Genomic DNA, 80,952 nt, shown 5'->3' on the forward strand with positions numbered 1-80,952 from the left:
CGACATCCTTGTTCCACCGCGGGTAGACGTCGGGGAAGTACGTGGTGGTGTCCTCGTGCACCCGGGTTGGCGCGTCCGGCAGCTTCGCCAGTATCGCCAGACCTTCCCGGGCCCGTGGGGCTACCTCGGACAGCAGTCCGGAATGGACCCGGCTGACGCACACCCGCGGTTCGTCCTCGGCGCACACCAGTTCCTGCGCCACCGGGTCGATCGCGTCGAAGACGAACCTGTTCTGGTGGGGCATGACCGTGATCGCCAGTGCGGCGCCGGCCACCACCGGCAGCAGCGCCGCCACGCGGATTCGCCAACCGCTGGACGCGAACAGCAGCACGGCGCAGACGGCGAGAGCGGTCAGCCAGATGGCCTGGGCGACGCTGACCCGGCCGGGCACGGTCGAGTAGGCACCCGGCTTGTTCATCTCGTAGATCGGCGAGAACACCAGGGCCAGCCATCCCTTGGGACGGGTCGCGGCGGGAATGAGCAGCAGCAGCGCCATGCCTGCCACGCCGAGCGCCGGAGCGGTCGCCGGCGACGGCAGCAGGCGGCCGACCGCCAGGCCGAGCCAGGCTGCCGCGATCAGCGCCAGGCCGCCGACGGCCATGACGACGAAGACCGACACCGGCAGGTACTCGGCGGTGCCGATGATCCACAGGCCCCCGGCCAGACCCATCGCCAGGTATCCGCAGACCACCGCGACAGCCATTGCACCGAGTGTCGGTGCCGTCCGTTGCGCCACCGGGCGAGGGGTGCTGGCGAACAGTTCCGCCACGTTCGACCGGTGCTCGCGGCGTGCCTGCCAGGCGCCGGCAGCCAGCGCCAGTGGCCACAGCACCGCCAGATAGAGCCGCTGCGTCATGGCGAGCTGCATCCATCCGGTCGCGAAGCCGATCCCTTCGGCGAAGAAGAGCAGCACGACGCCGACCACCAGCAGAGTCAGGGCGGTTCCGAGCGCGGCGGAGCGGCGCAGTTCGATACCGAGAATGTGGCTCATCGGCCGGCCTCCGCCCGGTGCCGGCGCAGCAGCGCGGAATAGCCCCGCTCGGCCGCGCTGTCGCCGGCGTCGCCCTGTCCGCCCTGCGCGATGAGGTCGTTCGGGGTGCCCTGGTAGACGAGCCGACCCCCGTTGATCATGACGACGTCGGTGCACGCGGCCACCACGTCCTCGACCAGGTGGGTGGAGACCAAGACGCAGCTGTCGACGCCGACGTCGCGCAGCAGCTCCCGGAAGTCGAGGCGCTGCTCCGGGTCGAGACCGACGGTGGGCTCGTCGAGCAGCAGCACCGCCGGATCGTTGACGATCGCCTGCGCGATGCCCGCCCGGCGCAGCATGCCGCCGGACAGCGTCTTCATCCGGGCACCCGCCTTGGCCGCGAGGCCGACCCGATCGATCGCCCGCTGCACCGCGCCCGGCACCGCGGTCTTCGGCATCTCCTTGAGCCACGCCATGTACTCGACGAACTCCCGCACCGTGAAGCGCGGGTAGAACCCGAACTGCTGCGGCAGGTAGCCCAGCCCGCGACGTACCCGCCGCAGGTCGGCACGGCCGTCGACCGACTCCCCGAGCAGCGTCAGCCGCCCGCCGGCCGGTTTCACCACCGTGGCCAGCGCGCGCATCAGGGTGGTCTTGCCGGCCCCGTTCGGCCCCAGCAGGCCGTGGACGCCGGTGCCCAGGGCCAGGTCGAGCCCGTCGACGGCCAGGTGCCGCCCGGCCCGCACGCGCAGTCCCTCGGCATGGACCACCCAGGGATGGATGGTGGTGGCTGTCTCGGCCGCGCTCACCGTACGCATCATCAGTCCTTTCGAAGACGGGCGGTGCCCGACAGGTCAGTTGTGGCTGGTCAGCCGGCGGAAGTTGTCGGCCCGAGTCGCGGCCAAACCGGCCAGCGCCAGGGCGAGCAGCGCCCACACGCCGGAACTGCCCGGTTGCAGCGCCGCCGGCAACTGGGCGGTGACCACGGCCGGCACCACCACGGCAATCGCCCAGGCAGTGCCGAGCCCGGCAGCGGCCCGGCGTACACCGACAAAGGCGCCCAGCGCGATGGTCGCCACGGTGAAGGCCACGCACGGCAGCAGCGTCAAGGCCAGGGAGACTCCGGTACGGGTACTCGCCAACGCGAGCGCCGGCACGACCACGGCGAGCACCCCAGCCGTACGTCGCAGCAGCATCGCCAATCCGGCCGCCGGCGTGCCGGCGACCAGTTCCCAGGCCGGATCGTGGCGCCGGCTCCACGCGATCGCCACCCCCGGAAGCGGCGCCACCGGAGCCAGCAGCGACACCACCGACGGAATGCTGGACTGCAGTGCGTCGAGCAGGACCGCACAGCCCAGAACCGCCACCGTCATGATGAGCCACGGCGCCGAATGCCAGACCAGCCAGCGGTTCCGGGCCGCCGACCAGCTCGGGCGGCCGGCCGGAGCCGGTCCGGCGGCGATGTCGTGGTCCACGCCGGCGGCGACCCGGGCGAGCAGGTCCCGCGAGTTGTCCGTCGTGCTGCCGGCCACCTGGGCACGGCAGTCCGCGCAGCCCTCCAGATGCACCTCGACCGACCACACCGTGACTTCGTCGAGGCTCGCCTCCCGGTCGGCGTAGCGGGCGATCACCGCGGGACTCGGATGCGTGGTCATGACAGCGCCTCCCGAAGAGCGATCCGGGCCCGCCGGGCCCGCGACTTCACCGTGTTCTCCGGGACACCCAGCAGCAGGGAGGTCTCCCGTACCGAGAGCCCGTCGAGAACCATCGCCCGCAGGACCTGCCGCGCCTCGGGCGGCAGCATAAGCAGGGCCTGTTCCAGCTCCTGGCCGACCCGCCCCGCCATGACTTCCTCCTCGGCGGTGGGGGCGACCGTCTCGGCGAGAGGTACCGCCGGTACCTGGTTCTGCCGGGCCCTCCGGCGGAACGCGTCGACGAGGCGATGGGCGGCGATGGTCCACAGCCAGCCGACCGCGCTGCCCGACGTCGCCGACCCGGCGAAGCTACCCGCAGCCCGCCAGACAGCCAGGTAGGTCTCCTGCATCACGTCGGCGACCACGTCGTCGTCGGCACACCGGCGGCGCAACCGGGCAAGCAGCCACGGCGACGTACGCCGGTACAGCTCGTCGAATGCGCGCCGATCGCCGTCGGCGGTGCGGCGCACGAGTTCGTCCTCGTCGGCCGCGTCCAGGCTTCGTCTCACCACCAGCAAGACGACACCTCCTCGCCCACGGTTTCCTCCGCCACCGTGACGTGGGTCACGTACTCCGAAGCGGCGCCCTGTCGAGGGTCCACCGATACGCGGTGCGCCTGCTCGTCCATGATCGGCTTTTCATCCCATAGATTGGGTCTGGTCAGCCTTCGTCATGTTATCGACCGCCTGACCTCAAGCCCGCACCGATGCCGGCGTCGGCGGTCGCGCCACCACCCACGACCTGCGCGAGATCCTCGGCAGGGGAGCGCGGGGTCGCCACCGGCCACGCGTCGGTGGTCGACGTGGCATGGAACGGGCGGCGGGGCCGGCCGCCGGACCCACTCCCGGTCGAAAGCGTCGCGGAGGACCGTGGGCAATTGTCGCTGATCAATGGCTCATCGGCCGTTGGCCGCGACTCCGCGCGATTTCCTATCAGCATGGACCGCTTCCCGCTGCCACTGTTCCGCCCCGCCGTCCCGTGCGCCGATCATGCCGTTCGGCGCGGTCGGTCCGGTCCGGCCGATCCGGTCGTACGCCGTCCAGGAACGCGGCCGGCCGGCGGAAGCGCCGACTTCGGATCCGTCGCGTGCGATCGAGCCTGAACGACCACTCAACTGTCTCTTGTATTGATCTAGCGAGCACGGTTAGCATTCCCCCTGTCGCTCACCGAGTGGGCCGAGGGTGGTGCACCCTCGCAGTTCGCCGCCGCCGAGGCGAGGGTCTTTGAAGCGAGGCCCGAGCTCTGAATTCTCGGGAGTGAAGCCGCACCTCCGATCAACCCTACGCGTCTTCCTATATCGACGACTATCTTAGGGTGGGAATTCCGTGAAACTCCTGATGGTCGCCATGCCGTGGCAGGGACTCGACACCCCGTCCAGTGCCCTGGGAATACTGGGGCCGTGCGTCCGAAGGCACGCCGCCGACTGGGCGATCGACGAGTTGTACGCCAACCTCCGGTGGGCCGAACACCTGATCCGTGAGAGCAATGGCGCGATCACATCGACGGACTATGGGAATGTCGCGGATCAGGTCTTCCACGGTGTCGGCGACTGGGTCTTCACCCCGGCGCTGTACGACGTCGACAGCTACCAGGCCGACGAGTTCGCCGAGTTCCTCCGGCAGCGCGGCGTGGACCCCCTGGTCCCCGTCGAGATGCAGAGGTACGCCCGGGGATTCGTCCGGGGCCTCGCGGCTGAGATCGCCGCCGACCCGCCCGACGTGGTGGGGTTCACGAGCACCTTCATGCAGAACGTGCCGTCCCTCGCGCTGGCCAGGGAGCTGAAGAGGCTCGTGCCGGGCATCCGGACGGTGATCGGCGGCAGCAACTGCGACGGGCTGCAGGGCCCGGCCCTGCACCGGAACTTCGAGCAGTTCGACTTCGTGCTGAGCGGCGAGGGCGAGCGCTCCCTGCCCGCGCTGCTGAACCGCATCGCCGCGGGCGCGGGCGTCGCCGACGTCCCGGGGCTCAGCTGGCGGAACGAGGGGCGGACGGTGGTGAATCCGCCGGCCAAATCGGCACTGCCGTTCGCCATGGTGCCCGCGCCCGATTACGACAGCTACTTCCGGGCGCTGGAAAACTCACTCTTCCAGCATTACGTCCGCCCGATGGTGGTGCTGGAGACCTCGCGCGGCTGCTGGTGGGGGGAAGTCCACCAATGCACCTTCTGCGGCCTGAACGGATCGAACATCGATTTCCGGAGCAAGGCCCCCGAACGCATCGCCGACGAGGTGGTGGGCCTGGCCGAGCGGTACCGGGTTCTCGACCTCATCATGGTGGACAACATCCTCGACATGAAGTACCTCAGCACGGCCATGCCGACGATGGCCGCGCTCGACTGCGACCTGCGAATCCATTACGAGATCAAGTCCAACATGACGCGGGAGCAGCTCAGTAGCCTGAAAAAGGCGAACGTGCTCTACGTCCAGCCCGGCATCGAGAGCCTGAGCAGTCACGTGCTGCGCCTCATGGACAAGGGCGTCAGCGCCGCGCACAACGTGCGGATGCTGCGGGACGGGCAGGATCTCGGCCTCAACGTGACGTGGAACATCCTCTACGGTTTTCCCGGCGAGACCGAGGAGGACTACCGTGGGCTGCTCAAGAAATTCGCCGCGCTCGAACACCTCCAGCCGCCGACGGGGGCCTGGCGAATAGCGTTGGAGCGGTTCAGTCCCTACTTCGAGGATCCCACCCAGGGATTCATGTTCCGCCGCCCGGCCGAGATATACGACTTCATCTACCAGGTCCCGCGCGACGAGCTGTACGACCTCGTCTACCTCTTCGACAGCCGCAGCCAGGGGATCGTGGGGCCCCTGGAGGACGAGCTGAAGCAGGGGGTCGAGGAGTGGGCCAGGGCGTACCCGGGGAGCAACCTCTCCTACTGGGCCGACGAACGCGGCCGGGTGACCATCGAGGACCGCCGGGCCAGCTGGCCCGAGGAAGTGATCGAGCTGGACGACGTCCAGAGCAACGTGTACCTCGGCATGTTCCAGGTCGCCGGCCGCGAGGGCATCCGCCGGCGTCTGGCCGAGAGCGGGCACGCCGTCGGGGAGGGCGAGATCGACCGGATGCTCCGGTACTTCGTCGATCGCGGCCTGGCCTTCGAGGACGAGGAGCGCTACGTGAGCGTCGCCCTCGACGTCGACCCGTACCGCCGGAAGCTGGTCGACGGCAGGGAGGTCGCGGCGTCACGATGAGCGTATTGATGGACATTGGTGAACTCAGGGCGCGAGCCTCGGACGGGGGGCGCGTACCGGCCGGGGCCCGGCCCGCCAGTTCGACGCTGACCCTCGGGTCCGACTGGGCCGAACTACCCGCCGCCACCGAGCTGGCGGCGCTCCTGCCCCGGGTGCCCGTCGCCGGGGTACGGCTGGCGGAGCCCGTCGACCTCTGCGCACTACCCGGGCACGCGATCGTGCGAATCATCGCGTTGCTCCGCGAGTGTTCCTCGATCGGCGCCCGGGTGACATGGTCGCTGATCCTGGGCGCGGAACAACTCGACCTGATCCCGCGGCTCGATCATCTGCCGGCCCCCGACCGGATGACCGTGCGGGGACGGGAGGCTTCGGCGGTCGGCCCGTGGCGGTCCACCGGCAACTTCGGCCTCCTCTACTTCCGCCGGGGCCCGGGATTCCTGTCCGTCGTCGATCAGCGGCCCGAATCCGGCCGCCGGGTCGTCCTGGACGACCCCGCCATGGTCGACGTCTTCGTCCGGGGCCTGGAGGGATGCGCGTGGGCCGAGGTGACCCGGAACCCGGGACACGCCGCCGCCGCGCGGGACCTGGTGGGCGACGGGCTGGTCCTGCGCCTCGGGGACCACTGCGTGACGCTTCCGGTGCACATGCGCTCGTGGCCCCTGGGCGCGGCCCTCCTGGGGGGCACCTTGGCCTCGGCCGGAAAGAAGCCGGACAACAAGACGTGAACCGCACAGCCATGACGGTGATCGGAGGTGGCAGCGCCAGTGGAAGCCAGGGAGAGCGCTCGGCCCGTGACCGCTGCCACGGGTACCGATTCGGCCGGCGGCGCGGACGGCGCCCGCCTGTTCGGCGACCTGCCGGAGGCCGCCCGGTTCGAACTCGAACCCGCCAGGCGCTTCGTCGAGAACGCCGTGCAGGAGTACCAACAGTGTCTGGAGAGCCGTGACGCCGACGGCGTACCCCACCACCCGCCGCGCGCGTCGGCGCTGCTGTTCGGGCGGTCGGACGGCGCCGAGATAACGATCATCGACATCGAGTTCGTGCCGAACGTTCGCGGGAGCGACGAGAGCGTCATGGCGGAATTCGAGGGGAAGATCGCCCCGCGGTTCGGCGACGTCTACCGGAACGCGGGGCGGGGGTTCTGGTGCGACGACAAGGGCGTGCTGCGGGCCATCAAGCAGCAGTCCGCCAACGGCCTGGAACTCATGGGGTCGGTGCACTCGCACCCGAACTGGCACGAGATCGGTCCGCCGCACGAGCGGTACCAACAGCTCAGCGAGAACCCGACGCGGATGGACGAGTTCCTCTTCCGCCAGTCGTGCTGGCCGGTGAACGTGATCTGGTACATCCGCGCGAGCGGTGACGTGCTGATCCACCGGGTGGCGGGGTGGCGGCCAGGGCCGCAACAGTGCGAGCCGCTAAGGATACGGATCCCGTCGGCGATCTACGACGAGATCAACGTGGAATTGCCGCCTTAGCGACGGTGCCGTGCCGAGCAGCCGGAATCAAAGGTCTCGCTAAGGAGAAAATGAGATATGCCCGACTTTCCCCCCGATGCCGGCAGGGACCTGCCGGCGCCTGTCGTGACCGTCAAGCTACCTGCGGCCTTCCATGCGTTGACCGGCGGGCGGAGGCAGTTGTCCGTCGAGGGCGACACCATTCGCAAGGTGCTCACCGGCCTCGATCGGGCCGTTCCCGGCGTCCTTGAGCGACTCGTGGACCAGAACGGAGCCATGAAGCGCTACGTCAATGTCTACCTGAATGACAACGACATCAGGAGCCTCGACGACCTGGAGACGAAGGTCGAGGAAGACGACCTCATCTGGATAATCCCGGCGGTAGCGGGTGGCAGCGCAACGGTGCGATCCTAGGAGTCACGATGTCGGACGTGTTGCCCACGGAATACTTCACCAACCCCGGGCCGGCCCCGCATGCGGCAACAGCGGAACTCAGGTCCAACTGCCCCGTCCACCGGATCGACGTTCCGCCCGGCGCCGAGGCATACGCGGTCCTCGCGAACCGGGTCGTCGAGGAGGCGTTCGGCGACTCGCGCCTGTCCAAACAGGTCGAGAACCTGCCCGCCGCGTATCGGGACAAGGCCGTGACCAACAGCCTCCTGGTGGTCGGCAACCTGGGGTTCGCCGACCCGCCCAAGCACACCCGGCTGAAGAAGCCCATCAGCCGTGCGTTCCTGCCGGGCACGGTCGCCCAACTCCGCCCGCGCATCCAGGACGTCGTCGACGACCTCATCGACGCCTTTCCGGAAGGCGGCGAGATCGACCTGGTGACCGCCTTCGCGCTGCCGCTGCCGCTCATCGTCATCTGCGAGTACCTCGGGATACCGGTCGAGGACCGGCCGCTGTTCCAGCGGTGGAGCTACGTCCTCAGCCAGGATCCGTTGCAGCACGCGGAGACGGAACTGAAGGCGGCGAGCGAGGAGTTCGGGGACTACTTCACCAAGCTGGTGGCCGAGCGACGCGCCCAGCTGGGCAGTGACCTGCTGAGCGAGCTCATCAGGGCCCGGGACGCGGACGCGCTCAGCGAGCGGGAGCTGCTGTCGACGATCCTCCTTCTGATCATCGCCGGGCACAAGACGGTCGCCAACATGGTGGGGAACGGGACGCTGCTGCTGCTCCGCCATCCCGACCAGCTCGCGATGCTCCGCGCCGACCCCGCCCTGATTCCCTCGGCGATCGAGGAGATCCTGCGCTACGAGGGGTCGGCCGCCTGGGCCTCGCTGCGGGTCGCGGCGGAGGACATGCGGCTCGGCGGGGTGGACATACCCAAGGGGAGCTTCGTGCACCTGTCGCTGTCCGGCGCGGGTCACGACCCCGAGGTGTACGACGACCCGGAACGGTTCGACATCACCCGGTCACCGAACCGGCATCTGTCCTTCGGCCATGGCGCGCACTTCTGCATCGGCGCCCCGTTGGCCCGGCTCCAGGGCGAGATCGCCTTCTCCACGCTGCTGCGCCGCCTGCCGCGGCTCGAACTCGCGGTGCCGGTGGAGGAGGTCGCCTGGCTCGCCGACAGCTCGCTCAGTCGGGGCCTGGAGGCCCTCCCCCTCCGGGTGCGGGAGCGGTTGCCCCGATGACGGGCCGGTGGGGCGGCGCCGCGCGGGGCAGGTGGGCTGAGCCCGAGCCGCGCCGGATCGAGGAAGCATGACGAGGGAACCGGCCGCCCGGAGCATCGCCGTGGTCGGGGCCGGCAGCGTGGGCGGCTATCTCGGTGGCCGCCTCGCCGCCGCCGGGCATGACGTGCGGTTCCTCGCCCGCGGCGAGACTCTCACCGCGCTGCGGCGAAAGGGGCTGCGCGTCACCGGCGACTCGGGTGACTGCTCCGTACCCGAGGTGCGGGCGTCGGACGACCCGCGGGACCTCGGCGAGGTCGGCTACGTGCTGCTCTGCGTCAAGACCCCGCACCTGCCGGCGGCCGTCGACGCACTGTCCCCGATGATCGGCGCGGACACCGCCGTGGTCACCGTGCAGAACGGGGTCGAGGCGCCCGAGCAGGTCGCGGCCCGGATCGGCCGCTCCCGGGTGCTGCCCGGCACGGTCAGGGTCGTCGCCGCGACGGTCGGCCCGGGCGAGGTGCGGCACGCGGGTCCCCCCGGGGCACTGGGCTTCGCGGAGTGGGACAACAGCGCGTCCGACCGGGTGACCCGGCTGCGCGAGATGCTGCGCGAGGCCCAGGTGACAGTGCTGGAGCCGAGCGACGTCTGGGCCGCCCTCTGGGCGAAGTTCCTGTTGATCGTGCCCGTCGGCAGCCTCGGCGCCGCCGCCGGCGGGGCGACCATCGGCGAACTCCGGACGCGCCCCGGCACCCGCCGGATGCTGATCGCCGGAATGCGGGAGATGTACGAGACCGGAATCGCGCTCGGAATCGCACTGCCGAAAGATGCCGTGGACACGGCGACAGGGCTCATGGATCGGCAACCGCCCGACATCACCTCCTCACTGCAACGGGACATCCTGGCGGAGCGGCCGTCCGAGCTCGATGCCTGGACCGGTGCCGCCGTCCGGCTCGCCGGCCGGGCGGGCCGGCCCGCCCCGGTGCACGAGATGCTCTACGAGTTGCTCGCCACGCGCGTTTCGCGGACGACGAAGGGGGCGTGACGGCGGTGAATCGGCGGGCGCGTCGGGGTGGCGCCGTGGCCGCTGCACGCGGGCGGCGGCGCCGTTTCGGATCGGCGGCCCTTTGGTGTCCCCTGTAGCGGGGCTCGTGTCATCATGACGGCGAGACCGACCCATCAGGAGACCTTGTGAATACCGCCGCCCCCCAGACCGAAGACCCCGGCGCCGCTGCCTCAGGTCCCTCCGCCGACGCGCTCGGGATGTCTGCCGCACAGGCCCGCAATGCGGTGCTGGAAGAGCTGATCCGCAAGGACCCCGGGCAATTCCGGGTGCTGACCGGCGACCGCCCCACGGGCCGCCTGCACCTGGGTCACTACTTCGGCACGCTGCACAACCGGGTACGTCTTCAGGGCCTCGGGGTGGAGCTGTTCGTGGTCATCGCGGATTACCAGGTCCTGACCGACCGCGACGTGGCAGACAACCTGATCGGGCACGTCGAGGAACTGGTCCTGGACTACCTGGCCATCGGGGTGGATCCGGCCCGCAGCACGATCTTCACGCACGGCGCCGTCCCCGCACTCAACCAGCTGATGCTGCCCTTCCTCAGCCTCGTCTCCGTATCCGAACTCAACCGCAATCCCACGGTCAAGGACGAGATCTCCCACTCGCGCCAGTCCAGCGTCAGCGGCCTGATGTTCACCTATCCCGTGCACCAGGCCGCCGACATTCTTTTCTGCAAGGCAAACCTGGTCCCGGTCGGCCAGGACCAGCTCCCGCATCTCGAACTCACCCGCACCATCGCCCGTCGCTTCAACGACCGCTACGGCAACGGCAAAGCCGTATTTCCCCAGCCCGATGCCCTCCTGTCGAGCGCGCCACTCCTGCTCGGCACGGACGGCACCAAGATGAGCAAGAGCCGGAACAACGCCATCACCCTGGCCGCCGACACCGACGAGACCGCCCGCCTGATCAAGGGGGCCAAGACCGACTCCGAGCGCCACATCAGCTACGACCCGGTCACCCGCCCCGAGGTGTCCTCGCTCCTGCTGCTGGCGGCCCTCTGCCAGAACCGGACCCCGCAGCAGGTGGCCGCCGACATCGGCTCCGCGGGAGCCGCCGCCCTGAAGAAGACCGTGACCGAGTCGGTCAACGAGTACCTGGCCCCGATCAGGGCCCGCCGGGCGGGGTACGCGCAGGATCGCGCCTATCTCCGCCAGACGCTGCGTGAGGGCAACGAGCGAGCCAGGGCGGTGGCCGATGCCACCCTCGCCGAGGTGCGTACCGCCATGAACACCTGTTACTGACGGCCGCCGGCTCGGTGAGACACCGGTGAGCGTGTATCGCATCCGGCGCCGCGCTTCCAGCGTCTCCCCGGACAGCGTGGGCTCCGGTGTCGCGGCACCGACGGCGAGGATCGCGCCTTGGGGTGGGTTGATGATCGCGGTGAAGTGCTCGACTCCGCACATGCCGAGGTTGCTGATGGTGAAGGTCCCGTCGGCCATGTCGGCCGTGTTCAGCGTCCGGTTCGCAGCCTTGTCGGTTAGCGCCCGGGTCTGCGCGGAGATCGCCGTGACCGACGTCCGGTCGGCATCGCGGATCACCGGCACCATGAGCCCGGCCGGGGAGGCGACGGCGATGCCGATGTTGACCCCGCCCGTGCAGCAGGGTTTGGCCACGGCCCTCGGGGGAGTGGGACGCGTTGACGCCGGGGCACTCGCGTAGGGCGAGCGCGACCGCCCGCACCATGAGGTCGTTGACTGTCACCTTGCGTCCGGCATCGCGCAGCGCGCCGTTCAGCTGCACCCGGAGCGCGAGGAGGTCCGCCAGATCGGCGGATGCAGTCACGGTGAGGTCGGGATGGTTGTCGCACTCTCGGTGAGCCTCGTCGAGATCGCCTGTCGCACCGGATCGAACGGCACCACTGTCGGTTTCGCGCCCGTCCTGCCTGGACGGTGTTGCGACAACCGCCGCAGCAGGGGCAGGTGATCCGGTCTCGGCCGGTTCGTTGGCGACCGGTGCAGGCGTCGGCTCCGATTCGAGGGTGGAACCGTGCGGGCCGCCAGTGTCAGCGGTTGCGTGGGGCTACCAGGCCGGATTCGTAGGCGAGGACCACGAGTTGGGCGCGGTCGCGGGCGTGGAGCTTGGCCATGGCCCGGTTGATGTGGGTTTTTGCGGTCAGTGGGCTGATCACCATGCGTTCGGCGATCTGGTCGTTGGACAGGCCCTGCGCGAGGAGGGCGACTGTCTCGCGTTCGCGGTTGGTCAGCCCTTCCAGTCTCGTGTCGGCGCCCGCGTGGAGCGGATCGGTGACGTACCGGTTGATCAGCTTGCGGGTGATCGAGGGTGCGAGCAGGGCGTCGCCGCGCGCGGCGACGCGGATGGCGTGCAGAAAGTCAGCTGGCACGATGTCCTTGACGAGGAATCCGGCGGCGCCGGCGCGCAGCGCGTGGAAGACGTGTTCGTCGAGGCCGTAGTTGGTCAGGATGACGACGTGCACCTGGGCCAGGGCCGGGTCTGCGGCGATGCGCCGGGTCGCCTCGATGCCGTCCATGACCGGCATCTGGATGTCGATGAGCGCGACGTCCGGCAGGTGTTTTTTGGCGAGCGCCAGGCCCTCCTTCCCGTCGGCGGCTTCGGCCACCACCTCGATGTCGTCTTCCACATCGAGGAGTGCGCGGAAGCCGCTGCGAAGGAGCGGCTGGTCGTCGACCAACAGGACACGGATCATGACGTTGGGCCCACCGGGAGTTCAGCTTGGACGGTGAAGCCGCCCTCGCCGCGCGGTTCCGCACGCAGGCGACCGCCGAGGGCGGTGACTCGTTCACGCATCCCGAGCAGCCCGACGCCGGGCATCGGGGCGGTGGCCGGCGTGGCCCTGCCGTCGTCATCGACTCGGATCGCGAGGGCGTCCGGACGGTAGTCGATCCGGACCGAGGCCGTAGCGGCGGCGGCGTGACGGGCGATGTTGGTGAGGGACTCCTGAACGATCCGGTAGGCGGTCCGGTCCACTGCCGCCGGCACGTCGTGTCGTTGTCCCTCGATCGTCAACGTCGCGTCCAGGCCGGTCATACGGGCCCGTTCCACCAGTTCCGGGAGATGGCGGAGCCCGGGCGGCGGGGACTTGCCGTCGTCGCGCAGCGCCTCCAGGGTCGCTCTCAGCTCTCGGGTCGCCTCACGGCCGGCCTCCCGGATCGCCAGCAGGGCCTCCGGTACCTGTTCACCACGCTTGTGGGCCAGGTGGACGGCTACTTCGGCCTGCACCTTGATGATCGAGATCTGGTGGGTGAGCGAATCGTGCAGCTCCCGCGCGATGTGCAGCCGCTCCTCGTCGGCCCGGCGCCGCGCGGTCTCCTCCCGGGTGCGCTCGGCCTCGTCCGCCCGTCGCTCAGCCTGCCGCAGCGCTTCACCCGCGGCACCGGCGGCGACCAGCCACGCCAGCTCGAGGACGCCCCGGGCCCGTGCGAGCGCCTCGCCCACGGGCATGTCTTGTGGCAGGGCGAGGGCCGCGAGCGGGAGAGCAGCCAGCATCATCACAGCCACCACGACCGTGATGTTGCGGTGACCCGCCCGCACGGCGGCGTACACCGCGAACAGGAACGCGACGGCAGGCACGTCAAAACCGACCGCCTGGTAACCCACCACGCACAGCCCGGTGACGGCCAGGACGGGAACCGGAGCCCGGCGGCGCGCAGCCAGTGCCAGGCCGCCTGCCGCCAACAGCACGTAGCCGAGTAGGTCAAGATCCGTGGCGGAGTGGTTCCGGGACACTCCGGTGACCAGCAGCGTCGCCGCTACGCAGACGGCGATGGCCCAGTCTCTGAAACCGGCCTGAACACTCGCCCGTCCCGTGTTCATGCCCGCACCTTAGCCGGAATGTTGCTGCGGGCGACTCCTGCTTGTGGATGACCGGCTGCCTACTTCGCGCGCAGTACTTTCGCGGCGCCTACGGCGTCTGCGGCAGGCGGGTGCGCCATCGGTGGCAGCGCGAATGGCGTCCGTCTGCTGGATGACCGGCGGTGCGCCCGGCGACATGATCAGGCGACATCCAACCTCAGAAACGAGACGCACGAAAGAGGAGAGGGACATGAGCTCGTCAGGAACCCTGAGATCAGTTCGACTTGTGCTTGCCGTGGCCGGAGCCACCCTGATCGAGGGGCTCGGTCTTGCCGGACCGGCGGCCGCGCACGTCTCGGCCCAGCCGGCCGCCGCCAGTGTTTACACCATGAGCGCCGGGCGACTCGGGGCAGCCGTGGCCGCCGTGCTGGGGCTGACCGGCGTGGTCATCGGCGGGCTGGCTCTGGCCCGCCCCACCAGTCGTGTCGGCACCGGCAACGGGCGCCTCGGGGCCACCATGGCCCTGGCGGCCGGGCTGATCGGCATGGCCCTCGGCGGGGTGGTCGTGGCCACGTCCGACAGCGGCATCGGCACCGGCAACGGGCGAGGCGGGGCCTACGTGGCCCTGGTGGTCGGGCTGATCGCCATGGTCCTCGGCGCGCTGGCTCTGGCCCGCTCCCGCCGTACCGGCTGACCGGCTGAGCTGCGGTCGGTGCGCGCCCCCTGCTCGGCTGTCCACGACCACGCCTCTCGACGTCGCCAGCACCTCACATCGGCCGCTCAAGGCTGTACCGGGCCGGTGGAGAAGGGCCTGGAGGACGGGTCCACCCGGTCGATCCGCTGGGACCTGATCACCCAACAGTACGACTCACCTCGGCTCCCGGCGTACCCCACCCGGGCGTAGCCGCCCCGAGGGACCTACGGGTGGTTCCGATGCGGCCCCGGTGGGTCCAGGGTCGGGAATGCGACCGAATCAGGCATTGTGACATTCGCGAACTTCGATCACTCTGGGTTCGGCGAGCCCGAGTTTGCGAACGTCGGGAGGGGGATCCAGATGCCTGGGATCAGAGTCCGGGACGTGGTGCGCGACGTCGTGGCCGAGGTCGCAGAGCAGGAGTTGCCCCTCGTGATAGGGCTGTCGCGGTTCAGTGAGGCCGTCGTCGTGCGCAGGCTGGCCCGGACCAAGGGCAGGCGCGAGACACTCGGGTTCGGCGTCGGCGAGGTCGTGCCGCTGGTGACCGCCGCCGTGTGGCTGGTGCTGGACCAGACCGCGCAGCAGGCGGCGGGCTTGGTCGTCACCGGCTCCCTCGGCAGGCTCCGCACATGGTGGCGACGGTTGCGGCGGCGGCCGTCCGTCGCGGTGGTCCCGCCGCTCACCCAGGAGCAGCTCCGCGAGGTACACCAGCGCGTCATCGACGTCGGGGGCCGACGGGGGTTGTCCCGCAGGCAGAGCGAGGTCGTCGCCGACGCGGTGGTGGCCCGGCTCGCGCTCGGCGCGCCCACGGGCGGCGAGGTCCGCGCGCTGGGCCCCGACGACGGTGCGGCGGGCGGCCGGGCGTGACCGCGATCGCGATCCGCCCGAGGATCGACGAGCGGACGGTCACCGCCGGCACGACGCCGAGATTCGCGCTCCTCATCGTCCTGATCGTCGTCAGCAGCGTCGACCTGATGCGTACGCTGAATTCCACCGCCGACCAGTCGTTGGCGTGGTGGGGCTGCAGGCTGGCGGCCGGGGTCGATCCCGCGCAGAAGGACCGGACCGTCATGCTCGGCGAGGTCAGTCAGGCCGACGCGTACCACGACTGCATGATCCGGTACGCCCTGCCGCCGTGGTGGCAGCCTCTCGGCTGGCCGGTGCTGCTGGCGGTCGTTGCGCTGCTGGTGTTCTGGGTACTGCCGCGCTGGAAGACCCGGCGGACTGTGCCCCTGGCGGCGGTGGACCACGACGGGGAGATCTCGTGGGCGGTGGCGGAACTCGCGGCGACGATCGGGCTGCGCCGGTTCCCGCGCGTCGTCGTCGACCCGGCCGCCGCCTCCACCGGTGCGGTGGTGTTCGGCCGCGACGGCCGTTCGGTGCTGTGTCTGCACGGCGGGCTCGTGGCCTCCCGGGTGCACGATCCCGGCCGGTTCCGCGCGGTGGTGCTGCACGAGCTCGCGCACATCGACAACCGGGACATCACCATCAGCTACGCGACGATCGCGCTGTGGCGGGCGTTCCTGTTCGCCATGGTCCTGCCGTCCACCGGCATGCTGCTTGTCACCCTGCCGAACAGCCTGCGGTCGCCGTACTGGAGCACCTACGCCCCAGCCGCGACCCGCAATCTGCTCTTCGTCGTCGTGCTGTGCGCGCTGGTCTACCTGGCCCGGTCGGAGGTGCTGCGCACCCGGGAGATCTACGCCGACCTGTCCGCGGCCCGGTGGGGCGCGGATCCGGACGGCTGGCAAGCCCCCGCCGCCCCGGTCCGGGGCCGGGCACGACGCGCGCTGGACCGGTTCCGTGACCTCTGGCGGACCCACCCCTGCTGGGAGGTGCGCCGCTGGGCCCTCGCCGACCCGGAGATCCTGTTCCGGGTCGCCGCGATGCCGATGTTCCTGACCGGGGTGGCCGCGGCACTCATCAACAACCGGATCTGGATGTACGCCAAGCAGTACCGGCTGGCCGGCGGCTGGAACGACCAACTGGTCGCGTTGACGGCGGCCAGCCTGGTCGCGGGGGTGGCCGGCGTGGCGCTGTGGCGGGCGGTCGCGCACGCGCTGCTCACCGGTCGCCCGGCACCTTCCGGGGTGCGCGGCGGCGCGTGGCTGGGCGTCGGCATGGCGTTCGGGCACCTTCTCGCCGGCCAGGAGGTGATCAGCGACTGGCTACCCGAATCGCCGTACTACCTGGTGCTTGTCGTGCTGGCCGGCATGGCGTTCGCCTGGTGGACCAGCCAGTGCGCCCAGGTGTGGATCACCGCTCGGCACGGGCGGCCGGTAAGCCGCCTGCTGCTGGTCGGGCTGCCGAGTGCGGCGCTGGTGATGTCGGGGTGGTTCACCTGGTGGCACGGCGGTGGTGCGCTGCTAGCCGCCGGTTGGCCGTTCGAGCCGGACCAGATCCGGGCACTGCTGGAGCGGACCGTGACCGGGCCGGCACCGGGCCACCGGAACGTCCTGACCGGCGTCGCGGCGATGATCCCCGTCGTCGCTTCCATGACCAAGGTCCCGCTCATCCTGGTCCAGGTGGCGGTGCTGTGGCTCGTGCCGCTGGCGGCCTGGGCGGCCAGGTCCTCCTCCGGCGGCGTCGCCCCGTCCGCGCCCGGCCTGCCGCCGCTACGCCTGGCGGTGCTGCCTGGCGTGCTGGGCGGGATCCTGTGCTGGGACGCGGTCGTGTGGACCCAGGCGTATTTGCATCCCCTCCGGCCCGACACCGAGCAGGGTTGGGCGCTGTACCAGATCCTGTACACCGCCTGGCTGTTCGTCGCCCTGGTCGGGCCGGCCGCGCCGGCCGTGCTGCTCGCCAGCGCGCTGAACCCGAGGCACAGACTAGTCTCCACGCTGATCGCGGCCGAGGTGGCGGTGCTGGCGGGCTTCGCCGGCATGGTCGTCCTCGTGTCGACCGACGGGTGCGTGCGGCCGCTGGCGGTGCTCGGCTCGTCCTGCGGCTCGCGGCTCCCCGCGGCCTGGTCGACGGTCGAGCTGTTGCTGACGCCGGCGCTCGTCATCGCGGCGGTGTGCGGCGGCGTCGCGGCGGTGCTCGTCGGGCTGCTGTCGCGGGTGCCGCGCCCTCGCCGGGGTCGTGCGGCGGCACCCGCGTGGTCCGCCGGCGGCACGGCGCTCCGCCGGATCGTCGTCGGCGCGCTGGTCTCCGTCGCGATGCTGGTGACGATCTCCGAAGTCGCCCTGCGCCTCCACGAGCGGGCCGCGCCGGAGAGCCAGGCCGTCTCGCGGATGCTCCCGCCCGCGCCGGCCGTCGCCGTGTCGGCGGAGACAAAGCGGGTGCAGATCGCCTCTTGGGAGCGGTACGGCGGTCGCGGGCTTCTCGGCCGGTTCTCCACCGAGATGGACAAGCTCATCGCCGCCATGCAGGTGTCCATCGACACCGCGTCGAACGGCCGGGTCGACATCTCGCCGGCCCGCGCGGCGTGCGTCGCGATCGGCGGATTCGGCCGGGACGCCGAGCGGTACTTCCGGGTCCCCGACGCGGAGGGCGACGAGTCCTGGCAGAGGTACATCGCCCTGATCCGGCAGGGCAGCAGGAACTGCGTCGAGGCCGTCGACCGCGACGACCACACCCTGTTCTACGCCTCCGTCGACCAGCTCGAGGACGCGCTGCGGACCGGCATCGTCCTCATCAGGCGGTTGAACACGCTGCACCCGGGCGGGCTGTAGTCACTCGTTCGGGTAGATCTCGGCCGCGCAGACCCGCATGTAGGTCTGCAAGTTGGTCCCGTACTTCTTGGTCTCCTCCAGCTGGGCGAGAGCGTTGTCGACCCTGGGCTCGCTGGCCGTGCTGAACGCGGCGATCCGGCGGTTGTTGTCCGCGATAGCTTGGATGGCGGCGGCCACCTCCCTGTCCGTCGCCTTCTTCGCCGCTGCCTCGAGGTCGGTCGCCAGCCGGCTCCACTTCGCGGGGTCGGCAGGGTCGGCGGCGTTGCTCCGGGCGAGGGCCTGCTCGGCCTCCGCGCAGCCCACCGGTGGACCGGAATCGCCGACGGAGGCCCGGAAGATGAGGAGACCGCCGACCAGAACGGCGACGGCGACCATCGCCGCCAGCGCGATGCCGAGGACCCGTCGGGCCGGCGCGTTCGGCGACTCTGCTCGTACCGGCTCCATACGACATCCTTCCATCAAAGGACGTGGATTGATAGATGCCGGGCCAGCCTACGTCCGGGGGTGCACGAGACGGCGCATGACGGTCGCGATGCCGACAACTCGGACGAGTTCGGACCGACGACGCTGACCATCTTGCCGGCCACCTCGGCCAGCGCAGCCGCCCGCACCTCCGCAGATGGCCGACGAGCGATTCCGGCGGCTCGAACAGCACGTGACGGACATGACCGGCAAGCTCGATCTGATCCTGGCTGCGGTGGGCGATCGGCGGTGGCCGCGGTCGAGCCGGGGCCGCATTCTCACTGATCAGCAGGCCGGGGCCTGGCCGGTGGGTGATGTCGGGGTAGTGCCATCGGCAGGCCCACCGCTTGTGTAGTTGCCCCCAGCGGTACACCTACTTATGGGTAGGTCCGAGGTGGAAGGGTTCTTCTACCCGCAGTTCCATCGGGTGAGTCCGAGTAGATTCCTGGCTACGATCCTGACGTTCTCGCCCACCTGGCCAGATTCGACCACACGTTCGATCATGGGCTCGAACTGTTGCCACCGGCAGTAGAAGGCGGCGCAGACACCGGCCAACCTGGTGGAGCCACTACGGCGTAGACGACCTCATCACCCAATGAGCGAACCCAGCTGACACTCCCCACGAAGCCACCGGCCAACCCGACACCGGTCCCGCAGCCATACCGACATCGCCCGGAGGACCGCCGCCATGAACGATGTGATCCCCACCGGCAACCCCGACACGATCCTGATCTGCATCCGGGGGAACTCTGGTGCAGGCAAGAGCAGCATCGCCCGACAGTTGCGCCTTCGGCACGGCCGCGGCTGCGCCCTCGTCGAGCAGGACTACCTACGACGTGTCCTCCTGCGGGAACGGGACAAGCCCGGAGGGCTGGCACCGGCCCTCATCGAACAGACGGTTCGCATGGCCCTCGACCACGGCTACCACGTGATCCTCGAAGGGATCATGCACACCGCACGGTACCGGCGGATGCTCACGTCACTGCGCGACGCCCACCCCGGCCGGACGCTGTTCGTCTATCTCGACGTGTCCCTGCCCGAGACCCTGCGGCGGCACGAGATGCGCCCGCAGGCCACGGAGTTCACGGCGGACAACATGCGCGACTGGTACGCCCCTCATGACGTCCTCGGTTACGACGACGAGGTCGTCCTGCCTGAGACCACCTCGATGGAGGAAGCCATCCTCCGCATCGCCACCACCGCCGGCCTGCCCCTGACCGGTCGCGATGACGACCTCCTTCCGGCCGTGCCCTGGCCTTCCGAAGCCCTCGCCGTCGCGGCCCGGATCACGCACCGGACCGCACGGTGACCCGAAGACGACGATGCGATGCAGTGCAGGCGGGTGGGCCTAGGGTGGGACCGTGCGGGAGGACGAGCTACGGGAACTGGTTCAGCGCAGCCCGTGGCTGATCCGGGCGCTGGGCGTTGTCCGGGACTCCGGCCTGCCGGACGCCTGGATCGGCGCCGGCGCCGTCCGCGACCTCGCCTGGGGCGTGCGGTACGGCGACGGCTTCGACCCGTCGTCGGTGCGTGACGTCGACGTCGTCTTTCTCGACCCGACGGACCTGAGCCGGGACTACGACGACCGGGCCACCCGGCGGCTAATGGTGGCCTGGCCGGATCCGCCGTGGGAGGCGAAGAACCAGGCCGCGGTGCACACCTGGTATCCGGCGAAGTTCGGCGGCGGCCCGGTGGCCCCGTTGCGCACCATCGCAGACGCGGTCGCCACCTGGCCCGAGTACGCCACCGCCGTGGCCGTACGCCTCGACGCGCACGACCAGATCGCCGTCTGCGCGCCGCACGGCCTCGACGACCTGCTCGACGGGGTGTGGCGGTGCAACCCGACCAGGGTCAGCCCGGAGATCTCCCGGCAGCGACTCGTCCGCCACCGCCCCGCCGAACGCTGGCCCGGCGTCCGCGTCGTGACCTGAGCCGGCGCTCGAAGCCCGCGGAGGGTTGCCGGCGAGGTCCGCGACCTTGGGTCTGGAGCCGTTCCTATCGCACGGCACCATTGAACTTCAGCCGCGGAAATCCTCAACGTGACTCAATTCGGCATGATCGGACGGCACCGCAGCACGCGGCAGATAGCGCCGGGCACTCGTGGCAGGCGACTCGTGCGCCTTACATCCGGGATTTCAACACATCGACTTCGCAACCTGGCGCGGCCGGGTCGAAGCCGTGTTCTACCAGCCAGCGGATCGCCAGCAGGCTTCGCAATGACCACCACGCGCGGATGACGTCGAGGTCGACGTCGGTGCCGTAGCCGGCGAGGACGTCGCCGAGGTGCTCCTCGTGCCCGAGCGTCAAGATGGCGAGGTCGTACAGGGCGTCGCCCTGGCCCGCCTCGGACCAGTCGAGAACGCCGGTGATCTCGTCGTGGTCGACGAACACATGGGCGATCTGCAGGTCGCCGTGCATGAACACCGGAGTCCACGGCCGAAGCGCGGCTTCGGCAACCCGGCGGTTACGCGTGACCAGGTCGGCCGGAAGGACCCCGTTCGTGACGAGCCACTCGCATTCACCGTCGAGGCGCGACGCCAAATCGCCGAGGCGGCGACCGGGCCACGGCGGCAACGGCGCATCGTGCAGCCTCCGTGCGGCGGCGCCGGCCGCAGCCCACGCCGCCGAAGACACGGTCGACGGCTCGCCGAGGCGGCCGAGTGCCCTCCCGGGGAGGGCGGTGAGCGCGAGCACGGGCGGCTTGCGCCACAGGATCTCCGGCGTGGGTATCGGGGCCATCGTCATCGCCTCGACCTCGACGTCGGTGCGGGTCTGATCGGCGTCGATTTTCAGGAACACGTCGCCGACGCGCAGGGTCGCGCGCTCGTGATGGGCGACGACGACCTTGACCTCTTCCACGTCGGCCAGTGTCGCGGAGATGACCACCGACGTCACCGGCTTATCGCGTGTGACTGCGCGGTCGACCGCAGCCCGCTGCGCGGTCGCGTGGCCGACTCGCTCACATCGGCGATGAACGGACGCTTGGTGGGGACGTCACAGTCGGACTCACGGTGGGTCCAAGTGACCCCCGGGTGAGCGCTCCGAGGTTCGCCGGTGGCGGCGCGTACGGTAGGTAGTCGGGCGGACGTCGGTGATCTTCGATGATGTGCGCGGTGTGTGCTCTCCAGCGGATGCCAACCCGGGTCAACCAATGCCAACGCGGGCCACTGCGGCCGACCGGCGGTCGCAAACCGGGGTTCGTGTGCTCGGGGTGTGGCCCTGGGCTGGGAGAACGGCGGTCCGGGTGACGTGGGTGAACGTGGACCACTCCCTGCCACCCCAGGTGAACCCCAGGTCGCTAAAGAACGTCTCGTAACTCGGTGGCTGGTCCATGGTGGATCATGTCGGGGTGCAGGTGATCTCGGCGGCCCGCCAGGAGTGGATCTTCCCGTTCACCAGGCTGTAGCCCGCCCAGTTCCGCAGGCTGGTCCGGCTGGTCGCCGAGCGTGGTGGAGACACGATCGCTGACGGGCGGCCGGGCCGGCAGTGGTCTCTCGACCTCGCCGACCGGGTACTGCTGGTCGCCGCGTACTGACGCACGAACCTGACGATGCGGCAGATCGGCCCGCTGTTCGGGGTGTCGCACTCCGCCGCCCACCGCCGCCAACTACGCCTGATCGACCTCGACGAGTATCGTCCCGGGCCGTTCACCCTCGACACCGACCGCCTCCCCGGATCCCGCCGTTACATGGCCCCCGAAGAATTCGTCCGCGGCGCCGTCATCGACCAGCGCACCACCGTCTACGCCCTGGGCCGCACCATCCACCACCTCCTCGACTCCCCACACGGCTGGCGCGACTCCCGCAATCAACAACAGGTAGCCGTACACGCCACCACCACGACACCCGCCGACCGATACCCCGACGTCGCAGCACTCGCCGCAGCCTGGCGCACCACCCTGCCGAACCCGTAACGCGCCAGAACCCGTCGCACACCCCGTGAGCTGACAGGGCCCCGACCCAGGGTGGCATCGCACGGGAGGACGAGCTGCGGGAGTGGGTCCAGCGCAGCCCGTGGCTGATCCGGGCGCTGAGCGTCGTGCGGGACTCATGCCGAACGCTGGCCCTGCATCCGCGTCTTGACCTGAGCCAGCCCTCGAAGCCCGGGAGGGATGCCCTCGAGCGCGCTCCTGCCGGCCGGTGGCTCCCGGGCCGGGGGAGCGGGCGGCACACAATGATCTTGCGTGATGTGCGCGGTGTTTGCGCCCCAGCGGATGCCGACCCGGGTCAACCCGTGCCAACGCGGGCCACCGCAGCCGACCGCTGGCCGCAATCCGGGGTTCGTGTGCTCCAGGTGTGGTCCCGGGCTGGGAGAACAGGGGTCCGGGTGGGGTGGGCGGACGTAGGCCACTCCCTGCCACCCCAGGTGAACGCCCAGGTCGCGAGACTAGGCCCGCGCGCAGGCCAACGACCTGCCGCTGGTGGCGTTTCACGTCTCCTGTCCTGGTTGCATCGGCATGTTGCTGTGATCGTCTGCTGAGAATCAGCAGCCCAGGTAGCTCGTAGTTCCATGAGCCGTCACCTGCGAACAGGGATCAGTCCGCTGTCGGCGGGGGAACCTGCCACAGGGCGCTGACTGGCATGGCGCGGAGCCTGTCGCCGTACGGCAGCGTGGAGGTTCCGGTGTAGAGGACGATGCCGGCGATGAAGTCGTCGCCGAGGCGGTCGGCGAGTCGGCGTAGCCCGCGAAAGTCGTCGGGTCCGACGGTGGTGGCTGCTTTGACCTCGAACCCGACGACCTGGCCGGATCTGTTCTCGAGCACCGCGTCGACTTCGTACCTGCCCTGGTCGCGGTAGTGGGACAGGTCGACGAACTGCTCGGACCAGGTGAGCTGGCGGGACAACTCGGACAAGACGAATGATTCGAGCAACGGGCCGAACGGGGCGCCCGGCCGGAGCAGGGCCCGTGGGTCGGTCGCGATCTCGTTGGCGGCGATTCCGGAGTCGATGAAGATCAGTTTTGGCGCGGCGGTGGCGCGTGTGCCCAGGTTGCGCGACCAGCCGGGGATCCGCTTGACCAGGAAGCTCTCTTCCAGGGCCTGGAGGTAGCGGGCGATCGTCGGCCGGCTCAGGCCGAGTGCGGATTCGAGGGAGTTGGCGGCGATGATGGTCGCGGATCTGGCTGCGAGGAGGCGTACCAGCTTGCGTAGCTCGCCCTTGTGCTGGATGTCTGACAGCTGCCGGACGTCGCGATCGATGAGCGCCTGGACGTACGCGTCAAGGAAACCGTTGGCGGCGGGGGTCGGTGCGGGTCGTGGCCTCGGGCAGGCCGCCGCGCACGATTCTGGCGGCGTAGTCGGCGCGGGTCACCTTCGACTCGTGTCGAAGGTCCGGACCGAGGGCGAAGACGGCGTCGACGAATCCGTCCGGCGCTCCGTCGAGTTCGCCTTGGGATAACGGCCAGAGCTCGACGGTTTCCATCCGCCCGGGCAGCGCGTCCGGGGCAGCCACCAGGCCGAACAGCCGCGATGATCCGGTGAGCAGATACCGGCCGGGACGGGGATCCTCGTCGACGGCGGCCTTGATGGCCAGCAGCAGCTCGGGAACGCGCTGAATCTTGTTGATCACCAGGAGCTCGGAGGAGTCCACGAAACCGACCGGATCGGCGATCGCCGCCGCCCGATCCTGTGCCCGGTCGAGATCACGGCGCTCGGCGAGACGATCACCGGCGACGATGCGAACCAGGGTGCTCCTGCCCGCTTGGCGTGCTCCGCTGATCAGAACGACACGGGTGTCAGCCAGGGCGGCGTCGACCTGCGCGGCGGCGCGGCGTGGAATCAGGTGCGGAGTGGGCACACGTCAGATAGCCAGTGCAGGTTTCGATCTGCGAGAGGTCGCGCATTCGATCTGCGGCAGACCTGTGTTCGGTATGCGGGGTGCCGGTGTTCGGCTTGCGGCCGTCGACCGTGGAGATCGAACTCGCCTCTCACGCGACTTGGAACCGACGCCGTAACGTAGTCGTCATCCGGATCATCACCTGGCTGCGGCCGTACGGAGGTCGGCGATGAGCCGGTCGAGCAGGCGTTCCTCCATCACCGCCCGACCCACCCGCCGCATCGACTCGCCCAGCGACTCGTCCCACCGGGTCCGGGTAGGCGTACCGAGCAGGGCCGTGCCGGTGCCGGCCGCCGGCAGGTAGTCAGATGCGGTCATCCGCCACGGGACCGCGCCTGGATACCGCTGAAGAGCCGCCGCCGTCAGCCGTACACCGGTCCAGTCGAAGTCGTTGCGCCACCGGATCACCGCCCTCTGGGCGGCGCGCAGCAGCGTGTGGACGGCGACCGACGGCACCCCCTCGGTGCAGATCAGCGGCGGGGCCTGCGCCCCGAGCGCGGTGGTGGCCGCGCGGAGCACGGCGGGGTTCTCGCAGACGTGGATCTCGTCGCAGGCCACGGTCAACGGTGCCAGGCGCAGTTGGTGCAGGGTGACCCGGATCGGCACGCCCGCCTGGCTGGCCTCGGTCAGCCACCGCCCGACCAGACCGCCGGTGGCCGGCACGTTGAGCACCAGCACCTGGCTGGCGAGGTCGTCCGGGACCAGCCCGACCGACTCCCACAACGCCCGCTCCCGCTCGCCGTCGACCGGTAGCGTCGTCTGCTGCCAGGCGGCGACGGCACGGAGAACGAGCCCACGAAGCGGTCCTTCGGCGAGGGCCTTCGTGTCGTCCAGCACCCGGTCGGCGAAGACCGGCATCGGTTCGTCGGCTGTGGGCAGCGCGTCCAGGATTCGGACCACGTCCCCGAACGGCAGTCCGGTTCGGACGACGCGGGTGAGGGTGCCGTCGCGGCGCAGGCCGTCGAGCCATTCGGCGTACCAGGCGGTGCCGGCGTGCCGGCCGTCGTGGGCCACGGCCAGGACGGTGTCGCGGGCCACCGCCTCGCCTTTCAGCTCGGCCGGCCGGTCACGCAACGGGGCCATGGCGGTGAGCACGTCGGCCAGGCCGACTCCGTGTGCCGCCCGTAGGTGCTCGTCCACGTCGGTGAGCCGGACGCTGAGGCGGGCCGCCGCAGTGGAGCGGTGGGTGCCGGTGATGCCGATGATCACGAGACGTTCGTCGTCGGTGGGGGCGGCCAGCGTCACGGCGCCGTCGAGCCGGCCGCCGGTGCGTTCCAGGCTGCGCCGTGCGGCCCTCAGCAACCGCCGCCAGCCGGGATGCTCGACCAGGTTCGTCGACCTGCCGGTATCGCCAGGTCGGTCCGGCTGCGCGGACAACGTCTCTCGATCGGGCCGGTCCGGCTGCTGCCCGCCGGTCATTCGTCCACGAGGTCGAGTAGGACGCCGGCCCGGTCGGGTTCACCGCGACCGCCCGGGGCGCGGCGGGTCTCCGGGGAGCCGAGCGCGCGGGCCAGCGTTCCGTCGAAGTCGGCGACGTTGGTCGAGCCGTCCCAGACCAGCAGCACGGTGGACACCGTGTGGTCCACGGCGGAGTGGGACAGGTCGTAGTGGGCGGCGCCGCTGACCGCCGGGTGGGTGGCCCAGAGGTCGTAGCCGGTCATGAAGAGGTCCAGGTCGAACTGCTTCGCCAGCGCCATCAACTCACCTCGGCCGGTGTCGTCCACGCCGGCGAACGCCTCGTCGAGGCCGAGCAGCCGGGGCGCGTCCGGCCGTGCCGAGCCGAACAGCGCGTTGGCGGCGGCGAAGAGCGGCAGGTGCAGGGAGACCGACTGCTCACCGCCGGAGAGCTGGCTGTGCCGGGCCCGGGTCAGCGCCTCGGTGCCGCCACCGGGTCGGTGTAGGGTGAACGCGAACGTTCGCCACTGCCGGTAGTCGAGCACGTCGCCGAGCAGTTCCCGGTACGGCCGCTCGAGCGCTGCCGCCCGCGCCGTCTTGATCCGGGCGGCGAAGTGTCGTCGCATGGCGGTGAGCTGGGCCGGACCGAGCCGGGCAGGATCGCGTTCAAGTAGCTTGCAGACGTCGCGTTGGTCGGCGTCGAGGTCGTCGGCGAGCCGCCAGCCGACGCCGACGGTGAGCCCGGAGGACATTCGTCGGGCCCGCATCTGGCTGTCCATCGCCGCCACCAGGTCGCGGGCCTCGATGGTGCGGTGGTGGATCTGCCGGGCGAGTTGCCCGAGCAGAGCGTCTTCCAGCACCCGCTGTTCGGAGTCGGTGAGCAGTTGCTCCTGGTCGCGGCGCTCGCGGGCGATCCGGTCCGCGAAGTGCGCGACCGGGGTCAGGCCCTGTTCGTCGGCGACCCGGACCACGATCACCCCGTCGTCGGTGTCCCACTCGGGTCGGTGGTCGAGGCCGGCTGCCGGCAGTTGCGCCTGCAACTCGGTCAGCGCGGTGGTTAGCCGGGTGGCGCTCTGTTTGAGTGACGTCTCGGTGGGGCTCAACTCGCGGGTGGCGGCGAGGATCGCCTCGTGCAGGGCTGCCACCTGCGGATCCAGCTCGTCGTCCGGGGCCTGCGCCGGCCAGCGCAGGTCGGTGGGGCAGCGCAGCAGGCCCAGCAGGTCCGGCTGGGCGTACGGGCGTAGACGCTGGGCGTCGTGCTGCGCGACGGCGACGGCGGCGGTGACGGCCTGCTCGCCCAGCTCCACCCGGGTCAGCGCGGCGACCCGCCGCTCCCGGGCGGCACCGAGCTGGGCACGGGCCTGCTCGACGGCCTGCTCCGCCTCGGTGATCCCGTCGGCGGTCCGGGCCACGTCGGCCAACACCCGCTCCGCGTCGGCGCCGACGCTGTCGCGCAGCGTCCGGTACGCCTCCGCCTTCTCCCGGTGCCGGGAACGGCCGGCGCGGGCGGCGCCCTGTGCGGCGGTGAACCGGTCGACCGCCTCGTCGTGTCGCTGCCCCGCCTGGTCCTCCTGCTCCGCAGCGCGCGCGGCGGTCGGACGCGCGCTCTCCAGGCGTACGCCGCGCTTCTCGAAGCGGTCCACCGCCTCGGCGGTGTCGTCGACGCGGTCGACCGGCAGCGACCGTTCCGCCGCCGTCCGGCGCAGGGCGGTCGCCGCGGCGGCCCGCTCGGCGAGGGTCTGGTCGAGCCGGGCGGCGGCGGACGCGCTGGCCTCCTGCCGAGCGCGCAGCGTCGCGGCCGCCTGGTCCAGCGCGCGCAGCGCCGCGTGGACCGGCGCGGGCGCCGGCAGTTGCCTGGCGGCCGTGTCCACCGCCGCCAGCAGCGCCTCGACCGACTCACGTTCGCGGTCCAGTGTGCCGAGGTCGGCGTCGATGCTCGCCAGCTGCCGGTCGCACTCGGCGACCCGGGTGGCGCGTCGGGCCGCCCGCGCGGTAGCGCCGATGTACTCGCAGGAGGCCTTGGCGAACCGGCCGACGCCGACGCCCTGGGCGTACCGGCCGTTGACCCCGACGGTCACCAGCTCGGCGTTCAACTCGGCGGCCACATCCGCCACCGCCACCGAGGCGAGCACCTCGATGATCCGCCCGGCGGGCACTTCGTCCTGTTCCTCGGCGATCAGCACGTCGGCGAGGGTGGCACCGGTCGGCCGTCGACGCGGCGGGAGCGGCAGCAGGTAGCCGTCCAGGTCGTCGCCGGCCAGCGCGGTCGCCGCGGTCTCGGGGTCCGGGTGCAGCCAGGCGTCCAGCAGCCCGGCGGCGTGCAGAGCCGCCTCGATCGCCGCCGCGTCCGCGCCGGTCACCCCGTCGGTGAAGCGGACCAGCCGCCACAGCGGCGCGCCGGGTCGGCCGGTGCGCGCCGCCGGTCGGGTCACTGGCGCGGACGGGGCGTCGTCGTGTTCGGCGGCGATCCGGTCCCGCTCGGCGGCCACCTCGGCCCGTCGGCCGGCCAGCGTGGTGCGGTGCGCCGCGAGCACCGCGAGCCGGTCCCGTCGCTGGGTCACGGCGGCGGCGGTGGCCTCCGCGTACACCTCCCGGGGAGTCTGCGCGCCCGGCTCGCCGATCGAGTCGACCGCGGCGGCCAGCGGGGTCGCCAGGTCGGAACGCCCGATGTCGGCCAGCAGACCGGCGTTGGCCTGCGCCCACTGCCCGATCTGCTCCCGCAGCCGCGTGCGGGCCTGCGCCACGGCGTCCTCGGCATGCCGCTCGGCCTGCTCGGCGTCCGCGGCGGCGGCGGTGGCGCCGGCCGCGTCGGCGGCAGCCCGGGAGTGGTCCCGTTCGGCCTGGTCGTGCCGCGCCACCTGCACGCGGATGGCGCGCACGTCGTCGCGGCGCGCGGCGGCGCGGGCGGCGATCCGGGCCGCCAGGTCGCCCGGCGCGGCGTCGTCGGCGCTCCAGGTGATCCCCGCCGCCTCGGCGTCGAGCGCAAGCTCGGCGGCGAGCCGGTCGGCCGCCGCCCGCGCGTCCCGGGCCGCGACCGTCGCCCGCTCCCATTCGGTACGCCGGCGGGCCACCGTGGCCTCCTCGGCGACGACCGCGGTGTCGGCCCGCTCGGCCGCCTCGGCCAGGTCGTGCACGTGCCGTTCCAGGTCGGCGAGCTGCTCGTGGGACTGGTACGCCGCCGAGGCCTTCAGGCTGTCCAGGTGGGCGCGGAGCCGCCCGGGCTCGCCCCCGACGGCCCACAGCCGGGTGTCTGCCTCGGCCTCCGCCTCGGCCGCCGCGTCGGCCGCACGACGCGCGTCGCCCAGTGCCGCCGACTGGCCGGCGACCGCGTCGCGGCGAGCGGTCAGGGCGTCGGCCGCCGCCCGGGCGTGGGTGCGTAGATAGGTCGAGTAGACCGCCAGGAACGCGGCCGTCGCGGCGTCGGCCGCCACCAACCCCTCGAGGGTACGGGCGACCGCCTCCATGTCGTCGAACGAGCGGGCGGCCTCCACCAGCAGGTGGTCCTCGACCGGGCGCAGCCCGCGCTGCAGGGTGCGGGACAGCTCGACGGGGTTGAGATCCTTGGCCAACTGCGGCTTGCGCAGAGTCAGCACCAGATCCAGCAGTTGCTCGTAGCGGGCCGGACCGAGGCCGAACAGCCGGGCGTCGACGAGCTCCCGGTAGTCCTCCGCCGAGTCCCGCACCGCGTCGGCGCCCAACCGGTCGATCAGGTCGCGGCGGTTCAGCGGCCGGTCGTCGGCGTCCAGCAGGGAGAAGTCCACCCCCACCCGGCCGTCGACCACGAAGTGCCAGCGGGTCACCCGGTCGACGTGGCGGTGGGCCCGCAACCCGATGCCGACCGTCACGTACTGCTCACCGTCGCCGAACTCCATCCACACGTACGCGTACGTGACCTCCTGCCCCCGGTAGAGCAGGTTCGACTTCATCGTCCGGTCCTCGCTGGCGAACGGGTTCAGCCGGCGAGGCTCGATCCGTCCGTCGAGCACGAACGGGAACAGCACCTCCAGCGCCTTGGTCTTGCCGGAGCCGTTCGGCCCGCGCAGCACCAACCATCCGTCGACGAATAGGAACTCCTCGTCCCGGTAGTCCCACAGGTTGATGATCCCGGCCCGGGTAGGGGTGAACCGGCGGACGGCACGTTGCTCGATCACGATCAACTTCCTCAGAACAGGGTCTCGGTCATCACGCGGGGCTTGACCGCGGCGACGGTGTGGCGGTAACGGCCCACCAGCGGCCGGACCAGCACCCCGCCCGGCACGGCGGTGACCGCGCCGAACCGTTCCAGCAGCGCCATCGCCTCGGCGCGCAGCCGGTCCGGGTCGGCGTGCCACTGGGCCCCGAACGCGGTCCCGTACCGCGCAAGGATCTCGCCGACGGCGGTGCGCAGAAAGCTGTCGGTGACGAACGGCAACCGGCCGGCGCCGTCGCTCTCGTCGGGGCCGCCCTCGTCCCCGGTGGTCCACGGCTCGGCCGGGCCGGTGTCGTCGAGGCGCACCAGGGTGGCCGTGGGCAGGCCGGCGTCGACCTCACCCACCAGCGACTGCTGCCGGCTGTCCCTGTCCGGCGGGGCGAGCCGCTTGACCCGGCGGCCGTCCGGGTCCACGACCCGGTCGGCCATCTCCACCGCCAGCAACACCGCGGCCTGCGCCACCGAGCCGGTGCCCGGGAACCGCTCCCCGGTGAACCCGGCGGTGTCCACCAGCAGCACCCCCTCGGCCTGGCGCTCCACCCGTGAACCGGTCAACCGGGCCACGTCAGCGGCGAGCGCCGACCCGCGCAGATGGTTGGCGACCACCGGATCGACGTCGGCGTGGTAGACGACCGGCGACTCCACCACCGCCCGCCGGGCCGCCTGGGCCGCCAGCCGGCGCTCGGCGTTGCCGCTGCTGGTCATCACCCGGCCGAGCAGCGCCGACACCGACTCGACGTGCTGCACCACCCGGGTCGGCCGGAACAGCGCGAACACCACGTCCCGTGCGACGTCGTACAACGCCTCACCGGCCCCGGGGTCACTGGCCCAGGCGGCGCTGGAGCCGTCGGCCAGCCGGAGCACGCCCCGCTCCTCCAGCCAGCCGACCGCGTCCACGAACGCCCGCCGATCCGGGCCGTGGTCCGGGTCCAGCCCCAGGCCGGTGATCCGGTTCGCGTCGCCGGCCACCGAGTCGGCCAGCTCGCTGAGGGTGATCTGGATCCCGGCGCGGCCCAGCACCGCCAGGCACAACGCCAGGTACGCGTAGCGCTGCCGGTCGAACGGCCGCCCGGTCCGGGACACCGCCGGCTGGGTGCCGTCGAGCTGGTCCTTCACCCGCACCAGCCGGGCCGTCGCACCGTGCAGCTCCAGCCGGTACCCGAACGCCTCGGCGAGATCCCGGCGCAGGGTGGCCGCGAACCGTCGCACCCGGGGCAACGCCCGCTCGTCGGGCCAGGTCGCCGTGATCAGCGGGTGACGCAGCACCAGCCGGACCGCCCGCTGGTAGTCCGCCAACTCCAACTCCGGAACGTCGACGGCGAACCGGTGCGCCGCCGGGCGCAGTGCGCCCGATTCCGCGGTCACGCCGGCACCGGCTCGGGACGGCGGACCGCGGTGTGCTGCGCGGCGGTGACGGTCAGCGCGTACCCGTCCAGATGCAGCCGGCCGTCGACGGTGCGCACCGTGGTGAACCGTCCCGGCGTCGGGGTGAGGGTCAGCCGGACGCCGTGCGCGGCGGCCGCCAGCGGCATCGCGGTCGCGCCACCGACCCGGGCGGCCAGCGCGATGTCTAGCAGGCGCAGCAGGACCTGGGTCTGCGACCCGTCCAGTCGGCCGTTGGTGACCCCCTCGGCGGCCAGCGTCGTCGCCGCTTCGGCCAACCGGCGCTCCCGGGCGAGCTGGTCGCCGCGCAGCCGGTGCCGGCGGTCGTCGACCCGGTCCAGCCGGGCCGGCCGCCCCCGACCCTGCCCTGGTGCCCGCCCGGTGGCCACCAGGGTGCGGGACAGCTCCACCGCTGGCGCCTCCCACCACGACAGCCGGCTCGCGATCACCTCCGGATCCGGGCGCGCCACCCCGACGTGGCGGGGAGCGCCGAGACCGAACACGGCGTCGAACAGGGCGTGCGCGGCCTCCTGGGTGCCGGTGTGGATGAACCACGCGGCCAGGTGCCGCAGTTGCGACTCCCGGCTCACCCCGCCACGGCGGGCCTCGGTTACCCGGCGTAGCAGGGCGAGGACGTCACCGATCGCGGCGATGGTGGCGTCCGACAACCGGTCCGCCTCGCTGAGCTGCTCCGGGCCCGGCGGCGCCAGCCAAGACCGCAGGCCCGCCCAGCGCCGCCGCCAGTCGTCCAGCCGCTGCACCGGGGTGTGAAACAGGCGCTCGTCGGCCTCGGCGGCCGCCTCGATCAGCCGATCCAGCCCGGTCGCCTCCACCTCGTGCACCGCCGCGCGCAGCCGCGGCGTGTAGCGCTGCAACTCGTCGTGGAAGTCCCGCAGGTGAGCCAGCAGCGCGTCCTTGTGGGCGAGGAACGCCTCCGGCCGCACGTCGTTGGTCCGGCCCAGGTCACCTAGCATGTGGTAAAAGCGCGCGGCCCGCTCGGCGATGTCCGCCAACGCCCGGTCCAGCCGGTTGAACTTGCGGTACACCTCCTCCGCGTCCCCGGCATCGTTGGCCGATGCGAGCGCGTTCAGGTCCGCCAGGAGGTCGGCGAAGACCAGCCGGGACAGCGTCGAGTCGTCCATGCTCGCGGACAACACCGTCTCCACCGCCCGGTGAGCCCGGTAGCCCGCCTCGGTGAACTGGTACACCGAGTGCCGGTTGCGGTACTCCGCCAACGTCGTGGCCCGGGAACCGTCCTGGCCCCGGTCGAGCACCCCCCAGTCCACCAGGGCGTCGAGTAGCCGCGGCAGCTCCAACCGGGCCGGATCCGGGCAGTCGGCGTTCGCCTCGTGCAGCGCCGCCAGCGCCGCGGCCACGTCGGAGGTGTGCAGCACGACGTGGTAGCTGGACCGCGCCGAGTCGAAGGCCCGCAGCAACCACAGGTAGGCGAACCGGTTCTCCGCCGTGACATAACCGAACAGCCGCATCCGGTCGTCCAGCCCGAAATCGTCCAGCCCGAAGGTGGGCCGGGATGGCTGCGCGGTCATCGTCTTTCCTCCCGCCGGACTCGAACAGCCACCCACCCTACCCAGCAGGCCCCCAGAACGGGCCGGAGAGTCTTACGCTTCGCAGGTGTTCCTTGGCGGCTTCCGGTTCGCGTCTGAGGTAGCCGCGGTCGAGGCGTCCGTCGTACCAGTGGGCGGCCAGCCGCCACAGGGTGGGCAGGTCCATGACGTAACCGCGGGTGGACCTGGTCTGTCGACACCACACGTCGACGCACTCGTCGGAACAGAACAGACGCTGGCGGCCGCAGGTGTGGACGACGTCGTCCCACACCCGCGCGACGGGCACGAGAAAGTGGGCGACCTGGTCACCGTCCGGCGGCCCGTCGGCGCCGACGTTCCAGGCGTGCGGGCGGGAGCAGGCGGGGCAGCGGGTGGAGACGAGGACCTCGCCCTCCTCGCGGAGCAACTGCGGCAGCGCGAACGAGTCCCAGGCGCAGCCGCCCCACCACAGCGTCCGTCGGCCCATCACCGCGAAGCCCAGCGGTACGGCCGAGAAGGGATGCGCCATGACGATCCGACCGGCCTGGTCGAGGGCGACGTGGCGGGTGCGGGCGAGCTCGGCCAGCCCGGCCCGTACGGTCCCGATGTCCGTCCCGACCGTCGCCGCCAGGTCCTCGACACGCGTCGCGCGCCCGGTGCGGGCGAACGGACGGTAGACCGCGAGCCGCAGATCTTCGAACTCCGTCATTCCGAACCCTTCGATCGTCGAGTGGGTTGGCGATCTGGTTGGCCAGCGGGTACATGTGGTCGGCGGCGAACAGCACGTTGGCGCTGCCCGGGGCCGGGCGCATGCTCAGCACGTTGTCCAGGGTGTTCACCCCGCAGGCGGTGAGGGCCGGCAGGCCGAGCAGCAGGATCAGCCGCCGTGCCGGCAGCGGGGTTCTGGCGACCCGGTGAGCCATCCAGGTCATTCCTTGCCACACCACGATCAGCCCGATGGCGAATCCGGTGATCGCGCCGGCGAGGACGCCGCTGGGCTCGATCGGGTAGGCGCCGACCGTGACGCCGGTCTGGTTGTCGTATCCGGACACGCGCAACAGCACCCCGTCTCGGGAGGCCCAGAAGACCCCGTGCGCGCTGTTCACGTCGGCCTGGCTGTTGGCGCCGCCTGGCTGAGGGCGCCGGTGCGCCAGCCCGCGTTCGTCAGGTGCTGGTGGGCATCGGCCAGGACGGTCGGTGTGTCGGTGACCTGCTCGTAGAACCGGCTCTGGCCCATCGGTGCTGGCCGCCCGCCGTCTCAGCCCTCTGCCCGGCTCGGCCGCGTCGAGCAGGGTGGTGAGGATTTCCGGTCCGCGTTCACGGCGGTAGAAGCCGGGGTACGCCCAGAGCATACGACGGTAGGAGCGCTCCAGGTCAGGCATGCCGAACACCCCCGATGAAGCCGAACGCCTCGCGCAGCCGGGAGGTGGCCACCTGTGCGTTCGACTGGAGCCGCTCGACCGCGGCTTCGAGCGCCGCCCGGCCGTCGTCGGACAGCACGTAGTAGCGGCGCAGCCGGCCACCCACGGCCTCCTTCCGGCCGACGACGATCAGGCCCTCCGTGCTGAGTCGGTCCAGCGCCGCGTATAGCGTCCCGGCCTTGGTCTTGACCCGCCCGCCCGACAACTACTCGACGGCCTGGATGATCCCGTAGCCGTGCAGCGGGGTGGCGCGCACCAGCGCGGTCAGGATGAAGAACGTCGGTTCCTGCATCGCCATGGTCAGCTGCATATAGACCGTCTCTATATGCAGCTGACTTATATATGACCGGGTGTCGGCGTGTCTGCCCCTTGCGTGCATCACGCGCGGCTTCGGCAGGTGGCTGGTGCGACACGGCAGAGATGGTGGCGCAACCGGGATGGGCGTTGGTTCTCACTCGCGGGTCAGCCCTGGTGGCAGCGCGTCTTCGTCGGGTCGGACCTGGCGGGCGTTGGCCAGGGGGTCGCGTTGGAGGGTGTGGATCAGTTGTTCCGGGCCGCCGAGGCAGGTCCAGGTGTCGTCCCAGAGGGCGGAGACCAGCCATGATCGGTCGGCGGGGAAGAACAGGTCGGGTAGTGATCCGCGAGGGTGGCGTATGTGACCACCGGTCCGCCAGGTGAGGGCTTCCCCGGGGCCGGCCTCGACCAGCACGTACGGCCAGTTCCAGTAGAGCGACACCCTGGGGGCGTGGGGAAAGACGACGTCGTGGGCGCCGGTGTCGAGGTAGGCCAGCCACCACGGCTGGTCGGGGGTGTGTGTGCTGAGGTCTTCGACCAGGGAGCCCTCGTAGGCGGCGGCGGTGACGTCGTCGGCCTGGTACGTGGTGGCGTAGGCCTCGAAGACCTCTGGGATGGCGGTGGTGATCGAGACGCCAGCGGTGGTGTGACCGGCGATCCATTCCACGTCGCCGGCGGTGCCGATGCGCCAGTCCCGGCCGTCCTTGCTGACCTGCACACCGCTATTCAAGCCGCTGCGGTGATGATTGGCGTGAAAATCGCGCCGGTCGCGGGGCGGTCGGCGGCCTCTGTCATGGTCAGTCAAACCGAGCTCTTCCCCGCTCGATGTAGGTGCTGATGCTCCCGGACCTCGCACAGCGCGTCCGAGATTGCCGGCGGCGGGTGCGGCAGGCTGGGGTCGCCGTGCCCGCTGGGCCGGGGGGCCTCTGTGTGTTCCGCCGTTTCTGTGGCTGACCTTCGAGGTGCCACCCGTTCTCGCCTCGCGGGTGGGTTGGTTGAACGGGCGCGGCCCTGGTGGCCGTAGTCCCTGATGCCCAGGAGGCGGTGGGTATGGCTGCGTGTGTTTCGCCGAGATCGCTTGGCTGACGGTAGGAGATGCCACCCGCCGCTTCGTCGTCTGCGAGATTCGGTAGACCGCTGATGGAGACCCGCGACCTGCGTTCGCATCGTTAGCTAGGTATGGCCCGAAGGCAATGCTGTGCTGGCCGCGGACCAGGCGCGTGAGGGCCGCGGGCGCGGCGAAGAGGTATGGCAGGACTGCGCCGAGGAGCACCGCGTCCCAGTCGAGCGTCCCAAGGGCGGCGCCTAGGAAGGCGGCGAGCCTTACATCGCCGAGTCCCATGCCGGTGCCGACGATGAGGGCGAGCAGCAGGTATCCACCGCCGAGTGCCGTGCCGGCCGCCGCAGAGGTGACGAGGCGCCGCGCGTCAGCGGCCAGCGCCGCCTCGGCGGCGAGGATGGCGAAGACTGTCGCTGCCGACGCGGCGATGACGGGAGTGGGCAGGCGATGCACGGCGATGTCGACGGCTGCGAGCAGCGCCCCGCTATAGAGAACGACCAGCCACACCGCCAGGATCGCGAGTGCGGGTGGCCCTACGGTGTGCACGCGCAGCCCTATGCCGATCGAGGCGATCGCGAGGCTGACGCTGCCGAGCAGCCACCCCGGCACACGGATGCACCGACAGTTGGCACGCCGTTCCCGGTGTCCCGAAAGCGCGTCCTCTCCCGAGCCCGCGGCGCTGCCAGCCGGGCTGGCCGGCACCGCCAGTAGCCGCGCGGCCCATGGCAGCGCCGCGCCCGCCAGCGAACCGGTGAGGCCGACGCTGGAGAGCAAGACGGCCACGTCGAGGCGACTTACCACGATGGAGCCCTTGCGTCCTCGACGCCCGCTCAGGCGCGGTTGCGGTTATAGGCCGAGGACTGGTTGGTCTCGTCGCCGTAGGTATCGAGCCATTGCCCCAGATCGGCCATGAATGACATGAGCACCGGCAGTAGTTCCTCACCGGCTTCGGTCAGGGCGTAGCGGCTGCCCTCAGTGCTCGCGACGTGCCCGACGAGGCCGTGCTCCTGCAGCCGCCGCAGAGCCTCGTTCAGCGATTTCGAGCTGGGCGCAGGGCTGATGGTGTGCAGCAGATCGGTGAAGCGGAACCTGTCAAGTCAAGTGAGACGTTTTCGTGGTCAGGTGTTCTGTAGTTCGATGGGTTGAGCTGCTGGTTTGTTGATCCACACGGTGGTCGGTAGGGCTGGTGGTCGTGCTCGGCGGGTGAAGCGGTCGGGGTGGGCCCGCCAGGCGGCGTCGAGGGTGGCCTGCCGCTGGTCGTGCACGTCGCTGGCGGTGTCGTAGTGCACGGAGGCGGGGGTGTGCAGGCCGATGCCGGAGTGACGGTGTTCGTGGTTGTAGTAGGTGAAGAACTCGGCGGCAAACTCGCGGGCGTGGTGCAGGGAGTCGAACCGGTCGGGGAACGCGGGGCAGTACTTCAAGGTCTTGAACTGTGCTTCGGAGTACGGGTTGTCGTTCGACACTCGGGGGCGGGAGTAGGAGCGGGTGACGTCGAGGTCGGCGAGGAGTTCGGCGACGGGTTTCGAGGTCATCGACGAGCCGCGGTCGGCGTGCAGGACCTCCGGGCGGACACCGTTGCGGGCGATGGCGTCGTCGATGAGTTCCCGGGCCAGCAGTGAGTCCTCGCCGCCTGCGACGTGCCAGCCGACGACGTAGCGGGAGTACACGTCGATGATTACGTACAGGTGGTAGAACACCCCTCGCTGCACGGTCTTGAGGCGGGTGATGTCCCACGACCACACCTGCGACGGGCCTCTCGCTACCAACTGCGGGATGGTGCGGGCGGGGTGGGTGGCCTGCCGGCGGCGTTCCCGACTCTCACCTGCGTCACGCAGGATCCGGTACATCGTGGACTGCGAGCACCAGTAGCGGCCCTGGTCGAGTTCACGGGCCCACACCTGCGCCACGGACATCTCCGCGTACTCGTCCCGGTGCAGCAGCTCCAGCACCGCGCGGCGCTCAGCGGTGGACAGGGTCGACGGTGGGGGTGTCTTCGGCCGCAGCGGATGCGACACCATGGGTGGTAGTTGGCGCCGGTAGTGCGTGGCGCGGGACCGACCCGTCAACCGGCACGCCCCGGCCACCCCGACCAGCGGCGCCAACTCGTCGAACGCGACGGTCAGCGCCTGCGCGGCCGCGGCGTGTCGTCCGCGCTCTCGGACAACGTCTCCAAGAGCGCGTGCGCTTTTCCCATGATCTCCAGGGCGGTCTTCGTCCGCGCCAGATCCGCCTCGAGGCGCTCGTTGCGTCGCCGCAGCCGCTCCACCTCGGCGGCCTCCGCGCTGCGACGCCGGCTCTCGGACACCGGACTCTTACGAGAGCCGAGCGCGGTCAACCCACCGGCATCGCGGGCGGCTCGCCACTCCAGGATGTGCGAGTGATACAGGCCTTCCCGACGCAGGATCGCCGCGCCCTCACCAGAGGCTTTCGCCGCGTCGTACTCCGCCACGATGCGTAGTTTGTACTCCGCCGTGAACGTTCGCCGCTTCGGCCGTCCGCCCTGCTCACCAGGGGTGCTGGGTAGTGTCACGATGATCCTCTTCCTGTCTCCCGGCAAGCCTAGCTTCACCGCAGAGGCTGCCTCATCTCAGCCTGACAGACAGGGAAGCGCATGGGCTGCCCCTGCTGCAGCGCGGTCAGGATCTCCAGGAACCACCGGTGTCCGCACAGCCGGACAGCGTCGTAGACGCGTTGAAAGGAATGCACCGCCTTCCCTCCCCGTCAAGGTCGGCTACCCCGAAGAGTGTAAGGGCAGCACTGCGCAGCGTGAGTAGTAAAATTCACGACCTCCGAAGGATGAGGTGCTGGCTAATCGACAGGTGTGCGTCCTGAAGAGTGGCGTTCGCCCAGCTTGTCGCACGCCTGCGCCAACGCCGCGAGGGAATCGGCAAGGGCCCGACCGGGCCATGAGAGCAGGTAGACCGACGCGGCATCTGTTACGTCCCAGCTTCCGGCTCCCGAGGCGCGTCGCACCAGTCCGGCAGCCGCCAACCAGCGCAGGTCGCACGCGAGTCCAACATCGTCTCGGCAATTGCCAAGCCGCGCGAGCTTGTCGAGGTTGGAGTCACCGTGGTCGCGAAGAGTGACGAGAGCGGCGACCACGTTCGCTCGCCGGCTCAGTTCGCGGGCTAGGTCGCGGGGGCAGCGAGCCTCGGCACTGCGACTCATATCGGAACTCCCTCGAACTGTTCAGAGGGATTCTAGAGGCATCGATGCCTGCGGGCATAGTGTCGCTAACCCGACACCCGGGGCTTGACCCCTGATCCTGGACACGGGGTTTATGCGGCCGGGGCCAGCGTAGCTGGCGTTGGCCGGGTGGTCTTCTCGTAGGTGATCGGTGGCTGTTGTCCGAGCCGTGAGTGGCGGCGGACGGTGTTGTAGCGGTGTAGCCAGCGGAACGCGGTCAGTCGTGCTTCGCGTTCGTCGATGAAGGCGCGGCGGCCCTGCAGGGTTTCGCGTTTGAAGGTGGCGTTGAACGACTCGGCAGCGGCGTTGTCGGCGGAGCTGCCGACCGCGCTCATCGACTGCCGGACCCCGGCCGCGGCGCATGCCTCGGCGAAGGCCCGGGAGGTGTATTGAGCTCCGTGATTGGTGTGCATGATCGCCCCGTCAAGGCTGCCCCGGGTGCGTCGCGCGGTGTGGAGGGCGTCGATGACCAGGTCGGTGCGCATGTGATCCGCGATGGCCCAGCCGGCCAGGCGCCGGGAGTGCAGGTCCAGGACGGTGGCCAGGTAGAGGAAGCCGCGGTCACCCACCGGCAGGTAGGTGATGTCACCGACGTAGCGCTGGTTGACCGCGCCGGCGGTGAAGTCCCGGCCGATCAGGTCCGCAGCCTTCGCCGCGGCCGGATCCGGCACCGTCGTACGAGTGCGTCTGCGCAGGCGCAACCCTTGCACGCCGAAGCGGCGCATCACCCGCGCGACCCGCTCACGGTTGATTGGCAGACCGACATCGCGGAGTTCGGCGGTGATCCGCGGGGCCCCGTACGTGCCGTCGTGCGCGGTGTGCACCGCCCGGATCCAGCCCACGAGAGCGACGTCCGCGGCCTCCCGGGCGGCCCTCGCTTCGGCGGCCGAGCGCCAGTAGTAGAAGCTCGAGCGGGACCCCCGATGATCTGACACCACCGCTTCACGCCGTAGCGCTGCTGGTGGTCGGCGACGAACTGGAAGCGGTTCACCAGCGCGTCTCCCCGGCGAAATACCGGGCCGCCTTCCGCAGAATGTCCCGCTCTTCCTCCAGCTCCCGGACCCTGCGTCGCAACGCCGCGTTCTCGTCCTCCACCGATCCGGCCGCCGGCGGCGCCGCCGGCCCGGCCGTCACGCCCCGACGCTGATCATCGGCGCGGACCCAACTACGCAACGTCTCCCGATTGACCCCGAGATCATCAGCGACCTGCGCGATCGTCGCCCCAGGCCGAGACCGGTACAACGCGACCGCATCGGCCTTGAACTCGGCAGGGTAGTGCTTCATCACCATCTGTCAGAGACTCCTGATCTCCCCGGACCATCACGATCCAAGGCTCAAGTGTCCAGGACCAGGGGGCAACTCCCGCTATCGGCCGGTGGTAGACATGGCCAACCTCGTCATCGTCCGCTGACGGGAATGGCGCGCACGGAGGATGTCATGGTCGACCACTGCCTGCCCCGCACCGTTGGCGAGAGGCAATATTCATCACCAATGGACTCATGGCCTGCGCGCTTTATGCATCCATAGGAGTTCAATAGCCTGTCCATGAGTTCCATCCTGTTGCCGACTACTGGGAGCCGTGCGGCTAGGGTGCAGTTTTCGCAGGGCTGCCCTTGTTTTGCTAATGCGATACGGGAGAGCGTATGGTGGCGAAGGTCGTGGTAGACAAGGTTCTCTGCTACGTAGTGCGAGAGGAGCGGTTGCTCGTCTTCCGTCACACCGACTACAGCTATGAGCAGGTGGGCGTCGAGGTGCCGGGCGGCACCGTTCGTGTAGGTGAGGCGCCGGAGGCCGCAGCGCTGCGCGAGGCCCGCGAGGAGACCGGGCTGACAGGCTTTCGCGTTGTTCGCAAGCTGGGGGAGGTTGAGTACGACATCACACCACTCCGGTTCGAGATTCAGTACCGTCACGTCTTTCAGTTGGAGCTCGTAGGGCCAGCGCCCGAGCGGTGGCCTAGCCAGGAAGACCACGACGGTACCCAGGAACCCACCCGCCTCGAGTGTTTCTGGATACCGTTGAAGGATGCGCATATCCTGCAGGCTGGCCAGGGTGCTCTCGTGGCCAAACTTTGTTTGTGATCGGGTGTACATCGCGAGGTTGGCAATGCGCGGCTATGGGGCCGGAGTGCGCCAACGGCATTGCCTGATCATTGGCAATGCCGTAATACCAATATCCCGCCATGCGTTGTGAGACGACCGCGAGATCCCGGATGCGGATGCAGGCCGGTCGGATTGTTCTACATCCCTGCGGCAGGATGCGGCGGTGGCTCGACTGGCGACTCCGGTAGCTGGCGTTCGCCTCGGAGCAGCGCCCCAAGCCGCGGGTACTGGACCAGCATCGCACCCAAATCCCGCTCTTCCGCGACGGCCGCGATGAGGCGGAGAGCGTCGGTGGCCAGACCGAGTGCGCCGAGTTCCACGACCGTGCTGGCCTCCCCTTCCAGCACCGGGTCCATCCGCCGGGTCCAATCTGGCAGCAGGACCCACGACGCGTACAGGCGATCGTCGAGCCAGGCGACGGGCTGAGCCGCGAGGAAATCTCTCCGGTCGGTGGGGACCTCGACGAACACTGGGGTCGAGTAGACCGGATCAACCTGGGCGGCGGCCAGCAGAAGCGGGTCCTGAACCAGGGTGGCGTCCACGAGCTGCGCGAACGACGGCGTCCACACGATCATGTGGCCATTCGTGGTGCCATCGGGGTGGACGACCGGCGGTTGTTTCCACACGCCGACCTCGGACACCTCGGTGAACGTGTCGGTCACCCGGTGCAGCGTGGCGCACGCGGCGACCGCCTCGGCCTCGAAGCCAAGGTGCCGCAGCGCCCCACTGACCTGATGACTCGTCGGGACACAGGTACCCACCGGCATGCCGCTCTGCGCTTGGTGTAGAACGGCTAGGACGGCGAGCAGCGGCACCATCTCCACCGGCGCGTCGACGAGCCGTCCGAACATCGGGCTGTACTCAAACAGCGGCATCAGCGCCGTCTCGTCCGGGCGGTGAGGGCGCCGGCTGCCGGGCACGCGGGTGGGCGGGATCATCCGGCGGATCGGCTCCCGACGCGAACACCCGCACCGCCGTCCCGTCGATGCTGACATGTCGACAGCCGGACACGACAGCCACAGACCCCACCCCAAGAGTTGGAATCTGGACCGGAAGCTGCTCATGCGGCTGCTTGCATCGCGGTGGCTGTCGGCGGTGCCGACCGCCTCGCCGGTGTCTGGTGGCCTCGCGAGTAGCCCGGTAGGTTCAGGCATCAAGCACTTTCATTAACGTCGATTGGGGCGCCGGCCACGTGTCGCAGGTCGAGAAGATCACCGGTGAACTCCGCGCGTTGATGACCGGGGTCGAACGCGCGCAGGGGTTGGCAGCCGCCGCTGACAGTCAGGCGCAGGAGGTGGCGTTGCGGGCCGCGGGCGCGGGCTTCGTCGCCGTGGCGGCGGGTGTGGCGCGGGTCCGTAACGCGATCACAGGCATCCAGGGCGGCCTGGGAAGTCTCGCCGGTTCGATCGGTGAAGCGACGAAGGCCACCGCGGCGGTGCCGAACGAGGCCACCCCGCACGAGACGATCGCCGGGCTGGCGCCCGTGCTGAGCGCCGTGGACGCCGCTCGTGACGCGGCGACCGGGGCCATCACCGGAGTCGGTGAGGCGCAGCAACTCGTCGCCATGGTCCTGCAGGGCGGGCAGCCCGGGCCGCTGCTGCAGGCCCTGGACGGCATCAAGCAGGTCCTGGTGCTGGTCGTTGCGCGCACCGGCGGGGCCCGGCAGGCGATCGAAGCGGCGATCGCGCAGGCCCGACAGTTGGGGTCGTCGGGAAACTGACAGGGGCTGGCGGTCACCCACCGGCCAGCCCCACCCCTTCCCAGCACGGTGACCCGCCGCCGACACCTCATGCCGCCGGCGGCACCCCATCAGCTGACCATGACCACGGCACGCCCTGGACCAGACAGCCAACCGGCGTCCCGGGCGGGACGCCGACCGGTCCGAGAACCAGAATTCCGCCCCGGTTGGACGACGAAGGGCGGCGTCCGTTGGAGCTCGAGAACGAATGCGCCGATATAGTCGCCAGCAAGAGCTACTGGGTCCACCAGAACCCCACCAGGCAGGAGATCGCCGACGCCCGGCTCCGCACCGGCGACTCCGGCAACCCGAACAAAGACCCGGACTACCTGATCGAGGGTCACGTGTTCGACTGCTATTCGCCCACTCTCGGCAAGCCGGTACGGGGCGTCTGGAGCGAGGTCCGCGCCAAGGTCGACAAGGAGCAGACCCAACGCGTGGTGCTGAACCTGCACGACTGGCACGGAGACCTCGCGGCCCTGCGGACACAGTTCGACACCTGGCCCGTCGAGAGGCTGAAAGAACTCGTCGCGGTAACGCCGAGCGGCGCGATCGTGCAGATCGTCCGTCGAGACTGAGGAGAGGCGCGGAGATGGCTGTCGAGTTCAGGTTGACCCTGGCCGGTGACCTGCCCCTGGACCACGTGGCTGATCTCGTGGCAGCCGAACCCGCCGAGAAGCCCAGGCCGAGCGGCACCAACCCGCGGCTGCTCAGTGCCCGCCTCTACGACACCCGCGGGTACGCGCTGACCGTCTCCTCAGGCAGCCAGGGTTATTTCGATGCCGAGGGCGACGACGGTGCCCGCTGGGAGTGGGAGCCGGAGACGTACGTCGACATCGACTTCTCCATGCGGGCAGACGACGTGGTCGACAAGGGGATCCCGAACATGATGAAGGCCGTGGCCCGGGTGTTGGCCGCCCGGCAGGAGGACGCGGCGCTGGTCCAGAACGGCAACTGGCTCCTGCTGACCCGCGTCGGGGGCAAACTCCGCAGACACCGGCCTACCTGGTGGAGCCACTACGGCATAGACGACCTCATCATCACCCAATGAACCAGCCGAGCGCGGGTGACCCGCTGACGAACGACGCGGCTTCGACCCGCCGTCCGTGCGCGACGTCGACGTCGCCTCTCTCGACCCGACGGACCTGACCCGCGACAACGACGACCAGCACCGCGCGGCTGATCGCGACCTGGCCGGAATCCCCCGTGGGAGGCGGCGCCCAGCCGGGGGAGCGGGCAGCCCACATGATCTTCGATGATGTGCGCGGTGTGTGCTCTCCAGCGGATGCCAACCCGGGTGAACCGGTGCCAACGCGGGTTACCCCAGCCGACCGCCGGTCGCAAACCAGGGTTCGTGTGCTCGGCGTGTGGTCCTGGGCTGGGCGAACGGCGGTACGGGTGACGTGGGTGAACGTGGGCCACTCCCTGCCACCCCAGGTGAACCCCCAGGTCGCTAGACTAGGCGCTCGCGCCCTCGTAGCTCAGGGGATAGAGCATCGGTTTCCTAAACCGTGTGTCGCAGGTTCGAATCCTGCCGGGGGCACCTCGAAGATCAGCAAAAACGCCATCTGAGCAGCGGATACGCCCCTGTGTCGATCGGCCGATCTGTGCAGCCAAGTGCCACCCAAAGCCGCCGTTTGCAGCCCTCCGTGCAAAATACGTGCAATGATCTTGGACGGTTGAGCAACTCTGTTTCCCCAGCTCAGAGCCACTACAACGCGGAGGGGCCGCAGCGTCGCCACGGCCCCTCGCATCCCACCAGTGATCATCATCGGCTCAGCGCCGCCTCGATCCGCTCGTTCATCCTGCTGCGGTCCCCGTCGAGGCACTTCGCGTAGACCTTGAGCAGCACGTCAACGGAGTGCCCGGCCCGCTGCGCGACCTCGGGTGCCGGTAGGCCGGCGTTGAGCCAGAGCGACACCCCAGCGTGCCGCAGGTCGTAGGGTCGCCCGGCCAGGGGAGAGGCCACCCGGTCGGGGGTCAGGCTCAGCGTCCGCGCCTCTTCCCAGACGCGGGAGTACGTCGACGACGAGACCACGTTGCCCCGGTCGCTGCGGAACATCCGCCCGTCGGCGCCAACGCCGAATCGGTCGACGTGCGCCCGAAGGATCGCCACCAGCTCCGGCGGGATCGGCACCTCCCGCGCTTCCGTGTCGCCCCGGTGCTTCAGCCCTCGATCGTCGTGCACCTCGCCGCTGTCGGTGTAGCGCTTCCCGGCCGCCGGCCGTGACTTCTCCACCGTCAGCAGACCCCAGCCAGTTGCCGGAAGATGGCAGTCCCGCTCCCGCAGGCCCAGCGCCTCACTCGGCCGCAGCGCAGCGAAGTAGAGGCAGGCGTAGAAGGCGACCAGACGCTCACCACGCCGGCCGTTCTTCCCGCGCTGGCCGACGTACGTCACGCCGGTCAGCAGTTCGCGCGCCTGGCGGATGTTGACCACGACGCGGCGGTCCACTTCCCCGGCCACCTTCCGCCGCGACGACCGGACCCGCAGCTTGTCGACCGGGTTGAAGTCCAACAGCTCCAACTCCACGGCGTACTGAAGGACGTTGTAGAAGACCGAGCGCCGCCGCCTGGTCGTCGACGCCGCCGCCGGCCGCCCGTCCAACGTCAGCCCCAGGGTGTCCAGTGCCGGACGCACCACCGCGGCTTCCGCCAGCGCCGACAACGGCAGGGACGCCTTGCCGAGCCACCGCAGTGCCGCAGCGATCTCAGCCGGCCGGTCGAGTTGCCGAGACGCGGGCGGAAACTCCCACTCCCGCAACGCCCGCCGCAGCAACGCCGGATCCGGCCGCCCGGCCAGGTCCCGCACCAGCACCGCCGTCACGGTCGCCAGCGCGTCCGTCGTGCTCTCCCGCGACTTGGCCGCCGCGCCCGGCCACTTCATGTCGACGTACCGACGGACGAAGCCCAGCCAGCTCACCGACTCCACCGGCGCCATCAACGACTCAGGCAGCCCGGAGTCGCCGTCGAACGCCTCACCCCGGTTCGCCGCCTGCATCAGGTCCGACCGGAAGTTATCGGCCAGCGCCCGGGTACCAAACGTCCGAGACTTCGGCCCCGTGCCCACCACCCAGCGGACGGTGTACGACTTCTTGCGACCCGCCAGGCCGTTGACCTGAATGCCCCGGATCCGTACCTCGCGGGATTTCACGCTGCCTCCCGGTGCTGCTCCAGCCACGACCGCAGGTCGCGCCGCTCGATGCGCAGCTCACCGTTAGGCAGTTTGATGCAGTCCGGGGCGATGCCCAGCTCACGCCAGCGGTAGAAGGTTCGCCGCGACACGCCGTTGAGCACGGCGAGGACTTCCGGAACGGTCAACAGCTCACTTTCCATGAGGGGTTCTTTCCTTCGGATCAAGCAGCAGGGGTGAGGACAGCAGCGGTTGCCGAAACGGCGGCGGCTGTTCGTATCCGGGCGGCGTCGAGGTCTGCGCGCCAGCGGATGCGGGCGGAGATCGCGCGCAGGAGTCGGTGTTCCAGGGGTGGCACGTCGGGGTCTTCGGGTCGGGCGAGTTCGAAGCGGTACCGCTTCGGTCCGTCTGCCTCGTCGGCGGCCTGGTCGTGCTCGTCGGTGTCGGCCATGCCGCCGGCGAGGATGGCCCGTACCCAGGACCGGTTGTCGGCGCGGTGGTCGGCGAGGGTCTTGCCGGACCATTGCCGGGAGACGAGCACGCGCCGGCCGGTGAAGCCGAGCGTGGAGCGCTGGTGGACCTTCCCGGCGCACCGTCCGGGGGTCAAGCCGGCCTTGACCCCGTCCGGTTGGACGCCGTACAGCAGCCAGTTCGCGCACGTCGGCGAGCACGGCAGCACCGACAGTTCCGCGTGCAGCCGGTCGAAGTGCGCCTTCTGCGCATCCGAGCGCGGCTTGGCCTGGTCGGTCAGATCCTTGGTGACGTACTTGGTCACGTACCGGATCGAGCGTTCGGCGTCCTTGGTGCCCTGCTCGATGCCCCGGGCATCGATCCGGCCGAGGCGGGCGACGTAGGCGGGGCGGCTGTCGGGTTCCTCCAGGGCGTCGAGGGCTTCACCCCAGGTGGGCAGCGGCTCGCGCGTCTTGGGGTCGACGTACGCCTGTCGGTCGACGTCCCAGACCGGGGGCTTGTCGACCGGGTAGGCCAGCTCGTCGAAGCGTGGCCACCACACCTGGTGGTACGTGGCTGCCGCGATCTGCTTGAGCAGCCGGCGGGGCAGGGTGCCGCGGATGGCGAAGTGCGCGTGCGGGGCGAGCCGCCGTTGCAGTTCCACCGCTCCCGCGTACTGGACGTTCCACCCAGCGGCGCGGCGGACGTTCTGCCACCACCGGTCGAGAACCCTCGCGAAGTGGATCGAGTCCAGGGCCGCCCGCCGGTAGTCGTAATTGGTCGGGTCGACGGGCGTGCCGAGGACGTCGTCATACGGGCCGTGGCGCTGGCCGCACTCGCAGGGGGCGACGTAGGCGCCGCGTCGCAGGTGAGAGTGCACCGGGCCGTGCGAGCCCAAGGTGAGCGTGACGAGCATCGACGGCCGGTGTGTCTTGCCCGCCTTGCCGGAGTAGGCGCGGCCGACTGTGCGCGGGTCGACGGGCAGGCGCGGCAGGTCTGGGGAGTCCTGCCGCCGCCGGGTCGACCGCTTCCGCCGGGGCCGCTCGTCGCGCTCCTTCGGGGTGAGGTGTCCTCGCAGGCTGGTTTCGGCGAGGGCTTCGTCCAGTTCGGCTATCGCGGCGTCGATCTCGGCGAGTTGTGCGGTCCGCTCGTCGGGGGTCATCGGCTGGTACTGCGCGGCTTCGCGTTCGAATTCCAGGTGTGCCCGGACCCGGACGAGGGCGAGGACGTCTTCCCCGGGTCGGTCGGGGCGGACGGCGGGTTCGTCGGCGAGGTGCCAGCCCTCGCGGATCTGCTGGATGCGTAGCCGCCGGCCCCGCTCCGCGCACGGCTTGCACTTCGCGGCGAGGGTCGCCCCGCAGGGCACCTCCACCACCTCGGTCAGGCCGGTGGCGGTGTCGGTACGGCGCAGCGCCAGGGGCCGGACGCAGACGCCGTTCTGTTCGGCGAGTTGCTTGAGCGCGTCCTTGGCCAAGGGCTTGCGCATCCTGTCCGCCCGCGACCCGGGTCGGGGCTGCTCGACGGGAGTCGTGGGGATGAGGTCGAGTTGGCTCACCGGTCACGCTCCCCGCCGAAGACGCTGCCGTTGCGGGGCGCGAACGCCGCCGCTGGTACGGGCACCAGTCCCGGCCGCCGCTCCACCGGCATCGCAGGGACCGGGCGGAGGGCCGCCGGGCGAGGCTGCTCGTCGGCGGCTTCCACGGCGACGGTCACCGTCTGGTCCTCGTTGACGACGTCAACGGACGGCCGGTCCTCAGCCGGGTTGTAGCCGGGCGGGACGTCGCCCCAGTCGTCGGCGTCTGCCGGTTTGCCGACGGGCACCGCCGCCGGGGCGGGGGCGGTGGAGAAGACGAGCTTGGACAGGCCGAGGAACGCCAGCGCCGGCACGGCCGACAGCAGCCACCCGGACACGCCCGGCTTGGCGACGGCGAGTTGTGCGGACAGTGACAGGGCGACGGCGCAGACGAGCAGGAACATCGGGTACCCGATCGGGCCGCCGGTGCGGCGGCGCCGCCGGATCGTGAGCAGCGCCGCCAGGGGCAGCAGTTCGGAGATGGCGGCGTTGGCCCACCCGAACCAGTCCCCCGTACCGGCGGGGGAGTTGGCCATCGTCCAGTCGTGCACGTGGGTGAACGACGCCGCGCCGGCCAGCCCGCCGACGACCAGGACGATGAGCACCAGGACCACGCCCTCCACCCGGTCTGCGCTCGCGTTGGCCTTCACTTGGTCACCTCCTGCTCGTCGGTGTCGTCCAGTCGCCGGTAGGTGCGGCCGAGTTGGCGGATGTCGTCGTCGGTGAGGTAGGCGAACCGGACCCGGACGGGTTCGCGGACGCCGTCGAGGGCAACGAACCCGATCCCAGGGGCCGATTCGGGGATGCGGTCGCACAGTGCTCCCCGGTCGCGGGCGCCGTCGCCTAGGACCATGTCCACCTGCTCCGGCTCGGTCAGCCGCAGGCCGATGCGGGTCGGGAACAGGTCCCGGAACGGCAGCACGTCCTTACGCGGGTCTTGAAGTGCGGCGACCACGTGCACCCCGACGGCTCGCCCTTGGCTGAGGAGGAGGCCGAGGGCTTCCTTGATCCGGTCGCGGACCTTCCGATCGGTGATGTACGCCGTCAACGCCGCCAGCTCGTCGACCACCAGGACGATCAGCGGTTCATCCGGCGTCGGCGTGTGCTGGCGGGCGACCCCGCGCAGTCGGGCCGCCCGCAGCCGCATCCGTTTCACGGCCTCTTCGAGGACGCCGGCCATGCCGTCGGGGTCGTCGTAGGAGAACCGGGCGAACAGCGGCACCCCGGCCGCCAACTCCATCCCGCCCTTCGGGTCGAACGCCCACAGCTCCACCAACCCCGACCGCACACCGCCAGCCAGGGAACGAATCAGCGACCACAACACCGACCCCTTGCCCGACCCCGTCGCCCCCGCGATCAGCACGTGCGAGCCGGTCAGGCGCAGCCGGTAGGGCTGCCCGTCCTCACGGACACCGAGCGTCAACCCGTCCAGCTCGGGCACCTCGGTCGTTGGCAGGGGCGCCACGGTGCCGGCCAGGGGGTCACGGCGCAGGAACCGGACTATCACCCGATCCGGGCGGGCCGTCGAGCGAGCTTGGCCGGTGTGCAGGCGGAAGGCGTAGGCGAGGCGTTCCGCGGCCTGCCCCCAGTCGTCCGGGATCTGCCCCGGCAGCATCCGCACGGTCAGCTCATCGCCGTACCGGTCGCAGCGCACCTTGAGAAGCTGCGGCACGTACCGGTCACCAGCGAACGTTGTCGCCAGCCCACACGTGGCCATGACCGACGCCCACCGCCGCCGGTAGACCACCAGGGCTCGAATGCGGCTGACGAGCGGGTACCAGCCGAAGCGCAGCCACGACGACGGGTGCCACCGCCACCAGGCCCCGCAACCGGCGGCGACGGCCAGGACGACGACGGCCAGGACCAGGCCCCCGTACTCCGCCCGCACCCACAAGGCGGCCACGGTCGGGGCGGTGAGCCACCAGTACCGCACCGCCAGCACCGTGAGGCGGAACAGGCCCCGGGCCAGCCACCAGAACACCAGCAGCCAACCCGGAACCCGCCACGCCGGGAGGCGCATGTTCATCGGCGCGACGGGGATCTTCTCCCCGGGGATGATGTTGATCAGAGGCACAGGTCACCACCCCTGCCAGGACGGGCCAGGGTCGAAATGCAGGAGCGGCAGGACATGCGACGCAGGTTGAAGCGGCGCGGCTTCACCCACTCCTCGCAGCGGGGGCAGCGGATCGCGCACACCCGCGCCGCAGCCGGCGGCATCCGCAGCGTCGACCGGACAGCCGCTTCCGCCTCCCGGTAGGCGTGGCGCAGGCCGACCAGGCGGGTACGGGACATCAGGACCACCACCCCGACGAGCAGCGGCCCTCAGAGCGGTTCAGGGCAGGGGGAACTACGGTGGGCATCACGCCCTCCTTCACACGTGAGGGATGGAAGAGCGCGGGACGGGCCGGGACTCTTGGCGGGGAAACGACCCGCCCCGCGCGCCAAACAGCGACCAGTCAGGCCGCCACCGAACCCGGCATGCTCGACGCCGGCCGGATCGCGGTAGCCCGCAGGGAGTACGCCATGCGGGAGCGGCAGTCGCCCGAGGACCGGCCGGGCTTGCACCGTTGCGAATCCACGTACGGGGTGAGGGTCAGGCCCTCGAACTCCACTGCCGGCGGGTAACCCGGCACCGTCGACGGCGGCGGCACCGGCTGCTGCGCCGCCACGACCTTCACCTTCACCTCGGTTGAGCGGCCGAACTTCCCGGCCTCGGGGTCCAGGTCCATCACCCGCACCACCCAGACCCGCTCCCCGGTGTCCTTGTCCCGCGCCTGGTTGTCCGCCTCACCACGCCGCTCAAAGTCGATCTGCGGCGACACACCCAGGCAGAGCGCCCCGGCGGGGAACACGTACGCGGACGGAACCGGCACCTTCAACGTCATCGGAACCACTTCGGCAGCCTCCTAGCCTCACCAGTCGTCTTCCTGACAACCGGTTGAGCTTACAAGCTACGTCAGCTTGTAAGCACAAGCAAGGTCGAAGGTGAACCGATTGCACAATGTGGAGAGCTGGCCCCGGGTCGCCAGGACCAGCACGAAGGAGGACGTGATGCCGCAGCGGACTGCCGGCGAGATGTGCCGCTGAGCCGCCAGCGAGGTTGACGCAGGCGGCTCAGGACAGGGCGTAGGTGTCCTCGATCTCGTGGCGGCTGCCAGGCATCACCAGCACCGACGTCATGATCGGGTCGCCGGATGCCTGGTGGACGGTGATGACGACGCTCATCACCGACTCGTCGGCCGGCACCTCCAGGGCCTCAGCCTCGACATCGCTCACCCGGCGGGCGGTCATCCGCTCGGTGGCGTAGTCGGGTCGTAGACCCTTGTGGCGGGCGATGAGATCGAGCAGGCCGCCAGCGATCGGGTCCGGCCTGGTGATGTCGGTACCGACCGCGATGTCCACCGGCACGAACGTGGCGACCAGGTCCACCGGCCCCGCCTCCGAGACGGTCCGGCGGCGCCGCTCGTAGACCGGCGTGCCCTCCGGGATCTTCAACTCCGCCGCGATCCGAGGTGAGGCGAGCACCGGGCCGACATGCAGGATCTCCGTCTCCCCGGTCTCGTCCAGCTCGACCGCGTCGCGTGCGTAGTCGGGCGAGGTACGGCCGGAGGCGGGTCGGCCGCGTACGAAGCTGCCCTTGCCCTGCTGCGACTCGATCCAGCCATCCTGCTTGAGGATGCCCAGCGCCTTGAGCACCGTCGGGCGGGACACCCCGAACTCCGTACAGAGCTGGTTCTCCGACGGCAGTGCCGCACCGGGGGCGTAGTCGCCGTCCTCGATGCGCTTCCGCAGCGTGTTCAACACGCGCAGGTACTTCGGCGTCGGAATCTCGTACGCCATCGCGGGCCACCCCACCTATGAACGCTGCATGAATATCAGCAGCTTATGAGTTGTTTGCATGACAGGACAAGCAAGGTCAGCCATTCGGCGTCACACGCTCCACCGCTGCGGCCAACCATCCCGACCACGACGACGGCGCTCCCACCGACTCCGGACGAGTCGCACCCGGCCACCGACGCGGCAGGCACCCGTACCGGCCGAACACCCGCAACGCTGCCTGACGCTGCGGGCACGGCCCCTCCTCGCCACATGTGGCGCAGCGCCCGTCCCCGCTCGACGGGGTGTGCTGGTCAAGCTGCGCCTGCGCCGCCCGGAGCTGGTCGCGCACCGCACTGGACAGGTAGGTACTCACCGGGCCGCCCCATCCGGCGGGAGCTTGCTCGCGCGCACCAGAATCTGCGCCTGCCGACCATGACGACCGGACGGACCGAGCCTGAATCCCTCGACCCAGATCCACTCATCCTGCGGCGGACGGTTGGCCACCAGCCGAACCCCGGTCACCCACAACGTCACCGGCCCGTCCGACGGCAAAAGACGATCTGCTGCATCAATCGTCAGCACCGCGCCGAGTCGTACCCGAACGTCAAACACCGCGTCTCCTCATCACCGGCGCCACGTTGCGAGGCGGCGCGTTGTCGGTAGTGCGTCGCTGGATCTGAAGGCCGGCGATCTGCGCGAAGACCTCCCGCCGCGCCAGCGCCTTACCGCTCACCGGATTGATGGAGTAGCCGGTAAGCCACACCCAGCCGTGGTACGTCGGCTTGTCGCAGACCGAGGTAACCCGCAGCCACAGCGCACGGTCGCTGCCAAACTGCACCGAGGCCCGGCCGTCGATCAGCACCAGGTCACCCGGCGCCGGCACGCCCGGCCGGGGAGGCGTCGGCTTGCGGGGCGCCGGGGCGGGCGGGCCATTTACGGGCCGTCGTTCGGGTCGCGGCCCCACACCAGTACCCACCCCGGGCCAACCTCAGCAGGTCGCCGAGCGACCGGAACCCGCGCAGTCCAGGCAGGACCGCCGGGCAAGCGAACGAGTCCGCTCCGACCCCCGCCCCATGCCCCGAATGGCAGTACGGGCAAGGGTGTACTTCCAGCCCGCGCCCGAGCAGGATTGGCAGTTGCTCGATACGTTCAGCCCCGTCATGCAGACAGGTTGTGACACAAACCGCCCAGCGACCCGGAAAATCCTTCCGGGGTTGCAGCCGACCGAGGGGAGACAGTGAAACGGTGCGCGGGACGACCAACACCCTGACCATCGGCGAACGCGTCGCCTGGTACCGCAGACGACGCGGCCTGTCCCAGGAAGTCTTGGCCGGACTCATCGGCCGCACCGCTGACTGGCTGGGCAAGATCGAGAACAACCGGATCGAGCTGGACCGACTCTCCGTCATCAAGTCCCTCGCCGAAACCCTGGACATATCCCTCGGAGACCTGCTCGGCGAACCCTCGCTGCTCGACTGGACCGCCGACAGCGGCACCGAAACCGTGCCTGCCCTGCGCGCCGCCCTGATGAACTACCGCGCCATCGCCCCGTTTGGCGCCGGCACGGACATGGAGCCGTCGAGCATCGCCGCCCTTAAGAAGGAGGTAGGCGCCCTTTGGGACGCCTACCAGGACTCACGATTCGGATACGTCACCGGCCGCCTACCCGACCTGCTCCACCGAGCCCAGGCCGCCGCCGACCACCACGACGGCGAGGACCAGGACCAGGCCCGCCGCCTGCTCGGTCTGGCGTACCAGCTCGCCGCCACCCAGCTCACCAAGCTTGGCGAAAGCGATCTCGCCTGGATCGCCGCCGACCGCGGCTTGGCCGCCGTCCGCCCCACCGGCGACCCGCTCATCACCGGCTCCCTGTTCCGCTCCGTCGGCCACGCCCTGCACGCCACCGGCCGCTACACCGAAGCCGTACGCCTCACCGAAGACGCCGCTGGCTACCTTGAGCCGTACCTGAAGCACGCCACGCCCGCGCTGCTCTCCGTCTACGGAACCCTGTTCCTGTCCGGCTCGATGGCCGCCGCACGATCCAACGACGCCAGCACCACCCGCGCCTTCCTCGCCGCCGCCGACCAGGCCGCCGGCCAGCTCGGAGCCGACGCCAACCACCTCTGGACCGCGTTCGGCCCGACCAACGTCGCCATCCACCGCGTCGCCACCGCCGCCGAGCTGGGCGACCTCCAAGTCGCCATCGACCTCGGCCCGCGCGTCGATACCACCGGCCTACCGATGGAACGTCGGGTACGGCACGCCCTCGAAGTCGCCCGCGCCTACAGCTCTTGGAACCGCGTCGACGACGCCCAGGCCGTCCTCCTCGACGCCGAACAGATGGCGCCCGAGCAGGTCCGCCACCACTTCCTCAGCCGACAACTTGCCCTGACCTGGGTACGCCGACAGCGAGGCAAGCCATCGGCTGAACTGGTCGCACTGGCCCAGCGGCTTAAGGTGCTCGACTGAGCCACTCCCATCTAGGCTGCCCTGGTGACGGCCAACGAGATGCCACCCATGGCAACCCCACGCGTCGCCGCAGGCGCGCTCTTCTTCGACGACGAAGGCCGGGTGCTGCTCGTACGGCCCAGCTACAAGAAGCACTGGGACATCCCCGGCGGCTACGTTGAACCCGGCGAGTCGCCCCGAGCCGCATGCGTACGTGAGGTTCAAGAGGAACTTGGCCTCACGCCAGCGCTCGGACCGATGCTGGTTGTTGACTGGGCACCCGCCGAACACGAGGGCGACAAGCTCCTCTTCATCTTCGACGGCGGATCACTCGGAGCCGAGCAGGAGCGCGACATCCGCTTCACAGACGGCGAACTCACCGAGTGGCGTTACGTGAGCGCCGAGTCCTTGGAGCAGCACGGCCCGCCCCGGCTCGCCCGTAGGATCCGCACTGCGATTGCAGCGCGCAGTACCGGCGTTTCAGCGTACGCCGAACACGGCACCGCAATTTAGAACAGAGTTTCGGTACACGATCCAGGCAGTGGACGTGCATCGTTTGTTAGGGGCGGCTGTTCTGCGATTGGGTCGATTCCTCAGCCGCCACTTCGCTGGCGCTGGACCGAGTTTCGCTCGGCACGGCCACTGCCGCCGCCCGGCGCTCTGATTGGGCTGTCCGTCTTGCCTCAAACTCCTTGAATTTCTGCGCGAAGACATACACGTAGTCGAGGATTGCTTCCGCCAGGTCGAGCGCATCGCGGGCATCCGCTTTCGCGACTGACCCGACGGCGTGGACAGCATTATTTCCCAGGGATCGCAGGCTCTGCATCCACTCAACCATGCGGGCATCCACGACGCCCCTGTCTGATAGTTTTTGCAGCCTGTCAACCAGTCGGCCGTCAGGCACGCCTTGGTCCGCGCACATCATCTCGATAGTCTTGCGAACCATCGCCGCCGTGGCTGAATACGCAGTAGCGTGGAAGCACTTACGTGCTTCCAGGTGTGTGTCGCGTAGATCCCTTGGTATGGCTGAACTTAGTGGCCGGTCAACCTCTGGCCAGAGAACGAGGGGTGCGCCGAGACTCGCAACGGGAGTGTCATCACTCTTGTCGAAGTAGAAGTCAAGGTCCTGCCAAGCCACGATGCCGCTCTCGCATTGACTGCACCACAAGAAGGAAACGACGCCGTCAGCGTTATCCGGCTTCCGCCGGCCCACGACCGTCGCCGCGCTCGGCTTCTCGCAATTGGGGCAAATTATTGCGATCGTCTCGTTGCCTGCCATGAGTAAAACAATAGTTCTTCCACATGCGCCTTGCAACGTTCTTGGCCGCCTGCCCGGCCGCGGCTCCCTATTGAGCCAGGCACCTAGGAGTTGGCCGGCGGATCTTTCGGGAACAAGTAGCCTTCAAAGAACCCGTGCTCGGGGCATCGTGCGTAGCCCTTCGAGTCTAGCCGGACAGGTTCAGCGCTGCCGAAGGCCCCGACCACCGAGTCAGGGGCGGGACCGAACGAAGCGACAGTCTCCGGTGAAGACGATCAGTACAAGCGTTATCGACTAATGTGCGATCGGATAGCGGGCAGGGGTTAAGGTTGCCGCCAAATATTTGAACACGGCGGGCCCAGCAATAGCGACCCGAGCCCCTACTCATGCAATGTGTCGGAGCACTCCTAAAACAGCGTCGCTGCCGACATCGCCTTTGTCACCTCTGCCACAGAAATTCCTGCGGGGGATGCAACTTTCGGGATCAGTAAATTTGGGGAAAAGTACATCACCTCAGTGCCTTTCGACGCTCTCGACGCACTGTAGCTTAAAGTGTAACGCAAAGGCTCGTGTTGCGAATATAGCTGAAGGATCTCGGGAGCTGCATCATAGGAAACAACCCAAGGGCCGGGCGTCGCACTTACAGCGTCCCGGACTTTCCGATGATCCTCAAACCCATAGAAATTATCGTAAAGTCCTTCCCCCTTCACAAAGTAAGGGGGATCTAGGTAAAGCAGCCGATGCGAGCGGCCTCGAACCAATTCGCTTTCAATCATCTCCGCGGCATCTACCTTGCTTACGGTTATACGGGAGGAGTAGCCAGCAATCTTCCTCACGCGGGAACAAAGAGCCTCGCGATTGAATCTTGCGTCGATTTTCCATATGCCCGCTTGCCCAGTCCCGCCAATCACGCCGCCGGACACAATACCCGACCTGTTGGTTCTATTCAGATAGAAGGTCGAGAAACCAATATCTTCAGGCGACGAATCCATCGAGGAGTGAATCAATTTCTGCCGCCTCCACTCATCAATGGTGAGCGGAACAGTCATGATGCGTCGACATAGGCTATCGGGGTCCTCAAGAGCAAACCGCCAAAAGCAGTAAACGCCGTCGTTGATGTCATTGATATACGCGTGGTTGATATAGTCCTCGAATAGCAGTGACAGCGCCACGCTTGCCCCACCTGCATACGGCTCGATATAGTCACTTCCGATCAATGAATTTTCGAGCACCAGAAGCTTAACAAAATTAGCCACCTTGCCTTTGCCGCCAGGGTACCGCAACGGTGACGAATAGCGGGTCTCTTGGGCCTTACCCACGCTACTCCTACCTTCCCCACAGAGCTTGCATGAACGGCTGCAACTCATCCCACGCAATTCGCAGCTCACTTGGCAGCGGGTAGGCAAATTGGTTGTGGACGTATTGATTGAAAGTGACGGTCGAGGCGCTAAACAAACCTCCGCCATCAGCGATTTTAATGACAGCCTTCTCCAACTGGGGATCAATACTGCCATCACTCTTCAATCTAGATGCCAAGTCCTTTAGCTTCTTGGATAACTTGGCCGATTTACGCTCCTCGGCCGAGAGAACGCTCAAGCGCGCAATGTGATGATCAACGCTCAGCTCCACGAAGACGCGGAGCAGGACGGAACAGGCATTGGGATACTCATCAACATTGAGCTTAGCAAGCTCGTAGTAGATCTCATTAATTCTGGCAGGACGAGGTATCCAAAGAATGCAACTTCTCGGAATCGTTGTAGGCCTTGGCTTCGGCTCCTTCGCACGACTCTTTCGGAGCGTCCGCTCGGTTCCCTGCTCAGGAGCGCCAGTTACCCCAGGATTAGTAGGTAAAGCCGGAGCCGCGCCTTGGGCCTGGGCTTGAGCCGGAGCCGCGCCTTGGGCCTGGGCTTGAGCCGGAGCCGCGCCTTGGGCCTGGGCTTGAGCCGGAGCCGCGCCTTGGGCCTGGGCTTGAGCCGGAGCCGCGCCTTGGACTTGGGCTTGAGCCGGAGCCGCGCCCGTGGAGTTCCGAGCAGCTCCGACGCTGGCATCTCCGGCCTCGTTTTGCCCGCCAGTGGTCTCGTCAAGCGGCAAACTATCTTGGCTGTAAGGCGCAGGCAGCACTGGGCTAAATGAGGGATCAAGTAAGGCTATTAGTTCGACTCTCGCCGCCAGACGCGTGGCCGGATCAGGACGACTTTCGAGCGGGAGCTTTCTGATGTAGTCAATCCGCTCGTTCTCATAATAGACGTGCGTGACCTTGGTTCTTCCACTCCTGAGGTCATTAACGATAGCCGTGAGACCTTTCGCAACTTCGTCGAGAGGGTAATATGAATACACGACATCCCTCTCGACATCTATGCCGAGGGTCTCCCTAACTTTCGGCGTTTTGATCAAACGCTGCAAGGTACTGTAACTCCGCTTGTTCCCGGCCCCGTCACTGGTGTCCACCTGATCTACGAAATCTAGAATCTGGCCGGCGGCACTTCGCGCTTTTAGCCCGCCTTGCCGAGCCCTATATCTATCCTTTTCGTTGGCATCCCACTCAACAAGTCCGACACCGCCGTTCGCGCCCGTATGGCGGAGTTCAATCCAGTGGCGAGCCTCCCTCTCCTCGTCGAAAACTACGCACATGATCTTCGTTATAGGAGCCACGCTGAAGGATTCAGCGTACTTTAGGAGCCGCTTACGCTTCCCAGAAGTGAGGGCCGCATCCACGATCCCAGGCGTGGTCAGTACGCGCAAGGCTAGAAGACGCCTATTCCCCTCTATTACCCGGTATGTACCTTTCGGGGCCTTTTCTCGGGTAACCGCCGTCAAGGAGGTTGGGTCCGTGCCCTTGTCGAGGATGTCGCCCGCGATCGCCAAGAGTTCATCGTCGAGGAGGGCGGCAAGGGCTAGCTGGGCAGCTTCTTGACTGGGCTGCTCCTCTCCAAGTCGCGCGTTGGACTGGTCAAGCAGGAGCTTGGAGAGCGGCAACTCGGCGTACCGGAAGGGCATAGTCCACAGGTCTCTTTCGTAGCTGCCAGTAAGACCTGAATAATCTAGCGGTAATGTCGGCTCGTGCGCCACAGTGGACAGTTCGACCATCGGGACTGACATGCTGTGCCTCCGCTCGTGTGATCCGCTGGCTTGATCCGCCGGGGCCTGCCGAATTGCTCTGTATTGGATCAAGGCGCCGCGCGAGCGCGGCGCGGGCCACCGCGCTCGGCCTGCTGGCGGCCTCCGGCCGGCATCGGCCGACGCGGTGGGCCCATGCCCTACCTCAGGGATAGATCTGAACGGCGCCGTCCGAGGGATCCAGGGTCGACAGGTCAGGGAGTCGGGCACCAGCTTGTGCCGCGACAGCGGCCACAGTCTCGAAGAAGCCCTCAAACAGTTCGCTGGCCGTGACGAACTCTCCGGAGACGTGGCTGATGTCCAGTTCCACGAACCGCTGATTCTCTGGTGGCAGCAGCCAGGCTTGGACGGAGACGTTGGCTATCTCCGGCCATCGGTATAGCGCCGTGCCGGCGACGTACACCAGGTTGATGCCGATGTCATCGACGAACACCCGACTGACCACGGAGTGCACGGTACGTGCCGAGCTATTGGCGTGAAGCGTCACCCGCCGGACGCCGCGACGCCGTACCGATCGCGTGGGTGGCCGGCTGGCACCGAGGTCGGGGCGATCGACTGCCGCGCCGCTCCGCGGCTTGCCACCGGGCACCGGGGTCCAGGTGCACGGAGAGCCAGCGACACGGCAAGCCGCCCCCGGCCCGAACCGCCGAGGCGGTAACCCGTACGCACGCCGGACAGCCGCGCGCCCACCAGCACAGCCGTGCCAGCAACGTGCCAGTAGCGGTGTTCCAGACGGTCAGCAGTGGTCATGATCGGGCACCACGGCACTGCCGCTGACCAGTTATTTCGGACAGATTGGATCAGCCGGAAACGATGCTCCTCCCTGACGGCGTGGCCGGGTGGTTCTCCACGAAGTCACGACCTCAGCAAGCGGCGGATATTCTCGGCCTCTGCTCGCGCGGCTTCCGCCTCCCTGGCGGCCTGGTTGCGGTCCGACTCGAAGAGGAGTTGCCGAGACAGGAGGCTGAGGCACTCCGACATCCGCTCCCGCCAGAGCGCAAGCTCTTCGGATGGCTCGTCGCTGGCGGGTTGTTCAGCCCGAGTAGCACGAAGGCGCCGCAACGCGTCTTTGAGGCCGGGAGGAAGGGGCACAGCGCCATCATGCCCGTCTTGCTACGTGCAGAGTACGTGCAATGATCTTGATGCGTCGGGCAGGTGATCGACCCGACGGACCAGGTCAAGGCCGTAGGAGCCGTCCCACCTCAGTCGCCTTCCTAAACCGTGTGTCGCAGGTTCGAATCCTGCCGGGGGCACCTCGAAGATCAACCAGAACGCCTCCTGAACTGCGTGTACTCACTTGCATCGATGTATTGCCCTGTGCAGTGGTATGCCGCCCGGAGCCGCCGCCTGTCGCTGTCCACGGGCTGTTCATGTCGGCCTCCGGCCGGCATCAGCCCGGAACGGCGGGCAACTTGCGGCTCGGATCGTCACGTCCGAGATTCGGTGATCGCTGCTTCGATGCGTAGCCCGATCCCTGTGGCGACGAGGAAGCCCGCGAGGATGTGCGGCTCTGTGGCCCCTGTGTCGGTCGACAGGGTGATGGCCGAGACCAGGGGGCCGGCGACAAGGACCACGTTTCCGAGCATGCGATTCTTGGATGCGCGCCTCGAAGCAGGGTTCACCTGGCGGACGGTACCGAAGATGCGCTGTCGGCGCTGTCGGGACTTGTACCTGATCAGCGGGGTGGGACGACCGCGAGGGTGGTCGGCACATGGAGGCTGGGGGGATCGGCTGCCGCGCCGCTTCGCGGCTTGCCAGCGGGTACGAGGACCAGGCCGCGGAATGCCGGCGCCGCGCAAAGCCGCCCCGGCCGGAGGGGCCGGGGGCGGAAAGCCGTACGACGCCGGACAGTCGCGCCGAGAGCGGTGCCGAAAGCTAGGGGACGTCGAAGGGCGGCCCGTTCGACGGCGAGCCGGTTGGCCCGGGCCTCCTCCACGGCGGCAGGCGGAGGCCGTCGTACTCGGCGTACTCCCTGCCGTTGAACGTCGCCAGCGGCAGCCGGTCGACCAGGCAGCACGCCGCGATCCAGGAGTCATTCGTCGGCCGGGGCACCTCGCAACTCAGCAGAAGCGGCCAGTGGGCAGCGGATACACCTTCACGTCGGTGGATGGCCATCTGTAGGGATGTGTCGCCACCCGAGGTCCCAGTCCATCGAGCCTCGTCCGATGCCGGTACTAGCATGACTTGGCCCCTGCCCAACCGTCGAATCAGGCAGCCCAATGACCGGTACGGTTTTCGAGAACGCCCAGATCCACACGCTCGACCCCGCCCGTCCGCGCGCGGAGGCGATGCTCGTGCGCGGCGAGCGGATCGTCGCTGTCGGGACCCTCGACGAGTGCCGGGACCGCGCTGGCGGCGGGGCGCGCCGGGTCGACCTCGGCGGGATGACCGTGCTGCCCGGGCTGATCGACAGCCACATCCACTCGGCGCTGTACGTGCGCAGCCTGGAGCAGGTGGACCTGCGCGGTACGGCCAGCCTCGACGAGGCGTTGAGCCGGATCGGGCGGCACGCCGCCACGCTGTCGGCCGACGCCTGGCTCTTCGGTGGCCGTTGGGACAGCAACAAGTGGGCCCGGCCGGTGCAGCCGACGCGGGCCGACCTCGACCGGGTCTGCCCGGATCGTCCCGCCGTGCTGCCCAGCATCGACGGGCACACCACCTGGGTCAACACCGCGGCCCTGCGGCGGCTCGGCATCGACGCCCGCACCCCCGACCCAACCGGTGGGCAGATCGTCCGCGACGAGAGCGGCGAGCCGACCGGCATCCTGCGGGAGGCGGCCGGGGACGCGGCCTACGACATTCTGCGCTCCTCCGTCGCCGGGGACATGGTCGAGCAGTTGCGTACCCACCTGCCCCGGCTGCTCGCCGCCGGCCTCACCAGCGTCCACGATCTCGACGGGCAGGACTGCCGGGCCGCCTACGAGACCCTGTACGCCCGGGGCGAGCTGCCGCTGCGGGTGCACAAGTCGATCCCGTCGACGGCGTTGGACGAGGCGATCGACCTGGGCTGGGCGACCGGCGACGGGGACCGTTGGCTGCGTACCGGGCCGGTGAAGATCTTCACCGACGGGGCGCTCGGCTCGCACACCTGCCTGATGAGCGAACCGTACGACGGCGAGCCGGACAACCACGGTATCGCGGTCACCCCGGCGGAGGAGTTCGAACGACTGGTGGCGAAGGCGGCCGGGGCCGGCATCGCCGTCGCCGCGCACGCCATCGGCGACGCGGCGAACCGGATGGTGCTGCGGGCGTACGCCCGCTGGCAGGAGTCGGCGCGTACCGACCCGACCCTCACCGGGGCGGTACGGCGGCTGCGGCACCGGATCGAACACACCCAGCACCTGCGGCCGGAGGACGTGCCGCTGCTCGCCCGGCTGGGCGTGACCGCCTCGATGCAGCCGACCCACTGCACCAGCGACATCCCCCTGACCAGCAGGATGCTCGCCGGCCGGGACCTCGCCTCGTACGCCTGGCGCAGCCTGCTGGACGCCGGCGCGACGGTGGCGTTCGGCTCGGACGCCCCGGTCGAGGACCCGGACCCGTTCTACGGCATCCATGCCGCGGTGACCCGGCAGCAGCCCGACGGGACTCCGCCCGGGGGAGTGGACCCGCACGAGCGGCTCAGCCTCGACGCGGCGCTGCGCGGTTTCACCGTCGCCGGTGCGTACGCCTCCTACGAGGAGCACCTGAAGGGGCGGCTGCGGCCCGGAATGCTCGCCGACTTCATCGCGTTGCCCGCCGACCCGTACCAGGTCGAGCCGGCGGAACTGCGCGACCTCGCGGTGGCGCTCACCGTGGTCGGCGGGGTCGTGCGCTGGCAGCGCTGACCCGGCGGGCGTCGGGTCGGCCGACCGGCCGGCGCCACCGGCCAGCGCCACGCGGCCGGCGTGCCTCCGGTGCGAGCTGGACCCTCCGCCCGGACCCGGCCCGGGTCGGGACGACCCCGGTGGCACCCCGACCGGTTCGGGCACAGGATGTCGGGTCCCGCGGGGGCCGTCGTTCCTACCGTGATGAGCGGCAGGGAAGGGAGGTCCGGGTGCTGGACCGGCTGAACGAGGCGTTGGCGTACGTCGAGCGGCATCTCGACCAACGGATCGAGGTGGGCGAGCTGGCGCGGATCGCGGTCACGTCGGAGTACCACTTCCGGCGGATGTTCTCCGCGCTGGCCGGCATCCCGCTGTCCGAGTACGTCCGGCGCCGGCGGCTCACCGTCGCCGCCGCCGAGGTGCTCGCCGGGGAGCGGACGCTGCTGGACATCGCCGTCCGGTACGGGTACGGCTCCGCGGAGGCGTTCGCCCGGGCGTTCCAGGCGGTGCACGGGGTGAGTCCCGGCGCGGCCCGGCGTACCGGCGCGGCGTTGCGGTCACAGCCCCGGATGTCCTTCCGCCTCATCGTCGAGGGGAGCAGCAGCATGCGTTACCGCGTCACCGAGAAGGAAGCGTTCCACCTGGTCGGGCGTAAGGCCCGGGTCCCGCTCGTGCACGAGGGGATGAATCCGGCCATCGTGGCGTTCGTCAGGAGCATCGACAAGGAGACGATCGCCCGGATCGAGGCCCTGTCCGACCAGGAGCCAAAGGGGATCGTCAACGTCAGCGACAACATTCCGAGCGGTCGGGAGGAGGGCGTCGAGCTGGACTACTGGCACGGCGTGGTCACCGCCGCCGCCCCGCCAGAGGGCCTGGACGCCATGCCGGTGGCGGCCGGCACCTGGGCGGTCTTCGAGAGCTCGGGCGGGTTCCCGCAGGCGATCCAGTACCTGTGGCGGGACGTCTTCACCGAGTGGTTCCCGGCCAACCCGTACCGCAGCCGGCCCGGGCCGGAGCTGCTCCGGGCCCGGGTGTCGGCGGACGGCAGCCGGGCCGACGCCGAGCTGTGGATCCCGGTCGAGCGGGTTCCGGCCTGAGCCGTCGTCGCCCCGCGCGGGCCAACAGGGCGCGGGCGGGGCGACGACGCGGGCTCAGAGCGCGGCGCGCAGCGCCTCTTCGAGGCTGGTCGGCCGCCGGCCGATCAGCTTGGCCAGGTCGTCGCCCCCGACGTGCAGCTCGCCCCGGGACAGGCCCCGGTCGCTGTCGGCGAGGACGGCGGCGAACCCCTCGGGCACGCCCGCCCCGGCCAGCACCTCGGCGAACTTCTCCTGGGGCAGGTCGGTGTAACCGACGGCGCGGCCGGTCTGTCGGGACAGCTCCTCGGCCAGCTCGGTGAGGGTGAACGCCTCCCCGCCCAGCTCGTACACCCGGTTGGTCTCTCCGCCGCCGGTGAGCACCGCGGCGGCGGCCTCGGCGAGGTCCGCGCGGGTGGCGGCGCTGACCCGCCCGTCACCGGCCGCGCCGGTCACCCCGTGTTCGAGGTACGTCGGGAGCTGGCCGGTGTAGTTCTCCAGGTACCAGCCGTTGCGCAGGATCACGTACGGCAGGCCGGCGGCGGTGATCTCCCGTTCGGTCGTCAGGTGCTCGCCGGCGAGGATCATGCCGGACCGGTCGGCGTTGGCGATGCTGGTGTACACGACCAGCCCGACGCCGGCCTCGCGGGCGGCGGCGACGACGTTGCGGTGCTGGGCCTCCCGCCGCCCGACCTCGCTGCCGGAGACGAACATCAGCTTCTCGGCCCCGGCGAACGCGGCGCGCAGCGACTCGGGGTCGGCGTAGTCCGCCCGCCGGGTGGCCACCCCGCGTGCGGCAAGAGCGGCAAGCCGGCCGGTGTCCCGGCCGAGCGCCACGATCTCCCCGGCCGGTACGCCCCGACGCAGCAGCGACTCGACGATCAGGCGGCCGAGGTGGCCGGTGGCCCCGGTGACGACGATGGACATGGTGAACTCCTCGCAGGTGTCGGACGATCCGTCGTCCGGTACCAACGGGAAGCTTTTGCCATCACTTCCCGTTGGAGAGTAGGCACCTTGGAGTAAGCCACTATCTGATGGAGAGTGTAGAGGTGGAATCGGACCTCTTCGCCCGTAACTGCGGCAGCCGGCAGGTCATCGACCGGATCGGTGACCGGTGGAGCGTGCTCGTCGTCCTCACCCTCGCCGACGGCGGGAAGCGCTTCACCGAGCTGGCCCGGCGCATCGAGGGGGTGAGCCAGAAGATGCTCACCCAGACCCTGCGCGGGCTGGAGCGGGACGGCCTGGTCACCCGCACCGCGCACGCCACCGTCCCGCCCCGGGTCGACTACGCGCTCACCGAACTGGGGCGCAGCCTGCTCGACCTGGTCTCCGGGCTGGAGGCGTGGGCGACGACCCACCTCGGTGAGGTCGAGGCCGCCCGCGCCCGCTACGACGCCCGCTGACCGGCGCCGTCCCGGTGGTCGGGCGGCCGGCGAGCCGGAGCGGCGGGCCTCGGCGGCGACCGGAACTCTGGCGCGGCCCGCCGCGAGCGGGTAGAAACATGGCATCCCCCGTTCCCCGGCGGGACGTCGGGCGGCGGTGTCAGAGAGCGCTCTCACGTCGCCGTCGGGCGGCTCGCCGGCCACCACCGACAGGCAGGCCGATGACAACTCGCACCCGCCGCCACCTCCTGGCCCTCGCCACCACCGCCGTCTCCCTCGCCGCCGGCCTCGTCCCGGCGCCTGCCCTGGCCCACCCCGGCCACCCCGACGACCGGGACCCGGACCTCGGCCCGTACGTGCACGTCTACGACCCGTCCTCCCCGACAGCCGAGATCCAGGCCACCCTCGATGCGATCTTCGCCAGGCAGGAACGCAACGAGATGGGCGCCGACCGGCACGCGGTGCTGTTCAAGCCCGGCCGGTACGACGTCGACGCGAAGCTCGGCTACTACACCACCGTCGCCGGCCTCGGCCGCTCCCCGGACGACGTTGACATCCACGGCGCGGTCCGGGTCGTCGGCCAGCCCGACCCGAACTCCCCGGCCGGGATCTCCGCGCTGACCAACTTCTGGCGCTCGGCGGAGAACCTGTCGGTCACCCCCACCGACTGGTCGAACCAGTGGGCCGTCTCCCAGGCATCCCCGATGCGCCGCGTGCACGTCCGCGGCACCCTCTGGCTCGAACCGGGCAACGGCGGCTACTCCAGCGGCGGCTACATCGCCGACTCGAAGGTCGACGGCACCACCATCAACGGCTCCCAGCAGCAGTGGCTGACCCGGGACAGCGAGCTCGGCGGCGACTGGACCAACGGGGTCTGGAACCAGGTCTTCTCCGGCGTGACCGGGGCGCCCGCCCAGGGCTTCCCCGACCCGCCGTACACCACCCTGCCGACCAGCCCGGTCACCCGGGAGAAGCCGTACCTGTTCGTCGACGGCGACGACCGGTGGCGGGTGGCCGTGCCGGGCCTGCGGCAGGACACCGCCGGCACCACCTGGGCGGCCGGCGGTCAACCGACCCCCTCGCTGTCACTGCGCGACTTCTTCGTCGCCCGGCCCACCGACAGCGCCCAGCGGATCAACCGGGAGTTGGCGCGGGGGCGGCACCTGCTGCTCACCCCGGGCGTCTACCGGCTGGACCGGGCGCTGCGGGTCACCCGCCCGGGCACCGTCGTGCTCGGGCTCGGCATGCCCAGCCTCGCCCCGACCACCGGCGACGCCGCGCTGCGCGTCGCCGACGTCGACGGGGTGCGCGTCGCCGGGCTGCTGGTCGACGCCGGCCAGCGCGAGTCCGACGTGCTCGTCGAGATCGGCCGGCGCAACGGCCACCGGGACCACGCCGCAAACCCGACCTCGGTGCAGGACGTCTTCTTCCGCATCGGCGGCCCCTGGGTCGGCCGGGCCCGGACCAGCCTCGCCGTGCACAGCGACGACACCCTGCTCGACAACATCTGGGCCTGGCGCGGCGACCACGGCAACGGCATCGGCTGGACGGCGAACACCGCCGACACCGGCGTGCTGGTCACCGGCGACGACGTGACCGCGTACGGCCTGTTCGTCGAGCACTACCAGCGATACCAGACGGTGTGGAGCGGCGAGCGCGGCCGGACCGTCTTCTACCAGAGCGAGCTGCCCTACGACCCGCCGAGCCAGGCCGCCTGGACCAGCCCGACCGGTCGCGGCTGGGCGTCGTACAAGATCGCCGACTCCGTACGCCGGCACGAGGCGTGGGGGCTCGGCGTGTACTCGTACTTCAACCAGGGGGTCGACATCCGGGCGGACCGGGCGATCGAGGCGCCCCGCCGGCCGGGCGTGCGGTTCCACGACATGATCACCGTCTTCCTCGACGGCAGCGGCGGCATCGAGCGCACGGTCAACGACGTCGGCGCCCCGGTCGTCGGCTCGTTCGGCACCAGCCCGGTGATCAGCTACCCCTGACCCGGACAGCACAACCGGACGGGCGGACCGGGTGACCCGGTCCGCCCGGGCCGGACCCACCGACGCCGACCGCCCGGCGGCGGGCCGCCCCCGTACCGGCCCGCCGCCGGCCCGTCACGCCGACAACTGGTCGACCCGGGTGAGCACCCGGTCGATCAGTCCGTACTCGCGGGCCTGCTCCGCGGTGAACCACCGGTCCCGGTCCCAGTCCCGCTGGATCTCGTCCAGCTCCCGCCCGCTGTGCTGGGCGATCAGCTTCTGCATGGTGCGCTTGACGTGCAGCATGTTCTCCGCCTGGATGGTGATGTCGGCGACGGTGCCGCCGAACCCGCCCGAGGGCTGGTGCATCATGATCCGCGAGTGCGGCAGCGCATACCGCTTCCCGGCCGTGCCCGCGCAGAGCAGGAACTGCCCCATCGAGCCGGCGAAGCCGAGCGCCAGGGTGGCCACGTCGTTGCGGATGTATCGCATGGTGTCGTACACGGCCATCCCGGCGCTGACCGAGCCACCCGGCGAGTTGATGTAGAGGTGGATGTCCCGCTCGCTGTCCTCGGCGGCCAACAGCAGGAGCTGCGCGCAGATCTGGTTGGCCGACTCGTCCGTGACCTCGGTGCCGACGTAGACGATCCGCTCGCGCAGCAACCGTTGGAAGACCTGATCGCCGAAGGTCGGCAGCCCGCCGTCCAGCATCCGCACGTCGTACCTGATCATGTCGACCTCCACCGCGCCGGTGGGCGACTTCGACCGCCCCGGGGACCAGCCCGTCCAGCGTGCGCCCGCCGGCGGCGGCGATCCCAGCGCTTCTGCCGCCGGCAGATCCGCCGACGGCAGAACCGGGCCGGGGCGTCGCAGCCGGGCGGTGAGGCTAGACGGCGACCGGCCGCCGCGCGCCCGTCGCGGCCCGCCCGCAGTGCGCCAGTCCGGGGGTACGCGGTCCCACGGCGAGCGGCGCCCCGGGAAGCGCCAGGTGCGTGTCGACCCCCCGCCGGTCGCCGGGCCGCTCCAGCCGGGACAGCCGGTCGCCGTACCGCGGCAGTGGCAGCGCGGCGACGGCCGCCCGGGGACCCACCGGGGTGCGCGGCTCGACCTGGCGCAGGTCGTCCCGGGCCTCCTCCAACAGGTCGGACAGGCGGATGCCGAGGGCCCGGCAGATCGCCGCGAGCACCTCCGACGACGCCTCCTTGCGGCCCCGCTCGACCTCGGACAGATAGGGCAGCGACACGCCGGCCGCCTCGGCGACCTCACGCAGGGTGCGGCCCTGTCGCGTTCTGATCCGGCGGAGCACCCCGCCGATGACCCGTCGCAGCAACGACATGCGGCCTCACTCCCGGTCGTCTCTCCGCCGACAGTCCCATCATGCCCGGTGTGGGGCATCCGGGCAGTCCCGGTCCGGCGAGCCGGCGTGGCCGGACCCGTCCCGGGGCGTGGGCGGCCTCGTCCCGGTGGCACCCCGGGGTGCGGATGCCCGCGTACCGGCTATGTTGTGCACGTGCAGGTGACGGCGGCGGAGCAGGTCCGACGGTGATCCATTTTCCCGCGCAGCGGCGGGGCCCGCTGAGCGCGCTGAGCCTGCGCCTGGCCGCCGCCCTGGGCCTGGTCCTCGCCGTGGTCGCCGCGGTCTACCTCGACCGGGACGGCTACCGCGACGTCAACGAGGACGGCCTCACCCTTCTCGACTGCTTCTACTACGCGGTGGTCTCCCTCTCCACCACCGGCTACGGCGACATCACCCCGGCCGCTCCGTCCGCGCGGCTGGTCAACGTCCTGTTCGTCACCCCGGCCCGGGTGCTGTTCCTGATCATCCTGGTCGGTACCACCCTGGAAGTCCTGACCGAGCAGTACCGGACCGGCCGGCGCCTGTCGCGGTGGAGGAGAAGCGTGAAGGACCACGTCATCATCTGCGGCTACGGCACCAAGGGCCGCAGCGCCGTCTCGGCCCTGCTGGAGAACGGCCTGGACCGGTCCCGGATCGTGGTGGTCGAGCGCAGCCCGGCCGCGCTGCGGCAGGCCACCTCGGCCGGACTCGTCGCGATCGAGGGTTCGGCGACGCGTTCGTCGGTGCTGAACGAGGCGCACGTGAAAAACGCCAAGGCGGTGATCATCGCGACCGACAGCGACGACGCGTCGGTCCTGGTGGCGCTCACCGTCCGGCAGCTCACCGCCGGCCAGGTGCGGATCATCGCCGCGGCCCGGGAGGCCGAGAACGCGCCGTTGCTCAAGCAGAGCGGCGCCCACCACGTGATCGTCTCGTCGGCCACGGCGGGCCGGCTGCTCGGACTGTCCACCTCCGCGCCGCCGCTGATCGACGTGGTGGAGGATCTGCTCACCCCGGGCCAGGGCATGGCGCTGGCCATGCGCTCGGCCGAGCGCAGCGAGGTGGGACGCTCGCCGCGCGAGTTGGACTCCCTGGTCATCGCGCTGGTCCGCCGGGGCAAGGTGGTCACGCTCAGCGACCGGGCCGGCGCGGTGATCGAGACCGGTGACATGCTCGTGCACGTCCGCGACGACCGCCCCCAGCCGGCGAGCACGCCGGGCTGACGCCGGGGCTTGAGCCGAGGACTGCCGCCGGCGCCGGAGGGCCGGCGTGCGGGCCGGGTCTGTGCCCCCGGCCCACGTCCGCCAGCCGATCGACCTGCGGCTACTGCGGTTTCGGTTGGCGAAGATTCATCCTGTCGGATCTTTTGTGACGGCGCGATGCTTGCTACCGTTTGGCCGCTTGGAATTGCCAATGGGCGTGGCATCCGATTGTCGCCGGCGCCCCTCGATTGGCTCAGGCACGGGGGATCCAACAGAGCGCGCGGGGTGCACACATCATGCCCCGGCCTCGTCGTCTCTCCGTCCGGTCGACGCACCGCACGTCGGCAGTTTCGAGTGCCTCGTTAATCGAACGACGGGAAGAAATTAGTGGCTGAAGTGGCAAACACCGCAGGGGTCCGGCGGCGGGCGGCGGGCATCATCGCCGGCCTCGCCCTCGGCAGCGCGGCGGTCGTCGCGCCGGGAACGGTCGTCCAGGCGGCCCCCTCGAATGACCACGTGCTCAAGCCGGCGAGCGACATCCAGGGTGAGAGCCGGACGACCTCGTCGAAGAACTTCAAGGCGGGCAAGTTCACCCCGCCCGCGCCGGGTGCCAAGGGCCCTCGGTTCCAGGCACCACTCGCCTCGCCCCGGATCATCGGCGGGGACCTGGCCAACGTGTCGAACTACAAGTACGTCGTCGGTGTCCTGACCTACGACAACTCGGGGATCAGCTGGTGCACCGGCACGGTCATCGCACCCAACAAGGTGCTGACCGCAGCGCACTGCACGGTCGACTTCGTCGGCACCGCCCGGGTGGTCGCGGGGCGCAACCAGCTCCTCGACTCGACCTGGAGCATCCCCGCCACCGGCGGCGGATACGTGGCGGAGATCGCCTCGACCTGGACCCACCAGGGCTACAACCTGGCCGACCAGATCGCCGGCACCGCCGACAAGATCCTCGACGACGTCGCGGTGCTCACGCTCAAGCAGAACCTGCCGGCCGAGTACACCCCGGTCGCCCTGAGCGCCCAGGGCGACGAGACGCCGTACGCGGCGGGGACCGTCGCCGAGATCGTCGGCTACGGCAACAACGACGAGACGACGGAACCCACCCCGGCCGACGACACCGTGCTTCGCCGGGGCACCGTCACGATGAAGACCGACCAGATCTGCGGGGCGTACGGGCACTATGACGCCAACCGGATGATCTGCGCCGGTGGCGACATGCGGCCGGACGAATCCGTCACCGTCGACACGTGCGGTGGCGACTCGGGCGGCCCGCTGCTGGTCGCCGGGAAGCAGGTCGGCATCACCGACTGGGGCTACAACCCCTGTGGAAGCTACCCCGGCTACTACGAGCGGATCAGCTACTACGCCAACTCGATCAACGCGGACCGGACCCGCCCGTCGCTGGTGAACGGCGACTGGACCGGCGACGGCCACACCGACCTGATGGCGCGGGACACCGCCGGCAACCTGCGGCTGTACGTGGGGCGTGGGTTCTCCAACGACGGCAATGGCGGCTTCTACGCCCAGGGCAACATCAGCTCGGGCTGGGGCAGCGCCAAGCGGGTCTTCCGGGTCTACAACTGGAACGGCGACCGGACCCCGTCCCTCATGGAGGTGACCCCGACCGGCGAGCTGTGGATCTACAACACCGACGGGAAGGGCAACGCCGCCGGCGCGGCCAAGCGGATCGGCACCGGCTGGGGCAACTTCACCGCCCTCATGGTGACGAACAACTGGCTGGGCAACAACCTCCCGAGCCTCATGGTGCGCAAGTCCAACGGCGAGCTGTGGCGCTACACCAGCAACGGCGCGGGCGGCTGGACCAACCCGGCGGGCACCCGGATCGGCACCGGCTGGAACGGGTTCAACCTGTTCCTCACCCCGGGCGCCTGGAAGGGTGACGGCAAGGAGGTCCTGATCGGCCGCACCTCGACCGGCATCCTGAAGATGTACCAGACCGACCAGGCGGGCGGCTGGACCAACCCGGCCGGCACGCAGATCGGCAGCGGCTGGGGCAACTTCAAGAACATCATCACGCCGGGCGACTGGAACGGCGACAACATGATGGACATGATGGGCGTCAACAGCAGCAACCAGATGCGCCTCTACACCACCGACGGCCGCGGCAACTGGATCGACGCCAGCGGCAAGGTCATCTCCACCGGCTGGGGCAGCTTGAACCTGGTCTTCTGACCGACCGGAGTTCCCCCGCACCGACGAAAGGGCCCGCAACCTGTGAAGGTTGCGGGCCCTTTCCGTGTCACGGTGGCGGCGCGTCGCCGGGCCGCCGTCGGCGACGGATCAGCGGATCGTCCAGGTGTCGCCGCTGGCGAGCAGGCCGGCAAGCTGCTGCTCGGGGGTCTCGGTCACCGCGGCCTTCGCCGCCGCGACCTGATCCTGCACCACGCTGTCGTAGGACGGGCGGTCGACCGAGCGGAACACGCCGATGGGGGTGTTGCGCAGGTCGAGCCCGGGCAGCCGGGACAGCGCGAACGCGTACGCCGGGTCGGTGACCGTCGCGTTGTGCACGACGATCTCCTCCGGGCGTACCGAGGCGGTCTCCCGCACCTCCAGGCCGAAGCCGCCCGGCGGGTGCACCACGCAGAACTGCCCGTCCTTGCCGAAGGTGATCGGCTGCCCGTGCTCCAGCCGGATCAGGAAGTCGTCCCGGGTGGCCGGCTCCTTGAGCTGGTCGAACGCGCCGTCGTTGAAGATGTTGCAGTTCTGGTAGATCTCCACGAACGCCGAGCCCTGGTGCTCCGCCGCGGCCCGCAGCACCGACTGGAGGTGCTTGCGGTCCGAGTCGATGGTGCGGCCGACGAAGCTGGCCTCCGCGCCCAGGGCGAGCGAGAGCGGGTTGAACGGCGCGTCCGCCGAGCCGGCCGGGGTCGACTTGGTGATCTTGCCGACCTCGGAGGTGGGCGAGTACTGCCCCTTCGTCAGGCCGTAGATCCGGTTGTTGAACAGCAGGATCTTCAGGTTGACGTTGCGGCGCAGCGCGTGGATCAGGTGGTTGCCGCCGATCGACAGCGCGTCGCCGTCGCCGGTGACCACCCAGACGGACAGGTCCGGGCGGGACACCGACAGGCCGGTGGCGATCGCCGGGGCGCGGCCGTGGATCGAGTGCATCCCGTAGGTGTTCATGTAGTACGGGAAGCGCGAGGAGCAGCCGATGCCGGAGACGAAGACCGTCCGCTCCCGGGGGATGTTCAGCTCCGGCATGAACTGCTGCACGGCGGCGAGGATCGCGTAGTCACCGCAGCCGGGGCACCAGCGCACCTCCTGGTCGGACTTGAAGTCCTTCGCGGTGAGCTTGAGGGCGACGGGCTCAGACATTCTTCAGGACCTCTTCCAGCATCGTCTCCAGCTCGGCGGCGGTGAACGGCAGGCCGCGGACCTGGTTGTAGCCGATGGCGTCGACCAGGTACCTGGCCCGGATCACGTGGGCGAGCTGGCCGAGGTTCATCTCGGGGATGACCACCCGGTCGTAGGAGCGCAGCACCTCGTCGAGGTTCGCCGGCATCGGGGCCAGGTGCCGCAGGTGCGCCTGGGCGACGGACAGGCCGCGCTGGCGCAGCCCCCGGCAGGCGGCGCCGATCGGCCCGTACGTCGAGCCCCAGCCGAGCACCAGCACCCGGGCGTCGCCGTCCGGGTCCTCCACCTCGACGTCCGGCACCGGGATCGTCTCGATCCGGGCCGCCCGGGTGCGCACCATGAAGTCGTGGTTCGCCGGGTCGTACGAGATGTCGCCGGTCTTGTCGGCCTTCTCCAGGCCGCCGATCCGGTGCTCCAGCCCCGGCGTGCCGGGGATGGCCCACGGCCGGGCCAGGGTCTGCGGGTCCCGCAGGTACGGCAGGAAGGTGCCGTCCTCGCCGTTGGGCTCGGTGGCGAACTCGACCCGCAGGTCGGGCAGGGACTCCACGTCGGGCAGCAGCCACGGCTCGGAGCCGTTGGCGACGTAGTTGTCGGACAGCAGGATCACCGGAGTGCGGTAGGTCAGCGCGATCCGGGCCGCCTCGATGGCCGCGTGGAAGCAGTCCGAGGGCGACTTCGGGGCGATCACCGCGACGGGGGCCTCGCCGTGCCGGCCGTACAGGGCCATGTTGAGGTCGGCCTGCTCGGTCTTGGTCGGCATGCCCGTCGACGGCCCGGCCCGCTGCACGTCCACGATGACCAGCGGCAGCTCCAGCGCCACCGCGAGTGAGATCGTCTCGCTCTTGAGCGCCACGCCGGGGCCGCTCGTGGTGGTCACGCCGAGCGACCCGCCGTACGACGCGCCGAGCGCCGCGCCGACCGCGGCGATCTCGTCCTCGGCCTGCATGGTGACCACGCCGAACCGCTTGTGCTTGCTCAGCTCGTGCAGGATGTCCGACGCCGGGGTGATCGGGTACGCCCCGAGGAACACCGGCAGGCCGGAGCGCACGCCCGCGGCCACCAGGCCCAGCGACAGCGCGGCGTTGCCGGTGATGTTCCGGTACGTGCCCGGCAGCATCTTCGCCGGCTTCACCTCGTACCGTACCGAGAACGAGTCGGTCGTCTCGCCGAAGTTCCAGCCGGCCTTGAAGGCCGCGATGTTCGCCGCGACCAGCTCGGGACGCTTGGCGAACTTGCGCTCCAGGAAGCGCAGGGTCGACTCGTACGGCCGGGAGTACATCCAGGACAACAGGCCGAGGGCGAACATGTTCTTGGCCCGCTCGGCGTCCTTCTTGGACACCGCCTGCTCGGCGAGCGCCCCGACCGTCATCGAGGTGAGCGCGACCGGGTGCACCACGTAGCCGGCGAGGGAGTCGTCGTCCAGTGGGCTGGACTGGTATCCCACCTTGGCCAGGTTGCGCTTGGTGAACTCGTCGGTGTTGACGATGATGTCGGCGCCGCGCGGCAGGTCGGCCAGGTTGGCCTTGAGCGCGGCCGGGTTCATCGCCACCAGCACGTTCGGCGCGTCACCGGGGGTGAGGATGTCGTAGTCGGCGAAGTGCACCTGGAAACTCGACACGCCCGGCAGGGTGCCTGCGGGGGCCCGGATCTCGGCCGGGAAGTTGGGCAACGTGGAGATGTCGTTGCCCAACTGCGCCGTCTCCGAGGTGAACCGGTCGCCGGTCAGTTGCATGCCGTCGCCGGAGTCCCCGGCGAACCGGATGACCACCCGGTCGAGTTGACGGATCTGCTTGGTCACGCCTGCACCTCGCTTCGTTCGGCGCGGTGGCGCGGGCGACTGAACATGATGGTGACCTCGCCTTGCCCGGCCACGTGACCTCCTTGACGCACCGCTGCCCCGCACCGCCGGTGGCTGGTCCGGTCGGCTGTAGTTTCCCACCCGAGAGCCTACGTCGAGTGGGGGGTCGAACTCTCCCCGTGGTCCGCCGACTGGGACCAAATTCGGGGCAATTATGCCCCGTTTGATGCTGCTTTGGCATGCCCGCCGTAATCAGGATCACCGGGCTGCCCTCTCCGCCGCCGCCGTCCGGCTGGAGACCACGGACGGGCCAGGCCCGACCGGCGGCGGCCGGGCCTGGCGGTCGGGCGGCCGGCTCAGTCCGAGGGAGCCGGCGCGCGGGCGGTGCGGGCCTGGCCGGCCAGCCGGCGGCGCAGCGCGGTGGTGGCCAGCGCCAGCGCCAGCACGACCAGCAGCACGGAGACCACGATCAGGATGACTGCGGTGCGCTGCACCGAGGTGAGGCCGCCGGCCGGGTCCGGGCCCGCGCCGGCCGCGGCCAGCACGCCCTGGGAGCCGGCCGGGGCGGGGGTGGCGATCGGGGTGGACATCGCTGCCGCCGCCGTGATCCGGAAGCTCATCTGGAGCTGCCGGGCCTGCCCGCTGCGCGGGTCGACCCGGCCGATCACGGCGCCGGCCAGCGGCGCGTCCCGCTGGGCCTCGGCGGTCGCGCTCACCGGGAGCCGGAGGGCGACGGTGCCGCCGGCGGGCACCGTGCCGACGTCGCAGCGGGTGCGGGCCTGGTCCAGCGCGGCGCAGCCGGCGGGCGGGGTCGGCACGGTCACCCCGGCGGGCAGGACCACCTCGATCCGGCCGGCGGCGTCGGCCTTGCCCGTGTTGCCCAGCCGGACGCCCAACTCGCTGGCGGCCCCGCTGATGTCGAAGGCCACCCCGCCGGCGTCCAGGGAGATGCCCGGCACCGGCGGCCCCGGCGGGAAGAGCACCGCGAAGCCCTCGTTGTCGTCGGCCGAACCGGCCACGCCGGGGGCGCTCGCGCTCACCCGGACCGCGCCGCTGAGCGGCATCCGCCGCCAGGCGGCGCCGTCGACCCGCACCCTGACCAGGGTGCTGAACCGGTCGCCGGCGGCGGTCGGCCACCCGCCGCAGTGGTACTCGCCGCCACCGGCCGCGGCGCAGCCGGGGGTGCCGGCGTCGGTCAGGCCCGCCGGGAGGGTGTACGAGAGCCGGATCAGCTCGGCCACCTCGCCGGTGTTGGTCACGGTGACCCGCAGGGTGGTCGTCGTGTCCTCCGCGTTCCAGTACGCCTCGGTCAGCGTGACGTCCTCCGTGCTGACCCGCACGCCCAACCGGCTCGGTGCCGACCCGCCCGGGCCGGGGGCCGACGGGCGGGGCGGCGGGGCGGAGGTCGCCGGCGGCAAAGTGGTGGTGGCCGGCGCGGTGCTGGTCGGAGGCGGGTCGACGGGCCCGGCCGGCGTGGTGGCCGCCGGCCCGGTGGGCGTGGGCGCCGGGGTGGCGGTCTCCGGTGGCGGCCCGGTCGGCGGTGCCTCGGTCGGCGCCGGATCGGTCGCGGTGGGCTCGACCGGAGGCGTCTCGTCGCCGGGCTCGCCGGCCGGGTCTCCGGGCGGGTCGGCCGGCGCGGCCGACGCGTGGGCCACGGTGGGGGCGGCGGCGGCCCAGCCGGGCAGTGTCGCGACCCCGAACGCGAGGGACACCGCGAGCAGCGCGGCGACACGTCGATCGGCTGCCCGCCGGGCGGGGCGTACGTCCACGCGGGCCAGCTCTCTTCCGTGACCTTCAGGGCGGATTCATTATTCGGCAATACTTGCCACAGGACACCAGTCCCGCTGGGAAACAGTTCCGTAACGTGTCCGGCACGGGTTCGGGCGGGGCCCGGTAGGCTGACCCACCGTGACCGGTTACCTGGGCTCGTACGCGACGCTCGGGCTGTTGCTGCTCGCCAGCGTCGTCTTCTTCGTCGCGGCGTTCTCCGCCAACCGGGTGTTGCGTCCCGCCAGCCCGGCGGAACCCCTCGGTAAGCGGGCGAGCTACGAGTGCGGCCTCGACCCGGTGGGCGGCGACTGGGCGCAGATGCAGATCCGGTACTACGTCTACGCGTACCTGTACGTGCTGTTCGCGGTCGAGGCGGTCTTCCTCTTCCCCTGGGCGGTGGTCTTCGACCGGCCCGGCTTCGGCCTGGTCACCGTCGCCGAGATGGGCATCTTCGTGGCCGTGCTGGCGCTCGGCATCCTCTACGCCTGGCGCCGGAACATCCTGCGCTGGACCTGATCCGCCGGCCCGGCGCCGGCCCGCCCGCCCGGCGTCGGCGGGCGCTCAGGCCAGACCGCGTCGGGTGGCCGTCGGCGGCCGGTCGCCCCGGATCGACGCCACCATGTCCAGCACCCGGCGGGTGGGCAGCACCTGGTGGGCGCGGAACACCCGGGCGCCCAGCCAGGCCGACACCGCGGTCGCCGCGAGGGTGCCCTCCAGCCGCTCGGCGACCGGCAGGTCCAGCGTCTCGCCGATGAAGTCCTTGTTGGACAGGGCCACCAGCAGCGGCCAGCCCGTGCCGGACAGCTCGGCGAGCCGACGGGTGATCTCCAACGAGTGCCGGGTGTTCTTGCCGAAGTCGTGCGCCGGGTCGATGAGGACGCCGTCGGGGCGTACCCCCAGGGCGACCGCGCGCTCGGCGAGGCCGGTCACCGTCGCGACCACGTCGGCCACCACGTCGTCGAAGGCGGCCCGGTGCGGGCGGGTGCGCGGCGCGAGCCCGCCGGCGTGCGAGCAGACCAGCCCGGCCCCGGTCTCGGCGGCGACCCGGGCGAGCGCCGGGTCCGCGCCGGACCAGGTGTCGTTGAGCAGGTCGGCGCCGGCCGCGACCGCCTCCACCGCCACCTCGGCCCGCCAGGTGTCGATGGAGATCACCACGTCCGGGAAGGCGGCCCGGACCGCGGCGATGGTGTCCACCGTGCGGCGGATCTCCTCGGGCACGTCCACCTCGTCGCCGGGGCCGGCCTTCACCCCGCCGATGTCGATGATCTCCGCGCCCTCGGTGACCGCCCGCTCCACGGCACGCAGCGCGCTGTCCTGGGCGAAGGTGGCGCCCCGGTCGAAGAACGAGTCCGGGGTGCGGTTGACGATGGCCATCACCGCCAGCTCGCCCCGCGCGAACGTGCGACTTCCGAGCCGAAACGCCCCGGTCATGCTCGCCTCCCGATCTCGCCACGGCCGTGCGGCCCGGCCCGCCCTGCGACGCTAGCCGGTCGGCCGGCGTCCGGCCCGCCCGGCAGACCGCACAGATCCGCACCGATCTGTGGGAGGACCGCCCGGCGGGGTCGCTCCCGGCCCGTCCGCATGCCACGATCTCCTACATGGGTCAGGTACTGCTCCTGTTGGTCGTCGCGCTCACGGTCGCGGCGGTGGTCTTCGGGGTGACGGTGCTGGTCACCGGTCGCGATCCCGGCCTGGCACCGGTCGAGCCGGACGGGCGGGCCGTCCCGCTGCCCGCCAGCCGGCCGCTGCGCGAGTCCGACGTGGGCGACGTCCGTTTCGACACGGCGCTGCGCGGGTACCGGATGGCCCAGGTCGACCAGGCGCTGCGCCGGGCGGCCTACGACATCGGGTACAAGTCCGAGCTGATCGGCGTGCTGGAGGCGGAGGTCACCGCGTTGCGCGAGGGACGGACCGCGGACGCCGACGCGCTGCGCCACACCCGGGAGCAGGCGGCGGTCGTCGCCGAGGCAGCCGACGCCGGTCCCGTCGACGACCCGGGTACGGACTCCGGGAAGGCCGCGTCCGCCGACGAGCCGGCCACGGGGTACGCCGACGTCGAGCCGGCCACGGTGTCCACCGACGTTGCCGAGCCGGCTACGGTGTCCACCGACGTTGCCGAGCCGGCCACGGTGCCCGCGCGGGCCGCTGACGCCGCCGCCGCGCCGGAGGCCGCCCCGCCCGGGACCGGCGAGCCGGCGGACCCGGCGGGCGGGCGGGGACCGGCGGTCCGGTCGGAGCCGGCGTGACCGGCGGGACGGACGGCGACGGCCTGCGCCAGGCTGCCCATCCCGGCGCGGGTGAGGTCACCGCGACGGTCATCGTCAACGCCCCGGCCGAGCGGGTGTTCGCCGCCCTCGTCGCCTGGGAGCGGCAGTCCGACTGGATCCCGTTCACCACGGTCAAGGTGGTCGAGGGCGACGGCGGCGAGGGCAGCCTCGTCGAGGCGGTCACCGCGCTGGGCCCGGCGGTGCTGCGGGACAAGATGCGGGTGGTGCGGGTCGACGCGCCCTACGAGGTCGGCGTGGTGCACTGCGGCCGGCTGCTGCGCGGCCCCGGGGTGCTGCGCTGCACCCAGATCGAGGGCGGCCGGACCCAGGTGGTCTGGCACGAGTGGTTCCACCTCCCCGGCGGCACCGCCGGCCGGGTGGCCTGGCCGGTGCTCTGGCCCGGTTCCAAGGTCAGCCTCACCCAGGCGCTGAAGAAGTTCGGCCGGCTGGTCGAGCAGGGCCGCCTGCCCTGACGGCCGGCCGCCGGCGTGTCAGCCAGGTCGGTGACAACGCGGGTTCCCGGCACCCGGACACCCCCGGTACGGCGGCACGGCGGCGGGCTGTCGGCGAGCCGGTCTAGCGTGTACGCCGTGACTGACCTGGTGATCGGCGCGGACGGGCTGTCCCGTTGCGCGTGGGGGGCGAGCACCCCGGACTACGCCGCGTACCACGACCGGGAGTGGGGCCGGCCGCTGCGCGGCGACGACGAGCTCTACGAGCGGATGACCCTGGAGGCGTTCCAGTCGGGGCTGTCCTGGCTCACCATCCTGCGCAAGCGCCCCGCCTTCCGGCTGGCCTTCGACGAGTTCCGCATCGAGGCGGTGGCGGGCTACGGTGCGGCCGAGGTGACCCGGCTGCTGGCCGACGCCGGCATCGTCCGGAACCGGGCCAAGATCGAGGCGGCGATCGCCAACGCCCGGGCCGCCCTGGACCTGCCCGACGGGCTCTCCGCCCTGCTCTGGTCGTTCGCGCCGCCGCCCCGGGCCGCCCGGCCGGAGGCGTTCGCCCAGGTGCCGGCGCTGACCCCGGAGTCCACCGCGATGGCCAAGGCGCTCAAGAAGCGCGGGTTCCGGTTCGTCGGCCCGACCACGTCCTACGCGCTGATGCAGGCCACCGGGATGGTGGACGACCACCTGGCCGGTTGCCATGTCAGCGGGTCGGGGCAGGCGTGATGGGATTGCCCGTATGACCGACACCGACCGCCGAGTGAGCGGCACGATCCACGTCCGGGGCGAGGGCGGGCCGGGTGACGGCGCCTGGGCCGTGCTTCTCCCGCCCGGCCGGTACGACGCCGAGCGGCTCGTCCACCACGACACGCTGGAGCTGACCGGGCTCGACGCCGCCGGTGCGGCCCGGCCGACGGGTGCCACGCCCGCCGGCCCGACCGCCACGACCGGCCCGACCGGCCCGACCGCGCCCGTCGGGCCCCGGTTCGGCGATCCGGTGGCGGTGCTGGCCGAGGAGCCGCTGCGGCTGGTGGCACTGGGCCGGGTCGCCCGGCCCACCGTCGAGCGCCGGGAGGACCCGGACGACCCCCAGTCCGACCCCGCCTCCGGCGCGTTCGTGGTCGCGTACACCCGAAGGTCCTTCGACGACCCGGTGCCGGCCGAGGGGCTGGCCCTCGACGGGCCGGTCACCGCGCTGCCCGCCGGCACCTACCGGGAACTGGCCGAGCGGCTCGGGCCGCCGCCGGCGCGCCGCCCGTGGCTGGTCAGCCTCGACCTCCCGATCGAGGCGGCGACCCCGGCCGAGGCGGTTCGGCTGTTCTGGTCGTACGTGCGCGACCTGGGCCCCCAGGAACTGCCCGCGTTCGTCTCGCCGTCCGGGGACGAGCTGGCCATGCAGGCGTTCGTGCTCGGCGCCGAGGCCAACCAGGACCCGGAGGAGGACGACTAGTGCCCCGTCATGCAGCCTTGAAGGGGTAGTCCGGGTGCCGGATCTTGGATTCGGTGGCGAATCCGGTGGTCAGTTCGGCCTGGTCGGCGGTGCGCCAGGCTGGTTGGCGGTGCGTTAGGCGGCTGGCCTTCCACGTCTTGGTGGCCTGCCACGACATCCCACGTTCGTGCGGGACACGTCGGATCGTCTCGATGCTGATCGCCGTGACGTGGCCGACCTCGACGAGGTGGTCGCGCAGCTTGGCAGGCGACCAGCAGGAGAACGGCCGGCCGGGTTCTCGGTCACCTTCGACAGCGCCACGATCGCCCGCCACAGCGCTCTACCGGATCCTTCTACCCAACCGGCCACCACCCCCACAGCCTTATGCATGGAGAGACAGCCTGCCCGACACGTCCTCGACACCCACGGCGGTGGCGTGATTCGGGCGGGAGCGCTTCGGTCAGGGAGTCTGGGGTTCCTGGTGTGGGCGCTGCTGCACAGCAGGTGTGCCTTCCGGGTGCCTATGGAGCTGAGTCGAATACGACATCAGCCA

At 70.3% G+C, this 80,952-nt stretch carries 72 protein-coding genes, 1 tRNA gene and 5 pseudogenes (1 of these 78 cut by a window edge); 31 read left to right on the top strand and 47 right to left on the bottom strand.

What is annotated here, in order from left to right:
* The 4 genes in view from C5N14_RS14940 to C5N14_RS14955 are tightly spaced (at most 36 nt apart) and all read right to left on the bottom strand, a layout consistent with a single transcriptional unit that may run on beyond the window.
* Positions 1-991, bottom strand: the 5' portion of a protein-coding gene (locus C5N14_RS14940; RefSeq protein ID WP_117668698.1) for an ABC transporter permease. It extends 332 nt beyond the left edge of the window; only the first 991 of its 1,323 coding nucleotides appear in the window; the start codon lies at positions 989-991; its stop codon lies off the left edge, out of view.
* Positions 988-1,788 carry an ATP-binding cassette domain-containing protein gene (locus C5N14_RS14945; protein WP_117668699.1) on the bottom strand — a complete coding sequence of 267 codons (801 nt, stop codon included), beginning with the start codon at positions 1,786-1,788 and terminating at the stop codon, positions 988-990. The genes C5N14_RS14940 and C5N14_RS14945 overlap by 4 nt, the downstream gene beginning before the upstream one ends.
* A 36-nt stretch (positions 1,789-1,824) precedes the next feature.
* Positions 1,825-2,625 (bottom strand): zf-HC2 domain-containing protein, encoded by an 801-nt coding sequence (locus tag C5N14_RS14950; protein ID WP_117668700.1) that lies wholly within the window; start codon positions 2,623-2,625, stop codon positions 1,825-1,827.
* Positions 2,622-3,173: an RNA polymerase sigma factor gene (locus C5N14_RS14955; protein ID WP_207892747.1), complete on the bottom strand. Its 552-nt coding sequence runs from the start codon at positions 3,171-3,173 to the stop codon at positions 2,622-2,624. The genes C5N14_RS14950 and C5N14_RS14955 overlap by 4 nt, the downstream gene beginning before the upstream one ends.
* A gap of 816 nt (positions 3,174-3,989) precedes the next feature.
* Here C5N14_RS14955 and C5N14_RS14960 point away from each other — a divergent pair.
* From C5N14_RS14960 to trpS, 7 genes are all read left to right on the top strand, one after another.
* Positions 3,990-5,858, top strand: a complete 1,869-nt coding sequence (locus tag C5N14_RS14960) for a RiPP maturation radical SAM C-methyltransferase (protein WP_117668701.1) — start codon at positions 3,990-3,992, stop codon at positions 5,856-5,858.
* An 8-nt stretch (positions 5,859-5,866) separates the two neighbouring features.
* A complete protein-coding gene (locus C5N14_RS14965; RefSeq protein WP_117668702.1) occupies positions 5,867-6,583 on the top strand; it encodes a DUF5825 family protein in 717 nt (238 codons plus the stop codon).
* 66 nt (positions 6,584-6,649) lie between these two features.
* A complete protein-coding gene (locus C5N14_RS14970) occupies positions 6,650-7,336 on the top strand; it encodes a hypothetical protein (RefSeq protein ID WP_117668703.1) in 687 nt (228 codons plus the stop codon).
* Between the two features lie 57 nt (positions 7,337-7,393).
* A complete protein-coding gene (locus tag C5N14_RS14975) occupies positions 7,394-7,729 on the top strand; it encodes a MoaD/ThiS family protein (protein ID WP_117668704.1) in 336 nt (111 codons plus the stop codon).
* 8 nt (positions 7,730-7,737) lie between these two features.
* Positions 7,738-8,952 (top strand): cytochrome P450, encoded by a 1,215-nt coding sequence (locus C5N14_RS14980; protein WP_117668705.1) that lies wholly within the window; start codon positions 7,738-7,740, stop codon positions 8,950-8,952.
* 67 nt (positions 8,953-9,019) lie between these two features.
* Complete coding sequence (locus C5N14_RS14985; protein WP_117668706.1) at positions 9,020-9,973, top strand: 2-dehydropantoate 2-reductase; 954 nt, start codon at positions 9,020-9,022, stop codon at positions 9,971-9,973.
* 218 nt (positions 9,974-10,191) lie between these two features.
* Positions 10,192-11,235: a tryptophan--tRNA ligase gene (gene trpS / locus C5N14_RS14990; protein WP_117668707.1), complete on the top strand. Its 1,044-nt coding sequence runs from the start codon at positions 10,192-10,194 to the stop codon at positions 11,233-11,235.
* Between the two features lie 84 nt (positions 11,236-11,319).
* Here trpS and C5N14_RS34180 read toward each other — a convergent pair.
* The 4 genes and pseudogenes from C5N14_RS34180 to C5N14_RS15005 all read right to left on the bottom strand — a co-directional run.
* A pseudogene (locus tag C5N14_RS34180) lies at positions 11,320-11,541 on the bottom strand (2-oxo acid dehydrogenase subunit E2); the annotation flags it as partial.
* A gap of 127 nt (positions 11,542-11,668) precedes the next feature.
* Positions 11,669-11,776: pseudogene (locus tag C5N14_RS34185) on the bottom strand (hypothetical protein); the annotation flags it as partial.
* A 220-nt stretch (positions 11,777-11,996) separates the two neighbouring features.
* Entirely contained in the window at positions 11,997-12,659 is a 663-nt protein-coding gene (locus C5N14_RS15000) for a response regulator transcription factor (protein WP_117668708.1), read from the bottom strand.
* A complete protein-coding gene (locus C5N14_RS15005) occupies positions 12,656-13,786 on the bottom strand; it encodes a sensor histidine kinase (protein WP_117668709.1) in 1,131 nt (376 codons plus the stop codon). Before C5N14_RS15005 ends, C5N14_RS15000 begins: the two co-directional genes overlap by 4 nt.
* Positions 13,787-14,015: 229 nt before the next feature.
* Here C5N14_RS15005 and C5N14_RS15010 point away from each other — a divergent pair, with 229 nt between their 5' ends.
* From C5N14_RS15010 to C5N14_RS15020, 3 genes are all read left to right on the top strand, one after another.
* Positions 14,016-14,459 carry a DUF6223 family protein gene (locus tag C5N14_RS15010; RefSeq protein WP_117668710.1) on the top strand — a complete coding sequence of 148 codons (444 nt, stop codon included), beginning with the start codon at positions 14,016-14,018 and terminating at the stop codon, positions 14,457-14,459.
* Positions 14,460-14,819: 360 nt separating this feature from the next.
* Positions 14,820-15,326, top strand: coding sequence for a hypothetical protein (locus tag C5N14_RS15015; RefSeq protein WP_117668768.1), 507 nt, complete (start codon positions 14,820-14,822; stop codon positions 15,324-15,326).
* Positions 15,323-18,133 (top strand): M48 family metalloprotease, encoded by a 2,811-nt coding sequence (locus tag C5N14_RS15020; RefSeq protein WP_117668711.1) that lies wholly within the window; start codon positions 15,323-15,325, stop codon positions 18,131-18,133. Before C5N14_RS15015 ends, C5N14_RS15020 begins: the two co-directional genes overlap by 4 nt.
* Here C5N14_RS15020 and C5N14_RS15025 read toward each other — a convergent pair whose 3' ends face one another.
* Positions 18,134-18,577 (bottom strand): hypothetical protein, encoded by a 444-nt coding sequence (locus C5N14_RS15025; RefSeq protein ID WP_117668712.1) that lies wholly within the window; start codon positions 18,575-18,577, stop codon positions 18,134-18,136. It abuts the gene before it with no gap.
* 706 nt (positions 18,578-19,283) lie between these two features.
* On the opposite strand from C5N14_RS15025, the gene C5N14_RS15030 reads away from it, so the two are divergent.
* Complete coding sequence (locus C5N14_RS15030) at positions 19,284-19,904, top strand: kinase (RefSeq protein ID WP_117668713.1); 621 nt, start codon at positions 19,284-19,286, stop codon at positions 19,902-19,904.
* Between the two features lie 52 nt (positions 19,905-19,956).
* Positions 19,957-20,526, top strand: a complete 570-nt coding sequence (locus C5N14_RS15035) for a nucleotidyltransferase family protein (RefSeq protein WP_117668714.1) — start codon at positions 19,957-19,959, stop codon at positions 20,524-20,526.
* Positions 20,527-20,716: 190 nt separating this feature from the next.
* Here C5N14_RS15035 and C5N14_RS15040 read toward each other — a convergent pair whose 3' ends face one another.
* A complete protein-coding gene (locus C5N14_RS15040; RefSeq protein ID WP_243639610.1) occupies positions 20,717-21,490 on the bottom strand; it encodes a phosphotransferase family protein in 774 nt (257 codons plus the stop codon).
* 454 nt (positions 21,491-21,944) lie between these two features.
* Here C5N14_RS15040 and C5N14_RS32670 point away from each other — a divergent pair.
* Positions 21,945-22,196 (top strand): annotated as a pseudogene (locus C5N14_RS32670) (transposase family protein); the annotation flags it as partial.
* Positions 22,197-23,129: 933 nt separating this feature from the next.
* Here C5N14_RS32670 and C5N14_RS34190 read toward each other — a convergent pair.
* The 12 genes and pseudogenes from C5N14_RS34190 to C5N14_RS15125 all read right to left on the bottom strand — a co-directional run bounded on the left by C5N14_RS34190 (position 23,130) and on the right by C5N14_RS15125 (position 40,191).
* A pseudogene (locus tag C5N14_RS34190) lies at positions 23,130-24,390 on the bottom strand (ATP-binding protein).
* Positions 24,391-24,567: 177 nt separating this feature from the next.
* On the bottom strand, positions 24,568-25,848 hold the full coding sequence (locus tag C5N14_RS15060) for a TIGR02679 domain-containing protein (protein WP_117668716.1): 1,281 nt from the start codon (positions 25,846-25,848) through the stop codon (positions 24,568-24,570).
* Complete coding sequence (locus tag C5N14_RS15065; RefSeq protein ID WP_117668717.1) at positions 25,845-29,975, bottom strand: TIGR02680 family protein; 4,131 nt, start codon at positions 29,973-29,975, stop codon at positions 25,845-25,847. The genes C5N14_RS15060 and C5N14_RS15065 overlap by 4 nt, the downstream gene beginning before the upstream one ends.
* An 11-nt stretch (positions 29,976-29,986) precedes the next feature.
* Entirely contained in the window at positions 29,987-31,378 is a 1,392-nt protein-coding gene (locus C5N14_RS15070) for a TIGR02678 family protein (protein ID WP_117668718.1), read from the bottom strand.
* Entirely contained in the window at positions 31,375-32,943 is a 1,569-nt protein-coding gene (locus C5N14_RS15075; protein ID WP_117668719.1) for a TIGR02677 family protein, read from the bottom strand. Before C5N14_RS15075 ends, C5N14_RS15070 begins: the two co-directional genes overlap by 4 nt.
* Before the next feature lie 37 nt (positions 32,944-32,980).
* Positions 32,981-33,649: an organomercurial lyase gene (gene merB, locus C5N14_RS15080; protein ID WP_117668720.1), complete on the bottom strand. Its 669-nt coding sequence runs from the start codon at positions 33,647-33,649 to the stop codon at positions 32,981-32,983.
* 665 nt (positions 33,650-34,314) lie between these two features.
* Positions 34,315-34,566 (bottom strand): PadR family transcriptional regulator, encoded by a 252-nt coding sequence (locus C5N14_RS15090; protein ID WP_371685845.1) that lies wholly within the window; start codon positions 34,564-34,566, stop codon positions 34,315-34,317.
* Positions 34,567-34,812: 246 nt separating this feature from the next.
* The gene (locus C5N14_RS33125; protein WP_243639614.1) at positions 34,813-36,489 is read right to left on the bottom strand and encodes an A24 family peptidase; all 1,677 of its coding nucleotides are present in this window, start codon (positions 36,487-36,489) and stop codon (positions 34,813-34,815) included.
* A gap of 56 nt (positions 36,490-36,545) precedes the next feature.
* The gene (locus C5N14_RS33760) at positions 36,546-36,788 is read right to left on the bottom strand and encodes a helix-turn-helix domain-containing protein (protein ID WP_117668722.1); all 243 of its coding nucleotides are present in this window, start codon (positions 36,786-36,788) and stop codon (positions 36,546-36,548) included.
* Between the two features lie 45 nt (positions 36,789-36,833).
* A complete protein-coding gene (locus C5N14_RS15110; RefSeq protein WP_243639632.1) occupies positions 36,834-37,799 on the bottom strand; it encodes an IS3 family transposase in 966 nt (321 codons plus the stop codon).
* 35 nt (positions 37,800-37,834) lie between these two features.
* Positions 37,835-38,164 (bottom strand): hypothetical protein, encoded by a 330-nt coding sequence (locus tag C5N14_RS32685; protein ID WP_207892745.1) that lies wholly within the window; start codon positions 38,162-38,164, stop codon positions 37,835-37,837.
* Positions 38,165-38,993: 829 nt separating this feature from the next.
* Positions 38,994-40,191: pseudogene (locus C5N14_RS15125) on the bottom strand (IS3 family transposase).
* Positions 40,192-40,544: 353 nt separating this feature from the next.
* Here C5N14_RS15125 and C5N14_RS15130 point away from each other — a divergent pair.
* Positions 40,545-40,979 (top strand): NUDIX domain-containing protein, encoded by a 435-nt coding sequence (locus C5N14_RS15130; RefSeq protein WP_117668725.1) that lies wholly within the window; start codon positions 40,545-40,547, stop codon positions 40,977-40,979.
* Positions 40,980-41,137: 158 nt separating this feature from the next.
* Here the strand turns inward: C5N14_RS15130 and C5N14_RS15135 are convergent, their stop codons facing one another.
* On the bottom strand, positions 41,138-41,938 hold the full coding sequence (locus C5N14_RS15135; protein ID WP_243639616.1) for a hypothetical protein: 801 nt from the start codon (positions 41,936-41,938) through the stop codon (positions 41,138-41,140).
* A 254-nt stretch (positions 41,939-42,192) separates the two neighbouring features.
* Between C5N14_RS15135 and C5N14_RS15140 the strand changes: the two genes are divergently transcribed.
* From C5N14_RS15140 to C5N14_RS15160, 4 genes are all read left to right on the top strand, one after another.
* Entirely contained in the window at positions 42,193-42,720 is a 528-nt protein-coding gene (locus C5N14_RS15140; RefSeq protein WP_117668726.1) for a DUF6244 family protein, read from the top strand.
* A gap of 185 nt (positions 42,721-42,905) precedes the next feature.
* Positions 42,906-43,316 carry a hypothetical protein gene (locus tag C5N14_RS15145; RefSeq protein WP_117668727.1) on the top strand — a complete coding sequence of 137 codons (411 nt, stop codon included), beginning with the start codon at positions 42,906-42,908 and terminating at the stop codon, positions 43,314-43,316.
* A gap of 14 nt (positions 43,317-43,330) precedes the next feature.
* The gene (locus C5N14_RS15150; protein ID WP_117668728.1) at positions 43,331-43,789 is read left to right on the top strand and encodes a SitI3 family protein; all 459 of its coding nucleotides are present in this window, start codon (positions 43,331-43,333) and stop codon (positions 43,787-43,789) included.
* Positions 43,790-44,208: 419 nt separating this feature from the next.
* Positions 44,209-44,281, top strand: a tRNA-Arg gene (locus C5N14_RS15160).
* 225 nt (positions 44,282-44,506) lie between these two features.
* On the opposite strand, the gene C5N14_RS33130 is transcribed toward C5N14_RS15160, so the two are convergent.
* The 10 genes from C5N14_RS33130 to C5N14_RS15220 all read right to left on the bottom strand — a co-directional run bounded on the left by C5N14_RS33130 (position 44,507) and on the right by C5N14_RS15220 (position 52,572).
* Positions 44,507-45,889, bottom strand: a complete 1,383-nt coding sequence (locus C5N14_RS33130) for a site-specific integrase (RefSeq protein WP_165878119.1) — start codon at positions 45,887-45,889, stop codon at positions 44,507-44,509.
* A complete protein-coding gene (locus tag C5N14_RS15175; protein ID WP_117668732.1) occupies positions 45,886-46,071 on the bottom strand; it encodes an AlpA family transcriptional regulator in 186 nt (61 codons plus the stop codon). The genes C5N14_RS33130 and C5N14_RS15175 overlap by 4 nt, the downstream gene beginning before the upstream one ends.
* A gap of 20 nt (positions 46,072-46,091) precedes the next feature.
* Positions 46,092-47,873 carry a replication initiator gene (locus tag C5N14_RS15180; protein ID WP_117668733.1) on the bottom strand — a complete coding sequence of 594 codons (1,782 nt, stop codon included), beginning with the start codon at positions 47,871-47,873 and terminating at the stop codon, positions 46,092-46,094.
* Complete coding sequence (locus C5N14_RS15185; RefSeq protein ID WP_117668734.1) at positions 47,870-48,541, bottom strand: DUF2637 domain-containing protein; 672 nt, start codon at positions 48,539-48,541, stop codon at positions 47,870-47,872. The genes C5N14_RS15180 and C5N14_RS15185 overlap by 4 nt, the downstream gene beginning before the upstream one ends.
* The gene (locus tag C5N14_RS15190) at positions 48,538-49,965 is read right to left on the bottom strand and encodes an FtsK/SpoIIIE domain-containing protein (protein WP_117668735.1); all 1,428 of its coding nucleotides are present in this window, start codon (positions 49,963-49,965) and stop codon (positions 48,538-48,540) included. The genes C5N14_RS15185 and C5N14_RS15190 overlap by 4 nt, the downstream gene beginning before the upstream one ends.
* A complete protein-coding gene (locus tag C5N14_RS15195; protein ID WP_243639617.1) occupies positions 49,956-50,183 on the bottom strand; it encodes a hypothetical protein in 228 nt (75 codons plus the stop codon). Before C5N14_RS15195 ends, C5N14_RS15190 begins: the two co-directional genes overlap by 10 nt.
* A 164-nt stretch (positions 50,184-50,347) precedes the next feature.
* Positions 50,348-50,776 (bottom strand): hypothetical protein, encoded by a 429-nt coding sequence (locus C5N14_RS15200; RefSeq protein WP_243639619.1) that lies wholly within the window; start codon positions 50,774-50,776, stop codon positions 50,348-50,350.
* A 229-nt stretch (positions 50,777-51,005) separates the two neighbouring features.
* Positions 51,006-51,731 carry a GntR family transcriptional regulator gene (locus tag C5N14_RS15205; protein WP_117668737.1) on the bottom strand — a complete coding sequence of 242 codons (726 nt, stop codon included), beginning with the start codon at positions 51,729-51,731 and terminating at the stop codon, positions 51,006-51,008.
* 348 nt (positions 51,732-52,079) lie between these two features.
* Entirely contained in the window at positions 52,080-52,322 is a 243-nt protein-coding gene (locus C5N14_RS15215) for a hypothetical protein (protein WP_101413796.1), read from the bottom strand.
* The gene (locus tag C5N14_RS15220) at positions 52,315-52,572 is read right to left on the bottom strand and encodes a hypothetical protein (protein ID WP_243639621.1); all 258 of its coding nucleotides are present in this window, start codon (positions 52,570-52,572) and stop codon (positions 52,315-52,317) included. The genes C5N14_RS15215 and C5N14_RS15220 overlap by 8 nt, the downstream gene beginning before the upstream one ends.
* A 383-nt stretch (positions 52,573-52,955) precedes the next feature.
* Here C5N14_RS15220 and C5N14_RS15225 point away from each other — a divergent pair, with 383 nt between their 5' ends.
* Both C5N14_RS15225 and C5N14_RS15230 read left to right on the top strand, forming a co-directional pair.
* Positions 52,956-54,179, top strand: a complete 1,224-nt coding sequence (locus C5N14_RS15225) for a helix-turn-helix domain-containing protein (protein WP_117668739.1) — start codon at positions 52,956-52,958, stop codon at positions 54,177-54,179.
* 24 nt (positions 54,180-54,203) lie between these two features.
* Positions 54,204-54,671 (top strand): NUDIX hydrolase, encoded by a 468-nt coding sequence (locus C5N14_RS15230; protein WP_243639623.1) that lies wholly within the window; start codon positions 54,204-54,206, stop codon positions 54,669-54,671.
* A gap of 46 nt (positions 54,672-54,717) precedes the next feature.
* On the opposite strand, the gene C5N14_RS15235 is transcribed toward C5N14_RS15230, so the two are convergent.
* From C5N14_RS15235 to C5N14_RS33135, 6 genes are all read right to left on the bottom strand, one after another.
* Positions 54,718-55,437 (bottom strand): DUF4145 domain-containing protein, encoded by a 720-nt coding sequence (locus tag C5N14_RS15235; protein WP_117668741.1) that lies wholly within the window; start codon positions 55,435-55,437, stop codon positions 54,718-54,720.
* Positions 55,438-55,823: 386 nt separating this feature from the next.
* Positions 55,824-56,735, bottom strand: coding sequence for a DNA adenine methylase (locus tag C5N14_RS15240; protein WP_165878120.1), 912 nt, complete (start codon positions 56,733-56,735; stop codon positions 55,824-55,826).
* Positions 56,736-56,742: 7 nt separating this feature from the next.
* A complete protein-coding gene (locus C5N14_RS32175) occupies positions 56,743-58,503 on the bottom strand; it encodes a hypothetical protein (RefSeq protein WP_165878121.1) in 1,761 nt (586 codons plus the stop codon).
* Positions 58,504-58,678: 175 nt separating this feature from the next.
* Positions 58,679-58,978 (bottom strand): PH domain-containing protein, encoded by a 300-nt coding sequence (locus C5N14_RS32180; protein WP_165878122.1) that lies wholly within the window; start codon positions 58,976-58,978, stop codon positions 58,679-58,681.
* A gap of 982 nt (positions 58,979-59,960) precedes the next feature.
* Positions 59,961-60,155: a hypothetical protein gene (locus C5N14_RS32185; protein ID WP_165878112.1), complete on the bottom strand. Its 195-nt coding sequence runs from the start codon at positions 60,153-60,155 to the stop codon at positions 59,961-59,963.
* A gap of 253 nt (positions 60,156-60,408) precedes the next feature.
* Positions 60,409-60,585 carry a hypothetical protein gene (locus C5N14_RS33135; RefSeq protein ID WP_243639624.1) on the bottom strand — a complete coding sequence of 59 codons (177 nt, stop codon included), beginning with the start codon at positions 60,583-60,585 and terminating at the stop codon, positions 60,409-60,411.
* Between the two features lie 167 nt (positions 60,586-60,752).
* Here C5N14_RS33135 and C5N14_RS15260 point away from each other — a divergent pair, with 167 nt between their 5' ends.
* A complete protein-coding gene (locus C5N14_RS15260) occupies positions 60,753-62,360 on the top strand; it encodes an amidohydrolase (protein WP_117668745.1) in 1,608 nt (535 codons plus the stop codon).
* 209 nt (positions 62,361-62,569) lie between these two features.
* Entirely contained in the window at positions 62,570-63,436 is an 867-nt protein-coding gene (locus C5N14_RS15265; RefSeq protein ID WP_117668746.1) for an AraC family transcriptional regulator, read from the top strand.
* Between the two features lie 54 nt (positions 63,437-63,490).
* Here C5N14_RS15265 and C5N14_RS15270 read toward each other — a convergent pair whose 3' ends face one another.
* The gene (locus C5N14_RS15270) at positions 63,491-64,339 is read right to left on the bottom strand and encodes an SDR family oxidoreductase (RefSeq protein ID WP_117668747.1); all 849 of its coding nucleotides are present in this window, start codon (positions 64,337-64,339) and stop codon (positions 63,491-63,493) included.
* A 107-nt stretch (positions 64,340-64,446) separates the two neighbouring features.
* Between C5N14_RS15270 and C5N14_RS15275 the strand changes: the two genes are divergently transcribed.
* Both C5N14_RS15275 and C5N14_RS15280 read left to right on the top strand, forming a co-directional pair.
* Positions 64,447-64,815, top strand: a complete 369-nt coding sequence (locus C5N14_RS15275) for a helix-turn-helix domain-containing protein (protein WP_117668748.1) — start codon at positions 64,447-64,449, stop codon at positions 64,813-64,815.
* A gap of 200 nt (positions 64,816-65,015) precedes the next feature.
* A complete protein-coding gene (locus tag C5N14_RS15280; RefSeq protein WP_117668749.1) occupies positions 65,016-66,788 on the top strand; it encodes an adenylyl cyclase in 1,773 nt (590 codons plus the stop codon).
* Positions 66,789-66,902: 114 nt separating this feature from the next.
* On the opposite strand, the gene C5N14_RS15285 is transcribed toward C5N14_RS15280, so the two are convergent.
* The gene (locus tag C5N14_RS15285) at positions 66,903-67,499 is read right to left on the bottom strand and encodes a ClpP family protease (protein WP_117668773.1); all 597 of its coding nucleotides are present in this window, start codon (positions 67,497-67,499) and stop codon (positions 66,903-66,905) included.
* A gap of 154 nt (positions 67,500-67,653) precedes the next feature.
* A complete protein-coding gene (locus C5N14_RS34195; RefSeq protein ID WP_371685846.1) occupies positions 67,654-68,103 on the bottom strand; it encodes a helix-turn-helix domain-containing protein in 450 nt (149 codons plus the stop codon).
* A 206-nt stretch (positions 68,104-68,309) separates the two neighbouring features.
* Between C5N14_RS34195 and C5N14_RS15295 the strand changes: the two genes are divergently transcribed.
* Together C5N14_RS15295 and C5N14_RS15300 are read left to right on the top strand one after the other, a co-directional pair.
* Positions 68,310-69,326, top strand: coding sequence for a TrkA family potassium uptake protein (locus tag C5N14_RS15295; RefSeq protein ID WP_117668750.1), 1,017 nt, complete (start codon positions 68,310-68,312; stop codon positions 69,324-69,326).
* A gap of 375 nt (positions 69,327-69,701) precedes the next feature.
* A complete protein-coding gene (locus tag C5N14_RS15300) occupies positions 69,702-71,507 on the top strand; it encodes a trypsin-like serine protease (protein ID WP_165878123.1) in 1,806 nt (601 codons plus the stop codon).
* Positions 71,508-71,615: 108 nt separating this feature from the next.
* On the opposite strand, the gene C5N14_RS15305 is transcribed toward C5N14_RS15300, so the two are convergent.
* From C5N14_RS15305 to C5N14_RS15315, 3 genes are all read right to left on the bottom strand, one after another.
* Positions 71,616-72,650: a 2-oxoacid:ferredoxin oxidoreductase subunit beta gene (locus C5N14_RS15305; protein ID WP_117668752.1), complete on the bottom strand. Its 1,035-nt coding sequence runs from the start codon at positions 72,648-72,650 to the stop codon at positions 71,616-71,618.
* Complete coding sequence (locus C5N14_RS15310; RefSeq protein WP_117668753.1) at positions 72,643-74,487, bottom strand: 2-oxoacid:acceptor oxidoreductase subunit alpha; 1,845 nt, start codon at positions 74,485-74,487, stop codon at positions 72,643-72,645. Before C5N14_RS15310 ends, C5N14_RS15305 begins: the two co-directional genes overlap by 8 nt.
* A gap of 356 nt (positions 74,488-74,843) precedes the next feature.
* Positions 74,844-76,256 (bottom strand): hypothetical protein, encoded by a 1,413-nt coding sequence (locus C5N14_RS15315; protein ID WP_243639626.1) that lies wholly within the window; start codon positions 76,254-76,256, stop codon positions 74,844-74,846.
* Positions 76,257-76,395: 139 nt separating this feature from the next.
* Between C5N14_RS15315 and ndhC the strand changes: the two genes are divergently transcribed.
* A complete protein-coding gene (ndhC, locus tag C5N14_RS15320; protein WP_117668755.1) occupies positions 76,396-76,773 on the top strand; it encodes an NADH-quinone oxidoreductase subunit A in 378 nt (125 codons plus the stop codon).
* A gap of 45 nt (positions 76,774-76,818) precedes the next feature.
* On the opposite strand, the gene folP is transcribed toward ndhC, so the two are convergent.
* Complete coding sequence (folP, locus tag C5N14_RS15325) at positions 76,819-77,688, bottom strand: dihydropteroate synthase (RefSeq protein WP_117668756.1); 870 nt, start codon at positions 77,686-77,688, stop codon at positions 76,819-76,821.
* Between the two features lie 167 nt (positions 77,689-77,855).
* On the opposite strand from folP, the gene C5N14_RS15330 reads away from it, so the two are divergent.
* The 4 genes from C5N14_RS15330 (at position 77,856) to C5N14_RS15345 (ending at position 80,420) form a co-directional block, all read left to right on the top strand.
* A complete protein-coding gene (locus C5N14_RS15330; RefSeq protein WP_117668774.1) occupies positions 77,856-78,503 on the top strand; it encodes a DivIVA domain-containing protein in 648 nt (215 codons plus the stop codon).
* Positions 78,500-78,997, top strand: a complete 498-nt coding sequence (locus C5N14_RS15335) for an SRPBCC family protein (RefSeq protein ID WP_117668757.1) — start codon at positions 78,500-78,502, stop codon at positions 78,995-78,997. The genes C5N14_RS15330 and C5N14_RS15335 overlap by 4 nt, the downstream gene beginning before the upstream one ends.
* Positions 78,998-79,114: 117 nt before the next feature.
* Positions 79,115-79,696: a DNA-3-methyladenine glycosylase I gene (locus tag C5N14_RS15340; RefSeq protein WP_117668775.1), complete on the top strand. Its 582-nt coding sequence runs from the start codon at positions 79,115-79,117 to the stop codon at positions 79,694-79,696.
* Between the two features lie 13 nt (positions 79,697-79,709).
* Entirely contained in the window at positions 79,710-80,420 is a 711-nt protein-coding gene (locus C5N14_RS15345; RefSeq protein WP_117668758.1) for a hypothetical protein, read from the top strand.
* Positions 80,421-80,427: 7 nt separating this feature from the next.
* On the opposite strand, the gene C5N14_RS33140 is transcribed toward C5N14_RS15345, so the two are convergent.
* Positions 80,428-80,733: a hypothetical protein gene (locus C5N14_RS33140; RefSeq protein WP_243639628.1), complete on the bottom strand. Its 306-nt coding sequence runs from the start codon at positions 80,731-80,733 to the stop codon at positions 80,428-80,430.
* Positions 80,734-80,952: the final 219 nt, after the last annotated feature.

The organism is Micromonospora sp. MW-13 (assembly GCF_003434305.1).
Classification (GTDB): Bacteria; Actinomycetota; Actinomycetes; order Mycobacteriales; family Micromonosporaceae; genus Micromonospora.

What these genes read in the sequence shown, in the direction of transcription:
- C5N14_RS14985 (WP_117668706.1), top strand. Translation starts at nt 9,020, where the DNA reads ATGACGAGGGAACCGGCCGCCCGGAGCATCGCCGTGGTCGGGGCCGGC.
- C5N14_RS15285 (WP_117668773.1), bottom strand. Translation starts at nt 67,499, where the DNA reads ATGATCAGGTACGACGTGCGGATGCTGGACGGCGGGCTGCCGACCTTC.
- folP (WP_117668756.1), bottom strand. Translation starts at nt 77,688, where the DNA reads ATGACCGGGGCGTTTCGGCTCGGAAGTCGCACGTTCGCGCGGGGCGAG.
- C5N14_RS15135 (WP_243639616.1), bottom strand. Translation starts at nt 41,938, where the DNA reads ATGATCCCGCCCACCCGCGTGCCCGGCAGCCGGCGCCCTCACCGCCCG.
- merB (WP_117668720.1), bottom strand. Translation starts at nt 33,649, where the DNA reads ATGACGGAGTTCGAAGATCTGCGGCTCGCGGTCTACCGTCCGTTCGCC.
- C5N14_RS14965 (WP_117668702.1), top strand. Translation starts at nt 5,867, where the DNA reads ATGGACATTGGTGAACTCAGGGCGCGAGCCTCGGACGGGGGGCGCGTA.
- C5N14_RS15235 (WP_117668741.1), bottom strand. Translation starts at nt 55,437, where the DNA reads ATGGCAGGCAACGAGACGATCGCAATAATTTGCCCCAATTGCGAGAAG.
- C5N14_RS15175 (WP_117668732.1), bottom strand. Translation starts at nt 46,071, where the DNA reads ATGGAAAGTGAGCTGTTGACCGTTCCGGAAGTCCTCGCCGTGCTCAAC.
- C5N14_RS14975 (WP_117668704.1), top strand. Translation starts at nt 7,394, where the DNA reads ATGCCCGACTTTCCCCCCGATGCCGGCAGGGACCTGCCGGCGCCTGTC.
- C5N14_RS32175 (WP_165878121.1), bottom strand. Translation starts at nt 58,503, where the DNA reads ATGGTCGAACTGTCCACTGTGGCGCACGAGCCGACATTACCGCTAGAT.
- C5N14_RS14980 (WP_117668705.1), top strand. Translation starts at nt 7,738, where the DNA reads ATGTCGGACGTGTTGCCCACGGAATACTTCACCAACCCCGGGCCGGCC.
- C5N14_RS15010 (WP_117668710.1), top strand. Translation starts at nt 14,016, where the DNA reads ATGAGCTCGTCAGGAACCCTGAGATCAGTTCGACTTGTGCTTGCCGTG.
- C5N14_RS34195 (WP_371685846.1), bottom strand. Translation starts at nt 68,103, where the DNA reads ATGTCGTTGCTGCGACGGGTCATCGGCGGGGTGCTCCGCCGGATCAGA.
- C5N14_RS15150 (WP_117668728.1), top strand. Translation starts at nt 43,331, where the DNA reads ATGGCTGTCGAGTTCAGGTTGACCCTGGCCGGTGACCTGCCCCTGGAC.
- C5N14_RS15305 (WP_117668752.1), bottom strand. Translation starts at nt 72,650, where the DNA reads ATGTCTGAGCCCGTCGCCCTCAAGCTCACCGCGAAGGACTTCAAGTCC.
- C5N14_RS14950 (WP_117668700.1), bottom strand. Translation starts at nt 2,625, where the DNA reads ATGACCACGCATCCGAGTCCCGCGGTGATCGCCCGCTACGCCGACCGG.
- C5N14_RS15025 (WP_117668712.1), bottom strand. Translation starts at nt 18,577, where the DNA reads ATGGAGCCGGTACGAGCAGAGTCGCCGAACGCGCCGGCCCGACGGGTC.
- C5N14_RS15060 (WP_117668716.1), bottom strand. Translation starts at nt 25,848, where the DNA reads ATGACCGGCGGGCAGCAGCCGGACCGGCCCGATCGAGAGACGTTGTCC.
- C5N14_RS15270 (WP_117668747.1), bottom strand. Translation starts at nt 64,339, where the DNA reads ATGTCCATCGTCGTCACCGGGGCCACCGGCCACCTCGGCCGCCTGATC.
- C5N14_RS15280 (WP_117668749.1), top strand. Translation starts at nt 65,016, where the DNA reads ATGACAACTCGCACCCGCCGCCACCTCCTGGCCCTCGCCACCACCGCC.
- C5N14_RS15075 (WP_117668719.1), bottom strand. Translation starts at nt 32,943, where the DNA reads ATGACCGCGCAGCCATCCCGGCCCACCTTCGGGCTGGACGATTTCGGG.
- C5N14_RS15330 (WP_117668774.1), top strand. Translation starts at nt 77,856, where the DNA reads ATGGGTCAGGTACTGCTCCTGTTGGTCGTCGCGCTCACGGTCGCGGCG.
- C5N14_RS15130 (WP_117668725.1), top strand. Translation starts at nt 40,545, where the DNA reads ATGGTGGCGAAGGTCGTGGTAGACAAGGTTCTCTGCTACGTAGTGCGA.
- C5N14_RS15200 (WP_243639619.1), bottom strand. Translation starts at nt 50,776, where the DNA reads ATGACGTTGAAGGTGCCGGTTCCGTCCGCGTACGTGTTCCCCGCCGGG.
- C5N14_RS15195 (WP_243639617.1), bottom strand. Translation starts at nt 50,183, where the DNA reads ATGTCCCGTACCCGCCTGGTCGGCCTGCGCCACGCCTACCGGGAGGCG.
- C5N14_RS15260 (WP_117668745.1), top strand. Translation starts at nt 60,753, where the DNA reads ATGACCGGTACGGTTTTCGAGAACGCCCAGATCCACACGCTCGACCCC.
- C5N14_RS15015 (WP_117668768.1), top strand. Translation starts at nt 14,820, where the DNA reads ATGCCTGGGATCAGAGTCCGGGACGTGGTGCGCGACGTCGTGGCCGAG.
- C5N14_RS15000 (WP_117668708.1), bottom strand. Translation starts at nt 12,659, where the DNA reads ATGATCCGTGTCCTGTTGGTCGACGACCAGCCGCTCCTTCGCAGCGGC.
- C5N14_RS15005 (WP_117668709.1), bottom strand. Translation starts at nt 13,786, where the DNA reads ATGAACACGGGACGGGCGAGTGTTCAGGCCGGTTTCAGAGACTGGGCC.
- trpS (WP_117668707.1), top strand. Translation starts at nt 10,192, where the DNA reads ATGTCTGCCGCACAGGCCCGCAATGCGGTGCTGGAAGAGCTGATCCGC.
- C5N14_RS15345 (WP_117668758.1), top strand. Translation starts at nt 79,710, where the DNA reads ATGACCGACACCGACCGCCGAGTGAGCGGCACGATCCACGTCCGGGGC.
- C5N14_RS15205 (WP_117668737.1), bottom strand. Translation starts at nt 51,731, where the DNA reads ATGGCGTACGAGATTCCGACGCCGAAGTACCTGCGCGTGTTGAACACG.
- C5N14_RS15275 (WP_117668748.1), top strand. Translation starts at nt 64,447, where the DNA reads ATGGAGAGTGTAGAGGTGGAATCGGACCTCTTCGCCCGTAACTGCGGC.
- C5N14_RS14945 (WP_117668699.1), bottom strand. Translation starts at nt 1,788, where the DNA reads ATGCGTACGGTGAGCGCGGCCGAGACAGCCACCACCATCCATCCCTGG.
- C5N14_RS15030 (WP_117668713.1), top strand. Translation starts at nt 19,284, where the DNA reads ATGAACGATGTGATCCCCACCGGCAACCCCGACACGATCCTGATCTGC.